This window comes from Kitasatospora sp. NPDC094016, from assembly GCF_040304045.1.
In the GTDB taxonomy this organism is placed as follows: domain Bacteria; phylum Actinomycetota; class Actinomycetes; order Streptomycetales; family Streptomycetaceae; genus Kitasatospora.
In genome coordinates this window covers 57,672-172,573 of record NZ_JBEOUK010000012.1, presented here as the reverse complement: position 1 = coordinate 172,573, position 114,902 = coordinate 57,672, and the positions used below count along the sequence as shown (strand labels likewise).

Genomic DNA, 114,902 nt, shown 5'->3' with positions numbered 1-114,902 from the left:
CCGGGGGCCCGGCACGAGCACCAGATCACCGGCTGCCGCCCGGCTCGTCGACAGCGGTGCCAGCCCCGCCAGCCGCAGGCCTTGCGCGGACCGCAGACCGTCCGCCTCGGAGACGAACTCCAGCCGGTAGCCGCCGCCGAGATGCGCCGCAGCGTCGAACACCTGCACAGGACCACCGAGGTCCAGCAGATTCACCTCGGGCAGCACCAGGACCAGCACCCGCCCGGTACGCCCGTTCGTCTCCTCGCTCACCCCGCCACGGTAGGCCGCCACGAACCGTCCGCACGAGGTCTCCCAGGGACGGGCGGCGGACAGATTCGGCACTGCCGTCCCAGCTGTGGAACGCGATCAGGCGTCGTGAGACGTCGCCTTTCGTGATCGTCAGGCCGCCCACTCCGCAGACAACCACCCACGACCGGCACGAGCACCCCGACACCGGTCACACCAGCCCTACGGCCTGCGGCTTCAAGTCGGCGGAGGCTCACTGCGCCTGCGCCTGCAGCTGCGGTCCGGATACCGCTCGCCGCCCGGGGGACCAGTTCAGCAGCCGGGCCGGGTTCGCGGTGACGGCGGCGTGCAGGACCGACGGGTCGACGTGCGCGGCCGGCCAGGCGAGGCAATCGGCGAACGTCCTGTTGCGTTCGTGGCGGGTCCAGGGCCAGTCGCTGCCCCACAGCAGGCGCTGGTGGCCAGCTTCCTCCAGCACGCGCCGCAGCATGAGGCCCGCCGCGCCGGGGGCGCAGCGGTAGGGCGCGGAGGCCTTGATCCACACGTGGTCGCGCGTAGCCAGGTCCAGTACCGCGCGGTCGGCGCCCTCGGATGCGCCCGGCAGGCCGAGGTGGTCGATCACCACGGGGGACGGCCAGCTACGGAGGGCGGGTGCGATCGCCGTCCACTGTTCGCCCGCCGCGTGCACCTCCAGGTGCTGCCCGCGCTCGGCCAGCAGTACGGCCACCTGCCGCCAGTGCGGACCGGCCAGGTCGGGCACCCGGCGGCCGATCAGGTTGAGGCGGATGCCCGCGACGCCGTCGACGGCGAGCGGGGCGAGCGCGTCCGCTCGGCAGGGCCGGTCGTGGTCCAGCACGATGACGGCGCGGAACCTGGTGGGGTGCCGGGCCAGGCAGCCGAGCAGGAACTCGTTGCGCGACCCCAGGAAGCTCGGCTGGACGAGGATCGCGCCACCGATGCCGTGCCGGTCGAGCAGCGCCAGGTACGTCGCCGGGAGGGCGTCGTAGTCCGGCACGTAGCGGGGGCGGTCGACCCTGGGCAGGCCGCGGTGGAACACGTGGGCGTGGGTGTCCACCGACTCCACCGACTCCACCGACTCCGCCGACTCCGCCGACGCGGCCGATTCGCAGATCACCCGTCGATGGTAGGTCCGGGGTCTCTGGACCGGGGGTCTCTGGACGTTCACCTGACCGACTGTCATATTGGCCTGCGTGTTCGACGACGTACTGACGTGCTCACGTTCAGGGCGGCCGGTGCCGCGGAGGCGCTGCCGCCGCGCCGCGCCGGTCGTCGGCTTCCGCCACCGCACCGACTGCTACCGCATCGACCTCGGGTAAGGAGCGAGCATGCGTCAGTGGTACCGCTCGGCAACGCCCGCGGGCCGACGGGCGTTCTGGGCCACCTTCGGCGGCTGGGCGCTGGAAGGGGCCGACGCGCAGATCTACGGCCTGGTGCTGCCGACCCTCACCGCGCTGTGGCATCTCACCAGCGGCCAGGGCGGGTTGGCCTCCTCGGTCACCCTGGTCTGCACCGCGCTCGGCGGCTGGCTGGCCGGGGCGGCCTCCGACCGGTGGGACCGGGTGGCCGTCCTGCGCTTCACCATCGCCTGGTACGCGGTGGCGACCGCGCTCGTCGGCTTCGCCGACGGCTTCGAATCCCTGCTGGCCTTCCGCTGCCTGCAGGGGATCGGCTTCGGCGGTGAGTGGGCCGCGGGCGCGGTGCTGATCAGCGAGTACGTGACCACGCGGTACCGGGGCAGGGCCCTCGGGGCGGTGCAGAGCGGCTGGGCCGTGGGCTGGGCCCTCACCCTCGCCGCCTACTCGGTGCTGGTCGCCGTCCTGCCGCAGGCCTGGGCGTGGCGGGCGATGTTCTGGCTGGGCGTGCTGCCCGCCCTGCTGGTGCTCGCCCTCCGCCGGGGGATCGCCGACCCCACGGCCGACCAGCGGCGGCGGGAGAAGGCGTCGCCGACGGAGATCTTCCGCCCCGGCCTGCTGAGGGTCACCGTGTTCGGCGCGCTGCTCGGGCTCGGCAGCCACGGCGGCTACTACGCCCTCACCACCTTCCTGCCCACCTACCTCCACACCACCCGGCACCTGTCGGTGATGGGCGGCAGCGGGCACCTCGCGGTCTTCATCGCCGGCTCGTTCCTCGGCTACCTCGCCTCCGGGTGGCTCTCCGACCGGATCGGCCGCCGCCGCAACGTCGTCCTCTTCGCCCTGGGCTGTCTCGTGACCCTCGTTCCCTACCTGCTGCTGCCACTCGGCGATCTCGGCACCCTCGTCGCGGGCGCGCCGCTCGGGTTCTGCTCGGCCGGCATCCCCGGCGGACTGGGCGCACTGTTCGCGGAGCTGTACCCCACCCGCGTCCGGGGTACCGGGCAGGGCTTCTGCTACAACCTGGGCCGCATCGTCAGCGCCGCCTTCCCCGCCCTCGTCGGCTACCTCTCCGGGCGCCTCGGACTCGCGGCGAGCATCGCCCTCTTCGCGGGGCTCGCCTACGTGCTGGCCGCCATCGCCGCCATCTGCCTCCCCGAGACCCGAGACCGCGAACTGCCCCACGACCCGGCCCCCGCCGCCCGTCCGGAGCGCATCGTCGGCTGACTGCCGTGGTGTGCGGCACCGCGAACCGGGGCGATGTCCGTCATGGGTCACGCGGGTGACGCGGTGACCTTGGCGACGAAGGCGGCGACGTTGGCCATGGTGCGCCGGATCTTCTCCTCGACGGTGAGCGACTCGTGCAGCCGGGTGCCGGTCTCCCGCCTGCCGCGCACGTAGAGCGAGCAGGCGAGGTCGCTGCACATGTAGGCGCCGACGGAGTTGCCCTGCTTGCCCGCCTTCCCGGCCAGTGGCGCGACCAGCAGCGAGACGCCTCCGGTGTGGGTGGTCACGCAGAGCGAACAGATACTGCGCCGGGCCTGCCAGGAGGCGGCACCGGAGGAGCGCAGCGCGACCGCCACCACGCGGCCGTCGAACTCGGCCGCGAGATAGGCGCGATCGGGTGCCTGCGGGTCGCGCCACCCGAGGAAGTCCAGGTCGTCCCAGGGCTGTTCGGCCAGGTCGCGGGGGATGTGCAGTCGCTTCGCCTCGCCCTTGCTGCAGTTCAGGAAGGCGGTACGGATCTCTTGCTCGGTCAACGGCTTCATAGAGGCCAACGTAAATTACCTAGGACTATTAGGCAAATGTATAATGGCCTCAGTCGATCGGAGGGAAGGCCATGGCGCGCGTAGGACTGAACGCGGAACGACTCACCCGGGCGGGAGCGGAACTGGCCGACGAGGTCGGCTTCGACAAGGTCACGGTCTCGGCGCTGGCACGACACTTCGGCGTCAAGGACGCGAGCCTGTACTCGCACGTCAAGAACTCCCAGGACCTCAAGACCAGGATCGCCCTGCTCGCACTCGAGGAACTCGCCGACCGGGTCGCCGCCGCCCTGGCCGGCCGCGCCGGCAAGGACGCCCTGGCCGCCTTCGCCAACGCCTACCGCGACTACGCCCGCGAACACCCCGGTCGCTACGCCGCCGCGCAGCTCGAACTCGACCCCGAGACCGCGCGCGCCAGCGCCGGCGTCCGGCACTCGCAGATGACGCGCGCGATCCTGCGCGGCTACGACCTCGCGGAACCCGACGAGACCGACGCCGTACGGCTGCTCGGCAGCACCTTCCACGGCTACGTGGCCCTGGAACGGGCCGGGAGCTTCCAGCACACCCCGCGCGGCACGGAGGACACCTGGGCGCGCATCCTCGACGCCCTCGACGCACTGCTGCGCAACTGGCCGGCGGCCTGACCGCCCGCTCGCCGCGATCGTAAACGAGCGGCCCCCGCGGGCCGACACGCCGACCGGCGCAACCCGACCTCACGGTCCGCAGTTGTCGTCTGATGGAACCGAACAACGAGGGCGGGCGAGTGCTGTGAAGCGGCGGGAGGAAGGTTGTCCGTGAACGTCGTGTTGAGCGAGGTGGCGCCGCTTGCCCTGGCCATCGCGTTGTCGCCGTTGCCGATCGTGCCGGCGCTCCTCCTGCTGTTCACTCCCCGGCCCAGGGCCACGGCCGGGGCCTTCCTGGCCGGGTGGGCGGCCGGAATCCTCGTGGCGGCGTCCGCGTTCACGGCACTCGCGGCCGTCATCGAGACCCGCGAGGAGACCCCCACCTGGGCGTCCTGGACCAAGGTCGTCCTCGGCTCGGTCCTCGTCCTGTTCGCCGGGCGGCAGTGGCACTCCGGCGGCAGGAAGGGGACCCCGGCCTGGATGCGGAGCCTCACGGATGCCACGCCGGCCAAGGCCCTGCGGCTGGGTCTCCTGCTGTCGGGGGCCAACCCGAAGACCATCCTGCTGTCCACGGCGGCAGGGCTGACCATCGGCTCCGCCGAACTGGGCCCGCCCCGCACGGTCGTCGCCGTGGCGGTCTTCACCGCGCTCGCCGTCTCCACCGTCGTGCTCCCGCTGCTGCTCCACCTCGCGCGGGGGGAGCGTGTCCTCACTCCGCTGGGCAGGGCCAGGAGCTGGTTGGAGACCCATAACAGCACCGTCACCGCTCTGGTCCTCGCCGTGATCGGGGTGCTCCTCGTCATCGAGGGTGCCGGCGGGCTGTGACCGGCGTGAGGGCCGCCTCCGCGGCGGAGCCCGCCGCACCGCACCGATCGCCTGCGCGGACATCCCCGGGATGACCGGTTTCAACTGGACGGATGGGGCCGCGGGTGGCGGCCCCCGCGGCCGGTCAGCTGTCCGGGACGACGGCGACCGGGCAGCGGACGTGGTGGATCGCGGCGTGCGCCACCGGGCCGAGGTGGGTGCCGAGAGGCATCCGCCGGACGTGGCGGCCGAGGACGACCAGCCGGGCCGTCTCCGACGCTTCCACCAGGACGATGGCGGCGCTGCCCCGGACGAGCTCGGACGTCACGGTCACCTGGGGGTAGCGGGCCAGCCAGAGGGCCAGGACGTCGGCGAACCGCTTCCGCTCGGAGGCGGACAGCTCCTTCTCCAGCCCTCCGATGGCGTCGAACGCCATGTACTCGCTGCCGGCCGGCGGCGCCCAGACGTGGACGATCCGCAGGGGTGCCGAGCGGTGGGCGGCCGCCTCGAAGGCGAACGCGAGGACGTCGTCCGGCGGATGTGCGAGGTCGACGCCGGCCAGGACGGGGTCGGTGGCGGCGCCCCGCTCGCCCTCGCCGGCCCGGACCAGCACCACCGGGCAGGTGGCCCGGCGCAGCACCTCCTGGCTGACCGAGCCGACCAGGAAGCCGCGCACGGGCCCCAGCCCGCGGGAGCCGAGCACGAGCACGGCGGCGGTCCGGGCGGCGGTCTCCAGCGCCTTGGCCGGGTCGTCGGGGACCTGGCGGGAGGAGACCTGGAGGCCGGCGTGCGTGGCGCGCAGTTCCGCCTCGCGGGCGGCCAGGGCGTCCCGGCTGCGGTTGTACACCTCGTCGGTGCCGACCGAGTCCCGCTTGGGCCAGGGCCAGGCCTGGAGGAGTTCGAGGGCGAGCCCGCGGCGCAGCGCCTCCCGGGCGGCCCACGCGGTGGCGGCGAGGCTCTCCGGCGAACCGTCGAAACCCGCGACGACGGGACCGTTCACGGCGGCGGGACCGTTCACGGCGACCTCCCAGGGGTCGGGCCCGGGCCGGGCAGGCCCGCAGCGAGTCGAGGGCGGCGGCGACCGTTCCGACCGCCCGCCGGAAGGGGCGGTCGAGCCGGACGCCGCGACCGTGGTCCATGCCGCGTCCCGCAGGCCGTACGTGGCCCGGGCACCCCGGCCAGTATCGGCGGGAGCCGCTGCCGGCGCCTCCCGGCGCCTCCCGGCGCGGGCCGCGCCCCGGGCGGTCCGGCCCCGGCTCGGCGGATCGGCCTGGGGAACGTGGCTGGTCGGAGCGCCGGTCAGGCGCGCGGGGCGGGGTGCAGGACGGCGAACAGGCCCCGTGCGCGCGTGCCGTCGGGCAGCTGCCAGACGCCGCCGAGGTGGCCGGCGGTCTCCGGGGCCGGGAGGGCCGCGGCGGCGGTGGGGTGCAGCACCCGGTGCAGGCGCAGGGTCGCGCCCCGGGGTGCCGACAGCGCGGTGCCCTCCTGGTCGTCGGCGGCGGCGGTGGGGCTCAGGGGGGTGTCGCCGCGGTAGGAGCGGGTGACTTCCAGGTCGGGGGTGTCGCTGATGTTCTGGTCCTGGGCTTGGACCCGGCCCTCGACCAGCGCCGACAACTGGGCGACCAGCACCGGGTCGTGGCAGCCGTCGTAGGCCCAGCGCCGCCCCAGCTCGCCGTGCTCCATGGTGCCGACGAGCGCGTGCTCCGCCCCGTCGAGCGGGGCGCCGCGGTAGGTGAGCGGGACGAAGTAGGTGGCGGGGGCGGGGCTTGAGGTGTCGGTGACCACCATGAACTCGATCCCGACCTCGCCCTGCGGGTCGTCCAGCCGGAAGCCGCCGGCCTTGGCCAGGTCCGGGGCGCCCGCGCCGCCGCGGTACCAGGGGCGGGAGGGGAGCCAGGAGGCGAGCAGCTCCAGCTTGCTCGGCTGGAGGGTGGTGTGGTGGATGACGGACATGCCGGGGGTTCTCCTCCGTTGTACGGGTGCGACGGTCATACCCTCCCACCCGTACGGGACTGACGGGCAAGCAGGTTCTGCCTCGACGTTCGTTGCCGTTCCGGCCTGGCCCTGCTCCTGGCCCAACTCGCCTTCCTGTCCTGCGTCGTCCACCGGCGGGCCTGCCGCCCGGCACCCGCGCGGCCGTCGGGCGGTAGGGCGTACCGGCACCAACTCGCCAGTCTGGCTGGAAAGATGGTTCCGGGTCGGCCGAACTTGCGATCTTTCGGACAAGCAGGCGATCAAGGTCTTGATCTGCTGCGGGGTCACCCTTAGATTGCAGTGCAATGTCACACTGAACCGACCGACACGGCGTGCCTGGGGGACCGGTGCCGGACACTGCACAGCAAGTACCGCACCAGACCGTCGACAAGCTGCCCCGGGTGTTCTACCGGCTGGCACTGGGCGACGCCCTGTCCACGTACGGGAGCCAGCTCGACCTGGTGGCGCTCAGCCTGTTCGCCTACGAGGCGGCCGGGAACGCGCTCGGCACGGCCGGGTACCTGATCATCCGACTGGCCGGCGGCCTCGTCGGCGGGCTGGTCTCCGGGCGCCTGGTGGCCCGGACCGACCGGCGGCGGCTGATGACGGGCTGCGCGCTGGCCCAGGCGCTGGCCCTGGTCGTGGTGGCGCTCGCGCCCGTCCCCGCGCGCATCCCGGTGCTCTACTCGCTCGCGCTGGTCTTCGGCGGCGCGGCCGCGGTGTGCGCCGTCGCGCTGCGGACCAGCATCCCGGAGATGGTCGGATCCGAACGCAGGGCCCGTGCCAACAGCCTGATGGCCAGCTGCCGTTCGGCCGCCATGGTGCTCGGCTTCGCCTCCGCCGGCGTGGTGGTGGCCTGGGCCGGGTTCCGCGCGGCGCTGCTCATCGACGCGTCCAGCTTCCTGGTGTTCGCGGCGGTGGTGCTCCGGCTGCCGCTGCGCACCCGGGCCGAGCCCGCCGAGCAGCCCGCCACGGAAGCTGTCGATGCCACCGATGCCACCGATGCCACCGATGCCGCCGGGCCCGCCGGAGGGACGAAACGGCTCGGGAGCCGGTGGCAGGCGCTGATCGTCCTGCGGGCCGCCCCGGTGGTCGGGGCGATGGCGGCGATCCGGCTGCTGGACGCCTTCGGCTCGGCCGCGCACAACATCAGCCTGCCGGTCTTCGCCAACCAGCACTCTCCCGGCAACCCGGCCGCACTGCTGGGCATGTTCTGGGCCACCTGGGCGGTCGGCAACCTCGGCGCCCAGCAACTGGTCTCCCGGCTCCTGCTGCGCCGGGGCATCGAACCGGGCGAGCGCGCCTTCGCCCTGGGCACCTGTCTGATGTCCGGCTGTTTCATCCTGGTCTTCACCGGGCTGCCGACCCCGCTGTTCCTGCTGGCGGCGATCGGCGCCGGGCTCGGCGACGGCTTCACCGAGATCTCGTACACCACCCGGATCCAGGCCCTCGCCGACGAACGGCGCGGCCAGGCCTTCGGGTTGCTGACCTCCGCCGAGAACGTCGGCATGGGCACCGGGATGCTGCTGAGCGGATCGCTGCTGGCGCTGCTCAGCCCGCTGACCGTGGTCGGCGTCTCGCACGCCGTCCCGATCGTGCTGGCACTCGGCTTCCTGGTCGTGGTCGCCCGCTCCCGCAAACGCTGACCCCCACCCCGACGCACCCGCCCCGACACAAGCACCGCGCCACCGGATCCGCCGGCGCCACCGCGCCGCAGGCACCTGCCCGATCCGCTCACCCTCCGTACCCCGGGGCGGTCCGTACCCGCGCGCCCCGGCACCGATCCGAAAGGTGCCGTACCTGATGAGCTCCACCGGTCCCGACCGCGCCCGGCTGCGTGCCCTGGAGGCCCGGCTGCTGCTGCGTCCCGAGGTCGCCGACTGTGCGCTGCTGCCGGTCGAGCGCGCCGACGGCCGCTCCGGACTGCTGGCCTACCTGGTGCCCGCCGCCGACACCGACACCGCCGCGCTGCGCCGCCGGGCCACCGCGGCCCTGCTGGACGCCGACCCGAGCGCCGACGTGCACCTCCTGGACGGCATCGTCCGCACCCCGCAGGGCGAGCCCGACCGCGCCGCACTGGCGGCCGCCGCCGCCCGGCCACCCGCCGAGCCCGGGCCCGCCCTGCGCCACCTGCGCGAACTCACCGCGCACTGGCGGCCGTTCGGCGACACCGGGACGGTGACGGGCCCCGCCCCGGACGGCCCGACGGCCGCCCCCGGGGGCTCCGGGACCGAGGCGGTCGGCGCCCCGCTGCCCGAGCAGGCGCCGGACGCGCCCCGGACGCTGCCCGAGGCGCTGCTGCGCGCAGCCGAGCGGCACCCCGGGCGGGGCCTGCACCTGGTCCGGGCCGACGGCGGGGCGACCCGGCTGACCTACCGCCGACTGCTGGAGCAGGCTCGGGAGACCCTCGCCCTGCTCACCTCCGCCGGGCTGCGGGCAGGCGACCGGGTGATCCTCCAAGTCCCCGACCCGGAGCGCTACTTCCCCACCCTGTGGGCCTGCCTGCTGGGCGGGGTGCAGCCGGTCACGGTGGCCCGCCCGCCGGCCTACGACGAGCGCAACCCCGTCCTGGAGAAGCTCTGGCACGCCTGGCAGACGCTGGAGGAGCCGCCGGTGCTCGCCTGCGGCCCGGCCGTGGCGGGCCTGGCACGGCTCGGGGAGCTCTACCCGGCGCCCGGCCTGCGGGTCATCGCGGTCGACCGGCCCGCCGGCACCGGCGCCGCCACCGGCGCGGCGCCCGGCGCCGAGCACGCCCCGGACCCCGGCGACGTCGCGATCCTCCAGCTGTCCTCCGGCAGCACCGGCCGGTCCAAGGCGGTGCAGATCACCCACCGCGGCATCCTGGAGTACGTGGCCGGCGCCACCTCCCAGGGCAGCTCGCCCGAGGACGTCACCGTCAACTGGCTGCCGCTGGACCACGTCGCCGGGCTGCTGATGTTCCACCTGCGGGACGTGGCGCTGGCCGCCGACCAGGTGCAGGTGCCCACCGAACTGGTGCTCGCCGACCCGCTGGTCTGGCTGGACGCGCTGGAGCGCTACCGGGGCGCGCACTCCTGGTCGCCCAACTTCGGCTTCCGGCTGGTCGCCGAGGCGGTCCGGGCCGCCGGTCCCGGCCGGCACTGGGACCTCTCCGCGCTCAAGTCGCTGATCAACGCCGGGGAGCAGTGCACCGAGGCGGTGCTGGACGAATTCCTCGCCGCCACCGGGCCGTTCGGCGTCCGCGCGGACCACGTCCTGCTCGGCTGGGGCATGGCCGAGACCTGCACCGTGATCACCTACAAGCGCTACCACGAGGACGGCGCCCGCCGCCTGGTGCGCACCGACTCGCTGACCGGCCGCCTGGAGCCCGCCGACCCGGCCTCGAACGAGCGCGGCACCGGCTTCCTCAGCATGGGGCGCCCCGCGCCCGGCACCCGGATGCGGGTGGCCGGCGAGGACGGCCGGGCCCTGCCCGAGCACTGGGTCGGCCGGCTCCAGGTCAACTCCGGCCGGGTGACGCCCGGTTATCTGAACAACCCGGCCGCCGACCGGGAGTCCTTCGTCGGCGACGGCTGGTTCGACACCGGGGACCTGGCCTTCCTGGCCGACGGGGAGGTGGTGCTCACCGGCCGTCGCAAGGAGATCATCATCGTCAACGGGGTGCACTACTTCTGCCACGAGCTGGAGGACGTGGTCGCCTCGGTGGCGGGGGTGCGCTCCGGGCACGTCGCGGCCTTCGGGGTCCCGGACGACCGCACCGGCACCGAGCAACTGGTGGTCGCCTACGTGCCGAACGACCAGGACGCCCCCGCACCGCCCGTGGCCGCCGAGATCCGGCGGCTGCTGGCCGCCCGCCGACAGCCCGCCCCCGCCCTGGTGCTGCCGGTGCCGCCGTCGGAGTTCCCGCGCACCACCAGCGGCAAGATCCAGCGCACCGCGCTGCGCCGGCGGCTGCTCGACGGCGAACTCGACGAGCACATCGTGGCCCTGGACCTGGCGGAGGCGAACTCCCGGACCCTGCCGGACTGCGTGCGCCGACTCGTCTGGGAGCCCCGCCCGGTGCCGCAGGCCCGTATGGCTCCGGTCGACGGGGCTCCGGCGGGGCCGACCCTGCTGCTCGGCCCCGCCGGCCCCGGCACCCTCGCCGAGGCGCTGAGCGCCGCCCTGCCGCAGGCTGTGGTGGTGGACCGGCCGCCGACCGCCGATCCGGGGGAGTGGCTGCGGGCGCTGGGCGAGGAGCGCCCCGCGCGGGTGGTGCACCTGTGGGGCGCGGGGCCCGAGGGCGCGCCGCGGCCCTCGGACGCCGTTGCGCGGGACGAAGCGCTGCTCGCCCTGCTGCGGGCGTTGGCCGGCCGGCCGCCGACCGCCGAGCTGGTCACCGTCAGTGCCGGGCTGCATGCTGTGCTGTCCGGCGAACTCCCGGACCCTGCCGCTGAGTTGACGGCGGCGCTGACCGCCGGAGCGCGGGCCGAGCAACTGGTGCCGGCCGCCCGGCACATCGACCTGCCGGCGGGCGCACCGGCCGCCGAGCAGGCCGCCGCGCTGCTCGCCCTGCTGGCCGAGCCCCGGCCGGAGTCGGAGTGCGCCTGGCGCGAGGGCCGCCCGTGGGTGCCCCGGCTGGGACCGGCCGGGTCCGTGAGCGGGACCGTGAGCGGGTCCGTGAGCGGGACTGACCCCGACCCCGACGCCGGGAGCGCAACCGAGGGCTGCTCACTGCTCACCCCCGGCGCCCGCTACCTGGTCACCGGCGGCCTCGGCGGGATCGCCGCCGAGCTGCTGCCCGGCCTGCTCCGCGACCACGGCTCCCGGCTGCTGGTGATCGGCCGCACCGACCTGGACGCGCCGACCGCCGAGGCGGCCGAGCGCCGCGCCGCGCTGCACCGGCTGTCCTCCTACGGCGGCCGGGTCGACTACCGCCGCGCCGACGTGACGGACCCCGAGCAGCTGGCGGCGGTGGTCGCCGAGGCCGAACGGGACTGGCAGGCACCGCTGGACGGCGTGCTCCACCTGGCCGGCAGCTACCGGCTCGCGCTGCTCTCCGACACCGGCCCCGACGACTGGCGCGAGGCGGTGCGCGCCAAGACGACCGGCACGGACCACCTCGTCGAGCTGGTCCGCAAGCGGCCCGGCGCCCAGTTCGTCGGCTTCTCCTCGATGGTCGGCTTCCAGGAGGCCGTCGGCTCCACGGCGTACGCCGCCGCCAACCGCTACCTGGAGAGCGCCGTCGACCGGCTGCACCGGGAGACCGGGGCCCCGGCCTGGACGATCTCCTGGGGCCTGTGGAGCGGGGTCGGCATGAACCGCGCCACCGACCACGAGCAGGCCGCCGCAGACCGGGGCATCGCCGTGCTGAGCGCCGCGCACGGCCGCCGACTGGCCTCGCTGCTGCTGGCCGCCGCCCCGGGCCGCTGGTACGCCGGGCCTGACCCGAGCGCCCCCGCCGCGCGCCGCCGCCTGCTGGCCACCGCACCGCGACCGGTCCGCGAAGCGCCCGTCGGACGGCCCGTCGGACGGCCGGCCGACGAGCGGGCCCCGCAGCGGGCCGCCGAGCCGGCTGCCGCCGTACCGTCCGCCGCTGTACCGTCCGCCGCCACCGGGCCCGCCGCCGCTGCCACCGCCGAGCTGCGCCGAGCCGTCCTGGACGCCTTCGAGGCCGTCCTCGACACCCCGCTCGACCCCGGCCGACCGCTCGCCGAACTCGGCATTGGATCACTGCAGTTGATGCGGGTGCACGGCGCGCTCGGCGCCGTCCTGCCGACACCCCCGGCGCCCACCGAGCTGTTCCGGCACCCCACCGTGGACGCCCTGATCGCGCACCTGGCCGAAGCGCCCGCCGAGTCCACCGCCGCCACGACCGCCACCACCGCGCCCGGCGGCCGGGACGGCGGCCCGGTCGGCGACGACCGCCGGGTGGCCGTCGTCGGCCTGGCCCTGCGCTTCCCCGGCGCCGACACCCCCGAGCAGTACTGGCGCAACATCGTCGACGGCGTCCGCAGCACCACCCGGTTCACCGAGGACGAGCTGGCGGCGGCCGGCCTGCGCCCGGCGGAGTACCGCCACCCCGACTTCGTCCCGGTGACCGGTGCGCTGCCCGACACCGACCGCTTCGACGCCGAGGCCTTCGGCATCAGCGGCACCGAGGCGGCGCTGATGGACCCCCAGCAGCGCCTGCTGCTGGAGATCTGCCGCCAGGCCCTGGAGGACGGCGGCTACGACGCCCCCGACCCGCGCCGCCGGGTCGGAGTCTTCGCCGGCACCGGGATGACCCTGTACGCGCTGCGCAACTACTACCAGCACACCCTGGCCGCCACCGCCGACCCGGCCGAGCCGGTGGCCGCGCTCCAGACCGCGATCGGCAACCAGGCCGACTTCGCCGCCACCCGGGTCGCCTACCGGCTGGGCCTGACCGGGCCGGCGATCGGCGTGCAGACGGCCTGCTCGACCTCGCTGGTCGCGGTGCACCTGGCGGCGCAGTCGCTGCTGGCGGGCGACTGCGACCTGGCGCTGGCCGGGGCCGCCGCCCTGCACATCCCGCAGGCCGCCGGATACCGCTACGAGGAGGGGTCGATCCTCTCCCCGGACGGCGCCTGCCGGGCCTTCGACGCGGCGGCCGGCGGCACGGTCGGCGGCAACGGCGTCGCCGCCGTCCTGCTCAAGCGCCTGGACCGGGCACTGGCGGACGGCGACACCGTGCACGGCGTGATCCTCGCCTCGGCCGTCAACAACGACGGCGGGCTCAAGGTCGGCTACACCGCGCCCAGCGTGGACGGGCAGGCCGCCGTGGTCGGCCGGGCCCTGGACCTGGCCGGGGTGCCGGCCGAGAGCGTCGGCTACATCGAGGCGCACGGCACCGGCACCCCGCTCGGCGACCCGATCGAGTTCCGGGCGCTGGCCCAGGCGTTCCGCGCCCGGACCGAGGCCGCCGACTTCTGCTCGCTCGGCTCGGTGAAGCCCAACATCGGCCACCTGGACACCTGCGCGGGAATGGCGGGGCTGATCAAGGCCCTGCTGGTGCTGCGGCACGGCACGATCCCGCCGCTGGTCAACTTCAGCCGCCCCAACCCCGCCCTGGAGCTGGACGGAAGCCCGTTCCGGCTCTCCGCCGAGCGCCGGGACTGGCCGGCCGGCCCCGCCCCGCGCCGGGCCGGGGTCAGCGCGCTGGGCGTCGGCGGCACCAACGCCCACCTGGTGCTGGAGGAGGCGCCGACGGCCGCAACCGGCAGCGCCGACCCGCGCCCCGCCCCGACCGTGCTGCCGCTGTCCGCCCGCACCGAGCAGGGCCTGACCGCCCTGGCCGGCCTGCTCCGCGACCGACTGGCCACCGGGCCCGCCCCCGCCCCCGGCGACCTGCCGCTCACCCTCGGCGGCGGCCGTCGCGCGCTGCGCCACCGCCTCGCCGTCACCGGCGCCGACCCCGACGAACTGCGCCGGGGCCTGGAGGCCCACCTCGCGGGCCGCACCTCCGGCGCCGTACCCGCTGCGGGCCGCACCTCCGGCGCCGTCCCCGTCCACCGCGAGGCCCGGCGCGGCGACGTGCAGCCGGTGCTGCTCTTCACCGGCCAGGGCGCCCAGTACCGGGGCATGGCCGCCGAACTCCACCGCGCCTTCCCGGTCTTCCGGGCCGTGCTGGACGAGTGCGACCGGCTGCACCGCGACGCCTGGGGCGAGCCGCTGCTGCCGCTGCTGCTCGACGCCGTGCCCGAGGGCGCCGACGACGCCTGGACCACCGAGGCGGCGCAGCCCGCGCTGTTCGCCCTGCAAGCGGCCTACCTGCGGCTCTGGCAGGAACTCGGGCTCCGTCCGGCCGCGGTCGCCGGGCACAGCGCCGGCGAGTACGCCGCCTTCCACGCGGCGGGCGCGCTCGGCCTCGCCGACGGGATGTTCCTCACCGCGTTGCGCGGGCGGCTGATGCACCGGGCGACCGAGCCCGGCGCCATGACGGCGGTGATGGCCGGCCCGCAGCGGCTCGCCGCGCTCGGCGACTGGCTGCCCGGGGTGGAGCTGGCCGTGGTCAACGGCGCCGGCCAGTGCGTGCTGGCCGGCGCGCCGCGCGAGATCGCGGCAGCCGAGGCCGTGCTGGCCGCCGACGGCGTGACCACCGAACGGCTCGCCACCGACCGGGCCTTCCACTCCCGCCTGCTCGACCCGGTGCTCGACCCGTTCCGCGAGCAGCTCGCCCGGCTGCGCCTGCGGCCGCTGACCGTGCCGCTGGTGAGCAACCTGGGCGGCGAGGTGCTGGCTCCCGGCACCGTGCCCACGCCCGACTACTTCGTCCGGCAGACCCGGGAGACCGCGCGCTTCGACCTGGTCCTGGCCGCCCTGGACGGGCAGGACCACGAGCTCTTCCTGGAGCTCGGCCCGCACCCGACGCTCACCGGCATGGGCCGCCGGGAGCTGCCGCACCGCCACTTCGTGGCCGGCGCCCGGCGCGGCGCACCGCCGGAGCGGCAGTTCGGCGTCGCGGCCGCCGCGTTGTGGTCCCACGGTGTCCCGCTCGACTGGGCGCGCTTCGCCGCCGCCCGCGACTGGCCGGACGGTCCGGCCCGCCGCGTCCCCCTGCCGACCACCGTCTTCCAGCGCCGCCGCCACTGGTTCACCGCCCCCGACCGGCCGACCACCGAGGACTCCGCCATGCACCAGGCACCGCCGCCCCAGCAGCCCGTTCCGCCGTCGGCCGTACCCGAGGCCGTATCGACGCCCGGCCCCGGGCCTGCCGGCCCGGCGCCCGTCGCGGCGACACCCACGGCGAGCCCCGAGCAACTGGCCGAGGAGGCCGTGTTGCGCCAGGTGCTGGAGCAGACGGCCCGCCAGCTCGGCCACGACGAGGGGTCGGTCGGAGCGGACGAGCCCTTCTTCGACCTCGGCGCCGACTCGCTCTCGATGATCAACATGATCCGGGACCTGGAGCGGGCCTTCCGGGTGCGGGTCTCGATGCGCGAACTGTTCGAGGCGGCGGACACCCCGGCCCGGCTGGCCGGGCTGATCGCCGGCCGCCTGGAGCCCGCCGTCCGGGACGCGCTGCTGCCGGCCGCCGCGCCCGAGCCGGCGGCGGCTCCGACACCGGTCCCTGCCGCCGTCCCTGCCGCCGCCCCTGTTTCCGCCCCGGAAGCGGCGCCGATACCGGCTCCGCCAGCCCCGCCCCAGGCGGTCGCGGCGGCCGCCGTCCCCGCGCCGCCCGTCCACCTCGCGCCGCCCGTCCACCCCGCGCCGCAGCCCGCGCTCGCCCCGGTGGCCGACGGCACCGGCCTGATCGAGCGCCAGCTCGCCCTGCTCGGCCAGTTCTCCGACCTGATGCGCGACCAGCTCGGCCTGCTGGCCGGGACGGGCGCGCCGCCGCCCGCGCTCCCCGGGGCCGCCGTCCCCGCCGCCCTGCCGCCGGCCGTCACCCCCGCCGTCACCCCGGCCGCCGCCCCTGCAGTTGCCCCCGCACCCGTGCCGACCCCGCCCGCCCCGCAGGTACACGGCCCCCGGGTGACCGTCCCCCGGGAGTCCGGCATGGCCTCCGGCGGCCTGACCGACCAGCAGCGCGCCCACGTGGACGAGCTGGTCGCCCGCTTCACCGCCCGGACCGCCGCCTCCAAGGCGGTCACCCGCCGCCACCGGCGCACCCTCGCGGACAGCCGCGCCGTGGTCGGCTTCCGCTCCGCGACCAAGGAGATGCTCTACCCGCTCGCCGCCCGCCGGGCCCGGGGCTCCCGTCTGGAGGACCTCGACGGCAACACGTACGTCGACATCACCATGGGCTTCGGCGTCCTGTTGTTCGGCCACGACCCGGAGTTCGTCACCGACGCCGTCCGCGAGCACCTGGCCGGCGGACTGCGGCTGGGCCCGCGTGGCGCGGAGACCGGCGAGGCCGCCGAACTGCTGGCGGAGCTGACCGGCACCGAGCGGGTCGCGTTCGCCAACTCCGGCACCGAGGCGAACGCCGGGGCGATCCGGCTGGCCCGCGCGTACACCGGCCGGGACAAGATCGTCATGTTCGAGGGCTCCTACCACGGCCACTTCGACCACACCCTGGGCCGGACCGTGGGCCGCGGCGCCGACCGGGAGACCGTCCCGGTGTCGACCGGCATCCCCGGCAGCGCGGTCGCCGACCTCGTGGTGCTGCGGTACGGCGATCCGGAGAGCCTCCAGGTGATCGAGGAGCTCGGCGACCGGATCGCCGCCGTGCTGGTCGAGCCGGTGCAGAGCCGCCACCCGGGGCGCCAGCCGGTCGAGTTCGTCCGCTCGCTGCGCGAACTGACCACCCGCCGCGGCATCGTGCTCGTCTTCGACCAGATGCTCACCGGCTTCCGGCCGCACCTGCGCGGCGCCGAGGGCTTCTGGGGCGTGACCCCGGACGTCTCCACCTACGGCAAGGTGCTCGGCGGCGGCTACCCGATCGGCGCGATCGCCGGGCGCGCCGACATCCTGGACGGGATCGACGGCGGCCACTGGGACTACGGGGACGACAGCTACCCGCCCAAGGACACCACCTTCTTCGGCGGCACCTACATCCAGCACCCGCTGGCGATGACCGCCGCGGGCGCCGTGCTGCGCCACCTCAAGGCGTCCGGCCCCGGCTTGCAGGAGCGGCTGAACGCCCGCACCGACGAGCTGGCCGCGGCTCTCAACGGGTTCTTCGAGGAGGAGGAGTTCCCGCTGCGGCTGGCCCACTTCGGCTCGCTGTTCCGGTTCGAGCCGCGGGCCGACATGGAACTGCTCTTCCCGCAGCTGCTGACCCGCGGGGTCTATGTGTGGGAGTGGCGCAACTTCTTCCTCTCCACCGCCCACACCGACGGCGACCTGGAGTTCGTGGTCGACGCGGTCCGCGACTCGCTGCGCGACCTGCGGCGCGGCGGCTTCTTCCCGGCCTCGCCCGGGGTACGGCTCCCGGCCCCGCGCCCGGCGGCCGCACTCCCGGCGCCCGCGGCGGACGACCGTACGAGCACCGGCACCACCGGCACCACGGAGCCCGCCGGGGCACCGTACCTCCCGGTCGGCGACCCGCAGCGCCCGGTCGACTTCAGCCTCTACTTCTTCGGCGACTACCCCCTGGACTCCCCGGAGGACGAGAAGTACCGCATCGTCCTGGAGAGCGCCCGCTTCGCCGACCGGCACGACTTCCACGCCGTCTGGCTGCCGGAGCGCCACTTCCACTCCTTCGGCGGGATCTTCCCCAACCCCTCGGTGCTGGCCGCCGCACTGGCCCGGGAGACCACCCGGATCCGGCTCAACGCGGGCTGCGCGGTCCTGCCGCTGCACCACCCCGTCCGGGTGGCCGAGGAGTGGTCGGTGGTCGACAACCTGTCCGGCGGCCGGGTCGGCCTGGGCTGCGCCAGCGGCTGGCACCCCAACGACTTCCTGTTCTTCCCCGAGAACTACGGCGGCCACAAGGAGCTGATGCACCAGCAGATCGACACCGTCCGGGCACTGTGGCGCGGCGAGCCCTACCGGGGCCGCAACGGCAAGGGGGAGCCGATCGAGGTGACCCTGCACCCGCGCCCGCTGCAGGAGCAGCCGCCCATGTTCACCGCGATCGTCGGCAACCCGGACAGCTTCCGCGAGGCCGCCCGGCACGACCTGGGCATCATCACCAACCTGATGACCCAGGACGTCGCCCAGCTCGCCGAGAACGTCGCGCTCTACCGGCGCACCCGGGCCGAGCACGGCCTCGACCCGGAGGCCGGCCGGGTGGTCGTGCTCGTCCACACCTACCTGGGCACCGACCTCGCCACCGCCCGCGAGCAGGCGTACCGCCCGTTCTGCCACTACCTGCGCTCCTCGCTCTCGCTGTTCGGGCAGATGGCCAACAGCCTCGGCCTGACCCTGGACTTCGAGAACACCCGCGAGGAGGACCTGGAGTTCGTGCTGGAGCGCGCCTACGAGCGGTACTGCGCCTCCCGCGCGCTGATCGGCACCCCGGAGAGCGTGCGGTCGGTGCTGGCCGAGCTGCGGGCGGCCGGCGCGGACGAGATCGCCTGCTTCGTGGACTTCGGGCTCGCCCCCGACCTGGTGGCCTCCGGCCTGCCGCAGATCGACGCCCTGCGCCGCTCCACCCAGCGCGGCGCCCCGCTCTCCTACGCGCAGCAGCGGATGTGGTTCCTGCACCGGATGCTGCCCGACACCGGGCAGTACAACGAGGTCAAGGCCATCGAGCTGGACGGCCCGCTCGACCCGGCCGCCCTCGACACCGCGCTGCGCGCGCTGCTCGAACGGCACGTCGGGCTGCGCACCGCCTTCCGCGAGCAGGACGGCGAACCGTTCCAGCAGGTGCTCCCGGTACCCGAGGGGCCGCTGCTGGAACGGGCCGCGGCCGACGGGCCCGAGCACGAGGCGGTGGCCGCGCTGGTCGCCGCCGAGGGCAGCCGCCGCTTCGACCTGACCGAGGGCCCGCTGTTCCGGGCCCGGCTGCTGGAGACGGGGCCCGACCGGCAGGTCCTGGTGCTGTCGATGCACCACATCGTGATCGACACCCTGTCCACCGTGGTGATCACCCGGGAACTGGGCGAGCTGTACCGGGCCGCCCGGGAGCAGCGCCCCGCCCGGCTGCCGGTGCTCACCACCACCCCGGCCGCCGAAGCCGTCCGGGAACGGGCCGCGGTGGCCGCCGGGGCGTACGACGAGAGCCTCGCGTACTGGCGCAAGGTGCTCGGCGGCGACCTGCCGGTGCTGGCCCTGCCGACCGACCGGCCGCGCCCGGCGGTACCGGACGGCCGGGGCCGCTCCCACGTCCGCCAACTGCCCGCCGAACTCTCCGACGGCCTGCGGGACTTGGCCCGCAGCCGCCGCTCGACCCTGTTCATGGTGCTGCTCACCGCCTTCGCCGGGGTGCTGCAGCGCTACGGCGGCCAGGACGAGGTGGTGCTGGGCACCCCGGTGGCCAACCGGACCGAGGGCACCGAGGACCTGGTCGGCTTCTTCGTCAACACGCTGGCGCTGCGGCTGGACCTGTCCGGGGAACCGGACTTCGCCGAGGCGCTGGACCGGGTCCGCTCCAGCGCGCTGGACGCCTACGAGCACCAGCAGCTGCCCTTCGAGGTCCTGGTCCAGGAGCTCAACCCGCAGCGGGACACCAGCCGCAACCCGCTCTTCCAGGTCCTGGTCGAGTTCGAGAACCACGCCGTCTTCGAACTGGACCTGCCCGGGGTGGCGGCCCGCCCGCTCGACCACGTGGTGGACCGCTCCGCCTTCGACCTGTCGCTCTTCCTCACCAACCTGCCGGACGGCATCCGCTGCCACGTCGAGTACGCCGAGGCCCTGTTCGACCGGGCCACGGTGGACCGGCTGTTCGACGCCTTCGAGCGGCTGCTCACCGCCGCCGTCGCCGACCCGGCCCGCCCGCTCGCCGAACTGACGGCCACCCCGGCCGACCCCGCCCTGGAGTGCGGGCCCGAGGCGCAGCCGGCGCCCGCGCACCCGCTGGCAACGGTGGCCGCCGTCGCGGCCGCCCGTCCGGACGCCCTCGCGGTGGTCGCCGCCGACGGCACCGGGACGGACTACCGGACGCTGCACGCCCGGGCCGGCGAGCTGGCCGGCCGGCTGCTGGCCGCCGGGGTGCGGGAAGGCAGCCGGGTAGGGGTGCTGCTGCCGCGTTCGGTGGACCAGGTGGCCGCGCTGCTGGCCGTGCTGCGCCTCGGCGCCGTCCACGTGCCGATCGACCCGCTGCAGGGCCCGGAGCGCTGCCGGCTGATCGCCGCGGACAGCGCACCGGCCGTGCTGCTCACCGCCTCGGACACGGACCTGATGGGCCTGTCCCTGCCGACGGTCCTGACGGACTCCGAGGCCGACGCTGTCGTCGTCGCCGCCGCCGAACTGCCGCCGCTGCCCGCCCCCTCCGCGCAGGCCCCCGCGTACCTGCTGTACACCTCCGGCTCCACCGGCCGCCCCAAGGGCGTGCTGATGCACACCCTCGGCCTGTCCGCGCTGCTGGCCTGGAACGTCGCCGAGCACCCGGCCGCCCGCACCCTGCAGTACGCCTCCTGCGGCTTCGACGTCAGCGTCCAGGAGGTGCTGACCACGCTGGCCGGCGGCGGCGCCCTGCTGCTGATCGAGGAGGAGACCCGCTACGACGTGACGGCGCTGGCCGCCGTGGTCCGCGCCACCCGCGCCGAGCGGCTGCACCTGCCGTACACCCCGCTGGCCGCGCTGGCCGACGCCCTCGGCGACGAGCCGGTGCCCCACCTGCGCGAATTGATCACGGGCGGCGAGCAGTTGCTGCTCACCACCGGGCTGCGGGCCTTCCTCGCCCGCAACCCCGGCTGCCGGCTGGTCAACCACTACGGCCCCACCGAGACCCACGCCGTCACGGCCGGCGAGGTCGCCCCGGACGGACCGGACCACGCGGCGATCGGCCGCCCGGTGCCGGGCACCCGCATCCTGCTGCTGGACGCCGCCGGGCGCCCCGTCCCGCCCGGGGCGGTCGGCGAGATCCACGCGCTCGGCGTCCAGGTCGGGCTCGGCTACCCCGGCCGGGAGCAGGAGAGCGCCGCCGTCTTCACCGACACCCCGGACGGCCGCCGCTACCGCACCGGCGACCTCGGCCGCTGGCGGCCCGACGGCACCCTGGAGTACCTCGGCCGCGCCGACCGCCAGGTCAAGGTGCGCGGCTACCGGATCGAGCCGGGCGAGGTCGAGGCGGTGCTGCGGTCCGTCCCGGGCGTGCGCGGCGCGGCCGTGACGGCCCGCCGCACCGGGACGGCCACCGCACTGGCCGGGTACGTGCAGTGCGCCGCCGCCGAACTGCCCCGGGTCCGCGACCACCTGGCCGACCTGCTGCCCGAGCACATGGTGCCGGGGCTCTGGGCCGCGGTGGCGGCGCTGCCCTTCACCGCGCACGGCAAGCTGGACGCCGCCGCCCTGCCGGAGCCGCTGCCGCTGGGCGCGGGCCGGGCCGCCGTCGCCCCGGCCACCGAACTGGAACGCACCGTGCAACGGCTCTGGGAGGAGGAACTCGGCCGCCCCGCAGGCGTGGAGACCTCCTTCTTCGACCTCGGCGGGCACTCGCTGGCCGCCACCCGGCTGCTGAACCGGGTCCGCGAGGCCACCGGGATCCGGACCGGCGTCCTGGACTTCTTCCGCCGCCCGACCATCCGCGCCATGGCCGCCCAGCAGCCGCAGGCCGAGGACCGCCAGACCCCGGTCTACGAGGAGGGCACGCTGTGACCCCTGTCGACGATGGCTGGCAGCGGCTCGTCCGGCTGCTCGACGAGCGCGAGATCGTCCTGCGCACCACCGGCGACCGCCTCGGCTACCTGGCCCCGCCCGGCGCGCTCGACGAGGAGGCCACCGGGCTCGTCCGGGCCCACCGGGAACGGCTGCTGGCCACCCTGACCGGCTCCGGCACGGCCCTGGCCGCCGCGCCCGCCGGGGTGGCGCAGCGCCGGATGCACCGGGCGCACGCCCGGGCGGCGGACCCGGCGGTGTGGAACATCACCCAGCGGATCGCCCTGCGCGGGCCGCTGGAGCCCGAGCGGCTGGCCGCCGCGCTGACGGCGCTGACCGGGCGCCACGAGAGCCTGCGCACCAGCTACCGGGACACCGACCTGGGCCTGCTCCAACAGGTGCTGCCGAACGCCCCGGTGCGGCTCCCGGTCGCCGACCTGCGCGCGCTCGCTCCCGGGGCGCGGGACGCGGCGCTCGCCGAGGCCGGCCGGGCGGAGAGTGACCGCCCGTTCGACCTGGCCACGGCCCCGCTGCTGCGCGCCCGGCTGCTGCGGCCCGCCGACGAAGCCTGGATGCTGTTGCTGACACTGCATCACATCGCGGTCGACGGCTGGTCGTTGGCCACACTGCTGGCCGACCTGGGCGCGCTGTACCGCCCGGACGGGCGGCTGCCGCAGGACCCGGGCCGGATGACCGACCACGCCTGCTGGGAGCGGACCGTGGTCACCCGCGCCGCCGTCGCCGCGGCCGCCGACCACTGGGCCAAGACCCTGGACGGCGTGGCGTCGACGGCGGAGCTGCCCACCGCCCGGCCCCGCCCCGCACAGCGCTCCGGGCGGGGCGCCACGGCCGCCTTCCGCCTCCCCGCGGCACTGGCCGAGGCGGTGGGCCGCTACGCCGCCGCCCGCTCCACCACCGCCTCGGCCGTCCTGCTCGCCGCCTTCGCGCGGCTGCTGGGCGAGCTGAGCGGCGCGGCGGAGACCCTGGTGGTGCTCTCCCACGCCAACCGGACCCGGCCGGCCGACGAAGGGGTCGTCGGCCTGCTCACCTTCGGCCTCCCGATCCGGCTGCCCACCCGCCCCCCGGGCGGGTTCGGGGAATCGGTCGACACGGCCGCGACGGCGATCGCCACCGCCCTCGACCACGCCACCGTCCCCTTCGGCCTGCTGGTCGAACCGCTGCGCGAACGCGGCGTCCGGCTGCCGGACGCCTACCCGCAGGTCCTGCTCACCGTGCAGAGCACCCCGCCCGCCGTCCTCGACCTCCCCGGCCTGACCGCCGAGGTCGAGGACGTGCCGGGCCCCTCGGCCCGCTCCGACCTCCTGCTGGTCCTCACCCCGGACGCGGACGGCTACGGGGGCCTGGCCGAGTACGACGCCGACCTGTTCGACCCGGACACCGTGCGCTCCTGGCTGGACACCCTGGTGAACGACCTGGCCCGGCACCTGACGGACCGGCCGGGCTGACCGAGCGGACGGACCGCCCCCGGGCCGTGCGATCGGAGACCAGAATTTTCCGTGGAAAATTCTCCCAGCACGGGAGAACGCCAGGGAGGACCACCGGCGCCCCGCTCACGGCCGGCTGTCCTCCCTGGTCCAGGCGCCGACGCCGAGCCGTCCCGTGGTCCCCAGGTCGAGCTCCGGGACGACCATCACCGGGGCCGCGTCAGGGGTGGCCCGGACCCGCACGTAAGGGGCGTTCACCGGGCTGCCCGCCTCCACGGTGTTGCGCCACACCAGCGTGGAACGGGCGCCCTCTCCCGGGCGCAGCACGATCTCCTGCGGCGGGTCGTCCGCGCCGGTGCCGCCGGCGATCCCGGCGCCGCCGGACAGGAAGCGCACCCCGTCGACCGGCCGGTGCCCCACGTCGAGCAGTTGCAGCTTCGGGTAGCCGTTGACGGACACCGCGGACGTCCCGCAGTTGCGCAGGTGCAGGCCGACCGCGCGCAGGCCCATCGCGGCGTCGCCGTCATCCGCGTACAGCCGCAGGCCCGAGGCCGGGCAGGGGCCGCCCGGCCGCGAGGCCTCGGCGCTGGGCACACTGCGGACCTGGACGATCTTCACCAGCGGTCCGGCGCCCGGCCGCGCCTGCCCGTGCCCGTCCAGCTCGATCCGCCCCTTCGCGGTGGCCCCCGGAGCGAGCGAGGTGACGACCTGCGTCACGTTGTCCAGCGCACCTCCGGCCGCCGAGAGCCGGCTGAACACCGCCGTGACATCGGAGGTCTCGTCCTCCGGATTGGTGACCTCGTACTCGGCGCAGGCCGCACCGGCGGCCGTGATCCGCACCCCGCCCTGTGCGAGGCCGGGCGACGCCTGCCCGTCGCGGGACGGCGACGGCAACGGCGCCCCGCACGGCCCGGCACTGCCGGACGCCGCCGGAATCCCGGTCGCCCCGTCTGCGCAGCCCACGAGCAGGGCCGCGCAGGCCGCGACCACCGCAACTGCGGCAGCAGGCCGGCGGGCCGTCAGGTGATGCCCGTCGTTCTCGAACTGATGCATCAGCCGATGCGATCACGACCCGCCCGCAACGGCAATGACCTGCGCCACTGCCCGCGCGACAGGACCGCAACGATCCGCCCGGCACCCGCCGGACCGAGGCCGGTCGGACCTTTGGGCGCCTCTTCGCGCCAGCCGGCACCGTTGCCATCGGTGACCGGACCCCGCTGCCCGATGGTCCGAACCGGTCGCCTTCCGGTGCGGGGCGTGGTCTGCCGCGCGCGGTGGGGGATGTTCCGCGCCGGAGGCGACCCACAGAAAGGATTCTTCATGGTGGAGCACGTGTTCGCGAGCGTGGTACGGACGGTGACCGTCTCGGCCCTCGCCCTGGCGACGAGCGTCGGTGCGAGTGGTACGGCCGGCGCCGCCTCGCCGGAGGACCACCCCATCGAGGTGAGCATCGGAGCCTCCGGTCTGCAGGCACCGGACACCGCGAAGGGCGGCCTGGTCAGTTTCCGGGTCAAGACGGACGACCCGAACGGCCGGCAGCTGCAGCTGCTGCGTCCGCACGAGGGAGTGACCATCGACCAGGTCATCCGGGACCTCGCCGACGCGGTCAGCCCGTCGCCGGCCACCGCGAGCGCCGGGATCCGGGCGGTGAACGGTGAGGCGGACCTGCTGGGCGGGGCGCTGGTCACCTCGCAGGTGCACGAGCAGTTCACCGAGGAGGTCAGCCCCGGTCCGGTCTACCTGCTGGACCTCACCGCGTTCCGGGCGGACCCGGCCCACCCGGTCTCCAGGAAACTGAACCTGGTCGGTACGAACGGCCAGAACGACAACCAGGTCCGCTTCGACGACGGCATCGTGATCGAGAAGGACACGGCCGAGGGCCCGCGTTTCCAGACCGAGGACGTCGACCACGCGCACCTGGCCTACCTGGTGCACGACGGGTCCGAGCAGATCCACGAGATGCAGCTGCGGCCGATCGGTGCGGACACCACCGACGAGCAGATCGGGGAGTACCTGAGGGACGTCGCGCTGGGCGGCCTGCCGGTCCGGTCCCCGTTCACCGGGCCGGCCACCGGCCTCGGGGCCATGTCCGGCGACCGCACCGCCTCCGTGCAGGCCCACGGTCTGCAGCCCGGGCGGTACGTCCTGCTCTGCATGATTCCCGACGAGTGGACGGGCGTCCCGAACGCCGGCCTGGGCATGCGCGAGATCGTCACCCTGAAGTGACCGGCCGGGCCCTGGCACGCCGGCGGCAGCAGGCTGCCAGGGCCGACCGCCGCTGTCCGCGCACCGTCGCGGTGGCGGGCCGGGTCAGGCGCCGAGTACGTCGTCGGCGCTGCGGGGTTCCGTGCGCGGCTGCTGGTTGAACTCGTGACGCGCGATGGAGGACCGCCGGTAGACCTCCTTGCGGGCCCGCATGATGTTGCCCAGGGGCGCGTGCTCGGCGGTGACCCTCCAGGGCGTGAAGGACAGCGAGTCCATCCTCTCCAGGTTCTCGGGGCCGGAGATGTCCTGCTGCGGCAGCCGCAGCTTGGCCACGGTGAAGGACGGCGAGAGCTGCTCGGACCACTCCACGGTGGTGTCCTCCACCGGCATGCGCTCCAGGTCGGTGCAGAGCTGGACCTGGATGTCGAAGGCGTAGGGCCGCTCCTGGAGCTCGGCTTGCAGGGCCGGTCGGAAGACCTCCGCCCCCGAGGCCGGGTCGATGGTGCGCCGGACCACCGCCGCGGCGAAGGCCGGGTCGGGGGTGATGCGCACCTTGGCGATGTAGTCCCCGTGCCGAACCGCGCCCATCGTCCAGTAGCTGGACAGCAGCAGGTTCGCCGGAGGCGTCTTCGACAGGCGCAGGAAGGCCAGGAACTCGTCCCAGGCCCAGTCGTCCTGGGCCAGCGTTCCCTTCCCGGTCACGAACTCGGTGAAGAACCGATGTGCGCCGGGTCGGCCCTGGGAGAAGTACGCCGGCGCGTTCAGGAACAGTTCCTGGATGAACAGGTAGTGCTCGACCGTGTTGCAGAAGAAGACCGGTCCGTTGATGTTGGCGTAGTCGAACGTGCCCGTGTCCGGTTCGTCCTCCAGCAGGGTCGGGCCGGGGATGCCGAACATCTTGAGCGCCAGTCCGGTGGCGGCGCCCAGACGTGCGTCGGCTCCGGCGTGGGGCGAGCCGTTGGAGAAGCGGATCAGCGCGTCGTGGGTTCCCGCAGTCGCGTAGATTCCCTGGGCGTACTCGGGGGGCAGCCCGGCCAGGATCTCCACTTCCCCTCGGACCAGCCCGTAGCCCTTGGCGTGGGCGTCGCGCAGGGCCCGCCCGGTGCCACCGGCCTCGACCGACTCGGCGATGTAGCTCTCGGTCTTCTCGATCACGGTCTGCACGTCGCGGTCGAAGTGGGGGGCGTCGTCTTCGACGCCGGGCGTGTAGCGGACGAACTGTGCTGTCATGACTCCGACCTCTCCTCGGAGAGCGCGACCGGACCTCAGGGAGTGGGAATCGCCCTCAGCCCTCCAACTCGGCGAGCCAGCGCAAGGCACGCAGACCCGGCAGGAAGCAGTACTCGCCGCCGCGCGTGACCACGAAGCTGGGCAGGTTCCTCAGACGACGCCGGACCGGCTTCTCGGGGATGGTGACGCTGCCGGTCCCGCCGTGATGCCCGGCCACCGGGTCCTTCTCGCCGGGGTAGCCGATGAAGTTGCCGTCGTTGACCCACTCGGCCTTGATGAACTCGAACTGCCGTTCCAGGTGGGCCCCCATGAACACTCCGACCAGGCCGCGGTCGGCGCCGTCGTCCTCCAGCACGCCCTCGGGCAGCGGTGGGCCGTAGGTGGTGCCGCGACGGATGAGCCGGTGCATCCGTGCGTCGCCGATGATGGTGGAATCACGGGGGTTGGTGCGCCGGATGTGCGCACCGGCCGGGCACCGGAAGCCGCGGTCGTCGTTCTCCCGGTACAGGAAGTCGTTGACGCGGCGCGGATCGGCCGCCAGCTCCGGATCGTCGTGCTCCGGCGCCAGCGTCAGCGGCGCCCCGCTCGGCCAGCGCCCGACCATCTTCGCCGCCAGCAGTGCCTCCTCCTCGGCGCCGGAGCTGTTCGCCCGCAGGTACCGGCGCCAGGCCGCCACGTTGGTGTGGATCTTGCGCACGGCCACGTAGGTCCCGTTGCGCCCCAGCACATCGGGGCTCGGCATGGGCGGCAGGCTGCCGGTTTCGTCGGCGTAGCCGAGGATGAACTCGCCGGCTTTGATGGGCACTTCCTGCGGGTTGGAGCCGGGCAGCCCGACGCCCTCGATGTTCGGATGGCTGATGCCGTCACGGAAGCCGAAGGTGGTACGCCCGGTCGGGAGCTGGTGGACCTCCTGCTGCCAGATCACCTGGACACCGGGTGTGTCCTCGTAGGCGACACGGGCCCGCTCCAGCTCCCGCTCCAGCTGGGCCGCGTCGGAGGAGAGGGCGCTCAACGCGATGTGGACCTCGCCGGTTCCGAACGGGGCCTCCCAGTGGGCCGGTGCACTCTCGCCCGCGTCGCCGATCAGCTCCGCCCGGGCGGCCATGCCCTCACGGAACGCCCGCGGAAAGCTGTCCAGCGACTCCTGGGGCACCCCCAGGGCCCTCAGCCCCTGGTAGGTGAACGCCACGGTCACCCAGGCGTCCCGGCTCGGGTCCACGCTGGGCAGACCGCCCGAGGTCAACGGGAGCAGCCGGCGCAGCAGGGCGCGCCCGACGTGGCGGTCGTCCACGCGCAGGAAGACGAACCTTCCCTCGTAGGGCACGGGCCGTGGACGCAGGGCCCCGCTCTGGACGTCGTCGATCTCGACGCGCACGCCCGCCGCGCTGCCGCTGTCCGCTGTGTTCATGGTCGCTTGTGCCTCTCCACATCCGTCTCCGCATCTGTCTCTCTGCATCTGCCGCTGCCCGGACAGCCCGGCAACGGCCGACTCGCACCGGCCGAGTCGGTCCACCGATGGTGGGTGGGCTCCGACGGTCGGCCGTGCCCGGGTGCTATGCCGAGGCTTCCTCCAGCAGCTTCTGGAAGGCCGGCGTGGCCACCAGCTCCGCGTTGGCCGGGTTGTCGAGCGCCGCCCGGAACTGGGTGCTGTCCAGCACCTCCTGGAACGCGTCGTCCACGCGGTGGTCCTTGTAGATCTGCTGGACGGTGAGGTCGGGATAGGCGCTGATGAAGACTCCCGCGGGCTCCTGGTGGGCGATGAACCAGTCCTTCGCCCCCGGATCGGTGACGCCGGGGAACCCTTCGCTGTGCGAGAAGATCTTGTCGAAGCGGGACCCGACCACCGTCTGGGCGAAGTCGTCGATGTAGGTGTCCCAGGAGCCGTCGAAAACGCTGGCGAACATGAACCGGGTGTCGTCGTCGAAGATCACGTGCCGTGCGTCGTGCAGGGTGCCGATCTGGCGCACCGCCGCATGGGCGCTCTCGTCATGCGCCGCGTCGGCGAGCGTCGCGAGGTCCTTGCGCAGCGCATCCGCGTGGCCCGGCTTGATCGTGGTGAAGACGGTGAACTCGCTGCAGACCCCATCCGACCTGCCCGGGCGCTCGGGGTGAGCCGACTGGGTCGCGCCTGTCGTCGCGGTCATCGTGACATCCTCCTGCCATGGTCGGTGCGAGGGCCGCCAACCGCCCGAACACGAGGCGCCATCGCCCTCACCTCTTCATCCTGACCCGAGCGCGATGGGGGCACCACCGGGCAACGAGCAGGCCGAGGCCCGCAGAGCTCCGAGAAGCTCACGAGGACAGCTTCGTCAAGTCGCAGGATCATGGAACACAGGCCTGCCGGGTTCGTCGTCCTCACGCGCTCTGACTCCCCTCTGGAGGCCATCATGGGCAAAGTTCTCGGTGACGTCCTGGGTCTCGCAGCCGGCGTCGCGATCAGCCCACTCCCGATCATCGCCATCATCCTCATCCTCGCCACGCCTCGGGGACGCCTCAACGGAGTCCTCTTCACCGTCGGCTGGATCCTGGGACTCTCGGCGCTGGGCGCGGTGATGCTGGCGATCGCCTCCCCCGCAGGTGCCTCCGCCCACCATCACCCGGCCACCTGGGTGGGAGTCCTCAAGCTCGTCCTGGGCCTGCTCCTCGTCCTCTTCGGCGTCCGGCAGTGGCACCGGCGCCCGAAGGATCCGTCGCAGGCCCAGCTGCCGAAGTGGATGAGCGCGATCGACCGCCTCACGCCGGTCAAGGTCCTCGCACTCGGACTGGCCCTGTCCGCGCTCAACGCCAAGAACGCCCCGCTGACCCTCGCCGCGGGCGCCGCGATCGGCTCGGCCGGACTGCCGGCAGGGCAGCAGATCGCCTCACTGGCGGTCTTCGTCGTGATCGCCACCCTCGGCCTGTTGGCCCCACTGGGAGTCTTCGTGCTGGGGGGAGAGCGAGCCCAGACCACGCTCGGTAACTGGAAGGACTGGGCGGCTCAGCACAACGTCGCCGTGATGGCGGTCCTGTTCTTCGTCCTCGGGTTGAAACTGTTCGGAGACGGGATCTCCGTCCTCACCTGACCCGGCCGTCACCGACCCACCCCACGGGGGATGCGCCTTGCCCGTTGCCCGTTGCCCGTCGCCTGTCAGTGTCAGCTGGCATCCTGCCGGACAGGACGAGGACGGCAACGGGTGGCAAGGGCTGTGTGCGATGGGTTTTGAGGGCGGGGTCTGGCGTCTGGTGCGCCGGGAAGAGCTGGTGGGCGAGATCGTGGTCGAGGAGACGGAGGCGGGCAGCGCCGGACCGCCCACGGGCAGTGACGTCGACGTCGACCTCGACCTGCCGGTGATGACCTGGGAACGGTTCTGGCAGTTGATCGAGGTCCTCGGGGGTGAGGCCGGTACCGAGACGTGTGAGCAGGTCGAAACCGCCTGCGCCCGCCTGACCGAAGTTCTCGCACGCGAACCGTTGGGCCAGATCATCGGCTTCGGTGAGCGTCTCGCCGAGGCGCTCCACCGCCTGGACCAGGAGCAGTTCGGGACCCTGCCGATCACCGGGGCGGTGTTGCCCGACGGCTCGCCGTTCCCTCAGTCGAGCGACCACTTCCTGTACGCGCGAGCTGCGGTCGTGGTCGCGGGCCGCGACGTGTACGAGAGCGTGTTCCACGATCCCGAACGGTTCGCTCCGTTCACCGCGCGGCAGTGCGAACCGCTGCTCTACGTGCACGAGGAGGCGTTCGAGCTCGTGACCGGGACGGAGTGGGACCGCCTCACCCGCTACGACTACGAGTCCTGCTCGAACGCGGACGGCTGGCCCGAGCTCCGCGGCTGAGCACCAACCGTCGCAGAGCACCGTTGACGGCAGAGCCGGCCCCGCTCGGCGGGCGAGCGGGGCCGGGTTCCCTGGCGGCTGCCGGTCCGTCCGGCAGGCAGGCGCAGGCAGCTCAGGCTTCGATGTTCTCCAGGTCCGCGAGCAGGCCCGGGCGCGTCGGCTTCCAGCCGAGGGCGGTGCGGGTGTGAGCGCTGGAGGCGGGCTGGTCGGCCGCGAAGATCGGGCCGAGGGGACCGAAACTCTCTTGCGGCACCGGCTCGACCGGAAGGCCGAGCCGCCGCCCGATGACCGCGGCGATGTCGCGTACCGCGTCGCCTTCGTCGGCGACGGCGTGCCACGCGGATCCGGCCGGGGCCTTCTCCAGGGCGAGCCGGAACAGGACGGCGGCGTCGAGCGCGTGGACGGCGGGCCAGCGCTGCGCGCCGTCTCCGGGGTAGCCGGCGACGCCGGTGCCGCGGGCGATGTTGGTGAGCAGCCCGGCGAACCCGCCCTGGCCCCGGTTGTGGACCGTGCGCGGCAGCCGTACCGCCGAGCTGCGCACGCCGCGTGAGGCGAGTGCGAGGGTGCGGTTCACCGACAGGCTGCGTCCGCTGACGGGGCCGTCCAGCGGCAGCGGGTCCTTCTCGGTCGAGGCGCGTCCCGCCACGAGGGGCGTGCCGGACGCGGTGACGAGCGGCCTGTTCGTGCCGACGAGGGTGTCGCCGAGGGCCGCGAGTGCGGCGCTCTCCTCGGCGATCCCTCGCGCGAGTGCGTCGGGCGAGCTGAAGTCGTTGCTGAAGGCGAGGTGGATGACGCCGTCCGCCTGTTCCGCGCCGGCCCGCAGCACGTCGAGGTCGGCGAGCCCGCCGCGGAGCACGTCGGCGCCGGCGGCTTTCGCGGTGGCCGCGGAGGCGTCGGATCGGGCGAGGGCGGTGACCAGGTGGCCTGCGGTGAGCAGTTCGGCGACGACGGCTGAGCCGATCAGGCCTGTGCCGCCGGTGATGAAGACGCGCATGGTGAGCTCCGAGGAGTGATGCGACTGTTGTCCCATCACTGTACGACGCGATGCGACACTTGTCCCGTCATCTAGACTGGCAACATGCCGCGATGGAAACCCGATGCCCGACAGCGCCTGGTCGTGGCTGCGCTGAGCCTGTTCGCCGAGCAGGGCTACGACGAAACGACCGTCGCTCAGATCACCGAGCGGGCAGAGCTCACGCGGAGCACCTTCTTCCGCCACTTCACCGACAAGCGCGAGATCCTCACCATGGGACAGACGGTGCTCAGCCGCCTGCTGGCCGAGGGCATCGACGGCGCCCCTGCGGACGCGACGCCGATGACGGCCGTCGCGGCCGGACTCGAGCGCGCATCGGGCGAGATGACGTCGTTCAACCGCGAGCTCAGCCCGCTGCTGCACGCGGCGATCGAGGCGAACGCGGAGTTGCAGGCGCGCAACGTGCTGAAGTGCATCGGCATGGCCACGGCGATGGTCGACGCGCTGAAGCGACGGAACGTCGCGGAACCCACGGCGCAGGTGGCCGCCGAACTCGGCGTCCTCGCGTTCAGGCTCGGCTACGCCCGGTGGACCGACCCCAGCCACGACGAGGACCCCGGCGGGCTGGCGCCCCACACGCGAGCCGCGTTCGACCAACTCCGCGCGGCAGCCGCCGATCTCAGCTGAGCTCCGCTGATCTCAGCTGAGCTCCGTATCAGCCGCTACGAGGAGTCCTGCCGCCCGTCGGTGCCGCGTAGAGTGGACACAGAGAGTGCTGGATCACGGCTTCCCTCTTCGGAGGGTTATCGGTGAGACGCACGGATGCCTCCGGTGAGGCGGTGCCGGTCCGGCCGTTCCTGGACTTGGTCGACGGCGGCGCGAGTCGCGCCCGGCCGATCTGATCTGTGCGTCGACGCCTCGTCTCGGGAGAGGCGATCCCGCTCGCGGCGGTGACGGCGCGCGGGAGGAGATTCGCCATGAAACTCACCGCCGAGCGGCTGCGGACCTCTGTCCGAAGTACCGCTCCGACCTCCACGCATCCGCCGCCGGTGTCCGCCGCCGACGTCGGCCTGCTGGTGCTCCGGCTGGCCGGCCTGCTGCTGGCCGGCCACGGTGCCCAGAAGCTCTTCGGCCTGTTCGGTGGTGCCGGTCTGAGTGCCACCGGCAAGGGCTTCGAGGCCCTGGGCTACCGGCCCGGCGTCCTTTTCGCCACGCTGGGAGGAGCCTCAGAGCTGTGCGGCGGCCTGGGCCTCGCCCTCGGTCTGTTCACCCCGCTGGCCGCCGCCGCCGTGATCGGGGTGATGATCAACGCGATGTCCGTCAGCTCGGGCAGCGGCCTGTGGGCCGACAAGGGCGGCATGGAGTACCCGCTCTGCCTGGCGCTGGTCGCGATCGCGGTCTCCGCCATCGGCCCCGGACGCCTGGCGCTGGACCGTTCGTTCCGGTGGGGCCACGGTGGGTGGTGGAGCGCGGCCGTCGCCCTGGGGATGGGCGGCATCGGCGCGGGCATCGTGCTGTCCCTGCAAGGGGTGACCCTCTAGCGCCACCAGCAACCAGGTACGCCCCTCACCCAGGACGTGCTCGGCATCGACCTGGACGGCGACCTGGACGGCACCGTCGAAGCAGGGGGTGGCCGCCGAGCGGCAGAACCGCGTCCAACTCGCTGAGCCCGGCACTCGGGCGCGCTCATCCGGCGTGGTCGTAGTCCGGCAGGATCACGTCGTTGTGGGCGGCGCGTTTCCCCGTTCCCGCCAGGTCGGCGGGGGCGGCGCGCAGGGCCGCGTTGCGGGCGTCGAGCAGGTCCTGGGTGCCGGGGACGAGGTCGGTGCCGCCGGAGGTGGCCAGCGCCTGGTTCCGTTCCACGAAGGGGCGCGCCTTGCGCTCGTAGGCCGCGAAGGCGGCCGTGTGGTCGGCGTGGGAGGCCAGTTCTCCGGCCAGGAGGTAGGCGCCGACGAGCGAGACGCTGGAGCCCTGGCCGGACAGGAACGAGGTCGCGTGGGCCGCGTCGCCGGCGAGGGCGACGCGGCCGCGGGACCAGGTGGGCATGTGGATCTGGCTGACGACGTCGAAGAACAGGTCGTCGGCCTCGCGCATCGCGTGCACCAGGCGCGGGATGTGCCAGCTGTGCTCGGGGAAGGCGGCGGCGACGAGTTCTCGCTGCGCCTGAGGGTCCCGGAAGGCGTCGAAGGGGATGTCCTCCCGCTTGAGGATGAGGAACCCGTGCACGCGGTCGGCGGGTTCGTGGGCGTAGAGGACGGCCGCCCGGCCGGGCGTGTTCCAGGTGATCGCTTCGTGGGTTATGCCCAGGTCGTTCGCGAGGGTGAAACCGGCGAAGACGTGGCCGAGGTAGCGGTGGAACGCGTCCTCGGGGCCGAAGACCAGTCCGCGGGTGTTGGAGTGCAGCCCGTCGGTGCCGATCACCAGGTCGAAGGTGCGGTGGGCGCCGCTGTCGAAGGTGACGTCGACGCGGTCCGCACGGTCGTCCAGGGTGGCGATGGAGTCGCCGAAGAGGAATTCGATCCGGTGGCGGAGCGGGGCGTAGAGGGCGCTCGCCAGGTCGCCGCGCCGTACTTCCAGGTCCAGGCCTGCGGCGCCTCCGGTGACGGTTTCGGGGGCGACGGAGCAGATGGGCGCCCCGTCCGCGGCCACGAACGAGAGCCTGCGCGTGTCCACGTGGGCCTCGCGCAGTCGCGGGAGCAGCCCCATGCGGTCGACGACCTCGCGGGCGGCGCCGCGGATGTCGACGGCGTACCCGCCGCCCCGGAGGGCTGACGACCGTTCGACGACGGTGACGTCGAAGCCGTAGCGGTCGAGCCAGTAGGCGAGGGCGGGGCCGGCGATGCTCGCGCCCGAGATGAGGACCTTGCGGTTCGCGGAGTGGTTGTTCACGGTGTGCTCTCCTCCTGGCGGCGCATCCCGGCGGTCGCCTCCTGGCGGCCACACCGAAGATGCGTACCTTAGGTATCTTTATGGACGGCACGGCGCACCCGCGGAGAGCGGGCACAGCTCAAGGATATAGATACCTAAGTTAGGTATTCAAGTGGAGGTGGTGGACCGATGACCGCGGACTCGCCGGACAACCCCGGCGCGGACGAGCAGGCGGCAGCCGTCTGGGCGGCCCTGCCCCGGCTGGCCCAGCTGAGCAGCGCCATGACCCGCGGCCGCCTGGCCGAACGGGCGGCCGAGGCAGCGGGACTCGCCCTGGACCGCCCCGCACTGAGCGCGCTCATGACCCTGCACGCGGCGGACCGGCCGCTGCGCATCGGGGAGATCGCCGAACGGATGCAGGTGGTCGGCCCGCACGTCACGCGACAGATCCAGGCGTTGGAGCGGCGCGGCCTCGTCCAGCGCGTCGGCGACCCGCACGACCGGCGTGCCAGCCTCATCGAGGCGACCGCCGAAGGGACGAGGGCGGCGAACGCCTACGCGGCGTCCATGATCGGCTGGTTCACCGACGCGATAGCGCACTGGTCCGACCAGGACCGAGGGGACCTGGGCCGCTTGCTCGCGAAGCTGGCCGACGACGTCATCGCCCGCCTGGCCCTCCTCGACGACGGCGGCGGGACGCCACCGCCCGCCATCTGACCGGGCCCGGACCGACGTCAGGAGGCCCGCGCCGGGTGTCCGCGCGAGCTGAACGCGCGGCCGGCGCCCACCCCGCGAGGGCGGCGCCCGAACGGTCAGGGCGGCACCTCGAAAACCCGTCCCGCCTCACCTCGTTCGAGTGAAACCCCCGCGGCCGCCGGCATCGGAGGGCCTGGTCGGCGACATCATGCCTCCATGATCACTTCTCCTCCTCGGCCTCTTCCTCGGCCCGCCCGACGGCTGCGCGCGGGCGCCGCCGCCCTCGCCGCCCTCGGCGCGCTCGCCCTCACCGCCACAACTGCCGCCGCCGCCCCCGCCGCCCCCGCGCCACGCCAGGCCGCCCCGTCCACGCGTACGGTCGCCGAGCCGCACTGCGGCGAATGGGTCGACTACAACGGCAACGAGGACCGCCGGATGAAGAGCTGGCTGTGTCTCTACGACAGCGGGGACGGGGGGATCTACCCGACGCTGTGGACCGAGTGCGGCTGGTGGAAGATCATCGGCTGGGCGGACCCGCCGAACGGCTGCCGCATCTGGGAGCCCAGCTCCTACGAGATCACCTTCCCGGACGGCACCAAGACCAAGGACGCGGTCTTCCCCGGCGCCTCCGGCAAGAACAGCGCCGCGAGCAACGGCAGCGCCTACCCCTGCCAGAACGGCACCTGGAAGCTGTGGTCCTACTACGGCGTCCAGATGAAGGACATCCTCGGCAACTGGGGCAGCAACGTGGCGGCCACCCACGAGGTCACCTTCAACGTCACCTGCTCCTGACCCGAAATCCGCTGAGGGTCCGGCCTGGTCCGGACCCTCACTGACGGGCAGACCACGATCGCGCCCCGCCGCCGCGCCGCCTCCTACCGGGCCGCGGCCCCGTGGTGAATCATGGAGGCGGCCGAACGGAGCGAGGGCCCCGGGGCGGACGACACCAGGTCGGCCGCCGCCGGTCCTCATCGAGTGGGACGGGAACAGCATGCCTCTTAGCGGCGAATACCAACCGAGCCCGGAGAAGTGGGTCAGCGACCAGGTCGCGCTGTACGAGGGCTCCGGGGGCACCGAGGGCACGACGCTCCGGGGCGTGCCGGTGGTCGTCCTCACCAGCCTGGGGGCCAAGAGCGGCAAGATCCGCAAGAACCCGCTGATGCGGGTGGAACACGAGGGAACGTACGCCCTGGTGGCCTCGCAGGGCGGCGCGCCCAAGAACCCCACCTGGTACCACAACCTGGTCGCGCACCCGCAGGTCGAGCTCCAGGACGGCGCCGTGCGCCAGGACATGACGGCCCGCGAGGTCGAGGGCGCGGAGCGGGAGCTGTGGTGGTCCCGCGCGGTCGAGGTCTGGCCGGACTATGCCGAGTACCAGACGAAGACGGACCGGGTGATCCCCGTCTTCGTGCTGGAACCGGAGACCGCCGACCGCTGACCCCGAACATGACCGACGGCGACTTCAACGGTGACGGGAACACCCTCCGGCTGTTCTCGGCCGACCGCCAGTCGCGGCCGCCGCACCGCCGGCGGCCGCGATCCGCGGGCTCGGACCGCCGGCTCCACAGCGACCAGCCCGACGACTGCGACCGGGCCTGCGAGGTCGAGGCGCTGGCTGAGTCGAGGGCCTGACTGAGGTGATCGGCCTGCGCGGCCACGGCAGTGCCTCCGCGCCGGTGCGGGGTGACGAGCCCGCCACCACCTGCTACCTGCCTGAGCAGAGCGCCTTGATACGCCATCGCCCGGTCAGTCGGCGACGGGTCGCCAGGCGGGGCCGTCGCCGTCGAGGTGGACCCGGCCGAACACCACGTCCGCGAAGTGGACGCCGAAGCCGATCGTGCAAGGCCGGGCCAACTCGGCGACCAGGCGCCGGCGTTCTCGCGCGGCCCGGTCGGGGTCGAGGTCGGGGGCGGCCGACCACTCGGGGTGGTCCACCTGGACCGGTGAGTGCATGGCGTCGCCGAAGGCGATCAGCCGCTCGCCGCCCCCGGTGATGACGTAGGACGCGTGTCCGGCGGTGTGGCCGGGGGTGAGCAGCACGTGCACGCCGGGGAAGATCTCGTCGCCGTCGAGGACGGTGCGCACCTGTGGTGCCATGATCCGGAGGATCTCGTCGGTGATGCCGCGCGCCGCCAGGAGGTGGCGGTGTTCCCATTCGGGTGCGGCGACCAGGAGGTCGCGGCCGGCGAACGGGGGTTGGTCGTGGCCCGGGCCGGGGTTCCAGGCCCAGCCGATGTGGTCGAGGTGCAGGTGGGTGATGGCGACGGCCTCGATCGTGGCCGGCGGACGGCCCAGCGCGGCCAGGTTGTCGAGCAGCGCACCGCCGTGGATGGCTCCGCGCGGGTTGCCCGGCTGGGCCGGAATCACCTGCGGGCCGAAGCCCGTGTCGATCAGCAGCGCGCGGTCGCCGTGCTCCACCAGCAGGGCGCCGATGCCCGCCGCCAGGTTGCCGGAGTCGTCGAGGTACTCGGGGTGGGCGGCCCAGTCCTCGTCCGTGCTGTCGGGGAACCAGCCGCGCGCGCCGAGTTCCACGGCACCGTCCGGCACGTAGGTCACCTTCGTGTCGCCGAGTCGGAGTGATCGTGTCATCGCCGGGCGCCGCAGCCGTTCGGCCGACGCCGTCCGGTCCGTGGCCTGTTCCTTCGGGGTGTTCGTCATGGTCGCTCTCCTGGTGCGTGGAGGTGAAGGCGCGTTCGCTCGGTGTCGGTCCGACGTGGCGCCGGCCCGGTGGCGGGTGTGCCGAGCAGGGCACGGCCCGCGGATCGGGTGGGGAACCGTGGTCTGCGGCACCGGCCGCATGGGCGGCGGCGACCGCAGGTGTCCAGTTCACTCCGGTCGGAGCTCGCGATCCAGCAGCACTTCGAGTTCGCGACGATCACGAATCGCGATCGTCGCGCGCCGCCTCCCGACAGGCCTCCAGCAGCAAGCGCACCCGCTCGGGGGCGGCGGCACCGTGCACCGCCAACACGGTGGGCAGGGAGAGCGGTGCCTCGGCGCTCCGCGCCCTGGACGGGGAACGCACCGGCAGGAACGCCACCTGACCGCCGCGCAGCTGGTCGGCGTGCGCCGCGTACACCACCGTCCAACCGGCGACACCCGCGCCCAGCGCCGCAAGGGTGTCCTGGAGCGAGCTGTGCGGCGGTCCGGGCACGGGCTCGAATCCGGCGTCCCGGCAGGCACCCACGACCAGATCGACCAGCGGCGGGTTGCTCCGGCGTTCCGTCAGGTGAAGCGGCAGCTCCGAGAGCCGGGCGAGGTCGACCGCGTCCGCCCCGGCCAGCGGGTGGCGGGCCGGCAGGGCGACCACGAGTTCCTCCCGCCACACCGGGATCAGCCGCACGCCTTGCGGCGCCGCGACCTCTCCGCGCACGAAGGCCGCGTCCCACTCCCGGTCGGCGACCCGCCGCAGGCGCTCCTCCGGCGCCGCCGACGCCAACTCCACCCGGGTGCCGGGCGCGTTTCGCTCCAGCGCCGCCAGCACCCGTTCCAACCGCACGCCCATGCCCCGGCTCGTCCCGACGCGAAGCACGGTCTCCCGCTCGGCGACGAAGCCGCCGACCAGATCCAGGGCCCGTTGTCCGGCCGCCAACACCTCACGGGCGCCGGGCAGGAACGCCGCCCCCGCGGCAGTCAGCCGCACGCGGCGCGCCGAGCGGTCGAACAGCTCGACGCCCAGCTCACGCTCCAGCCGGCCGATCTGCTGGCTGACGGCCGACTGTACGATCATCAACCGCTCGGCTGCGCGACCGAAGTGCAACTCCTCCGCCACCGCCACGAAGTACCGCAACTGACGAAATTCCATGACCTCGACCGGATCGGGAGCAGGGCACCGCCAGGCTACGGCAAGCACCAGCGCCCCGGTCCGACCGCTCGGCTCACCCCGTCTCGGGGGGCCTATCCCTGGGCGGTGGGGCGAACGACGATGTCGCCGACGTCGACACCGTCCGGCTGCTCGATGGCGAAGGCGATGGCGCGGGCCACCGCGGTCGGCGGGAGGGCGATCTCCATCAGCTTGTCGATCCGGGCCTTCGCGGCCGGGTCCATGTGCTCCGCGAAGTCGGTGCGGACGGCGCCGGGGGAGACGACGGTCACGCGCAGGTTGGCGCCGGCCTCCTGGCGCAGGCCCTCGGAGACGGTGCGCACGGCGTTCTTGGTGGCGGCGTACACGGACTGGAGCGGGACGATGCGCAGTCCGGCGGTGGAGACGGTGTTGACGAAGTGTCCGAATCCCTGCTCCCGGAAGAGGGGAAGGGCTGCGGCGATTCCGTACAGGACACCTTTGAGGTTGACGTCGATCATCTGCTCCCAGTCCTCGACGCGCAGGTCGTCGAGGGGGGAGATCAGGCCGATCCCGGCGTTGCTGACGAGGACGTCGAGCTTGCCGTACCGCTCGCGTGCCAGCTTGACGAGGCAGGGGAGGTCCTCGCGCCGCGTCACGTCCGTGCGGATCCAGGCGGCCTCGCCACCGGCCTGTTCGATGCGGGCGGCCAGGGCGGCGAGGCGCTCCGGACGGCGTGCCCCGAGGACGACCTTCGCGCCTCGCTCGGCCAGCAGAAGCGCGGTCGCCTCGCCGATGCCGCTGCTGGCGCCCGTGATCGCCACGACCTTGCCTTCGATTCCCGGCATGCTCGCCTGTCCTTCCAGAGTGCGGATCGTGGAGTGCGGAGTGCGGAGCGGAGGAGGCGTCCGGGCAGGTCGGACCATGCCCTAGAGTGAAAGTGGAGGCTCCGCCACTTCGCCCAGACTAAGCGGCGGAGCCTCCACTTAGCAACGGAGAAGGGAGCGAGCCGCCGATGACCCGAGAGGCAGGACGCCCGCTGAGGGCCGACGCGCAGCGCAACCGGGACAAGATTCTGGCCGCCGCGGTGCGCGTGTTCAGCGAGGAGGGGCTCGACGCCCACTTCGAGCGCATCGCCAGGGAAGCGGGCGTGGGAACGGGCACGCTCTACCGCAACTTCCCGACCCGCGAGGCACTGATCGAGGCGGCGTACCGCAACGAAGTCGCCCGGCTGTGCGAGGCCGCCTCCGGCCTCCTGGCGACGATGCCACCCGCCGACGCCCTGCGGGTGTGGACTCGCCGCTTCATCGACTACGCCACCGCCAAATACGGCATGGCCGACGCCCTGCGAGCCGTCGTCGCCTCGGGCGGCAACCCCTACGCCGACAGCCACGAGATGATTCAGGGCGCCCTCGACTCCCTGATGGAGGCCGGTGTCGCCGCCGGAACGATCCGCTCCGACATCCGTCCGACCGACATGTTCGCCGCCCTCGCCGGAATCGCCCTCACCTCGGCCAAGCCCGAGCAGCGAGAGCAGGCCGAACGCCTCCTCGACCTCACCCTGGACGGGCTGAGGTCCGTGCCGCCCCGGTTGCCCGGGAACTGACGACGGAGCCGGGCACCGCGCGTGTGCCGGTGCCCGGCCAGGCTGTCGGCCGGTGCGGGGGTGTGGTGGCAGAACGGGACCGCCCGGCCGCCGGCTCGGGTGAGGCGGCGACCGGGCGGTCGGGGTGTGTCGGGGTGGGTGTGGGGCCGTGTCCCGGGGTCAGGCAGCGGCCGGTTCGGGCTGCTCCGCCTGACGGTCGGCGGGCTGTCCGGTGGTGGTGGGGGTGTTCTCCCGGGGGGCGGGGAGTGCGGCCATGATCGCGGCGGAGATCACGATGGTCGCGGCCCAGGCGAGCCCGTACCTGCCGACGGGGGTGTCGGAGAGCGGGCCGGCGAACCAGTCGCACTTGGTGAAGGCGAGCCCCAGCAGCAGGGCGAGCACCCAGGACACCATGGCCTGCCAGCAGAAGCCGCCGGTGTACCAGTAGCGGCTGTTCCTGCTGGTGTCCATGAGCCCGGCGGCGTCGTAGCGCACCGCGCGTGAACGGCGCCGGAACATGTCCACCGCGTAGACGCCGATCCAGGCCGAGAAGGAGACGGCGAGCAGGATCAGGAAGGTGATGAAAGAGCCCAGGAAGCTCTTGGCGACCAGCATCAGCAGCAGGCCGCCGACCAGCGAGATCACGGCGTTGATGCTGACGGCCGTGGCGCGCGGCAGCTTGACGCCCATGGTCTGCGCGGTGAAGCCGGCCGAGTACATGGAGAGGCTGTTGATCAGCAGCATGCCCACGATCGCGGTCAGCAGGTAGGGCACGGCCAGCCAGGTCGGCAGCAGGTCGCCGAGGAAGGAGACCGGGTCGGCGGCCTGGGCCAGGCCGGGCGAGGCCACCGCCATCACGGCGCCCATGAGCACCATGGGCACCATCACCAGGCCGGCGCCGGAGACCGTCACGCCGACGATCTTCCTGCCGGAGGCGGCGTGCGGGAGGTACCGGGCGAAGTCCGGGCCGGTGGGGACCCAGCTGATGCCGCCGGCGGCGATCGTCCCGATGCCGGCGATCATCATCGCGGTGGTGCCCGCGGGCTTGGCGAAGACCTCGCTCCAGTGCATGGTGGCGACCAGGTAGCCCAGTACCAGCACGCTGAAGACGCCGAAGAGGTACGTCGACCAGGTGTTGCAGACGTTCAGTGCCTTACGTCCCATGCCGGAGACCAGGAAGGTGCAGGCGACGAAGGCGAAGAGCGTGACGACGATCAGCGCGGTGTTGGTCTTGACGCCGAAGAGCAGGTCGAGGACGGTCAGCACGGCGTAGGCGCCGGTGACGGCGTTGATCGTCTCCCAGCCGAACCGGGCGATCCAGAGCACGGCGCCGGGGAAGAGGTTGCCGCGTACCCCGAAGGTGGCGCGCGAGAGGGTCGCGCCCGGCGCCCCGCCCCACTTGCCGGAGACCGACAGCACGCCGACCAGGCCGAACGAGATGAGCGCGGCGCACGCCGCGACGATCAGGACCTGCCAGAAGTTCAACTGGTTGAACACCACCAGGGCGGCGCCCATGGTGAGCAGCAGGACGCTGATGTTCGCCGCGACCCAGGTCGGGAAGAGCTCGCGGACTCTGCCCCCGCGTTCGTGGTCGGGGACGGGTTCGATGCCGCGGGTTTCTATCGCGCCGCCGGTTTCGGCGTTCGACGGGTTGTCCATGAGGGTGGCTCCGTGCGTGTGAAGCGGAGATAAATCGAACAAATGGGGCATTTATGGAACTCTTCGCGCGTAGCGCGGGAGTTGAGCCATCCTACTTTGTCCGCTTCGGTTCCAGGTCGGCCCGGTATCGGAAGGGAGGGTGCCGACCGTACGTCGCCGGCCCGAGAGCGGAGGCCTGACCGGGTGCGCGCTGAGCCAGGTGCTCAGCGCGCACCCGAGGGGTCTCACCTGGGCGTCACCGGGGTCTCACCCGGGTCTCACCTGGTGAACAGCGAGCTGCCGCCGACGGTGCGGGTGGTGCCGTCGGCGAGGGTGACGGTGACCGTGTCGGGGACGGCGCGGTGCGACATGGTCCCGGGCCACCAGGCGGTCCAGCGGCCGTCCGCCACGGTGACCTGGAAGGTGCGTCCGGCGACCTGCATGGTGATCGTCCTCACGTCGGCCCCCACGGAGCCCTGCGCGTAGTTGAACATGCTGTCCCCATCCCCGTGGGAGCCGCCGGTGTCGTAGGTGACCGCATCGGCCGCCACGTTCTTCACCGGGTCGATCGCCTCCCACAGGCCGCTGGTCTCCGAGGCGACGTAGCAGAGCATGGCGTTGCCGCCGCGGTTGACGATCATGGAGGCGACCTTGCCCCGCAGGTCCGCGTTGGTGATCTTGACGGGTTGCCCGGCGCCCGGGCCGTCGGCCATCCGGTCCAGGCACCACTTCTCGGCGGTGGCGCCCGGGCCGGTCGACGCGGCCAGCGGCGTCGGGACGCCGGTCCAGCTGGCCAGTTCCGCGGAGCTCAGCGGCCCGCGGGCGCCGCCTGGCGAGGACTGCGTCACGGCCACGGCCACGGCCGTACCCACGACGAGCGCACTGGCGAGGGTGACGGTCAGCCGCCGCCGAAAGCGCGGCCTGGCCGGGGCCGGGGCCGGGGCCGGGACCGGAGCGGGGGCCGGGGTCGCGGCCGTGGTGGGGGTGGAGGTGTCGAGGTCGATCTGGCGCATCAGGCGCTCCCGGTGTAGGGCGTGGCGTCCTGCGGGGAGGTCGCGCTCGGCCGGCACGGGCACCAGCCCGAGCAGTTCCGCGCGCTCGACCGGCTCCGGCCGCTGTCCGGCGTTCACTGGTGTACCTCCTTCGGGGACGGGGCCGCGTTCGCGGACCCACCCTGGATCTGGTTCCGGTCACGGCCGGGTTCCACTTTTTTCCGTTGCGCCCGGCGCTGGGCCGTCTCGGCGAGACGGTGCAGCCGGGTCCGGGCCCGGGACAGGCGTGAGCGTACGGTGCCCACCGGTACGCCCAGGGCCTCGGCGGCCTCCTGGTAGTCCAGGCCCGCCCACACGCACAGGGCCAGCACCTCGCGGTCCGGGCGGCGCAACCGCGCCAGCGACTGCCGCAGGACCGCGATCCGCGCCGCGTCGTCGATCCGCCCGGCCACCTCCTGCGCGAAGTCGGGAACGTCCTCGCGGGCCGGCGGGAGCTGCGCCAGTACCTGCCAGTGCCGCCGGGCGGCCCGGCGCTGGTTGCTGACCAGCTTCGTGGCGATGCCCAGCAGCCAGGGCCGCAGCGACCCGCCCTCCGCCTCGACCCGGTCGTGCCGGCGCCAGGCCTCCAGGAACGTCAACGACATCACGTCCTCCGCCGTCGACCAGTCCCCGGTGAGGCGGAACACGTGGTTGTACACCGCGCGCGCATACGTGTCGAAGAGCCGGCCGAACGCGTCCCGGTCACCGGCCCGCACCCTCGCGCGCACATCTCGATCTGAAGAGTCCACGCCCCCTATCTGGTGCCCCGCCCGTCCGGGTTCCTATGACCTGCGTCACCCGCGAAGGCGCCCGGGGCTCTGCCGGCCGGGAGCCGGGCTACACCGGCAGCGCGAACCTCCTGGTCTGCCGCATCACCCAGGGCCGCGCCGGGAGCGACAAACCCGGCACCACCCCGCAACGCTTCGCCCGACTCCTCCTCACCCGCCCGGAGCGCCTGCGCGACAAGGACGCAGCACTGCTGCGGGAACTCACCGGATCCTGTTCCGGGATAACCGAACTCGCCCATTTTGCAAGAGAGTTCGCACAACTGCTGACGCAGGCGGCGGGCGGTGGCGCCAAGCTCGCCGACGACGATCTGGACCACGTGATCACCGCGCCGGAGTGCTCATTGACATCTCGCATGGGCCGTCACCGGCGCTCGTCACGCTTCGATACCACCGATCACGGGACCGGGCCCCATGCATGACGGACCCCCGCTGCGGACGGCCGATCCCGGGCAGGGGGCGTGCTCAGGCGGTCGCGTCGAGGGCCGGGGGCTGCCAGTTGTACGTCCCGGCGGAGCGGTTGAGCAGGGTGCGGGCAGGGAGGAGGCCGGCGAGGGTGAGGGCGGCATCGCGCAGGCGGGTGGCGGCGGGGGTGCGGAGGGCGACGAGGTCGCCGATGCGGCGGGAGCCGGTGACGATGGCGGTGGTGCGCGGGAGGCGTGCGGCGGTGTAGGCGGGGAGGGTGGCGGCCGGGTCCCCGGCGGGGGTCAGGGCGGAGGCGAGGACGACGGCGTCCTCGATGGCCTGGCAGGCGCCCTGGCCCTGGAAGGGGCACATGGCGTGGGCGGCGTCGCCGAGGAGGGCGACCCGGCCGTGGTGGTAGGCGGGCAGGGGGTCGGCGAGGTCCCAGACGTCGTGGCGTAGGACGCGCCCGGGTTCCGCGAGCGTGAGGAGTCGGGGCACGGGCGCGCACCAGGTGCCGAACCGGCGCAGGAGTTCGGCCTTCTCGTCGCCGTCGGCGGCGCGGGCGCCGGCCGGGGCGAGGGCGGCGCCGTACACGTAGACCCGGCCGTCGGCGAGCGGGACGACGCCGGCGAGCTGTCCGCGTCCCCAGACCTCGCCCACGGCATCCGGCCGGCGGGTGGGGGACACGATGGTGCGCCAGGTGGTGAAGCCGCTGTAGCGGGGGCCGGGGTGCTGCGGGAAGAGCTGCGCGCGGGTGGCGGAGCGCAGGCCGTCGGCGGCGACCACCAGGGCGGCGGGCCGGTCCCCGTCGGGGGTCCAGACGACGGCTGGTTCGGTGGTGCCTCCGGGGGTGACGAGGGCGGCGGGCGAGTCGGTGCGGACGGTGCCGTCCGGAAGGGCGTCGACCAGGGCGGCGATGACGTCGGCGCGGGCGACGGCGGTGATCGTCTCGCCGAAGCAGGCCTCGAAGGTGGCGGTGTCGGTGCGGGCGAGCCAGCGTCCCGAGGGGTGGCGCAGGCCGATGGCGGGATGTGGGGAGGCGAGGGCGCGCAGGCGTTCGCCGACGCCGAGCCGGTCGAGGGCGCGCAGGGCGTTGGGGGCGAGGGCGAGTCCGGCGCCGACGGGTTCGAGCGAGGCGGCACGCTCGTGGACGGTCACGGGGATGCCCCGGCGGTGGAGGGCGAGGGCGGCGGAGAGTCCGCCGATGCCGCCGCCGATGACGATCGCCTGATACGCGTCCATGAGTGAACCCCTCTCCCGGCACTACGGCTGTAGTGACCACTTCCCGCACCGTACTACACCTGTAGTTGGAATGGGCTAGTGTTGACGGGAAAGGGGTTCGGGCCCGCCCCTGGGCGAGATCCCCTGAGGAGAGAGGCCATGATCGGACCCATGACACCGCCGCGCCCGACGCTGATCGCCGACGCCGCCATCGCCCTGATCGCCGAGCGCGGCCTGCGCGGGCTGACCCACCGCGCGGTGGACGAGGAGGCCGGACTGCCCGCCGGCTCGACCTCGAACCTCGCCCGGACCAGGGCCGCCCTGCTCGACCTCGCCCTCACCCGCATCGTCGAACGCGAGACCGGAGGCCACCCGCTCATGGCCGGTGGGCCCGCGCCGGACGCCTGCCCGCGCAACCTGCTCGCCCAAGGCGTTGCCGAGCTGCTGCACGAGGCGCTCACCACCGGGCGCAGCCTCACCCTGGCCCGCCTCGAACTCGCCCTGGAAGCCACCCGCCGGCCCGAACTGCGCGCCGGCTACGACCGGCTGGGCGCGCGCTTCACCGACACCGCTGCCGCCCTGCTGGCACAGAGCGGCTCGGCCGACCCGGTGGCCGACGCCCGACGGCTGATCCGCTGGTGCGACGGCCTGCTGTTCAACGGCGCCGCGGGAAGCGGGCACTGGCACGTGCCGACACCGGAGGAACTGCGCGGCGAGGTGGCACGCTACCTCGCCGCCCTGCTCGACCGGCACTGACCGGCCGGGACGGGTCGACCGTCGCGGACGCAAACCCTCGGCCGGACCGGAGCGCACACCCGGCACCGGTACGAGGATGAGACGCCGTTACCGGAACCTGACGGTACCGATGGAGGAGCGATACGAGCTCCAGACCAGGACCTGACGTTCTGTTCCTACAGTGCCGGATATCCGTGACGTGAGGGGGCGGACCGCGGCCGCCCCCTCGCGTACGGACCGCATCCGACATGAACCGCACCCGACATGAACCGCACCCGACCGAGATGGGCAACGATGTCAGCCACACGCCGAGCACACCCCCGCGGCCTCTCCGCCGCGGGCGCCTTCCTGCTGAGCGCGACCACGGCAGCGACGGTGCTGCTGCCCACCGCGGCCCTCGCCGCGGGACCGGACTCCGTCACCTCGCACGCCGGCGCCACGACCGCGCAGGAGCGCGGCCGGATCGACGCCTACTGGACCGCCGACCGGATGAAGCTGGCGGGCGCCTTGGTCCCCGAGATCACCCCCGTGCCCGAGGACGACACCACGCCCGACGATCCGCGTCCGCTCCCGCCGAACACGCCGGACCCCGGCGCCGTCTGGACCCACGGCGGTGCGGTGGACCGGAGCGTCGGCCGGCTCTTCTTCACCTTCTCCGACGGCTACGACGGCAGTTGCACCGCGACCGTCGTCAACAGCGCGAACCGCAGCACCGTCGTCACCGCGGCGCACTGCCTGCGGGGCGTCGGGGCGCCCGCCACCGACGACACCTGGCGGCACAACCTCTACTTCGTGCCCGGCTACCGCAACGGGACGAAGCCGCTCGGCGGATTCAGCATCAAGTCCATGGCCACGTCCTCCCGTTGGGACGCCGATCCGGCCGGCACGACCTCGAACGACGTGGCCCTCGCCGGCTACGACAGCGCGGTCCTCGTGGCGAACCCGTCAGCCGAGGGGCGCCGGCTCGCGGACGTCACCGGAAGCCAGCGGATCGCGTTCACCGGGCCCGCGGCGGGCGAGTTCATCCACACCTTCGGCTACCCGAAGGACCGGCTCAACGACCCCAGCGCCAAGTACGCCGGTTCACGCATGATCCACTGCGCCGGAGCGAACCGGCCCGCCCCCAAGGCGCCCCTGCTGTGGGGCGAGTCCTGCGACATGTCCCACGGGGCGAGCGGCGGCCCGCACTTCGCCCGCTTCGACACCCGGACCGGCGCCGGCACCGTCGTCGGCGTCACCACCACCACGGAGGACCTCGCGGGCGGGCAGCCCGGCACGCTGTACGCCACCCGTTTCGGTGACAGTGCCCACCGCCTCTACAACTGGGCCCAGGCGCGCTCGGCCTGACCGGCACGGAGACCGGCCGGGACCGTCAGGTCCCACCGGGCTCCGACGGGCCCCACCAGGAGACGCCGGTACCGGGGGCGCGAGCCGACCGGCTTCCACACCCCCGGTACCGGCGTCCGAGGCCTCCGCCCGGGGAGGCCGTCCGAAGCCGCTGCGGCGTCCGTCAGGCCGGGACCACCCGGTAACTCCACATCGCCCAGGGCAGGTTGGACTGGGCCAGCGAGCCGGTGGCCCACGGGTACGCACCGGCGCAGTCCGCGCCCGAGTACAGCACCACGGACGCGGAGCCGGAGGCGACCTGGACGGAGCGGGCGGGCGCCGACAGGGTGTGGCAGGTGCCGAAGTCGCCCAGGTCGATCGTGGTCACCGCCCCGCTCCCGCCGGTACCGGTGTACAGGTGGGCGCCCGGCTGCGGCGGCGGCCAGCCGGCGGCGTGCGCCGATCCGGCGCCGAGGCCGATCAGGGCCGTGACCACGGTCGCCGCAGCGGCCGAGCCGCGGAGCATCGCCTTCGAGGTGAACATGCGTGAACCACCTTTCCGTAGGTGTGCTGGTGGTGCCGGCACGGCAGGCGGTGGCGAAGGATCTGTAGGGCTCACCGCCCCTACCGTGCCGGCGGGTTGGGCCACCGGGCCGAACGGCCCGGACCGCAGGGTCCTGCTCAGTAGACGTTGATCTCGTTGGTGCAGTAGGTCCAGTACGGGCGGGGCGGGGCCCAGCCGAGGTACTTGGTGCCGCAGATCTTGATGCTCTTGATCTTCACCCAGTACTTCGTCGCGACGTCCTTGCCCTGGTCCACCGCCAGCTCCGTCTTCTCGCTGTTGAAGTCGTCCGTGGCGCGGACGGAGCCCTTGAAGTAGGTGCCGTCGCCGACCTTGATCCACACCCAGCCGTCCGAGCAGTTGTCCACCTCGACCTGGACGTTGTCGAACTTGAAGTACTTCGTGCAGCCGGCCGTGGCAGCGGTGCCCGCCGCCGCGGGGGAGACCGATACGGTGGTCAGCGCGGCCACGGCGAGGCCCAGGGCGCCGGCCGTCCTGGCCAGCCTGCCGGACGGGTTGTTCACGGTGATGACTCCCATGGTGTGGTGACGAGGTGTCTGCTCGTGGAGCGTCTCCACTGTGCCGCGGCAGTCGCCGGTACGGCATCGGTCATCTGACCGCGATCGCCGGTACCGCGACGGGCGCGGGGATCAGTCAGATGACTGCACCCGTCCCGACCGGGCCGCCGTCCCCGAGCCGCGGACGGGCTCGGCCCAGCAGCGCGGCGATCACCCGCCGGACGACCGCGTGGCCCTCCGCGGCGCCGTCGAGGCCCACCGCACGGACAACGGTGCGGAGTTCCAGTTCGCCTTCCACCGGCACGTGCTCGACAAGGGCATCGCCCACACCTGCATCAAGCCGGCATCCCCCACCTCAACGGCAAGGTCGAACGCTCACACCGGATCGACGCCGAGGAGTTCTACGCACGCTCGCCGGTGTCGTCGACGACGGCACCGGCGTTCTCAACGACAAACCCCGAGAACGGGAGGACCACTACAACTCCCACCGCCCGGACGGCGCTCCGGGCGGCCAGACGCCCTATGAACGCCTCAAACAGAAGACCGGGACCCAGGTGTAACCGGGCTCCGGCAGATGCACAACTAGGGCGCACCGGACAGGACTTCCACCTCGCCCGTGTCGAGCGAGTAGTAGGCGCCGACCACGGCGAGGGCGCCCTTTCCCACGAGTGGGGCCAGGTCCTGGTTGGAGCGCAGGTCGGCTGCGGTCAGCGTGACCTGGGCGCGGGCCATGGTCTCGACCGGGTCGGCGCCGCCCTCCCGGACCGCTTGTTCGTACGCCGGCTGCAGGGCCTTGACGATCGCTTGCAGGTTGCCGGGCAACGGTTTGTCGTCACGAAGGGACTCGTACGCTGCCTTGACAGCGCCGCAGCGCTGATGCCCGAGGACCACGACGAGGGGGGTGCCACTCGTCATGGGCCCGTACTCGACAGAGCCGGTGACCACCGGGCCGACCGCCTCCCCGCCCGTGCGCATCACGTAAAGGTCGCCCAGACCGGTGTCGAAGAGGAGCTCGGGCGGCACTCGCGAGTCGATGCACGAGAGGATCGCCCCGAAAGGCTCCTGTTCCTGGGCCACGAGCTGACGCCGGTTCGGATCCCGGTCGGGGTGTTGAAGGTTCCCGCTCACCCAGCGCTTGTTGCCTTCCATCAGCCTCGTGAATGCCGCGGCGGGCGTGCTGGGCCGTGCTTGCGGCGAAGCGCTGGTCGTCGGCGAGTCCGCCCTCGTCGATGTGCACCCCGCGAGCGCGACCGTGGCGCCCACGAGCCCGCCGGCAAGGAGCGCTCTACGGCTCGGGTATCCGGTTCTGTCCATCGGCTGTTCCCCTCGACGTCGCTCGGACACGTCCCTGTGTCTCGGCCCGGCCAATTGTTCAGCGTGGCGTGGGTGCCCTGGCGGCAGGCGCAAGCGGGCACGGGCCACATTGCTGCGGATGGCCCAGAACTCGTTCGGGCATCGGGGCACTTGGCTTCGTCGGTGTCCGGGATCACGTCGGTGCCCTCCCCGGTGCCGCCCGAGACCGGGTTGATGGAGCGGGCGGTCAGGTGTAGAGCGCGGCGGCGCGGCGGGTCGCCTCGGTCAGGCGGGCGCGGAGTTCGGGCGGGTGGAGGACCTCGGCTTCCGGGCCGAGGCGCAGGAGTTCGAAGTAGCCGATGTCCCAGGTCTCGACCGGCAGGGTCACGGTGACCCAGCCGTCGGCGTCCGGGGGGCCCGCGGTGGCGAGGGCGTCGGAGGCGGCGGTCGGTTCCAGCAGGACGGCGAGGTTCTCGACGGCGAGCGGGCTCAGGCGCACCGTGGCCCGCTCGCGCAGCATGGCGCGGGCGAACTCCCGCGCCGCCGCGCTCCAGTAGCCGGCGAGGTCGAACTCCGGGTCGCGCTCGAACCGTTCGTCGCCGGCCTCGGCGGTCTCGAAGCGGTCGACGCGGTACGAGCCGACCCGGCCGGACGGGCCACGCGCCGCCAGGTACCACTGCCCGGCCTTCAGGACCAGGCCGTACGGTTCCAGCCGCCGCTCCCGGGTGCCGCCGCGTGCCGCGTAGCGGGCGTGGAGCACGCGGTCCTCCCACACGGCGCGCGACACCTCGGTGAGCAGCGGAGGGGGTTCGGCGTCGCGGAACCAGGCCGGTGCGTCCAGATGGAACCGCCGGGTGGCGGCCGCGGGGGCGTCGCCCAGGGCGGCGGCGACCTTCAGCCGCGCGGCGAGGGCGTGCCCGGCCAGGCCCATGTCGCGCAGCGGGCCCGGTAGCCCGGCCAGGTGCAGGACTTCGGCTTCGGCGCGTTCGAGACCGGTGAGACGGGTGCGGTAGCCGTCGACGAGCCGGTAGCCCCCGCCCCGGCCGCGTTCGGCGTACACCGGTACTCCGGCCTCGACCAGCGCGGTGACGTCCCGCTGCACGGTGCGCTCGGAGACCTCCAGCTCGGCCGCGAGTTCCGCGGCGGTCATCGTCCGCCGGGCCTGGAGGAGCAGCAGCAGCGCAATGGCCCGGCTCGCCCGCACGTCACTGCCCTCCGTCGCCTGTCGTCGTCGCGCGCCCGGACCTCCGGCGTACGGGCGCGGCACCATCCTCGCCGGGCGCGGCGGCGCGGGCCCGCCCGGGGCCGGGGGCGAGCCGTGCACGGCCCCGGCCCCGGGCGGGCATCCGCCGCGGACCACGCACGCGGCCCTGGCGTTCGTGCGGGCGCCGCACGCGGGCGCCGTACGTCAGCCCCGTAGGCGGTTGCGCTGGGTGATGTACTGGCGTACGAACGGCGAAAGGCCCTCCAGGTACCGCAGTCGGGCCTCGCTGTGCAGGGTGTCGACGGCGAGTGAGGTCTTGCCGCTGACGCTGCCGCTGACGTCGGTGAAGGCGACGAGCCGGCCTTTGGGGATGCTCGGGGACACCTCGCGCAGGTTGTCGGTGCGGGCGCCCGCGACGTCGATGGTGTCGCGCCTTCGGTCGGCCCCGGCGGCGTGCGGGGCCGGCGTCCGCGGGTCCGGCGTTCGCGGGTCCGGTACGGGCGGGGTCATGCCGGGTCCGCCTTCTCGCCGAGCTTGTCGAGGTCCGGGGCGAACGCGGCGGTCCAGTGCGGGTGCAGCCGGTAGTAGACCACGTCGTTGTCCCAGTCGAAGGCGTCGTCGCCGTAGAAGTCCCGGAAGTACGCGAGCAGGTCCGGCCAGTCCGCGGCCGGCTCGCCGCCGTGGGGGTTGAGGATCTCCACGGTGCCGTGGGTGAACACGCCCAGGTCCTCCCCGCGCAGGTGCGCGGCGCTGACGGCGGGCCGGGCGGCGAGGTGCCGGGCCTTCGCGGAGCCGCGTGCGGTGCCGAAGTGCCACTTCCCGTGAAGGAAGTGCCCGTCCACGCCGCTGATCCGCGGCTCGCCCTTCGCCGTCACGGTGGACAGCGCGAGCGTGCACATGCCGGTGAGCACGCGGGTGAGCTGCTCGGCGGTGAGTGTGCGCTCGTCGCTGATGATCGACCGCAGGTGTGCCGTGGAGCGGGAGAGCGAGGAGTGGAGGAGGGCTTGGAGCCGGTGGAGTTCGTCGGGTGTTTCGCGCATGAGGTTCCTTGTCCGTCCGTCGTTCCGGTCCGCGCCACCACGGCGCCGACCGGTGAACCCACTGTCTGCGCGAAACCCGACATCCTCTGTCGTATTTCCCGCGGTGTCCTCCCTTGTGTGGTGTCCTCCCTTGTGCGGTGTCCTCTGCACCTCGGCGGTGCCTCACGGTGGCGGGGGTCGGTGGCTTCGCGGTCGTTCCGATGGGCCGCTGACCCCGTGAGCGGCAACGGTGGTGACGTGCCGGCTGACGGGGAGGGTCAGCGGTGACTTGCTCGGCGATTCGTCGTCCCAGGTGGGTTCCTGTCCTTCGGCGAGGCGCAGCCGCGGGAAGCGGTCGAGCAGGGCTTCCAGCCCCACGGCCATCTGGGCCCGGGCCAGGTGCGCGCCGATGCAGTTGTGCGCGCCCCGGCCGAAGGCGAGGTGCGGGTTCTCCGCTCGGCACAGGTCGAGCCGGTCGGCGTCGGGGAACACCCGCTCGTCGCGGTTGGCCGAGGCGAGGACGGGCAGAACGGCGTCGCCCGCGCGGATCCTGCGGCCGTGCAACTCGATGTCCTCGACGGCCTGGAGGACCACGACGCCGTTCATGACCGGTATGTACCGCAGGAGCTCCTCCACCGCGCCGGGCAGGAGGCCGCGGTCGTCGCGGAGCCGGGCGTAGTGGTCGGGCGGGGTCAGCAGGGCCACCACGGCGTCGGCCAGGAACATGGTGCTCGTGCGGTAGCCGGCGACCAGCATCGAGAGCCCGAAGTTCACCACGCTCTCCCCGTCCAGGGTGCCGCGCCCGCACGCGTGGACCAGCTCGGTGAGGACGTCGTCGGCGGGCTCGCGCCGCTTGCGGTCGAGCAGGGACGCGATGTACTCGCGCAGTTCGGAGGTGACCTCGCGGCCCTCGTCCAGGGTGACCATCGCCCCGAGGGCGGCGTCCGCCCTGGGCAGGAAGTACTCGCGGTCCTCGTAGGGGATGCCCACCAGCTCGCACATGGCCAGCAGCGGGAAGGGCTCCAGGAAGCCGCCGACCAGGTCGCCGGGCTGCCCGGCGGCCGTGAAGTCGTCCAGCAGCCCGTCGGCCGACCGGCGCAGGCACGGCAGCCGGCGCCGGACGGAACGGACGCTGAACGGTTCGGCCAGAGCACGGCGCAGGGCCGCGTGGCGGGGTCCGTTCAGTTCCATCATCGTGATCAGGCCCGGCTCGTCGGCGGCGGCCCGGTCGGGCCGGGGCGGCCAGTCGTTGATGGTCGGCCGGATCAGCCGGGGGTCCGCGATCAGGTCCCGGACGTCCTCGTAGCGGGTGGCGTACCAGGCGGTGGCGCCGATCGGCAGCCGGACCTTCGCGAGCGGGCACTCCCGGCGCAGCCACCCGTACTGCGCGGGCGGGCCCATGGTGCCCGGGGGCGGGAGTGGCAGGTCGATCACAGGCGGGTCGACGGCGGGTCGCGGCGGTGTGCTGCTCACTGGCGGTGCTCCCTGGTCGCGTACGAGGTGGTCGGGCACGAGGCGGTCGCGTAGGAGGTGGTCGGGTGCGAGGTGGCATGGTGGGTCTCACCAGTCGACCGGGAGGGTCAGCGGTGACTTGGTCACGGATTCGTCGTCCCAGGCGGGTTCCTGTCCTGCGGCGAGGCGCAGCCGCGGGAAGCGGTCGAGCAGTGCCTCGACTCCCGCGGTCAGTTCGGCGCGGGCCAGGTGGGCGCCGAGGCAGTTGTGGGCCCCCCGCCCGAAGGCGAGGTGGCCCCGGCGGCCCGTGATCGCGCCGGCCCGGTCCAGGTCGAGCCGGTCGGCGTCGGCGAAGACCCGCTCGTCGCGGTTGGCGCAGGCCGGTACGGGGATGACGGCGTCGCCCGCGCGGATCGTCCGCCCGTGCAGTTCGATGTCCTCGGTCGCCAGGAGGATCACGGTGCCGTTCATCACCGGCATGTAGCGCAGGAACTCCTCCACCGCGCCGGGCATCAGCTTCCGGTCGTCGCGCAGGCGGGCCCACAGGTGCGGCCGGTCGAGCAGGGTGTGCACGGTGTCGGCCAGGAAGAAGCTGCTGATGCCGAAGCCGACGGTGAGCATGGACAGCCCGAAGGCAAGCACGTCGTCGTGGGTCAGCTCGCCGTCGTCGCACCGGCGGACCAGCCGGGTCAGGACGTCGTCGCCGGGCCGGTCCCGCTTCCGGGCGATCAGTGCGGCGACGTACTCGCGCAGCAGGTCGGTGACCCGGCGCCCCTCCTGCGAGGTCACCATGCCGCCGAGGGCCGCGTCCAGCACCGGGAGGAACCGGTCCCGGTCCTCGTAGGGGATGCCCACCAGGTCGCAGAGCACGAGCAGGGGGAAGGGGTCGGTGAAGCCGGCGACGAGGTCGCCGGGCGGGCCGTTCTCCTCGAACGCCCGCAGCAGGCGCCCGGCGAGCCCGACGATGCGCGGCAGGTGGTCGCGCACGGCCCGGGAGCTGAACGGCTCGGCCAGCGCCCGGCGCAGGGCCGCGTGGCGGGGGCCGTCGAGTTCGGCGATCGTGACCAGGCGCGGCCCGTCGTCCGCGGGTTGCCCGGGACGCGACGGCCAGTCGTTGATGGTCGGCCTGATCAGCCGGGGGTCCGCGAAGAGCATCCGGACGTCCTCGTGCCGGGTGGCGTACCAGGCGGTCGCGTCCATCGGCATCCTGACCCTGGCCAGGGGGCAGTTCTCGCGCAGCCGCGCGGACCCCTCGGGCGGCCCCATGGTGCCCGGCGGCGGGAGCGGGAAGTCCAGGACGTCCGGCTCGGCGCCGCGCCCCCGCGCACCGGGTGGCTGTCCGCTCATGCCGGTTTCCCGTCCGGGTGGCCGCGGCCGGGGCGTTCGATGTAGCCGGTGGTGTAGAAGTACGCCAGGTAGCGGTCCAGCAGCTCCGCGTCGACGGGAGGGCAGTGCAGGCCCGAGGTGGCCAGGTCGTGCTCGACGTTGGCCCGCCCGACGGTGGGGAAGGTGCCCTCGAAGTACATCTCCTTGACGGACATGTCGGCCTGTTTGCAGCGGTCCACGCACAGTGAGACGAACGGGGCCGTGGGGCTGGTGGGGTGCTGCGCGACGTGGCGGACGAGCTCGCCCACCCACTCCTCGTAGGGGAGCCGGGAGATCCGGTGGCCGGCCCTGTCCATCCGGTCGAGCATGTCGCACAGGCTCGCGGCGCGGGGGTTGGTCAGGTGGTAGGTCCGGCGGGTGGCGCGGTGGGTGGTGGCGATGTGCACCAGGGCGTCGGAGAGGAAGTCCACCGGGACGAAGTCCAGCGGCAGCCGGATGTCGGGGGCGAGCCCGGTCTCGCTGATGGTCTTGAACAGCGAGCAGATCGCGGTGTCGGTGTTGCACGCGCCGGTGTGCCGGTCGCCGGTGATCTCGTACGGACGGTAGACCGCCACCGGCAGGCCCTGGTCCTGGTCCGCGGCGTCGCGCAGCACCTCCTCGGCGACCCACTTGCTCTCGGCGTAGCCCATGGTGAGTCCGTCGGCGTGGTCGAGCGGCAGGTCCTCGTCGACGTGCCGTACGCCGGCGGTTCCGAAACCGGCGAGCACCGCGATGGTGGAGAGGAAGTGCACCGGCACCCGGCGCCCGGCCGCCAGTCGTACGAGCTCCCTGGTGCCTTCCACGTTGGTGCGGCGCAGCGCGTCGTACGGATAGATGAAGTTGACCTGCGCGGCCGAGTGGATCACCAGGTCGACGGTGTCGGCGAGTTCGTCGGCGCGGCCCGGCTCCAGCCCGAGGCCGGGCTCGGCGAGGTCGGCGGGCAGGCACACGATGCGGTCGGCGGCTTCGGGGGTGGCGAGGCCGAAGCGGGCGAGGTTGCGCATCACCTTCTGCCGGGCGTGGGCGGGGGCCCGGCTCCGCACCGGGCAGCACACCCGGGCGTCGGTGCGGCGCAGCAGCGCGTCCAGGAGGAAGGCGCCGACGAAGCCGGAGGCGCCGGTGAGCAGCACCTCGGCGGGGTGGTGCCAGTCCGGCTCCGGCCCGCGCGGTTGCGGGAGGGTGAAGCCCAGCCGTGCCTCGGCGCGGAAGTCCACCGGGGCCGCGTCGGCGTTCACCCTGTCGGGAGGGCCCTGGACGGCGGCGACGGCGGCGGTGAAGTCCTCCAGTGCGGGGGCGCGCAGCAGGCTGTGGACGAGGGTGCGGCCGTGCCGGGCGTCGAGGTCGAAGGCGGCCAGCGTACGGGTGACGGCCTCGGCTGCCAGCAGGGAGTCGCCGCCGATGTCGAAGAAGTTGTCGCCTGGCGCCGGGTGCACACCCAGCACCACCTGCCAGACCCGGGCCACCGTGTCCTGCGGGCCGGGCTCGGTGCCGTTCACGGCCGCCGGGACGGCCGCCTGCTCGGTCGCCGCCAGCCCGCGCAGCCGGTGGCGGTCGACCTTGCCCCCGGCCGTCACCGGGAAGCGCGCGAGTTCCACCAGCCGCGCGGGCACCGCGGGTGCGGGCAGCCAGGCGGCGAGACCGCTGCGGATGCGGTCCAGGGTCAGTGCCTGGCCGGGGCGGGCCGGGGTCACGTACCCGATCAGGGCGTCGCCGTCCCGTTCGACGACGGCCTCGCCCACCGCGTCGTCCGCGCGCAGCCGCGCCTCCACCTCGTCCGGCTCGATGCGGTGCCCGCGCAGTTTGATCTGCCGGTCCACCCGGGCCCGGTACTCCAGTACGCCGTCCGGGTACCGGACCACGCGGTCACCGGTGCGGTAGAGGCGCGTACCGGGCTCGACGAGGTCGTCGACGAAGCGTTCGGCGGTCAGCTCGGGGTCGCCGAGGTACCCCAGTGCGAGCCCGTCCCCGCCGACGAGGAGTTCGCCCTCCTCGCCGGTGTCGGCGAGCGTGCCGTCCGGGCGCAGCACGTGACAGGTGGAGTTCTCCAGGGGGAGGCCGATCGGCACGGCCGTCGCCCCGGGAGGCAGGTCGTGCAGCGCGTGTGCGGTGGAGACCACGCTGTTCTCGGTCGGGCCGTAGAGGTTGGCCACGGTGGTGTCCGGGCAGGCCGCCAGGATCGCGCGGGCCAGCTCCGCGTCCATCGCCTCGCCTCCGGCCGAGGCGAACCGCAGGGACCGCAGCGCCGAGGGCCTGGTGCGCGCGATGTGGTGGAACACCCCGGTGGTCAGGTACGCGATGTCGACCCGCTCGGAGAGCAGCAGCGACTCCAGGGCGGTCGGCGACAGCAGTTCCTCCTGGTCGGCGATCACGACGCAGGCGCCGGCGAGCAACGCGGGCCAGATCTCGATCGTGGAGGCGTCCGAGGAGAGGCCGTAGGCGTGCAGCACCCGCTCACCGGGCCGCGGCCGCTGCCGCACCAGGTCGGAGGCGGCCAGCCGGACGACGCCGCGGTGCGGGATCGCCACGGGTTTGGGGCGGCCGGTCGAGCCGGAGGTGAACATCACGTAGGCGCAGTCCGCGGGGAGTGCCCGGGCCCGCGGTACCGGGGCCGGGGCGGTCGGGGCCAGGACGCCCACGTCGATGCGGGAACGCACGCGCCGGATGCGGCGGGAGCTGCCGGGCAGCGCGACGACGGTGTGCACCCCCGCGTCCTCCGCCATCGCCTGCAGACGCGCGGGCGGCGAGGCGTCGTCGAGCGGGACGTAGGCCGCACCGCTCTTGAGGATGCCCAGGAACGCGACCAGCGCCTCCGGAGAACGGGCCCCGCACACCCCGACCGTGTCGCCGTACCGCACGCCGGAATCGTGCAGCCGGGCCGCCAGCGCGTCGGAGCGGAGCTTGAGTTCGCCGTAGCTGATGCTGCGGCCGTGCTGCACGGAGGCGATGGCCTGCGGGCGGTGCGCCGCCCGGGCGTCGAACAGCTCGTGGAGGCAGCGATCGCGTGGATACGGCACCGCCGCGGCGTGGTCGGCCGTGGCCTGATGCGTCCTTGTCCGGGTGTTCATCGGGATGTCACGCTCTCTGCCGCGCGCGGGTCGCGTGCGCGGCACGCTACGGTTCGAACTCCTTGGCGAAGGCGGCGAAGTCGGCGGTGCGCCATCTCTCGGGCCTCATGCGGATGAGGACGTCGTCGGCCAGCTGCCGCCGGTTGGCGTCCAGGTACGCCACCGCCGTGTCCGCGTCCAGATACCGGCGGGCCAGCTCCTCGCGTGCGGCCGGCGGCAGCGGGTCCTCGACGGCCACCACCGGCCCCTCCACACTGACGTAGCGGTAGGGCGCCGACTCGACCTGCGCGCAGAGGCTGAACCGTCCCGCGCTGCGGATGAGCCGGGCCTTCAGCGTCGTCCGCCCGGTCTGGATCGTCACCAGCCCGCCGGGCCGGTAGGAGTACCAGAGCGGGACGAGCAGCGGTCCGCCGCTGCCGTCGCGCGTGTCGTCCACCCCCAGGATTCCCACGTGCGGGCCGGCGAGGAACGCCTCCCGGGCTTCGACCGACATCCTGAGATCCACTGGTACCGCCTCGATTCGGCAGGAGACGCATCCGGTATCGATTCGCGCGAGGGAGCGTGAGCCGGCGGGGGCCTCCGGGCGGCCGGCGTGTGACCGCCGCAGGTCTGTGCGGGTCCTCGGTCCTTCTCGTCCGGTGCGCACGGCCTTCGGGAACCCGGTTGGGCGGCCAGGGCAGGGCCGGGGCCGGGCTCTCTCCTCCACGTTTCCACCACACCCGGGTGGCCCGCATCCCGGCGGCCGCGCCCGCGGTGCCTCCGCGGCCCCGCCGAAGAGCACGACGGGCGCCCCGGAGGGATCCTGCCAGTGTCGGCCGTCAGGTGGTTCCCGGCCGGTTCCAGGAGAAGGAGGGGCGCATGAGGGCGGCCATCCGGGCCGAGGGCCTGGTGAAGGACTTCGGTGACGTACGGGCCCTGGACGGGGTCGACCTGGACGTGCCGGAGGGGACGGTGCTGGGCCTGCTCGGCCCCAACGGCGCCGGCAAGAGCACCACGGTACGGGTGCTCACCACCCTGGTGCGGCCCGACGCGGGCAGCGCCCACGTGGCGGGGGTCGACGTGCTCAAGCACCCCGGCCGGGTTCGCAGCCTGCTGGGCCTCTGCGGCCAGTACGCGGCGGTCGACGAGTACCTCACCGGCCGGGAGAACCTCCAGATGGTCGGCGAGCTCTACCAGATGCGGACCAGGGACGCCAAGGCGCGCGCCCGGGAACTGCTGGAGTGGTTCGACCTCGCCGAGGCGGCCGACCGGCTGACCAGGACCTACTCCGGTGGCATGCGCCGCCGGCTCGACCTGGCGGCCGCGCTGGTGGTGCGACCCCCGGTGATGTTCCTCGATGAGCCCACCACCGGTCTGGACCCGCGCAACCGGCTGGCGCTGTGGGAGGTCGTCGAGATGCTGGCGACGGAGGGCACCACCCTGCTGCTCACCACCCAGTACCTGGAGGAGGCCGACCGGCTGGCGCACGACATCGTCGTGGTCGACCACGGCCGGGTGATCGCACGCGGCTCCGCCGACGACCTCAAGACCAGGACCGGCGGCGAGCGGGTGGAGGTGGTGGTCCACGACCGCGAGCAGATCGGTGCGGCCGTCACGGCGCTCACCCCGTACGGTGGGGGCCCGCTCAGCGTGGAGCAGCACACCCGGCGGATCCTCGTGCCGGTGGGCGGGGGCGCCCGGGTGCTCGCCGACGTCATCCGCGAGCTGGACGGGCTGGGCGTCCTCATCGATGACATCGGCCTGCGCAGGCCCACCCTCGACGACGTCTTCCTCTTCCTCACCGGCCACGCGGCCGAGGAGAACGACGCGGGAAAGCCGCCTCGGACGGCTTCCGGGGCCGGGCGGCGCCGGTGGACACGGAACGCCCAGGGGAATTCCCGGTGGGGGCTTCGGCGCCCCCGCCAGAAGTAGCGACCGGGCGGGCGACCACGTCCGGAAGGTCGCGCGAGTTGTGGCATTGCCGGCCGGCGGTGCTGGCACACCGGCCCGAGCGTTCCCGAGGCCGCTCGGGGTGCGGGCTGAACCTGCCGACCGGCAGGTAGCGATCGATCATCGTCCAATGACCGTCCGTGAGTTGCCGACGCGTCACAGCCCACCGTCAGGATCCGGTGCGCCGTCGGGGCCGGGGTGCCGAGGACCGGGCCGATCCGTGCCGAGCTTGCGGTCCCGCCGCAGTTCTCAGACCCGGGCTTCGACGGCGGCCGCGGTGCGATGAGTTCACCGGCGGCCTTCTCGTAGAACCGCGGTGGCCAGAGCAGTGCCGTCGGCCGTACCGAGCGCAGCACGTCCCGGTAGTCCTCGATGGGGCAGTACGTGACCACCGGCCGGGTGAGCAGCGGCGCCGAGAAGTGCCCTGTTGCCTGTACCTCGTCGGGTGCAGCAGCATGTCTTTCGTGTCCGGACAGTACCGGGGCGCGAAAGAGGAAAGGGCTCTCACTCATGTCCACATTCCTTCTGATACACGGTAGTTGGCACAGCGGGCGCTGCTGGGAGCGGGTGGTGCCGCTGCTGGAGGCGTACGGGCACCGGGTGTTCGCGCCGTCCCTGACCGGCTGCGGGGACAAGGCGCACCTGCTCGGACCGGAGGTGGGACTCGACACGTACGTCGACGACGTGGTCGGGCTGGTCGCCGAGCAGGACCTCGACGACGTCGTCCTCGTCGGCCACAGCTACGCGGGGCTGGTGATCTCCTCCGTGGCCAACCGGATCCCGGAGCGCATCGCACACCTCGTCTACCTCGACGCGCTGGTCCCGCAGGACGGCGAGTCCGCGGTCGACGTCCAACCCGTGGGGCGGCGGATGATCGAGCTCGCCGAGAAGTCCGAGAGCGGCTGGCGCGTCCCCCCGGTGCCCGAGCTGCCCGCGCCCCTCGGCCTGTTCGGCGTCACGGACCCGGCGGACGTGGCCTGGCTGCGCGAGACGCTCACGGACCAGACGGTGCGCTGCCTTCGGCAACCCGTGCGACTGGACAACCCGGCGGCGGACGCGATCCCGCGCACGCACATCCACAACGTCGGCCCCACGCCGCCGGGCATCACCCGCCGCCCCGTCCCCCCGGTCCAGCCCAACGGCTCTGCCGCGCAGGTCTGGGAGCTGCTGACCGGCCACGACTGCATGATCACCATGCCGAGGGAACTGAGTGAACTGCTCCTCAAGCTCGCCTGAGCAGCACATCGTCGACCTGAGGTGATCTCGGTCTGCGTAGCGGGGTACGGGCTCAGGCCTGAGCCTCGTGGTCGCGATCAGTCGTCGTGGTGGTCCGCCTGCTCCTTCCTGTGCCGGGGGAGTCGGTGGGACTCGACCGGTCGTCCGCCGGCGAGGTGCTCGGTGACGATGCGGCCGGCGACAGCCGGGTCGACCTTCCCGTACCAGACGTCGTCCGGCTGCACGCTGGCGACGGGGGCCTGGTTGCAGGGGAACTGGCACCCCGTCTGGGTGACGAGCACGTCGTCGTCGCCGAGGCCGTGCTCGGTCAGTTTCTGCACCAGGGCGCGTAGTCCCTCCTCCGCGCCCTTGGCCGCGCAACGCGGGCCGCGGCACACCAGGACCTGGTGCCGGTGGCCGGGGACGTCCTCCCAGGCCGCGGACGTGAGGCCGGGCTCCTTGCCGGTGATGGCCTTCGTCACCGCGGCCACCGCGGGGACCGCGTCCGGTGCGTCGGCGAGGCGGGTCGCGACGAGGAGTTCGGGGCGGTGGCCCGCGCGCTCGCGCCACCAGTGCGCCGCGATCCGCCGCAGCCAGGACTGGGCCGGGCCGGAGGCCGCGAGGCGGACGCCGATCACGACCACGGTCTCGGCGCCCGCGTTGGCCAGCCTGGTCAGCTCGGCCGATAGGGAGGGGTCTGCCTGCTGCAGGAACGCGATCGAGGCCTGGTGCGACGCCGCTGTCCGGAGGAGTTCGTCACGACGGACGGCTTCCCCGATCGACATGCCGACCAGGAGCGTGGCACTGCGGCGGGCGAGCGCGCCCGGGACGGGGAGGGTCATGGTGTTGTCCCTTCGGGGAGCAGTCCGTTCCACCGGATGTGCGGTCTGTCGTGCCGGGGGTGTCGTTCCACGGTGACGTCGACGCCGTAGACGTGCGCGATCGTCGGCGAGGTGAGCACGTCCGAGCTGGGCCCGTGGGCGACCAGCCGGCCGTCGAGCAGGACGGCGACCTCGTCGCAGTAGGCGGCGGCGAGTTCGAGGTCGTGCAGCGCGGCTACCGTGGTGACGCCCAGCCCGCGTACGGTGTCGAGGAAGCCGAGTTGGTGGCGTAGGTCGAGGTGGTTGGTGGGCTCGTCGAGCAGGAGCACGCCGGGCTCCTGCACCAGTGCCCGCGCGAGCTGGACCCGCTGCCGCTCGCCACCCGACAGCGTCGGCCAGGACCGGTCGAGCAGGTGGCCGACGTCGGCCGCGGCAACGGCATCGGCGAACACGGATCGCTCGTGGGCGTCGGTGGCGGAGTTCGCCGGCACGGGCCAGCGGCTGCGGTGCGGTGTGCGTCCGAGCTCGATGACCTGACGGACCGGCAGCGACAGCCGGGTGTCCGCCTGCTGCTCCATGAAGGCCACCTGCCGTGCTCGTCGGCGGGCCGTGAGTGCGTGGAGATCCTCTCCGTCCAGGAGGACGCGTCCCTCGCTCGGCCGGGTCAGTCCGGCGACCGCGCGCAGCAAGGTGGTCTTCCCGGCGCCGTTGGGCCCGAGCAGGCCGGTGATCCGGCCGGGGGCGAACGCGAGCGAGACCGCGTCCAGCAGGGTGGCTCCGCCGATGCGCACTCGAAGTCCCTGCGCGCGCAGCTCGGCGGGGGGCGTCACCGTCACTGCCCCCTCCCGTCGGCCCGCCCCTGGCGCCACAGCAGCCAGGCGAAGAAGGGCGCTCCGAGTCCGGCCGTGATGACGCCGACGGGGATCTCCCGGTCGGGGAGGACCGAGCGCGCCACGATGTCGCTGCCCACCAGGAGGGACGCGCCCACCAGTGCCGACACGGGCAGCAGGAGGGCGTGGCGCGGGCCGCAGACGAGCCGGACGACATGCGGTACGACCAGGCCGAGGAACCCGATGACGCCGGTGTGGGCGACCAGGCACGCGGTCACCAGGGCGGCGGTGGCGACGAGGACCCAGCGGGTGCGCTCGACGTGGACGCCGAGGGAGCGGGCGGCGGTCTCGCCGAACGCGAAGGCGTCCAGGTCGCGGGCCGAGGAGGCCAGGACCGTGACACCGGCCAGCGCGACCGCGGTCAGGAAGACGGCGGTGGGCCACCGCACGCCGGCGACCGAGCCCAGCGTCCACTCCATGACACCGCGCGCCGCGTTGCGGTCCCCGAGGACCATCACCACGAACGAGGTGTAGGCCCCGCACATCTGTCCCACCGCGATGCCGGCGAGCACGGTCCGGGTGGTCGGTAGCGATCGGGTGCGGGCGCCGGCCAGTGCCAGGACGACGACGGCGGCGAGCAGGGCGCCGGCGAAGGCCGCCGTCGCGACCGCGCCGGTGCCCACGGCGCCGGACACGCCGACGCCGAGGACGATCACGGTGACCGCGCCGGCGGCGGCTCCGTCGGAGATCCCGAGCAGGAAGGGATCGGCCAGGTCGTTGCCGGTCAGCGTCTGCAGCACCGCGCCGCAGACCGCGAGGCCCGCGCCGGTGGCGGCCGCTCCCAGGACCCGGGGCAGCCGCAGCTGCCAGACGATCTGGTCGTCCAGCAGCGTGACGTTCGGGTCGCCCAGCCCGAGACGGCGCAGGACGACGTCGATCACCGTCCGGACCGGTTCGTGTTGCGAGCCCACGGCCAGGCCGAGGAGCACGGTGGCCAGGAGCAGGGCCGCACCGACGGCCAGGGCCGCCGTCGCGCGGCCCTGACCGGAGCGCCGCGCGACGGGGTGGGGCGCGGTGGTCATGAACCCGGGTGCAGTTGGCCCAGTCCCGCGGACACCTTGGCGGCGCCGTCGGCGAGCAGCACACCGGGAGTCGACTCCGAGAACGGCACCACCACGAAGGCCTTGCGCTGCACGGCGGTGAGCTTGCTCAGCACCGGGTCGTTCTCCAAGTAGTCGATCTTGGACTGGGCCGTGTCCCAGCCGGCGTCCGCGAGCACGATGGCGTCCGGGTCCGCCGCGACGACCTTCTCCCAGCTCACGTTCTGCCAGCCACCGGGCAGGTCCGCGAAGACGTTGCGGGCGCCGACGGCGTCGAGCACGAGTTGAGGTCCGCCGTGGCCGGCGCCGACGAACGGCGCCTTGGTGTCCGAGTCGAACCACAGGACCTTCAGGTCCTTGCCCGCGGCCGTCGCCGTCAACTGGGCCAGCTGCTGCTCCTGCTGCTGCCGGATCGCGGTGGCCCGCTCCGTGACACCGAAGACCTTGGCGACGTCGTTCAGTTCGCCCCACACCGCCTGCCAGGTCGTCGGCGCCACCTGGCTCTTGTCCGAGCAGCCGAACGGGGACAGGTACGACGGGATGCCCTGGCCGCGCAGTTCCTCCCGGGTGCCCGCGACCTTGTCGGTGAACGCGCTGGAGTAGGAGGCGTACAGGAAGTCGGGACGGGCCGCGAGGAGCTTCTCCTTCGTCGGGTAGTCCTTGGAGAGCACCGGGACGGAGTCGTAGGCCGCCTTCCACTTCTCCGGGACGGAGTCGTCGAGGTAGGCGGTACCGGCCATGCGGGACTGCAGGCCGAGGGCCAGGGCCACTTCGGTGGCGCCCTGGTTGAGCGTCACCAGCCGGTCGGGCGGCGCGCCGACCGTGACGGTGGTCCCGCAGTTGTCGACGCTGACCGGCGCGGCAGTTCCGGTCGTCCCGCCGGACGTGGCGGGCGCGGGGGCGCCCGTGCAGGCTCCGAGCATGCCGACGAACAGGACGGCCGCGACCGCCCGGCCGACACGTATCGGACCTGTGGGACGTACGGAACATATGGAACGGAACGGATGCGGCAGACCGCTGGGCACGTGTTCTCCAAAACCCTCGTGGAACATGTAGCGCCGTGGCCGGTCTCCTGGCTTCCGCATCGACACGCCGCGGCCGACCTTCCCGGACGGCTCTTCCAGCCCGCCCAGTGGCCCTGACCGCTGGAAAAGCCGGTCAGCGAGGGCCGCGGAACTCCGCGGCAACAGTGGCGAGGGCCGCACCGGACTCAGACCGGTTTCCCGTACACCACGGCGATGGAAAGGTATCAGGCGTGGTCAGGTCGGTGCTGGCCAGCCCGAGGGCTGATCGTCTGGACCGTTCCCGGGGTTGCGGGAGGGATCGGCCACGGGGCCCGGCCGGGGGTCTCAGGTGCGGGCGGAGACGTGGACGGTCGTCGGCGTCGAGCGGATCGAGCACGCCGTCACCGACCCTGCTCGGCGGCGGAGGCACCGTGCCGTCGAAGGGGGGCCCGCGCACGCCCTCCCGCGGACCTGCGACGGGTGGTCAGGGGTGTGTTTCCCCACTTCGGGGGCAAGCGACGAGGCGGAGCGGCTCACCGAAAGGGTGTGTCGTGCCGGACAGCGCGCCACCCCTGGGCATAGTTCGTACATCACCAGCAACCACGCGGGCGACGGCCCGGCGGTCGTGCCCGCCCAGTGCCGCAGGAACGATGGACGACAAGCCGAGACGAAGGAGCAACGGCATGGCGAACGACCAGAACGACGCTACCGCGCGGCGCGACGAATCCCTCGCGGATCCGGTGGCAGGGCGGGCAGGGTGGGACGAGGTCGACGCGCGGGCGGTGGACACCGTGCGGCTGCTGGCCGCCGACGCGGTGCAGAAGGTCGGCAACGGCCATCCGGGCACCGCGATGAGCCTGGCCCCACTGGCGTACCTGCTGTTCCAGAACGTCATGCGCCACGACCCCGGCGACGACCGGTGGCTGGGACGGGACCGCTTCGTGCTCTCCTGCGGCCACTCCAGCCTGACCCTCTACATCCAGCTCTACCTGGCCGGCTACGGCCTGGAACTCTCGGACCTGCAGGCCTACCGGACCTGGGACTCCGCCACCCCCGGGCACCCCGAACACCGGCACACCCCCGGCGTGGAGATGACCACCGGCCCGCTGGGCCAAGGCCTGGCCAGCGCGGTGGGCATGGCGATGGCCGCCCGCCGCGAACGCGGTCTCCTCGACCCGGACGCCGAAGCGGGCACCAGCCCCTTCGACCATCACGTCTACGTGATCGCCTCCGACGGAGACCTGATGGAGGGCGTCACCGGCGAGGCCGCCTCCCTGGCAGGGCACCAGGAACTCGGCGACCTCATCGTCTTCTACGACTCCAACCACATCTCCATCGAGGACGACACCGACATCTCCTTCAGCGAGGACGTCCCGGCCCGCTACGCCGCCTACGGCTGGCACGTGCAGACCGTGGACTGGACGCGCACCGGCCGCTACGTCGAGGACGTCGACGCGCTCCTGGCGGCCACCCGCGCCGCCCGGCAGGAGACCGGCCGCCCTTCGCTGATCATGCTGCGCACCGTGATCGGCTGGCCCGCCCCGACCAAGCAGGACAGCGGCAAGGCCCACGGATCCGCGCTGGGCGAGGACGAGGTCGCCGCCACCAAACGGCTGCTGGGCTTCGACCCCGAAGAGCACTTCGTCGTCGAGGAGGACGTCCTGGGCCGCACACGCGAGGCCGCCGACCGCGGTCGGCAGGTGCACGCCGAGTGGGACGAGAGGTTAGCGGCCTGGCGCACGGCGAACCCCGAGCGCGCCGTCCTGCTGGACCGACTGCGGGAGCAGCGGCTGCCCGACGGCTGGGCGGACGTCCTGCCGACCTTTCCCCCCGACGCCAAGGGCATGGCCACCCGCGCCGCCTCGGGCGAGGTCCTCACCGCGCTGGCCCCGGTCCTGCCCGAGCTGTGGGGCGGCTCCGCCGACCTGGCCGGCAGCAACAACACCACCATGGTCGGCCAGCCGTCCTTCGTCCCGACCGGCCGCCAGACAAAGAACTGGAAGGGCGGCCCCTACGGGCGCACCCTGCACTTCGGCATCCGTGAACACGCCATGGGCGCGATCCTCAACGGCATCGCCCTGCAGGGCCTGACCCGCCCCTACGGCGGCACGTTCCTGACCTTCTCCGACTACATGCGCCCCGCCGTCCGGCTGGCCGCCCTGATGCGACTGCCGGTCACGTACGTCTGGACCCACGACTCCATCGGCCTGGGCGAGGACGGCCCCACCCACCAGCCCGTCGAACACCTGGCCGCACTGCGGGCCATCCCCGGTCTGGACGTCGTGCGCCCAGCCGACGCCAACGAAACCACCGCGTGCTGGCGCACCGTCCTCGAACACGGCGACCGCCCGGCCGGACTGGTCCTCAGTCGCCAGAACCTGCCTGTCCTCGACCGCGACAGCGGCGAGTTCGCCCCCGCACGGGAAGCGGCTCGGGGCGGGTACGTCCTGGCCGAGGCTCCGGGCGGCGCGACGCCGGACGTCATCCTCATCGCGACGGGCTCCGAGGTGCACCTCGCCCTGGAGGCCCGCACCCTGCTGGCGGCCGGGGGACTCGCGGTGCGGGTGGTGTCGATGCCCTGCCGGGAGTGGTTCGCCGCCCAGCCCCAGGACTACCAGGACCAGGTCCTGCCCCCGTACGTACGGGCCCGGGTGAGCGTCGAGGCCGCCATCGGACAGGGCTGGCGGGAGATGGTGGGCGACGCCGGACGGATCGTCAGCCTGGAGCACTACGGCGCGTCCGCCGACTACCAGCGCCTGTACACCGAGTTCGGCATCACCCCCCAGGCGATCGCCGCAGCCGCCCGCGACAGCGTCCTCGACACCCGGCGGGCACCGCGTCCCGGCGGCCACCGGCAGACCTCCACCCCGACCGCAGGTGGCACCGGGGACATCAGTCGCTCCGACACTTGAACGGTGGGCAGGAGGCCGATGTCCGCTTCGCGCGGCCCGGCACCGTCGGCACGCTCCTGGTGATCAGAGTGTCGTGGGGCTGGTGGCGGTGGCCGCCGAGACGTCGCCGAAGCCGGCCGGCAGACCGGTCAGGGCGGCATCCGCAGGTCCTTGCCGCGTCCGCGACCCGCGCCAGGGCTGCCAGGGCTGTGGCGTACCCGGTCGTGGGCGGAATGGGGATCGGCTGCCGTCCCTGGGCCGAGCATCGCCCCAAGGGTGCTAACTTAGGCAAGCCTAACCGAGAAGCGCGACCACACAGCCCAGGGGGGCACCATGGCAGACCAACCGACCCGCCGGACACCGCAGGCCCGCGAAGCACAGGTGCTGCGCACCGAGCGGATCACACCGCACATGGTGCGCCTGGTCCTCGGCGGTGCGGGGTTGGAGGACTTCGACGCCACCGAGTTCACCGACCACTACGTCAAGGTGCTCTTCGCGCCCGAGGGCGTGAGCTACCCGGAGCCCTTCGACATGGCGCGGATCCGCGAGGAGTTCCCGCCCGAGCAGCGGCCGATCACCCGGACGTACACCGTGCGGGCCTGGGACCCGGCCCTGCGCGAGCTGACCATCGACTTCGTGGTGCACGGTGACGAGGGCCTGGCCGGGCCGTGGGCGGCCCGCGCGCAGCCCGGCGAGACGGTGCGCTTCCTGGGCCCCGGCGGCGGCTACGCCCCCGACGCGAGCGCCGACTGGCACCTGCTGGTGGGCGACGAGAGCGCGCTGCCCGCGATCGCCGCTGCGCTGGAACGGATGCCGGCCGATGCCGTCGTGCACGCCTTCATCGAGGTCGCGGACGCCGCGGAGGAGCAGAAGATCGTCTCGCCCGCCGGGGCCGAGATCAGCTGGCTGCACCGCGGCGCCCGCCCGGTGGGCGAGGCGCTGGTCGAGGCGGTGGGCGCGCTGGAATTCCCCGCCGGCACGGCATCCGCGTTCGTGCACGGCGAGGCCGGCTTCGTGAAGGAACTGCGGCGCCTGCTGCGCCTGGAGCGGGGCATCCCGCGCGAGCGGATGTCGGTCTCGGGCTACTGGCGGTCCGGTCAGAGCGACGAGGCCTGGCGGGCGGCCAAGCGCGAGTGGAACGCCCAGGTGGAGGCTGAGCAGGAGTCGGCCGGCTGATCCGCGCCGCCGGGTAGCCGCCCGCCCCACCAGCCTCTGCCCGCCCTCCGTCCCCGCGCCATCCACCTGGTGCGGGGACCGGTCTCGGACCGGGTGGTCCAGGGAGCAGGGTCCGCCGCCTTGTCGGGCGTGGCGGCAGGGTGGCGACGCCGGCCGCATCGAGCACCCGAGCCAACCGGTACTGAGCGCGGAACCGGCCTGCCTATCCCTCATCGACCTCCTGGTCGCCGGCTTCGTTGGCGCGGTCTATCTCGGCCATGTGCTCTTCCGCCCAGGTCCGCAGCCCCGCGAGCGCGGCTTCCAGGGACAGCCCGAGTCCGGTGAGTCGGTAGAAGACCCGTGGCGGCACGGTTGGTTCGACCCGACGCGACACCAGCCCGTCGCGGGTCAGGCTTCGCAGCGTCACGGACAGCATCTTCTGCGAGACGCCGGGCATTCGGCGTCTCAGCTCTGCGAAGCGCACCTCGTCCGGTGCGGCATCGGCGAGCGTCTTGACGGCCATGGACGTCCACTTCGTACCGATGCGGTCCAGCAACTGCCGCGTCGGGCAATGGGGATCGAACAGATCGCCGCGTACCCCACGACCGGCGGCCCGTGCTCCTGGGGTGGTCACCCGTGGCTCACCACCTTCCCTGAAAGTGCCGTCTAGGAAGCGGTCGGACAGTTACCTATCGTTCTGTGGTCACCAATGGTAACCAGTCGGAGGAGCCGTCATGCCCGTCACCACCGCACACCAACTGCGCCGCATCGCGACGAACGGCGTCCAACTCAACGTCGCCATCGCCGGGGACGGACCCGCGGTTCTCCTGCTGCACGGCTTCCCGCACACCTGGCAACTGTGGAGCGGCATCATGGGCCGACTGGCCGGACGGTACCGGGTCATCGCCCCGGACCTGCGAGGCTTCGGTGCCAGTACACGTGCCGTCGAGGGTTACGACGCAGGCACCCTGGCCGCCGACGTCGAAGGACTGCTCGACGCACTCGGCGAGCCCTCGGCAGCGGTGGTCGGCATCGACGCGGGCACCGCCCCCGCCGTCCTGCTCGCGCTGCGCCGGCCCGGCCTTGTCCGGCGCCTGGTCGTCATGGAGGCACTGCTCGGCCGCCTGCCCGGAGTCGAACACGTCGTCGCGGGCGGCGCCCCGTGGTGGTTCGGCTTCCACGCCGTCCCCGGCCTCGCCGAGACCGTCCTGGCCGGCAACGAGACCCCGTACATCGACTGGTTCCTCGACTCGGGGACGCTCGGGCGAGGAGTACCCGACGACATCCGTGCGGCCTTCGTCCACGCGTACACCGGGAGCGAGGCCCTTCGCTGCGCGTTCTCCTACTACCGGGCCCTGCCCACCAGCGCGCAGCAGATCCTGGACGCCGCCGCGACGGCTCGGCTGACCATGCCCACCATGGCCGTCGGCTCTCACCCCGTCGGCACCGGGCTCGAACGCCAACTCCGCCCCATCGCCGACGACCTGGTCGGACACCATCTCCAGGACTGCGGCCACATCATCCCCCTCGACCGCCCCGACGCCTTGTTCGCGCTCCTTGCTCCCTTCCTGTCCGCCGATCTGCCCAAGTGACCGGAGCGGGCGGGAAACGTAGCCGGCGGTGTCCGCGTCGAGCATGACCATGGTGTGGTCCTCAATGCCCAGGCCTCGGGACCTGCCCCGTGTTTCCCGGGCGACTCGGACAGGACGAACCGCAGTCGCCCGACGGCCAGGTTCGTAACAGCCTGTCTTGACGATGAATACTTAGAGTGACTGCTATATGTGAGGGTATGACACATGAACAGCACTCAGCCCCTCCTGGACAGCGCCCGCGGCGCGTCCGGACGGCCCGGCTCGCCGCAGGAGCCCTGGCCCTGATCATGGGCGCCGGAATTCCCCTGGGCCTGGACACCGGCGCCCAGTCACAGCCCCGGGCCGGCGGCTCGCCCCTGGTCAGCGAGACGTTCACCCAGGCCACCGCCCCGGAGTTCACCGGCGTGGGGTCGGCCTGCCTCACCGGCGCGCCGGCTGCCGCCGCGCCCGGCCCCGGGGACCACCCACTCGGCGGCTGCCCAGGCGGCGTGGGTCCGGTGCCGCCCCCCGACGGCGCGCCGCACGGCTACCTGCGGCTGACGGACGCGTCCAACGACCAGGCCGGCGCGGTCCTCTACAACCACGCGCTGCCCGCCAACCAGGGCCTCGATGTCACCTTCGACCAATGGCAGTACGGGAGCACGACCCCGGCCAACCCCGCCGACGGCATCTCGTTCTTCCTGGTGAACGGCGACGGCGCGCTGACCCACCCCGGCGCCTTCGGCGGCAGCCTCGGATACGCGCAGAAGCTTCCCGACGACGACCCCACCGCCACCTTCCTGCCCGGTGTGGACCGCGGCTACCTGGGCGTGGGGCTCGATGTCCTCGGGAACTACTTCGGCGACTGGGAGCACCGCGGCAACGGCTGCCCCACCCGCTCGCCCGCCGGGACGGCGTTCCGCGTCCCCGGCCCCGGGGCCAACATGGTCACGGTGCGCGGCCCGGGCGACGGGATCGAGGGCTACTGCTTCCTGACCGCCACCACCAGCAACTTCAGCACCACCCCACCCTGGCCGTCGACGCTCCCGGGCACCCTGCAAGGACCGCTCACCACGCTGCCCCCGGGGGCCACCCCCGTCCAGGCCGAGACCGCGCTCGAACCCTCGCGCCGCCGGGTCCACGTCGAGCTCACCCCGACGCCCGACCCGGTGCTCACCGTGTCGGTCGACTTCAACGACGGCACCGGCTCCCACCAGGTGCTCAGCACACCCGCCCCGCAACCGGTGCCCGCCACCTACAAGTTCGGGTTCGCGGCCTCCACCGGTCTGTTCACCGACGTGCACCTCATCCGCAACGTGGTGGTGAGCAGCAACCAGCCGCTGCCGCAGCTGAACCTCGTCAAGCAGGTCCGGCAGCCGCTGCCCGGTGACCTGGTGGCCGGGACGCGGGTGCCGTACGACTTCGTGGTCACCAACTCCGGTGCCACGGACATCACCGGCCTCGCCGTCCACGACCCGAAGGTCGGCCCGGTCTCGTGTCCCACGACGACGCTCGCGAGCGGCCATACGGTCACCTGCACCGCCACCTACACCGTCACCGCCGCCGACGTGACCCACGGTTCCATCGACAACACCGCTACTGCGACCGGTACTTCCGATGGCCAGCCGGTCTCCTCGCCGCCGTCCTCGCAGAGCGTGCCGATCGAACGGCCGCCCGGCCTCGCCATCGAGAAGCAGGCGCACACGCCCGGCCCCTACGCGGCCGGGCAGACGGTCACCTTCCGCTACATCGTCCAGAACACCGGGGGCACCGAGCTGACCGGCGTCCACGTGACCGACGACCACGTCACCGACATCACCTGTGCCTCGACCACACTCGCCCCGGCGGGAAGCCCGGGCGACCGCACCACCTGCCACGGCACGTACACGATCACCGAGAACGACGCTGCGGCCGGCTCCGTCACCAACACCGCCACCGCCACCGGTACGGCGAACGGCCACCCGGTCACGTCCCCGCAAACCCAGCTGACGCTGCCGATCGGGGAGCCGCACCTCACCCTGAAGAAGCGGGTCCTCTCGCACGGCCCCTACGCCGTCGGCGACACGGTGGAGTACTCCTACACGGTCACCAACACCGGCAGCACCGACCTGCACGGCGTGCTGGTCGACGACGACCGCATCGCCAGCGTCAGCTGCGAGGCGACCACGCTGACGCCGGGGGCCGGCACCACCTGCCACGGCACCTACACCATCACCCTGGCCGACATCGAAGCCTGCAAGACGGCCCACCACCGCGGCGGCGGCGAGAAGGGCTGCGACATCACCAACGTGGCGTTCGCGGCGGCCACCGACCCGCACGGGAACCCGATCGTCAGCGAACCCGCCAAGGCCACCATCACCGTGGGGGAGAAGAAGGACTCCTACTGCCACAAGCACCCCGGCCACGGCCACTGCCGCAAGGGGCTGACCGAGCCAGCGACCGACCAGGAAGATGACTGACGCTACCTCGCCACCCCCGGCCGGCCACGAGCTGACGTCCGGGCAGTAGCCGGTCGACTGGTTGCCGACCTCGTCGACCGCCCACCGCCCGGACCCCTCGCGGAAACCGATCTCGCCGACGCTCAGGACCACGTCTCCACCGGCGGCGGGTCCGGTGTTGTCCTTCCCCGTGAGGCTCGCCGTCCCCGCTGTTGCCGTTGTTTCCGTCGAGACCGGAAATTCTTCGGCGCGCCCCCGCCCGGGTAACCGCGCTCAGGCCTCCAGGACAGGAGGATTTCCCGTCCCGCTCGGGGAGGGGAAGTCGGCGGGGTTGTCGATGCTGCGGGACTGCTCGGTGAGGTCGCCGGCGGGGAACTCGCCGGCCTGCCGCCGGCCGTCCCGGCGATGTCAGCCGTCCCGGCGGTGCCCGCCGCCCTGGGGCGCTGTGTCCCGGGGTGCCGGGTCGGTTGGGTTGACCACCTGTTAGCGTGCGCGAATGGAAGATCTGGGAGCTGTGGTTTGGCCGCCTGAGCCGGTCAGGACCGGGAGGCTCGTGCTCCGTGAGTCCGAGATCCGGGACCGTGCGGAGTTCATCGAGCTGCTCGCCTCGCCGGAGGTGCACGCCTACCTCGGTGGCCCCCGGCCGCGTGACGAGCTTGAGCGCGAGATGCCCGGGGCGCCGGAGCGGTGGCCCGGGAGTTTCGTCGTCGACCTCGACGGGTCGATGATCGGCCAGATCCTGCTCAGGAGGGCGACGGGGCACCGCCGTCCGGCTGCCGCGGGGAAGATCGATCTCGGCTACCTGTTCCTGCCGCGGGCGTGGGGATTCGGGTACGCCACCGAGGCGTGCGCGGCGGCACTCGGCTGGCTCGCCGACGCGCTTCCCGGCGAGCCGGTGGTGCTCACCACCCAGAGCGCCAACGTCGGCTCGATGCGTCTGGCGGCGAAGCTGGGGTTCACCGAGCTGGAGCGGTTCGAGGCCTGGGGCGCCGAGCAGTGGCTTGGCATGCGCTCCCCGGCCACGTCGTCCGATTGAGTCTGCGACGCAACCGCCGGTGAGCACCCGCCCACCTGCGCGCGGGAGGGACCTGTGGGTTCTCGGCCAGACGCCGTCGGGAGCCGGCGCACCTGTCGTCCTCTCGTGGCGGAGAGGGGCGCTTCTCGCGCGTCCAGGCGGGCGCGGGCCCGGCGCGCGTGTGCCGGTCGTGGCCGTCGCGCCGGATGTGCCGCTCAGGAATTGGCGCGGAGCAGCACCGGCCTCCTGCCCCGGCACTCCAGCGGGCTCGGCAGTGAGCTCCGGCTGGAGTGCTGGGGCAGGAGGCTGGTGCGGCGTGTGCGATCAGGCGTTCTGCGCCCCGTTGAAGACGTTGTAGGCGTCGTCACGGTAGTAGGCGCTCACCGCCCACCACTTGCCCTGCCAGCTGTTGCCCGTGACGAAGTCGCCGGTCTGCACGGCCGAGCCGTCGTTCTGGTCGTAGTTCACGAAGAACGGCCCGCCGCTGGCACCTCCGCCCAGTCCGATGCAGTTGTCGATCCGCGCGGTGGGCGGCTGCTCGGGGCCGGCCACCGGCTGGCCGCCGCACCAGAGCATGTGCTCCTGGCTGGCAGGAACCACTCCGGGGATGCCGATGATGTGCGCGTAGTTGTTGATGTCCCGGTTGAACCCGATGCCGGTGGCCCCGACGACATCCGCGATGTGGCGGCCGTTCAGCGTGTTCAGCACGATGAAGGCGATGTCGCCCTGCGGAGCGGGGGCGTCGACCCAGCCGGCCGCCCGCCAGGTCCACCAGCCGTAGGGGGCGTTCCCCGCGTCGTAGCCGGGAGCGAACGTGAAGTCGTGCCCGCCCTCCACGCAGTGCCGGGCGGTGGCGATGACGTCGCGGTTGGCGCTGGAGACGACGTTGGCGGTGCACACGCCGCCCCCGGTGAGCAGCCGCCCCGTGGTGCCCCAGACGCTGGCCTTGGCGCCGGCCGTCGCGCTGGCGTTGGCCTTGGCGCCTCCCTTCGGGCTGACGGTCGGTTCGGTCGCGTGGATCGTCAGCGGTTGGCCGTCGAGGGAGCTCTCCTTCTCGGGCGTCCAGCTCGTACGGCCGGCATCCGCCGGGTTGATCACGACGTGGCTCTTGCCGCTGACCCTCTCGATCGGTGTGGCGCCCGTGGCCGGTGCGGCGGACGAGGCCGGCACGGCCAGGCCGAGGGCCGCCACCGATACCAGGACTGCTGCGAGGAGACCGCGCATGCGCATGGGTGTCCTTTCCTTCGCTGTGGGGTGTGTTGTCCCGTCAGCTTGGAGGCCGCATGTCAACAACGAGTCAACAACATGTCAATGACCGTCGTAGCGACCGGCGTCGGCGACCTCCGGCAGGAGCTCGAACCCCACCCCGCCCGCCCGATGCCCCTGCGGCTGACGAAAGACGACCCCCGGGTTCGGCGGCCCGCCCGGTGCGGCCGGCTCGGACCGGGCCGCAGGTGCGCGGGCGGTTACGGGGAAGCTTCCGAAACGAGAACCGTTTCCAAAAACCCCGCCATCGATCGGTCAAGGTCTGTCAGAACGCGGCCGTAGCGACCGCCCGCTGCGCCAGGGTGGGCGCCATGAGACTCCTCAAGCCCCGTCCTGCCCCGCGCGCGGGCCGAACGCCGTTCCGCGCGCTGCCGCTGATCGCGCTGGTCGTGGCCGGCGCGGTGATATCCCTCGGTACGGTCGTCCCGGCCGCGGCCGCGACCTCCCGGGTCGACCTGAACGTCCTCGTCGTCACGGACGGCAACCCGTGGGTCGAGGGCATCCGCAAGCAGCTGGTCTCCGAGGGCGTGCCGACCACCGTGGTCGACCTCACCAGCAGCAACCGCGTGACCCTCACGGCGTCCTTCCTCGCCGACGCCCTGGCCGACGGCACACCGCACGGCCACTTCGAGGGCGTCGTCCTGCCCAACGACGCGCCGAGCCAGCTCTCCACCGCCGAACTCTCCGCCCTCACCGGCTACGAGCAGGCCTACCACGTCCGGCAGGTCGACTCCTACGTGTGGCCGGGCACCAACACCGGTCTGAACACGCCCGCGTGGACCGGTTCGCTCGACGCGACCACCGCCACCGCGTCCTCCTCCGCCCGGACCGACGCCTTCCGCTACCTCAACGGCCCGGTGCCGTTCGAGGGCACCGCGGGCGGCACCGGCTCGTACGGCGCGCTGGCCACGCCGCTGCCCGACAACCCGGCCACCGGCTCGCACTTCGAACCGTTCCTCACCGAGACGGTGCCCGGCACCTCGACGCAGGGCGTGCTCGCAGGTGTCTACACCAGCGGCGGCCGCCAGCAGTTGGTCCTCACCTTCGCGTACAACTACGACCAGCAGCAGTTCCGGCTGCTCGCACACGGGATCGTCGACTGGGTGACGCGGGGCGTCCACCTGGGTTACTGGCGCAACTACTTCTCGGCACACATCGACGACCTGTTCAACGCCAACTCCCGGTGGAGCCAGAGCGGCAAGTGCACCCCGGGCGAAGGCGACTGCGCCGCCGGCGTACCGGACACCACGCCCATCCGGATGGCCGCCTCCGACGTCACCGACACGGTGAACTGGCAGCAGCAGAACGGCTACACCCTGGACTTCCTGTTCAACGCCGGCCCGGGTGTCGAGTACCAGGAGGAGCAGGGCGGCGACGACCCGCTGAGCGACGCGCTGCTGGCGAACAAGAGCAGCTTCCGGTGGGTCAACCACACCTACGACCACCCGTTCCTGGGCTGCGTGCAGGACTTCTCGGTGATCCCCTGGCGGTGCCAGACCGACGCCTCGGGCGCCATCGAATACGTCGACCAGCCCACCATCAGCTCCCAGATCACCCAGAACATCCAGTTCGCCCAGGCCAACGGCCTCCCGTTCCGGCCGAACGAGCTGGTCGCGGGCGAGCACTCCGGCACCGTGATGCTGCCGCAGCAGCCCGACGACAACCCGAACTTCCTGGCCGCGCTGAGTGCCAACAACATCCAGTGGCTGGGTGTCGACGCCTCCCGCGAGAGCGGGCAGCGCCAGATCGCCTCCGCGCTCGGCACCCCGCGCCACCCGGTCAACGTGTTCTACAACGTCTCCACCCAGGCCGACGAGGTGAGCGAGTACAACTGGCTCTACACCTCCAAGGCGAACGGCGGCAGCGGCAACTGCGAGGCCAACCCGGCCACCACGACCTGCATCGCGCCGCTGGACCCGAACACCGCCTGGTCGAGCTACGTCCTGCCGCTGCAGGTCAGGATCACCCTCGGGTACGTGCTGTCCAACGACCCGCGGCCCTTCTTCATGCACCAGTCCAACCTGACCGACGACAAGCTGGCCCTGCAGACCCTCACCGGCATCCTGTCCACCTACCGCACCTGGTTCACCGCGGACACCCCGGTGGTCAACCAGACCCTCACCGACTCCGGGACGGTCCTCCAGCAACAGGCCGGCTGGCAGCACGCCCAGAACACGGGCTCGGCCACCGGCTACATCCAGGGCGGCGTGGTCACCCTCCAGGGGGCCTCCGGCACCGCCGTGCCGGTCACCGTGCCCGCCGGCACCACCGTCACCGGCGGCGCCGCCTTCGGCGCCGCGTACGGCGGCGAGCAGTCCGCGAACACCACGCTCGGCGCGACGGCGACCGCACTGACGCTGCCCACGAACGTGTTCGGTACGGTGGCCGACTCGACCCCCACCGGCCCGGGCGCGGAGCTCGCCTCCTACGCCAAGGGCTCCCCGCACGACGTGCGCCGCGACGGCGACGCCATCGTCATCACCGACCCGACCGGCACCCACGTCCTACCCAGGCTCGCCGGCGCGCCGGAGGAGCAGCTGCACATCGGCGACCACCACCACAACCCGTACAACGCCGTCCCGAAGGCACCGGCCAAGAAGTAGCCCGCACCCCGCGCCGCGCACCCCGTACCGCGGCGGCGGGCCGCACGAGCGCTCCCCGGCCCGTGCGGCCCGCCGCCCGCCGTCGGCCCGGCTACGCGGTGCCGACGGTGAGCCGGGTGATGGTCCCGACCACCTCGGTGTCGGTCGCGTCGAGCAGCGAGGCCCGGACGGCCGCCGTGTCACCCGCGGCGTAGCGGCTCTGGTTCAAAGTCGTGACCGGGAAGGTCACTTGGACATTCGCGCCCGTGCAGTTCGGGGTGAAACGGGCGTAGCCAAGGGCGCCGGACGTACGGTCCTCGGCGGTCACGGTCGCGGACGCGACGAAACCGCCGGCGTCGCAGGAGTACGCGACGGTGACGTTCACCGTCGCCGAGGCGCCACCGGAAACGGTCGCGCCGTCGACCCGCACCCCGGTACCGGCGTGCGCCGGGGCCGCTCCGAGCACCGCCCCCGCGAGCAGTACGGGTACGCCGAGCAGAGTCACGATCCTGCCGTTCATGATGTCCCTCCCCATGTCGATCACCGATGTCACGCCGATGACGACGGACCGGCCGGGCGGCGGTCGGTCCCGGAGTCCTTCCCGGGGTGACACGCCGGGGGCGGCACCACCGGCAGCGTCACCGCCGTGACCTGCAAAACAGATCTGACCATACATCATCAATACCAACTGGCAGGGAAGTTGACCCAGGTCGCGGAGTCACTCCGCCTGGACTCTGCGCCGGGGCCTGACCGCCGACGCCCGGCAGCGGGAGGCGACGGAGCAGCTGGCCGCCGTCCGCCCCAGCGAGGTTCTGACTGTGACCGTCGCCGCTGACAGGCGTCCCGAGGGGGCTGCCCGCGTCGCCCGCTACCGCCTCGGCGAGTTCGGCGAGTTCGGGCGTGTTCGAGGTCGCGGCCGCAGACCGGTGGCGGATCACTCCCCGGGTTCGACCCACTGCGACCGCCAGGCCGGCGGGTCGAACGGGTCGGCGAAGTACTGCGTCTCCCTCACCACGCGTCCTGCCGAGAACTCCATGATGCTCACGGTCTGCGTGGGCTTGCCGTCATAGGTGAGCACGAATTCGGTCACCCAGAGGTCGCCGGATCCGAGGATCCTGCGCACGGTGAAGGTCCGGACCGCGGGATGCTGGGTGCGCAGTGCCTGGATGTTGCTCCTGCCGCGGATGACCTCGCCGGACTGCGGGTACTCGACGATGACGTCGTCGGCGTAGATGTCGTGTTCCGCGTCCGCGTCGCCGCTGTTCGATGCGGCCCAGTGCCGGTCCAGCAGGCCCCGGGCAACCGTCGCTTCCACCGTCATGGCCCTTTCGCTCGGAACACCACGTGCCCGATGTCCTGCGACGCGGGCGCGTGCCTGGGCGGGATCGCTCCAGGACTGGTCACTTGAGGATCTCCAGCATCCGGTTCCCGAGGACCGCGGCCGAGGCCGGGTTCTGTCCGGTCACCAGGTTGCGGTCCTCGACCATGTAGGGCTCCCAGACCGGACCGCGGCTGAAGTCGACCCCGACCTTCGCCTTCACGTCGGTCTCCAGCAGCCACGGCGCCCTGGAGGCCAGTCCCACGCCGTCCTCCTCCTCGTCGGTGAAGCAGGTGATGTGGTAGCCCTTGAACGGCGACTCGCCGTGGATCCTGGTGGCCAGCATCGCGGCGGGACCGTGGCAGACGATGAACAGCGGGTTGCCCGAGGCCAGTTGCCGGGTCAGCAGCCGCCCCACGTCGGCGTCCCACGCCAGGTCCGCCATCGGACCGTGACCGCCGGGCAGGTAGACCGCGTCGTAGTCCTCCAGGCGCACGTCCGACAGCTGCAGCGGTCGACGCAGCACCTCCGCGGAACGGATGATGGCCTCCAGCTCCAGGGCGCTGTCGTTTCCGCCGACCATCTCGGGACGCAGGCTCATCATGTCGACGGTCGGCGTCACACCGTTCGGCGTCGCGACGACGACCTCGTGACCGGCGTCCGTGAGGATCTTGTACGGGTTCGCGAACTCCTCGGCCCAGTAGCCGGTCGCGTGCCGCGTGCCGTCCTTCAACACCCAGTAGGTGGCTCCGCTGACGATGAAAAGCACCTTTGCCATGGCAGAAATCCCCTCTCGGACGCATGCCAGGAGTGGGTTCGGCGGGATGCCCCACGCAACCGACCCGCCCCACCGGTTTTTCGCCCCTCGCCCCACGCAACCACGCTAGGCAGCTGCGCCGACCGCGCGCAACCCGGCGCCCCGTCGGCGCTCTGCCACACGTATCGCGCCGTCGGTGGTGGCGCCCGCCGCCCCGGACACACCCGACCCCGGACACACCCGGCCCCGGACACATCCGGTCACATGTCCAGGACCACGTCGGCCGGGGGCGTCGAACAGCAGATGAGCGCGCTTCCCGTGGCGGGGGGCTCCAGGGGCTGCGGGGCGTACTCGACGTGGCCGGAGAGGAGCGCGGTCTCGCAGGTGTGGCAGATTCCGGTGCGGCAGGACCAGCGCACGGGCACGTCGCACGCCTCGGCGAGTCCGAGCAGCGTGCCGTAGTCAGGGTGCCAGGGGACGATCAGCCCGCTGCGCGCGAAGGCTACGGACGGTCCCGGGCGGCCGGCGGGAGGAGCGGCCGGCTGGTGCGGCGCCCGGGCGGGTCCGGTCACCACACCGGGGGTGACGGCGGACGTGGCCCCGAAGACCTCGGTGTGGATCCGGGAGGACGGCAGGCCGCAGGCCTGAAGGGCTCCGGTCATGTCCCGCATGAACGGGCTCGGCCCGCAGATGTAGGCGTCGGCGTCCGGAGGCGGCTCCAGGCCGCGGATCCGCTCGGGACTGAACCGCCCACTGACCGTGTAGTCGACACCTGGGCGGTCGACGTCGGACGGGCGGCTGTAGGAGACGAACGACCGGCCCGCGGGCAGCTGGGCGAGCAGTGCGCGCACTTCGCCGGCGAACGGGTGGTTCTCGCCGTCCCGGGCCGCGTGCAGCCACCACACCGCGCGCTGCGAGTGCTCCGCGGCCAGGGCGTGCAGCATGGCCAGGACCGGGGTGGCGCCGACACCGGCGGACAGCAGCAGGACCGGAGTGTCCGCGTCAGCGAGCAGGAACGTGCCGCGCGGCGCGGCGACATCGAGGACGTCACCCACCTTCACGTGCTGGCGCAGGTAGGTGCTGGCGACACCGTTCGGCTCCTGCTTGACACTGATGCGGTACGTTTCGGCGCCCGGTCGGCCGGAGAGCGAGTAGTTGCGGATGACCGGGGAGGCCTGTGGGTCCGGCCGCAGGCGGACCGTGAGGAACTGCCCCGGCAGAGCGGCGGGGAGGGGCTCGCCGTCGACCGCCGCCAGAGTGAGCGAGAAGATGCCCGCGCTCTCCGGCTCGATGCGGGAGACTTCGAGCCGACGGAACCCGGGCCAGGCAGGCGGCGGGCTGCTGGTGGTCAGCCCGCGGTTTCCACCCGCGGCGCCGGAGCCGCGGTCCGCGTCGTCGAGCAGCGCTCTCAGCGAGGTTTTCCAGCCGGGGCTCAACGCGGTGATGCGCAGGGCCCGTTCGAGCTGCGGCCGGGCGTGGCCGGGCAGGTAGAGCAGCGCGTCGATCTCCGCGACGGTCATCGCCTCGGGGCCCGAGGCGATCTTCACGATCTCGTCGCCGGCCCGCACCCGCCCTTCGGTCAGCACCCGCATGTAGAAGCCCGGGCGGCGATGGGACACCAGCAGGGCGGCCATCTGCGGCTCGCCGAGCCGCAACCCCACGCGGTAGCACGTCACGCGGGGTTGGGTGACCTCGAAGACCGCACCGCCGATCCCGTAGCGGTCACCGATGCACACCTCGTCGTCGGCGAGTCCGTCCACGGTGAGGTTCTCGCCGAACTGGCCGTACGTGAAGTCGTCCCGCTTCAGGTGCTCCTGCCAATGGCGGTAGGAGCTCAACTGGTACACCAGTACGGCACGTTGCTCGCCGCCGTGCCCGGCGAGGTCGCCCTGCCCGTCGCCGTCCAGGTTGAGCCGGCGCGCCATCACGGGCCCGGCGACGGGGTGCTTCCAGATGCCGGTGCGGGTGGTCCTGCCCTGCCAGGGAACGTCCTTGGGCATGCCGACGTTCACGGCGATGAGAACGGCCATGACCTGTGCTCCTCCCGCGCTCGACAGACCGGTTCCTCCAGCGTCGTACGGTCGGCCGCCGACCGCACCCGAAGAGCCCTGCGCGGCGCCGGGGCGCGGCGACGGCGACACCACCACCCACACCGCCACCGACCCCACCACGACCGAGCACGACGAGCACGACGAGCACGACATGCGCTGCGACCACCACGAGCACTGGTGGACCAACCCGCTTGCGGTGCCCGCTCTCGGAGGGCCCTGGGCGGGGCCGCCGGTCCGGTGCGGATGCGCGGTGGGCCATTGGTGTGCAGGGTGGATGGGTACGGTCCGGGCTGCCCGGCGGCGGCAGTCCGTCCAGCCGTGGATGCGCTCGGTGGGCGGGTGATCGCCCGGCCGCCGGTGAACTTCCCGGGAGCGCCGTCGACGACCGAAGGAGACGCCATGCCCACCTGGAAGGTCCTCCGCCGGGCTCTGGCCCCGACCGCCCTCGCCGCCGTGTTGGCCGCGCCGTTCACGATGCCGTCGCCGGCGCTCGCCACGGGGGCCTTCACCCCGCGGGTGGTGGCCGCTGCCGCGCCGGTGTCGTTCGTCGGCCTGCCCGACCGGCCGCTGCCGTCCGACCACGCGGCGCACCCGATCACTGTCACCTACCGCAACGACTCGTCGGCGGACCGGACCGTCGCCCCGCAGATCCTCGTCGAGTCACCGGACAACGGGCCCTTCCTCGCCCCGACGGACATCAAGCTGGAGGTCCTGAGCGGCGGCCACTGGAGGACCGTGCGGCTGGCCAGCCAGACCGGAACGCTGTACACCGACCTCACCCGGGCGAAACTGGTCCTCCACAGCCATCACACCCTCACCCAGCGGTACCGGCTCACCGTCGTCAAGGCCGGCCCGGGCACGGTCCAGCCCAGGATCGCGCTGTACGCCTGAAACCCTCGGGGCTTCGCCGGCCGCAGGGGCCGCATGGGCCGCGCCGAGGTGCCCGGCGACTCGCACACGGCCACGAACGACGCCGGGACGTCTTCGGAGCGGGGTGTGCCGACGGGGCGGGCGTCCCGGTGGCCGGCCGGGATCCCGTGACGGCTTCGCGCCCGGCCCGACTGCCGCCCTGCCGACCACGGGGCCGACAGCTGGGGCGACGTCCTGTGGTGCCGTTCCCGCGTCGCCGGGTGTGGTGCCGTTCCCGCGCCGTCCGGGTGTGGTGCCGTTCCCGCGCCGTCCGGGTGTGGTGGCGGTCTCACTGGCGGCCGATCGGCGGTGACCCGGCGTGGTGGCGGCGGGCCGGTCGGTGATGGCGGCGGGGCTGGGGCCGTGAGTGCGCTCACATGCGAATGCGGTGTACGACGACGGATAGTGGTGTCCGTTTTGCACTATTTTGCAACTATTTGGTGTGTTATTGGGGGGTGTTTGCGCAGGCAGAGCGGGATCGGCGCGCTCCGGGCGGCCCGCCTCTCGAACCAGTGCCGGTCGCTTCGCTACGACGGCGGATCGTAGCGAGGGGGTCTTGGCGAGCGCCGATCCGGTCTGGCAACTTGGCATTCATCGCCAGCCACACCGGCTCCTGTCCCACCGGTGAACGGCTTACCGCCGAGTCACACCCCGCGACCGTTCGGCCCCTGTCCGGCCACGGTCGAGGCGGGGAGTGACACCGGCTCAACTGATTGAGGTCTTTCTTTCTATGCCCGCTTTCAAGCTCCGCATGCGTACCTCTGCCGTGATTCTTGCCGGTGCCGCCGGTGTGACCGCCCTGGGTGCCGCCGTGGTCCCCGCCGTCGCCTCGGCCGCGGATGCCTCCCCGCAGGCCATCGCCGCTCAGATCGTGCCGGCGGACCAGCTGGCCTCGTTCAGCCAGATCATCTCCCACGAGTCGGGCTGGAACGTCACGGCGACCAACCCGAGCTCGGGCTCGTACGGTCTGGGCCAGGCGCTGCCGGCCTCCAAGATGGCCTCGGCCGGCGCGGACTGGAAGACCAACCCGTCCACCCAGATCAAGTGGTCGCTGGACTACATGAACACCCGCTACGGCAGCCCGAACGCCGCCTGGAACTTCTGGCAGGCCAACCACTGGTACTAAGCCGACCACTCGGCTTCCCCTCACCCCGGGGGCCGGACAGGGGCAACCGGAGTGACCCACGAGGGCCTGTTCCCGCGCATCCGCGCGGGAACAGGCCCTCGTGCCGTCTCCAGGCCGTTCGAAACATCCCGATCGGCAGCAGCGCACCCGCCCGGCGCGCGGCAGCGCATCGCCGGGCGTCGCGTCCGTCGGTGGCCTGACGTCCTGGTCGTGCCCGACCTGCGTCGGCGCCCACACACCCGGTGCCGCGAACCACCCGGCACGCTCGACCGACCCGCAGGGCCGTGACGGACCGCCCGAGCCGCGGGCAGGCGGAAGCCGGTTCGGATGTTCGGGTCAGCCGAGCTCGTTCTTGTGGACGACGCCGTCCTTGACGATCAGTCGCAGGTTGCGTTCGGGGTCGGCGAGGACGGACAGGTCGGTGGTCGGGTCGCCGTCGACGACCAGGAGGTCGGCCCATGCTCCCGGCGCGATGACGCCGAGCGGCGCGGCGCGATAGGGGTCTCGGCGGCCGGACAGGCGGAACAGCTCGGCGTTGCCGGAGGTGGCCGTCCGCAGGGCCTCGACCGGGCTGAGGTGGCTGCCGAGCCGGACGAGCATCTCGTTCTGCCGGTGGGCCTTACCGGGGTCGAGCACCAGGTCGGTGCCGAAGGCCAGCCGCACGCCGTGCTTCACCGCCCAGGCGATGGTGCGGGCGACGCCTTCGCAGACCTCGCGATTCCTGCGGTCGCTGTCCGGAGAGGCGTACTGGTGGTCGTCGACCTCGAACGGCTGGGTGCTCAGCCACACGCCCTGCTCCGCGAGGTAGCGGATGGTGCCCTCGTCGGCGAGGTGCCCGTGCTCGATGCAGCGCGCTCCGGCCCGCACCGCCCGGCGGACGCCTTCGGAGGTGTAGACGTGCACGGTCACGTAGGTGCCCCAGTCGGAGGCCGCGGCGACGGCGGCCTCCAGCTCGGCCGTGGTGAACTGCAGGACGTCCAGCGGGTCGAACTCGGAGATGACGCCGCCGCCGGCCATCAGCTTGATCTGGGTGGCTCCCTTCTTCAGCTGCTCGCGCACCGCGGCGAGCACCCGTTCCGGTCCGTCGGCCACCCGGGTGAACCCGATCTGTTCGGTGCGGGCCGGTGGCCCGCCCAGGGCGGTCGGGGCGTCGTGGACCGCCCCGAAGTCGCCGTGGCCCGCGGTCTGGGAGACGGCCGCCTGGCTCGGGTAGATCCGTGGGCCCGGGAACAGCCCGCGGTCCAGTACGCGCCGGAGAGGTTCGGTGTCTCCGGCCATGTCCCGCACGGTGGTGAAGCCGCGCATCAGCATGTCGCGGGCCGCGGCCAGGGCCTGGTAGTGGAGGGTGCCGGTCGGCGCGAGCTGGAGCTCCGCCATGGTGCCGCCGATCGCGAACAGGTGGACGTGCGCGTCGGTGAGGCCGGGGAGGAGGGTGCGGCCTCCGCCGTCCAGCACCGTCGCGCCTGCGGGGAGGCCGGGCGGGAGGGGGCGGCCCAGCACCACCTCCGCGATCCGGTCCCGTTGGACCAGGACGTGCCCCGGCACCGACTCCGCCCCGATCCCGTCGAAGACGCGCACGTTCGTCACCAGCAGCCCGGCACCCGAGTCGTCGACACCCATGCCGCCATCCTCGGCCGGTCACGGGACCGGGACCAGCGGGACAGGCCGATCCGCCGGGGCGACGCTCCCACCAGTTCACCGAACAGCGTCCGTGGGGAACTCGACCCGGACCCGCAGTCCGCCCGCGCCGCCGGGGACGGCGGTGACGACGGCGTGATGGGCACGCGCGATGGAGGCGACGATGGACAGGCCCAGGCCCGCGCCCTCACCCGGGCTGTGCCGACGCTCCCGAAGGCGCCGGAAGGGCTCGAAGAGATAGGGGACGGTCTCCGGCGGCACCTGGGGGCCGGTGTTGGCGATCTCCAGGACACCGTCGCGCACGCCGACCTCGACCCGGCCGCCGTCGTGGTTGTAGCGCAGGGCGTTGCCGACCAGGTTGCGCACCAGGTGTGCCAGCAGCACCGGATCACCCTCGACGGACACGGGGGCGGTGTCGGTCCGGACGGTGACGCGGTTCTCCCGGGCTTCCTGCGAGGCGGCGCACTCGGCGGCCACCGCGCGGGCCAGCTGGTCCAGTGCGACCGGTTCGCGCCGGTCCAGCCTCTGGTCGGAGACGGACAGCAGCAGCAGGCCCTCGATGAGCCGTTCGCTGCTCTCGGAGACCTCGATCAGTTTGCGGCGGACCCGGGCGACGGCCGCCGGGTCCTCGGTGGCCAGCCCGATCTCGGCCGCGGCCCGTTGCACCGCGAGCGGGGTCCGCAGCTCGTGCGCGGCGTTGGCCGCGAACCGCTGCTGCGCACCCACCAGTTGTTCCATGCGGTCGAGCATGGCGTCGAAGGTGTCGGCGAGCTGTTTGAGCTCGCCCGGGGGTGCGTCGAGGGCGATCCGCTCGTGCAGGTTCTCACCCGAGAGCCGCCGCGCCGTGTTGGTGATCACCGCCACCGGGCGCAGCACCCGCCCCGACATCCACCAGGCGAGCGCCACCGAGATGACGGCGAAGGCGGCCAGAGCGATCAGGGAGACGGTCAGCAGCTGGTTCTGGGCTGCCTGCTCGGCGGCCTGGGTGACGACCTTGACGGCCTGGAAGTGGGACTGTCCGCCGTCGGCGGAGGTGGTTCCGGGTAGAGCGTTCGCGGGTGCGGCGGTTCCCACCGTGAGGGTTTTCGCCGCGGCGGGGTCCGGGGTCGCCAGTGTGGCCAGTCGCGGTTCGACGGCGACGGCCGTGCTGATCGAGGTGTACAGGCCCTCCCGGACCAGGAAGTTGACCAGGAACATGAGCATGGCCCCGGCGAGGACGAGCAGCCCGCCGTAGAGCATGGTCAGCCGGCCCCGTTCCCCGCCCGGCAGACGCGGGCGTGGTCGGCCGGGCAGGGGAAGGCGGTTCAGGCCGGCTGCGGCGAAGCGCCTCATGTCGGGACGCCGATGCGGTAGCCGTGGCCGGGCACGGTGTCGATGACCGAGGGCTCGCCGAGCTTGGCGCGGAGCTTGCTGAGGACGACCCGCACCGCGTTGGTGCGGTATCCCATGTTCTGCTCCCACACCTGCTCGATCAGGTCCTCGCCGCAGACGACGGCGCCCTCGGCCTGCATCAGCACCTCCAGTACGCCGAACTCCTTGCGGGACAGGGCGAGGTAGCGGCCCTCCCGGAAGGCCTGGCGGCGGGCGGTGTCGAGGGTGATGCCCGCACGTTCGATGACCGGCGGGAGGGCGGGGTGGGTGCGGCGGCCGAGCGCCAGGACCCGGGCCAGCAGTTCCTCGTAGGCGAACGGCTTGGTGAGGTAGTCGTCCGCGCCCAGGTCCAGGCCGTCGACGCGGTCGCGGACGGTACCGGAGGCGGTGAGCATCAGCACCCGGGTCAGCAGCCGCTGCTCGACGACGCTCTGGCACACCTCGTCGCCGTGCGCCCCGGGCAGATCGCGGTCGAGCACGAGCACGGCGTAGTCGGTGAGCCTCAGCCGCTCCAGCGCGTCGGCGCCGTTGTACACGACGTCGACGGCCAGGGCGTCGCGCCGCAATCCCTCGGCGATCATGTCCGCCAGGAATTCCTCGTCCTCCACGATCAGTACACGCATGACACCAGGTGTACCCGAAACCCACCTTTCGTCGCCGTAAAGGTCTCGGCTGACAGCGGCGAAATGCGGGTGCGTGCCAGCCTCTGCGTGGTCGAAGCGGTCGAAGTGCTCGGCCACTCGTCATCGGACACGGAGGAATTCCATGCGGAACCACATGCGGAACCACAGGTACGGCGCGGCGGCCGCGCTGGTGGCGGGGATCGCGCTGTTCGCCACGGCCTGTGGCGCGGGCGGCACGGGCTCCGGCGGGGGCGGCGGCTCGGACTCGTCGGGCAAGGGCGCGGCGGCGGACCAGGCCTACGAGCACCGTAAGTGCCTGCGCGAACACGGCGCCCAGGTGAAGGAGCCCGAGCCGGGCCAGGACCCGCGGGCCATGGTCCTGGAGGGCGGCCAGGACAAGATGGCGGAAGCCCTCAAGGCCTGCGGGGGAGCCGGTGGCTCGGGCGGCGCGAAGATGTCCCAGGCCGACAAGGACAAGGCCCTCGAATTCGCCCGGTGCATGCGCGGTAACGGTGTGGACATGCCGGATCCGAAGTTCGACGGCGACTCGGCGATGTCGGGATCGGCGATGAAGGTCCCGGAGGGCGCCGAGAAGGACAGGTTCGACCAGGCGAACAAGGCGTGCAGTGGTCAGAATGCGCAGTGAGCGCGGGCGCAGCCGCCGTACGTACCTGATCGCCGTGCTGGCCACCTCGGTCACGCTGGCGGGCGGGGTCACGGCCCTCTCGCAGGCCGGAGGCAGCGGCAACGCCGGCGTGGCACGCACGGACGGGCTGCCGCCGAGCACGGGCTCGGTGGAACGGCAGGACCTGAGCAGCCGGACCCGGGTGGACGGGGTCCTCGGCTACGCGGAGGAGCGCCGGATCAACGCCGGTGTACCGGGCACCCTCACCTGGCTCCCGGAGGCCGGCGCGGTGGTGAAACGCGACGGGGTCCTCTACGAGGTCGACGGCCGGAAGGTCCGGCTCATGTACGGCGAGCGCCCGATGTACCGGACGCTGAAGGCCGGAGACGAGGGTCCGGACGTCAGACAGCTGAAGGAGAACCTCCGCGACCTGGGCTACGGCAAGGGGCTGGCCGCGGACGAGAAGTTCACCGCCGGTACGGCGGACGCGGTCAAGCGCTGGCAGAAGGCCCACGGCCTGGCCCAGAGCGGCGAGATCGGCCCCGAGCAGATCGCCTTCTCGCCCGCTGCGGTGCGGATCAAGAAGAACGACGCGGCCGTCGGCGACCAGGCCGCTCCCGGCAAGCCGGTCCTCACCGCCACCGGCTCCGAACGGCAGGTTCAGATCAAGATCGAGGTCTCCCAGGCCGACCTCGCCAAGCCCGGCACCCGGGTCGAGGTCGACCTGCCCGGCGGCGGCAGGGCCAAGGGCAAGGTCGCCTCCGTCGACCGCACCATCGGTGAGGACGGCAAGGAGCAGGGCTCCCCGGACAAGCCCGCCAAGATCACCGCCCGGGTGGTCTTCGACGACCCGGGGCAGGCGGACGGCTTCGACCAGGCGCCCGTCACCGTCGAGCTCGAAGGAGAGGTCCACAAGGACGTGCTGACCGTACCGGTCAACGCACTGCTCGCGCTGTCCGGCGGCGGCTTCGGCATCCAGATCGTGGAGAACGGGAAGGTGCGCGAAGTCCCGGTCGAGCTCGGCATGTTCGGACAGGGCCGGGTCGAGGTCGGCGGGAGCGGCCTGTCCGAGGGAATGAAGGTCGGGGTGCCCAAGTCATGAGCGCGGTGGTCGAGCTGAACCAGGTCACCAAGGAGTACCCGGGAGGGGTCACGGCGCTGCACGGGGTGGACCTGCGCGTCGAACGCGGCGAACTGCTCGCCATCGTCGGCCCCTCGGGGTCGGGCAAGTCCACCCTGCTGCACATCGTCGGCACCCTGGACCGGCCCAGCGCCGGATCCGTCACCCTGGCGGGCCACGACGTCGCCGCCCTCTCCGACCGTCGGCTCTCCGCCCTGCGCGCCCGGCACATCGGCTTCGTCTTCCAGTCCTTCCACCTGGTGGCCGGGGTCAGCGCCCGGGACAACGTCGCCGAGGGCCTGCTCTACTCGGGCCTGCCGCGCGCCCAGCGCCGCAGGCGCGCGGCCCTGGCCCTGGAGCGGGTCGGGCTCGCGGACCGCATGCACCACCGGCCGCACGAGCTGTCGGGCGGCCAGCGCCAGCGGGTGGCCATCGCCCGGGCGGTGGTCGGCGAGCCGGACCTGCTGCTGGCCGACGAACCGACCGGTGCACTGGACTCCGCGTCGAGCGAAGCGGTGATGGAGCTGCTGTACGACCTCAACGCCGAGGGTGCCACCATCGCGGTGATCACCCACGACGGCGAGATCGCCGACAGCCTGCCACGCCAGGTCCGCATCCGCGACGGCCGCGTCGTGGCGGATCTGCGCACCGGCGCCGGCGCCCCGGCCGATCGGGGTGGGGAGCGATGAGCCGCACACGGCTGGCCCCGGCCCGGCTCGGCCCCCGGGACGTCCTCCACGTCGGCTCGGCCGGCCTGCGCACCCGGCCGCTGCGGGTGGTGCTGTCCGCGCTGGGCATCGCCATCGGCATCGCCACCATGATCGCGGTGGTCGGCATCTCCTCCTCCAGCAAGGCGCAACTCCTGAGGCAGCTCGACCAGCTGGGCACCAACCTGCTGGTGGCATCCCCCGGGCAGGGGCTGTTCGGCGAGAAGGTGAAGCTGCCCGAGGAGTCGACCGGCATGCTGAGCCGCGTCCCCGGGGTCGAGCAGGTCGGCGCGACCGGGGACCTGGCGCAGTCCGTCAGACGCAGTGAGAAGATCCCCAAGGAGGAAACCGGCGGCATCACCGCGAAGGCCGCCACCGAAGGACTGCTGGACGTCGTGCGCGGCGCGGTCGGCTCGGGCACCTGGCTCAACGAGGCCAACGGGCGCTACCCGTCGACGGTGCTCGGACACGTCGCGGCCCAGCGCCTGGGCATCACCGCCCCCGGCCAGCAGGTCTACATCGGCGGCCAGTACTTCACCGTCATCGGCATCCTCGACCCGCTGCCGCTGGCTCCCGAGATCGAACGGGCCGCCCTGGTCGGCTGGGACGGCGCCGGCGCGCTGCTGGGCTTCGACGGCCACCCGACCCAGATCTACGAACGGTCGACGGACCAGACGGTCGGCGCGGTCCGCGCACTGATCCCCCGCACCGTCGACCCGCAGAACCCGCACAACGTGCAGGTCACCGACCCCTCCTCGGCACTCCAGGCCAAGGCCGCCACCGAGGGGGCGTTCACCGACCTCCTGCTCGGACTGGGCGGGGTGGCACTCCTGGTCGGCGGCGTCGGGGTCGCCAACACGATGATCATCTCAGTGCTGGAGAGACGCCACGAGATCGGACTGCGCCGCTCCCTGGGCGCCACCAGGGGCCAGATCCGCCTCCAGTTCGTGACGGAGTCCCTCCTGCTCTCCGGACTGGGCGGGCTGGCCGGCGTGGCCCTGGGCGCGGCCGCCACCTACGCCTTCGCCGCCTCGGGCGGCCTGCCCTGGGTGGTCCCCTTGTGGGCCGTCACCGGAGGCTTCGCCGCCACCCTGCTCATCGGCACGGTCGCAGGCCTCTACCCGGCCGTCCGGGCCTCCCGGCTCTCCCCGACCCTCGCCCTCCACGCGGGCTAGGCGCCGGCACGGCGTGGGGCGCTCTCTGGAGCGCCCCACCCGCCAGGCCGCAGCGGGCGCGAACGGGGTGGAAGACATCTCACGTGGCTGACGAGTCAAGCTGCGGCCACCAGTTCGGAGGAGGCGAAAGCACCGGCATGGCAACAGGACGCCTTCACCCGGCTCGCGGACCAGTTCGGGCTCGCCGACCACGTCCACCTCATCCTGTGGCCATCCTGATCAGCGGAGCCGGTGCGGAAACGGCTTTCGCGCGGGCGCCGTGGCCGGATGTCACGAAGCCCGGAGCCGAAAAGCCCGTACCGTTCGTCCCTTGGATAGAGCAGCATGGCCCCTGTGTCCGATACCTCAGTACTCACTCGCGCCGAGGCCGTCGAGCGCCACCGGCTGCTCGACGTCCACACCGTCCACGTCGACCTCGACCTGACCCACGGACAGGAGCTGTTCGGCTCCACCACGGTGATCCGCTTCGGCTGTGCCGCCCCGGGCGCCGGGACGTTCCTGGACGTCAAGCCGGCCGCCCTGCACTGGGTGGTGCTGAACGGCCGCGAACTGGACGTCGCCGCCCTGCGGGCCGGGCGCTTCCCGCTGACCGGCCTGGCGGCCGACAACGAGCTCACCGTCGAGGCCGACATGGCCTATTCGCACACCGGCGAGGGCATGCACCGCTTCACGGACCCCGCCGACGGCGAGGACTACGTCTACACCCAGTCCTTCCTCGACGACGGCCCGCGGGTGTTCGCGTCCTTCGACCAGCCCGACCTCAAGGCGCGGTACACGGTGTCCGTCACCGCGCCGCAGCAGTGGACCGTGGTCGGCAACAGCCTGGGCCGCCAGGTCTCGCCCGGCCGCTGGGAGTTCGCGCCCACCCCGGCGATCAGCAGCTACCTGGTCTCCGTGGTGGCCGGCCCGCTGCACTCGGTGCATGCCGAGCACGACGGGATCCCGCTCGGCCTGCACTGCCGCCGCTCGCTCGCCGCCCACCTGGACGCCGACGTCGACGAGCTGCTGGAGATCACCCGGCAGGGCTTCGACCACTACCACCGGGTCTTCCGGCACCGGTACCCCTTCGACAGCTACGACCAGTGCTTCGTACCGGAGTTCAACGCCGGCGCGATGGAGAACCCGGGCTGCGTCACCCTGCGTGACGAGTTCGTCTTCCGGTCCGCCGTGCCCGACACCAAGCGCGAGGAACGCGCCATGGTGGTCATCCACGAGATGGCGCACATGTGGTTCGGCGACCTGGTCACCATGAAGTGGTGGGACGACCTGTGGCTGAACGAGTCCTTCGCCGAGTACATGGCCTACAGCGTCACCGCCTCCTCCACCCGCTTCACCAGCGCCTGGACCGGCTTCGCCGCCGACCGCAAGACCTGGGGCTACGACGCCGACCAGCGCCCCTCCACCCACCCGGTGGCGCCCGGCACGGTGGACGACACCGCCCAGGCGCTGCAGAACTTCGACGGCATCTCCTACGCCAAGGGCGCCGCCGCACTGCGCCAGCTGGTCGCCTGGCTCGGCGAGGAGGCCTTCCTGGCCGGCGTCAACGACTACTTCGACGAGCACGCCTTCGGCAACGCCACCCTCGACGACCTGCTCCGGGCCCTGGCGGCGACGAGCGGCCGCGACGTCCACGGCTGGGCCGACCGCTGGCTGCGCACCACCGGCGTGGACACCCTGCGGCTGACCGACGGCCGGATCGAGCAGACCTCGGCCGACGGCACGCTGCGCCCGCACCGACTGACCGTGGCCCACTACCGGCGCACCGCCGAGGGAGCCCTGGAGCAGGCCGGCCGCGTGCCGGTCGACCTGGCGGCCGATGCCACGGTCACGCGGCCGGCCGGTGCCGAGCTGACCCTGCTCAACGACACCGACCTCACCTTCGCCAAGATCCGCCTCGACCCCGGATCCTGGCAGGCCGTGCGCTCCTCGCTCGGTGCCGTACCCGAGGAGTTGGCCCGCGCGGTGCTCTGGAGCGCCGGCCGCGACCAGGTGCGCGACGGGGAGTTGGCGCCCGGCGAGTACCTGCGGCTGGTCGCCGACCACCTGCCCGGCGAGACCTCGGTGCACCTGGTGGACGCGGTGCTCGCCTTCGCCCGCGAGTTCGTGGTGGACTGCGCGGTGCCGCCGTCCGGGCGCCCGGAGGCACTGGCCGGACTGGCGCAGGTCTGCCGCACCCTGCTGCGGCGCACCGAGGGCGAGCCGGGCCGCACCGGTCTGCGCCTGGTGGCCGTGCGCGGCGTGATCGCCACCGCCGACGGCGAGGAGCAGGCCGCCGAGCTGCGCGACTGGCTGGCGGCCGGCACGGTACCCGGCGGTCCGGTGCTCGACCCGGACCTGCGCTGGCAGTTGCTGCTGCGGCTGTGCGTGCTCGGCGCGGCGGGTGAGCCGGAGATCGCCGCCGAACTCGCCGCGGACCCCAGCAGCACCAGCCAGGAGGGCGCCGCCCGCTGCCGCGCCGCGCTGCCCGCCCCCGCGGCCAAGGAGACCGCCTGGCAGGCGCTGTTCCACGGCGAGCTCTCCAACTACCTGGCCATCGCCACCGCCCGGGGCCTGTGGCAGCCCGAGCAGGCCGAGCTGCTGGAGGAGCTGACCGCGCGCTACTTCAAGGAGCTGGGGCCGGCCGCCGGCCGCCGCGGCCCCGCACTGGCCCGGGTGCTCGCCACGGCGGGCTTCCCGGCCTTCGCCGCCACCGAGCAGACGGTGCGGGCGGCCGAGGCCTGCCTGGCCGACCCGGACCTCACCGCGGCGACCCGGCGCGGACTGGTGGACCAGCTGGACACACTGCGCCGCGCCGTCCGGGCGCGGGCGCTGACCGAGCGGTAGCAGCGGGGCGACGGCCGCCGTCGGAGTCGGAGTCGGAGCTGGAGCCGGCGCCGGCGCCGGGTCGGGAACCGAACCCGATCCGGCGCCGGCTCCGGCCCCTCCCGGCCACCGGAGGCCTCAGCAGCTCTCCTCGATGTAGAGGAGGGTCAGGAGGCCGTCCGCGGAGGCGAACTCGTAGGGGTGGTAGCTCGGCGCTTCGTCCCCGTGCAGCCTGTCCTTGATCTCGTGCCAGGCCGCGAGCCGGTCGGCCGGCGGGACGTGGCGGAAGTGTCCGCCGGCGCCCTCTCCCACGATCAGCTCGTCCGCCTGGGTCGCCAGACGCCTGGCCAGGTTGCGGTGGAGCGGACCGCGGACCTTCCGCCACAGCCGGCCGTCGTCGTCGGTGAACTCCGCACGGCCGGCCGGGGACGGGATGCCCTCGCCGTACCAGTACTCGACCGGCGGCAGAGCGGCCGTGATCTCGGCCAGGGGCGCGGCACGGTGGCGTTTCTTGGGCATGGCCCAACTCTCCCAAGTCTTCGAGATCCGGACAACGCGCTGAGTGAGAGGCCCCGGGCAGGCCGGCGGGACCCCAGCAGGAAGCCGTACGCCAGCGCGCCGATCAGTGCCCGTCCCGACAGGTGGATGTCCACCATCGAGCTCGGGTTCCCGGCCCCGACCTCGATGCGCCGGTGGGCGGGGACGAACGCGTCGATGTCGTATCGGTCCGACGATCTTACTGGCGGCGACCTTCATCGGCCGAGGGCGGACGGTCAACGGTCATGGAGACGGCCGGGTCGGCGGTCGCAGACGGTGCCGACCCGGCCGAGGTGCGGGCGGTCGGCCGTCACGCGCTGTCGAAGACCCCGTAGGCGTCCTTCGCGCTCACTTTGCCCTTCTGGACCAGCAACGCGGCCAGTTTGACGGCGAGTTGCTCCACCGCGAACGGGCTCTGCTCCAGGAGCTGCCAGTCTCCCGTCACCGCGTAGCCGTCGTGCGCCTCGGCCCAGCCCAGGTCCAGCTTGACGTCCCCGAAGCGCGTCAGCGGGGGCGGGTCCTGGCTGGCGAAATCGCCGGTGCAGACCGCCATCATGCGGTAGCCGTCCCCGGGGAAGGCGCAGACGACGTCGGCCTTCCGGGCCGCGTCGAGCAGGGACTTCGCCGTCTGGTCGCTCACCGCCGCCCGGGTCAGACCCTCGGCGATGCCGAACAGCGAGGCGGAGGCCGGCGCCTCGCCGATGAACGCCCACCCGGAGGTCTGCGGCCGGCCCGTGCGATAGGCATCGGTGCGCCGCTCCATCGAGATCTGCTCGCGCACCGCCGCGAAGGGCACGCTCGCACCGTCGAGCGTGCAGCTTCCGCCGGGCGGAGCGCCCAGGCACGCGGCGGTGTACGGCCCGGAGCCGGCGCTGTCGGCGGCGGTCTCGTCCTGGCCGATACTGCTGAAGACGGCCTGGAAGTCGGGCGTCAGGGTGGGGTCCTGGACCCGGAGCTGGTTCGCGAGCAGCGTGAACAGTGACAGCGCCCTGGCGAGGTCCGGCGGAACGAGGCCGACTGTCACGGTGTCGGACCACGCACCGGTGTGCGGGGTCCGGACCCGGACCCTGGCCTGGTAGGCGTCGCGGTAGGACTGGGCGAAGAAATCCTTCTGCTCGTACCCGTCGCTGTCGTCACTCTGCTCGGGCTCCCCGTTCTTGAGCAGCTGGACCTCGTACGTCTGGGCGTCCTCCACGCGGTCCCAGGACAGGCGGACCACAGCGGGAATGACGGTGAACCTCACGGTGGGCGGCGGCACGGGCTGGGGCGGCACCGGCACGGCCGCCGTGGGTTCGGCCGCGATGCCGTCGACGAGGACGGCCACGGTCACCGTCCAGGGAGTGTGCGGGGCGAGCCCGTCCGTGCCGGCCACCGTGCTGGTGACCGGCCCCTGGGTGTCGGTGACGGTCAGGTGGCCCGCCTGGTCGGTGACGGTGACGCGGTAGCCGGCGGCGCCGCCGGCGGCCTGCCAGGCGACCTCCAGCCGTCCGTCGGCGTTCCAGGTCGGCGTCACGCCGGTCACCGGGTCGGCGGCGGCGATGCGCAGCGGCGGGCTGGACGGCCCCGAGGACGGGTCGATCACGACCGTGACCAGGAACCGCAGGACGACGCCGGCGGCCGGCGGCTGCACGGCGAAAGTCGTCGTGGTGGCCGCCGGCCGCTGCCCTTGGGGGCGGAGCGTGTCGCTGCTGGTGTTTCCGCTGTGCTCGTCCGTCATGTCGACCTGGTATCCGGCGTCCGCCAGGGGCGACGTGGCCCAGGTGACGCTGGCCCGCCCGTCGGCGTACCGGGCCTCGATGAGCGTCACGGCTCCGGGGTACCTGGTGGTGGCCTCCGCCCACGCGCTGGTGTCGCCGTCCCGCGTGCGCCGTACCCGCAGCGTGCACTCCTGGCCGTCGGGGAGCGGCTGGGCGGGGGTGAAGGTGTACGCCAGGTCGTCGACGGTGAGCGGTCCGACCAGGTGGTCGTCACCGGCGCTGAGGGCCAGCTCGTAGGAGTTCTTGCCGCCCTGCGGGTCTTCGGCGCCCTGCCAGGAGGCGTCGAGCGGCGCCCCGGAGAACTCCAGCTTCGGGGACCCGGGGGCCGGGAGGGCCCGGAAGGTCCGAGTGACGGGCTGGGACCACGGCCCGGTGTCGCGGCCCACCCGGGCGCGCACCCGGATGCCGTACTCGGTGCCGTCCGCCAGGTGGCCGCCGCCGGACGGGACGAGCGTGACGGGCGGCGCCGCGACGGCGTCGGCGGTGGCGACCGGCTGGTCCGGGGTGGCCGTCGCGAGGAGGCGGATGTCGTAGCTGACGGCGCCCGCGGCGGTGTCGGAGGCGAGCGGCTCCCAGCGGACGACGATCCGGTCGGCGTCGACGGTCCAGGGCGGCACGGTCGGCGGCTGGATCGCCGGCACGGTGAAGTCCTGTCCGGCCCAGGCGCTGTCGCCGCCGTCCGTGTGGACGCGGACCTGGACCCGGTAGCGCGTGCCGGGCGCGAAGGTCCCGCGCTGGGGGCTGAGAGCCGCCTCCCGGGCCGATCCGTCGGTGTCGCAGGAGGCGACGACGGTGGAGTCCTTGAGCACCTGGGCCTGGTAGCGGGTGGCTCCCTCGCCGCCGTTCCACCGCACGTGGATGCGGTCGTCCTCGTACCAGACCTCCTGGATGACGGGCGTCGGCTTGTCGATGATGTCGCGGGTACCCGGCTTGCCCGGGTCCGCGGGGATCGTACCGGCCCGTTCGACCCGGACGGTGGCGGCGTACCGGCCCGGGACGGGGGTGGCCACCGGCTGGACGGCGGTGTACGGCGCCGCCTTCACGGTCTGTTCCTGGCCGAGTTGCTTGCCGGCGGGGTCGGTGAAGCGCACGTGGTAGCTGTCCGGTGCCGTGCCGGTCCACTGCGCCCGGAGCTGCGCCTCGGTGTCCTCCCACGTCAGGTCCGGTACGGGGGAGACCGGTTTCTCGATGGTCAGCTGCGCCCAGTCGCTGGTCCTGCCGCCGCGCCGGGAGCGGACCCGGTAGCTGTACGTGCCGGGGGCGAGCGTGGCGGCATCGACGGCCACACTCTTGGTGATGACGTTGTCCACCGTGTCCGAGGCGAGCTTCTGGCCCGAGGGGCGGACGACCTCGAACTCGTAGCCGGTCGCGTAGGGGGCGGTGTCCCAGCAGGCGGTGAGCTGTCCTTTGGCGTAGGTGAGCGAGGTCATCGTGGGCCGTCCGGGGGTGGGGTCCGGACCGCCGTGGCTGCCGTCGTTGCCGTTGCCCTGCTTCTTCTTGTGGTCGTTCGAGTCCTGGCGTGACGTGGTGATCGCCGCCACGGCCGCCGCCACGGCCCCGGCGCCGCCGTAGCCGCCGGGTGCGCTCCCCGCCGCACCGGCCCCGGCCTCGCCCGCGGCGGGTGCGTCACTGTTCGCCAGGCCCCGGCAGACCAGGCCCGCCAGGTAGGCGGCGGCCCGCTTCCCGAAGACGAAGGCCGCGATCAAGGCGATCTTGTCGGTGTCCTGGAGCAGCTTCTTCACGTAGTCCCGGGCGCCGTCGGCCAGGCCCTTGCCCAGCACGGCGGGCAGGTCCGGCCACGTGGTGCCGGCCGGCACGTCGACGGTCAGCGCGGGCAGGTCCTGCGAGAAGAAGGGCTTTTCGGCGTCCTTGAGGGTCAGGGAGAAGGCGGGCGTCAGCGCGAAGCGCAGCGTCCCGGCGTCGGACAGCGACACCTTGGGGTGGAGCGAGAGGTTCTCGGTGTACGCGTTCTGGACGGCGATGTCGGCGAGCGTGCCGCAGCCCGAGCCGCTGCCGGAGGAGTCCGCGATCTGCTGGATCTGCTTGAGCAGGTCGATGACCTTCCCCGGCCAGTCGAACCCCGGCCAGTCGATGGTGAGTTCGGGCTTACGGGGGGAGGGGTGGGTGGTGTAGGTGAAGCCGCAGTCCAGGGTGCCGAAGGGGGGCAGTTCCTTGGCGGCCTTCAGGGTGCCGGTGAAGCACCGCCCGCCGTCCGCTCGCGCAGCGGCCGAGACCTCGACCGTGGTGAAGGCGGCCTGGAGGAAGTTGACGCCGGTGCTGAGGGCGAACTTCTTCGTCCCGCCGTCCCGGGTGAGGCTCAGCTCGGGGCCGCCGGTGTAGCGGCCGTTCTCCGTGGTGGTGCCGGCGAGCTCCACGACGGCGAGGTCGACGGGCTTCTCCAGTGCGAGGGTGCCGGTGATCCCGGTGGTCCGGCCGTTCTCGCGGCGGAAGGAGAGCAGCCCGCGGACGTCGACCTGGACGTCGAGGGTGAGCCGGATCCGGGCGTCGAGGTGGAACTGGTCGAGGTACGGGGTGGTCGCGCCGCCGAACTTCTCCAGGGTCTTGCCCGGGTCCTTCTTCGCGTCGTAGTAGTAGACCGTCGAGTCCTTGCGGACCGTCAGCTCGACGAAGTCCGAGGGCCAGGTGCTCGCGTCGCCGGTGACGCACTGTGCGAGGAAGGACCCGATGGCCACGTCGGCGTCCAGCGTCGCGAGCAGCAGCGCCGGGTGCCCGTCGACCAGGGCCAGCGCGGCGGTGGCCGCCAGCCGCTGGTCCGGTTTCCCGCTCCCCGGCGCCGGTCCGATCTTCGCCGAGCCCTTCACCGTGAACTGCGAGTGTCTCGGCTGCGCCGCCTGCCCGTCCTTGGCCGGGACGGCCCAGGTGCAGTCCACCGACAGCTCCAGCCCGGACACGACGAGGCCGGGCAGGCCGAACGGCTGGTCCAGCTCCTGGGCGGACGGTGTCGCCTTCGAGGTGAGTTTCAGCGTGTCGGCGTACAGCGTCAGGTCGAAGGCGTACTCGGTCTCGAAGAGCTTCAGCCGGGCCGGCCCGGCCAGGGTGAAGGCGCGGTGCTTGTTGGGCTGGAAGGTGAGCCGGACGCCGGAGGCGCCCGTGGCCTTGCCGAGGGTCAGGGTGTCCAGGACGGTGATGCACGGCAGGTCCGCGGTGAACGACGTCTGCGTCGGCGCCTTCCGGTCGACCACGGCGGTGACCGTGACGGCGGGCGCCTTTCCTCCGTCACCGGTGACGTCCACCAGGTGGGTGAGGACGGGGGAGGAGCCGAGGGCGGTCCGGGCGGCCAGGTACACGCCCTTGGCGAGTGGCAGGGCGGTGTCGGGGAGGTCCTTCAGCGGGGGAGCGGCCTCCGAGTCCAGCTTCTGCAGCAGGGAGTTGGTGGTCTCTGCGAGGCCCTTCAGGTCCCCGCTTCCCAGATCGCAGACCACCAGCCGGACGTCGTCGCACCGGAGCACGTCGTCGAGCCCGGACAGGGCCGGGCTCAGCGCGCTGAGGCGGAAGTCCTGACCGAGGCGGGCCGCCGCGGCGTAGACCCAGGCGCTGTCCTGCGCCGACCGCCGGGCGCAGTACAGCAGGGCGTCGGCGGTCAGGGCCGGGCCGAACGACGCCCGTCCGTACAGGAGGAACAGGGGGCGGCTCGGGTCGAGGTACAGCGAGGCTGCCGCGCTGAGCTCCAGCTTGTTCATCCCGCTCGGGACGACCTGTGCCCAGGTGTTGTCCTGGGCGGGCTTCGTCACCGCGTCCGCGGTCGTGTCCAGGGCCAGCGGCTGCTTCGGGCCGTACTGCGCGGTGCCGGTGAACTCCCAGGTGCCGGTGGCCTCCTCCGGCTTGTGCGCCGTCATCAGGACGGTCAGGCCGCCCAGGGTGATACTCCCCCGGACCGTGCCGGTGATCCCGTCGGCCTTCACCGGGTACGGCATGCTCAGCTCGGCCCACACGTCGTTCAGGGACAGCGATCCGGGCACGATCGTCCACGGTTCGGGGGTGCCGACGGTGAGGCCGATCCGGTCGGCGGCGCCGTTTTCGCCGCCGAAGCGGACGGACACGTCCGCCACGTCGATCCCCTTGGACAGCGGCAGCTCGGCGGGCAGCGCGGACTTGGCCGCGTCCGGGGAGAGCCAGGAGTCGAGCTTCTCGAAGCCGGGCACGTGGACGGGCACGGCCTGCGCGGCGTGCAGCACCCACTGGTGTTGCTCGTCCCGCTCCACACGGACGTCGACCGACCGGCCCGCCAGGGTGAGCACGCCGGACAACTCGCCGGTGGCGCTGCTGGTGCCGTCGTCGCGGCGCAGGTCGACCGCCCCGGTGAGGTCCTGGACGGTGACCGCCTTGTCGATGACGGTCCACTCCTTCTGCTGGGCGAACAGCAATCCGAGCCGTCGGACGGCCGGCGGCGACGGTGCGACCGCCACGAGGAGGTCGAGGACCTCCAGACCGCCGACCGAGCCGACACCGGGTGGCAGCGCGGCCTGGGAGCCGGTGAGGAGGCCGAAGACGTCCTGGGCCGACGGGAGCGTGACCTGCGTGCCCGGTTGCAGCCGGAGCGTCCAGAGCGTGTCCTTGCCGACGGGGACCGCCATCGTCACCGCCAGCGTCGGCTGCTGCGTCGCGCCGAGGCCGAGCGCGCCGGACAGCAGGCCCATGGCCCGCCAGGTGCCCGCGGTCTTCTCCAGCCGGACGTCGGCGGTCCAGCCGGACAGGGTCAGCACCTTGTCGATCAGGGGCCACGGCGTGGTCTGGGCGAGGGTGAAGGAGACCGCGCACAGGGTCCGGTCGGCCGGGTCCAGGTCCAGGCCCGCGCGGGACAGGGTGAGCGGCTGCTCGGTGTCGTACAGGGAGCCCGGCAACAGCGCGGTGACCGAGCTCGTGGCCAGGCCGGAAAGCCCGGCCAGCGTGTCCAGCGACGGCAGCTGCTGGGCGGGGTCCGTCGGTTCGACATGCCAGCATCCCCAGGGGCCGGCCGAGGCGCGCATGGCGAGATCGGCCGATCCCAGGCGCACGGTGCCGAGCACCGACACCGTCCAGCTCGTGACGACGGTGGCATCGACGGTCGTGCGGGTGGCGTCGGCTTCCAGGGCCACCCGGGAGAAGGCGATGCCGTCGGCTGCCTGCCAGGCCGCGTCGGACCCGTATCCGATGCGCACGCCGCTCGCCGTGGGGCCCTTGCCGTCCGGGGCGAACGTGAGGGTGCAGGCGTCGATCCGGGACCCGGTCAGGGCGAGGAGTTTCGCGGGGACGCGGGGCTCGATCTGCTTGCCGCAGCCGGTCACCGCGAGCGCCTCCTCGACGGTGGCGGGCCAGCTCGACGCGGTGAGCGTCAGGGTCCGGGTGCTGGGGGTGCCCTGCGGCGGGGCGAGGCTCGCACGGCGTCGGCCGCCCTCGAAGTCCACCGTTCCCACGACCGCAGCGTCCGCTTCGCAGGTGCCCGCCTTTGTCGACGGCTGACACGTCAGGGTGAGGCGGCCGTCCTGCAAGGACAGGTCGCCCTGCCCGGGGCGAGGCACCGTGAAGGCACCGCAGGACTTGTCGGCCGGCCAGGTGAACGACGGGACCTGCTCGGCGACCGACAGCGGGCCGCCGACCCGGACCTCCGTGCTGCCGGCCGGCGGGGACTTCCGTGCCACGGGCACCAGATCGGGGCCGACGGTGACGCCCGCCTGGAAGTGCAGGCCGGCCTTGAGCGCGAAGAACACGCCGTCGGACGCCGGTTGGTCGTGGTCGGTGAGGACGAAGAGCGGATCGTACAGCGGCAGGGTCTCGTACAGGGTGCCGTGCAGGGCGGGATAGGTGTGGCTCAGCGTCCAGCGCTCGCCGGGGACGGTCCGCCAGTCCACCCGCAGCTTGCCGCCGGAGACGGTGAACGTCACCGTGGTGGCGCCGCTCTCACTCTCCAGGACGGCGGAGCGGCCCTTGAGGGTGAGCGTGCCCGCCTTGGTGTCGAGCACCGGGTCGGCGTCCGAGCCGACCACCGGGCTGTCGCCCAGGTGCTGGTCGAGGAACCGCGACACCACGTCCGGGCTGCCCGGCACCCCGGCCGGCAGGGTGGCGCTGTTCAGCGGGTACTGCCGGTCGGTGGTGCCGCCGCCCTCCTGGACCAGGCGGTCCCGCAGGGCCGTCAGGATCTCGGTGTCCGTCGTCCCGGACGGCTGCTGGTCCTGGTCGCTCACGGCGGAAGTCCTCTCGGTTGTGCGCGCTGATCGGTCAGGGGGAGGGACGGGGGAGGGAGAAGGGCCGGGGATGTCGTTTCGGTCCTATGTTCTGGCCTTGTGGAGATCATTGAGGAATCTGCACGCGAGGCGCGTCTTGATGAAATCCCTGCGCTTGTACTTCTGGGTTTTGAGGGTTACCTTCAACGGGCCCCGTGCTACCTGTTGTTCGATTTCGTAGGCATCGTCCGCCACGGCTTTCTCGAACTCTTCCAGCATCTTCCGATCCTGCGTGCCGGTGACGTGCTCCTGGAAAAGTCCCCAGACCGTCTCCAGCTTGGGCGAAGTCTTCACCTTGTAGTACTCGGCGGCACTCGTTGGCAGCGTCCAGTCCGGATCGTCGTAAACGAGGCGCGCTTCTTCCCCGTCCTTGAACCTGACAGGGTTCTCATTCACTGCAATATTGTGATATTCCCACATCGATTGACTGCCGTGCATCGGGTCGAGGAGGTATCCCTGACAGACCTGCCGGATGTGCCCGATCTCATGGACGAGTACCTGCTTCCTGGTGAACCCTCCGGTCGGTTTCTCCGAGATGAGAATCAGGTCGTGTTCGGGAAAGTAGGCCCCGCCTCGACTCTGCTCGAGCTGGGAATCCGCGCGGGTGTCGTTCGAGCAGGGAGGCTGCGGGATCACGGTGCAGACGCTCTTGCCGCCGAAGTCCCCGTCGACCTGGTAGAGGTACTTGCCGCCGTAATCCCTGAAGAGCTTGTCGGCCGGGTAGTCCGCAGGTGCCAGGACCACCCGGATCTCCCGATCGATCTTGAAGAATTCTCTCGTCCCCTCGATCAGGGCGACATCCTCATCCGGAAAGCGGTCGTCACCCTGCTGTCCCGAACCGTTCGTCATGGGCTCTGCCTCATCCCGCAGTCTCGGCGTACACGCACGAAGCGATGTGCGTGCGGCTGCTCCGTACAGACGCCGACACTATGGCCCCCGCGCGGCTGCCCCGTCTCGCGGACGGCCGAGCCGCGCCTGTGAATGCGGCCAGATGGATGCCGGGCTCATCGGCCCCTCGCTCCGGAGCGGCGGGAGCGACGCGGGCGGGCGGCAGGCGACCGTGAGTGCAACAGCTTTCAGCAGTAACGCTTTCGATAAGTCGTCATGGTCGCCGACCGTCTTCAACGGCGGCAGACCCGTCAGGCTTCGCGCTGTTTCCGCCGGAACGCGCGACCGCGACGCCTGCGCCGTACGGGGAGGACCCACCATCGTGCCCACGAGGCAACACGGACGGCTGCTGCTGCCCGCCGTCACCCTGACCGTGCTCGGGCCGACCACCACCCAGGCCCTGTCATGGTGGCCGTTCTCAGTCCGAGGGCGTGACCGCTGGTGAACAGGCCGGACTGCGCGACGTTGAGCGTGTGAAGGTGCGGCGGTAGGCGGTGGGGGTGGTGTCCAGTGCGCGCCGGAAGTGCAGCCGCAGGTTGGCCGCCGTGCCCAGCCCGCAGTCCCGCGCCACCTGCTCCACCGAGCGGTCCGTGGATTCCAGCAGCTCCCGCGCCCTGCCCAGCCGGGCGTTGAGCATCCACTGCAACGGGGTCGTGCCCGTCTCCTCGGTGAACCGGCGCATGAAGGTGCGCTGCGAGAGGCCCGCGTGCCGGGCGAGCACGCGCAGCGAGAGCGGCTCGCCGAGCCGCTGCAGGGCCCAGCCACGGGTACCGGACAGCGACGCCTCGCCGGCCACCGCGACGGGAGCCGGGACGTACTGGGCCTGCCCACCGTCTCGGTGCGGGGCGGCGACCAGACCGCGGGCGATCTGGTTGGCCGTCTCCGCGCCCAGGTCGCGGCGCACGATATGCAGGCACAGGTCGATGCCGCAGCACACCCCGGCCGAGGTGAGCACGTCGCCCTCGTCGACGTAGAGCACGTCGCGGTCGACCGAGACGGCCGGGAAGTTCCGCTCGAACGAGTCGATGTGCTTCCAGTGGGTCGTGGCGTGCAGCCCGTCCAGGACGCCCGCCGCGGCCAGCGCGAAGGCGCCCGTGCAGATCGACACCACGCGCTTGCCTCGGTCGCGGGCTCCGGCCAGTGTCTCGAGCACGGCGTCCGGCAACGGGAGGATCAGGTCGAATCCCGGCACGATCACGGTGTCGGCGGTGCTCACCCGCTCCAGGCCCTCGTCGGCGACCAGGGCGAAACCCGCGCTGGTGGCCACCTTCGGCTGCAGCGCGCACAGGGTCATCTCGTAGGGGGTTTCCGGCCGGGTGGTGAAGATCTGCGTCGGGATCGCCAGGTCGAGGGGGGTGACCCCGTCCAGCGCCAGGACCGCGACTCGATGCACTGCCATGGCAAGATTCTAGCGAAGTGAGGAAATTTTGCCTCTCACCAGGTCAGGGCGGTCCGGGCCAGGCTGAAGACATGACCGGACCTACCCGCGAGGCGACCGCCGACCTGATCACGCTGCCAGGCACACCGCTTGCCGACGCCGTCATGAACCTCGTCCGACCGGTGGAAACGCCGTCCGTCTTCAACCACAGCATCCGCAGCTACCTGTTCGCCCGGCTGGTTGCCGGCCGCCTCGGCCTGGTCGTCGGCCACGACTACCAGGACGACCTGTTGTTCGCCGCGTGCGCGATGCACGACCTCGGCGTGGCGTCGGACGGCCCGCACAACCAACGGTTCGAGGTCGAAGGCGCCGACCGGGCCGCCGCATTCCTCATCGACCGCGGATTACCCGCGATCGATGCCGACCAGGTCTGGCAGGCCATCGCCCTCCACACCTCCCCGGGTATCGCAGAACGCCGTGGCACGCTGTGCGTGCTCGTCCGTGAGGGTGTCGCACTCGACTTCGGTGGCCCGATCGGCGCCGACCACGTCGACGCCGTCACCGACGAGCAGGCCGACGCCGTGCACACCGCCTATCCACGGCTGGACATGATCCGCTCACTCACCGACGCGATCGTCGCGCAGGCCGCGAAAGACCCGAAGAACGCACCCCGGTACACGATCCCCGGCGAATTCCTCCGTGAACGCGAGACCTTCGGCCGGACCCGGCTGGAGCACGCCTGCCGTTCGTCCCGCTGGGGCAACTGACTCCACGGACCCCGCGACCGCGTCACCGAAGAACACGACCGCGTCACCAGAGAAAAGGAAGCACCGCAATGACCGTCCACACCGTCGCGATCCCCGAGGACAACACGGTCTTCGGGCAGACCACCAGCGCCTTCGCAAGCTTCGGCTATTCCGCCGCGGTCCGCGCGCACGGCCTCCTGTTCATCGCCGGAACGATCGGTCGCCGCGCCGACGGAACCATCCCGGACTCCATCGAGGAGCAGACCGAGATCGCCATCCGGAAGATCGAAGAGATCCTTCGACTGGAGAACCTCGACCCGTCCGCCCTCGTCGACGTCACCAGCTACCACGTCGACATCCGCCGGCACTTGCCCGGCTTCATCGAGGCCAAACAGCGCCTCGTCGAGGCGCCCTACCCGACCTGGACGATCATCGGGGTCAGCGGCCTCGCCAGCCCGGGACTCCTCGTCGAAATCCGCGCGACCGCCGCGTATCCCACCGCATCCCGGTAGACCGCCGCTCCTGGGCCGGCGCCCGGCCCAGGAGCCCGTCGCGACGGTTCTCAAGCGATCCCGGCACGGGCGCATCCGGTCGGTGCTGGTCCTGCGGGGAGGGCGCCGGTCTGCGCGCCCGGGTCGCCGCTTCAGGCGCGTCGTCGAACCGGAATCAGGGCCCCCGTCGCCGCCGATTTCCGTTCGATTCCCCCGAGGGCCGGGCCCGCTCCGTCGCCGAACGGGCCGATCTCGCCCAGTGGCTGACTGTGCGTGCCGACGGTGTTACGCTCCCGAGAGAAGAGAGAGCTGGCTCTCACTTGTCGGGCCGGGACGCCGCTCGTCCGCCCTGGCCCGGACGTGCAGGAGAGGGCGGTTCTGCCGAACGTTCGCTGCTCTTGTGGCCTTTGGCCGGTGAGGAGACACCATGACCGCCCCCGCACCGCAGTTACCCTTCGAGCGCCCCGACGCCCTGGACCTGGCGCCGCTGTTCGCGCGTCTGCGCGAGGAAGGTCCGATCACGCGGGTGACGACACCCGCCGGTGACCCGGCCTGGCTGGTGACCCGCTACGAGGAGGCCCGGGAGGTTCTGAGCGACGCCCGGTTCTCCCGGCTGCGCCCCGATTCCGAGGGCGCGCCGAGGATCTCGGAGTCGGCCCTGCACACGCGCCCCGCCCCCTCGCCCGAGGAGGAGGACCGCGAGCACACGCGGATGCGGCGGATGCTGGCGCCCGCGTTCAGCGCGCCGCGGATGCGCCGGCTGGGCGAGCGGATCGGGGAGCTCGCCGCATCCTGCCTGGACGCGATGGAGGAGGAGCGTTCACGGCAGCCGGAACGTGCCGTCAACCTGCACGACCACCTGTCGTTCCCGTTGCCGGTGATGGTGATCTGCGAGCTGCTGGGTGTGCCGGTCGCGGACCGGGGCCTGCTGCGCGGCTGGTCGGAGCGGATCGCCGCGCTGTACGGCGGGGCCGACGGCGCCGTGGCCATGGCCGAGTTCGAGGCGTACGTGGCCGGCATCGCCGAGGAGAAGCGGAAGCAGCCGGGGCAGGACGTGATCAGCGACATCCTGGCCGTGCAGGCGGAGGACCCCTCGTTCACCGAGGGGGAGATGACCCGGCTGGCGGTGGGGCTGCTGTTCGCGGGCCACGAGACGACATCGGCCCGGATCGACCTGGGGGTGCTGTTCCTGCTGAGCGACACCGCCCGGCGGGACCGCTTCGCCGCCGACCCGGACGCGCTGGCCCGCGCCACCGTGGAGGAGGTCCTGCGGATGGCCTCGCCCGGTGGCCTGGGCCTGACCCGCTACGCCCGCGAGGACGTCACCGTCGCGGGGACCGCGATCGCGCGGGGCGAGGCGGTGCTGGTGGCGATCAACGCCGCGAACCGGGACGGGCGGGTCTTCGAGGAGCCGGACACCTTCGACCCGTCGCGTTCCCCCAACGCGCACCTGGCCTTCGGGCACGGCGGCCACTACTGCATCGGCAACGTGCTGGCACGCACCGAGATGCAGGTCGCGCTGACCGCGCTGTTCCGGCGCTTCCCCGACCTGCGGCTGGCGGTGGACGCGCGGAGCCTGCGCGACCACGCCGAGCGGCTGGCGGGCGGCCTCAGCGAGGTCCCGGTCCGGTGGTGAGCGAGGAGCAGCCGCGTGAGCGGCCGGTCGCGTGGGTGGAGGCGGACACCTCGCGGTGCGTGTCGTCGGGGCAGTGCGCGGTGACCGCGCCGCTGGTGTTCGACCAGGACGAGGCCGGGCAGGTCGTCGTGCTCGCCGCCGAGCCCGGCGCACGGGCGGCGGAACTGGCCCGCCAGGCGGCCGCCATGTGCCCGGCCTCGGCGATCCAGGTGCACCCGGCGCGCTGATCCGGTGCGCTGGCGGCAGGTGGTTGATCCGGTGCGCTGGCGGCAGGTGGTGCCGGCCGCCCCCGCGAGGGCGGCCGGCACCCGCCTCGGCGTCAGGGCGTGCGGGTGTGCAGCGCGGGGGCGGGGCAGGGCAGCGGGCGGGCCCCGGCGGGGATGAGACCGTCGAGGACCAGCGCCAGGTACCGGCGCCAGCCGTCCTCGCGGGGTTCCATCGTCCACAGCACCGAGACCAGCATGACGACGACGCGGTGCAGGTCGTCGGGTACGAGGTCGGCGCGGATCACACCTGCGTGCTGGCCCCGCGCCAGGAGGGCGTCGAGGGCGGCGAAGAACTCCTGCCCGGTCGCCGGGGTCAGGACGCCGGCGGAGCGGGCGGCGGCCAGCACGTTGTAGTCGCCGGCCACCGATTCCAGCGCCGCCTCCAGCACGCGGGCCAGACCGGAGGCGGGGTCGGGGTCGTGGGCGGCAGCCCGGATGACGGGGCGGACGTTCTCGCCGAAGCGCTCGTCCAGTACGGCCCGCAGCAGCGCGGCCTTGTCGGGGAAACGGCGGAAGAGCGTGGCGGCCCCGACGCCGGCCCGGCGTGCCACGTCGTCGAGGAGGGCGTCGGGGCCTTGTTCAGTGAAGACCTCCCGGGCAGCCCGGATGATCTTTTCCGCGTTGCGGGCGGCGTCGGCGCGCAGCAGCCGGGGGGAGTCGAGGGCCATTGCGGCAGCCTATCCAAGGGTCGGCGCAACGGCGTCGGACGGTCCGGGTGCGCGGTGGTGCGGGGCAGACGGGGGAGCGCGCCGGGCGGCGGAGACCGCAGGGCGGGGGCCCGGCCGTCGCGCTCCCTCCGTGGTTCAGGCGTCCAGGTGGGTGGGCGCGAACATCCGCAGCAGGGCGGGCAGGACGAGCACGTTGGGGCCCGGGGCGGCGAGTGCGGCGGCCAGGTCCCGTGCGAGGTCGTCGGGTGTGGTGTAGGCGGCCGGGACGCCGAAGGACTCGGCCAGGCGGACGAAGTCCGGGCGGGCCAGTTCGGTGGCGGTGGCCTCGCCGAAGGCGCCCGTCATGTACTCGCGCAGGATGCCGTAACCGCCGTCGTCGATGATCAACCAGGTGACGTCGAGGCCGAGTTGGCGGGCGGTGGCGAGTTCGGCGAGCGAGTACATCGCGCCGCCGTCGCCGGAGACGGCGAGGACCGGGCGGCCGTCCGCGGCCACGGCGGCGCCCAGTGCGGCGGGGTAGCCGTAGCCGAGGCCGCCTGCGCCCTGGGCGGAGTGCATCGCGCCGGGGCGGCGGGCGTCGAAGGCGGACCAGGCCCAGTAGCCGAGGATCGTCATGTCGAAGAAGACCGGCGAGTCGTCCGGCAACGCGTGGCGAACGGATGCCAGCACGTCCTGTTCGAGTTCCAGCCCCTGGCCGTCGATCCGTTCCTGGACGCGCTTGAGCAGTTCGGCGGCCACCGCCTCGGCCCGGCCGTCCGGTACGGCGGCCGGTACCGAGTCGCAGAGGGCGGCCAGGGCGAGGCGGGCGTCGGCGTGGATGCCGAAGGCCGGGTGGTTGGCCTCCAGCTTGCCCGCGTCGGCCTCGATCTGGATGATCCGGCCGCGCGGCGCCATGGTGTGGTAGTTGCTGGAGAGTTCTCCCAGGCCGGAGCCGACGACGAGCAGGACGTCGGCGTCCTCCAGCAGGTCGGTGGTGTGGCGGTCCTCCAGCCAGGACCGCAGCGACAGCGGGTGCTCCCAGGGGAAGGCCCCCTTGGCGCCGAAGGTGCAGGCCACCGGGGCCCGCAACAGCTCGGCCAGCCGCAGCAGTTCGTCACTGGCTCCGGCCCGGACCACGCCGCCCCCGGCCAGGATCACCGGGCGTTCGGCCTCGGCCAGCAGCACCGCGGCCTCGGCGATCAGCTCCGGGCGGGGGAGCGGCGGCCGGGGTTCGGCGCGCAGCCCGGTGACCGGCGGTACGGTCACCGGCGCGAGCAGGACGTCCTGCGGGATCTCCACCCACACCGGCCCGTACGGCGCGCTCAGCGCCGACTCCCAGGCGGCGGCCAGCGCGGAGGGGATCTGTGCGGGGGTCCGGGCGGTGTGCACGGACTTCACCACGTCGCGGAAGCTGGCCTGCTGGTCGACGAGTTCGTGCAGGTAGCCGCGCCGTCGCCCGCCCAGTCCGGCCGAGGGGATCTGGCTGGAGACGGCGAGCACCGGCACCGAGGCGGCGGCGGCCTCCTGGAGCGCGGCCAGCGAGGTGAGCGCGCCGGGCCCGGTGGACAGGAACAGCGGGGCCACCGTCCCGGCGGTGCGGGCGTAGCCGTCGGCGGCGAAGCCGGCGTTGTTCTCCACCCGCAGTCCCACGTACCGCAGGTCGGAGCGGCGCAGCGCGTCGAACAGGCCGAGGGCGTGCTGGCCGGGCAGGCCGAAGACGCACCGGGCGCCGAGCGTGGCGAGCGACTCGACCACCAGGTCGCCGCCGTTGCGGAGGTGCGTCATGCGCGCACCTCGCCGGTGGCGTCGTGGGACTCCGTGCGGGCGTCGGTACGGGCGCCGGCGCGGCCGTCCGGGCGGCCGCCCGCACCGGCTCGCGGACCCTGCTCCGTGCGTTCGCCCGCGATCTGGCGGGCCATCAGCGTCGTCAGCTCGTAGGCGGTGTGCGAGGCGGCCACGGCGGTGATCTCGGCGTGGTCGTACGCGGGTGCGACCTCGACCACGTCGGCGGAGACCAGGTGGCAGCCGCTCAGGCCGCGCAGGATCTCCAGCAGCTCGCGCGAGGTGAGTCCGCCGGCCTCGGGGGTGCCGGTGCCGGGGGCGTGCGCCGGGTCGAGCACGTCGATGTCGATGGAGATGTACAGGGGGCGGTCGCCGACCCGCTCGCGCAGTTGCTGGGCGACCTCGTCCACGCCGCGCCGCAGGACGTCGGCGGAGGTGACGATGCCGAAGCCGAGCTTCTCGTCGTCGGTGAGGTCCTGCTTGCCGTAGAGCGGCCCGCGGGTGCCGACGTGGGAGAGGGCGGAGGTGTCCAGGATTCCCTCCTCGACGGCCCGGCGGAACGGTGTGCCGTGGGTGTACTCGGCGCCGAAGTAGGTGTCCCAGGTGTCCAGGTGGGCGTCGAAGTGCAGCAGCGCGACCGGCCCGTGCCGGCGGGCCACGGCGCGCAGCAGCGGGAGCGCGATGGTGTGGTCGCCGCCGAGGGTCATCAGCCGGGCGCCGGTGTCCAGCAGTTCGCCGGCGGCTGCCTCGACGGTGTCGACCGCCTCGTGGATGTCGAACGGGTTGGCGGCGATGTCCCCGGCGTCGGCGACCTGGGCGAGCGCGAACGGCGAGGCGCCCTGGGCGGGGTTGTAGGGGCGCAGCAGCCGGCTGGCCTCGCGGATCGCGTTGCCGCCGAAGCGGGCGCCGGGCCGGTAGGAGACGCCGGTGTCGAAGGGCACGCCGACGACCGCGACGTCCGCGCGCGGGACCTGGTCGATCCGGGGCAGGCGGGCGAAGGTGGCGGGCCCGGCGTAGCGCGGTACGCGGGAGGAGTCGGTGGGGCCGAGGGGGCTGTGGGGGTCGGGGGCGGTGCTCATGGCTGCTCCTGGAGTCGGGCGGGCGGGGCGTCGTCGGGGCGTTGCCGGGGAGTCGGCGTCGGGGCGTCGGCGGGCAGGCGTTGCGCCGGGTCGACGGGGGTCAGTTCGCGTGGTCGGGGGCGATCCGGTCGGCGAGGCGCAGGAGGGCTGCCCAGGCCAGCTCGGCGGCCCGGTCGTCCTGGAGGTCGGAGCCGTGCTCCTGGCCGGTCAGCTGGCGGGCGGTGAGCTCGGCGGTCTCGCGGGACGGCAGGACGAGCGGGCCGCCGCCGGCCTGGGCGGCGATCTGGATCTCGCAGGCCTTGTCCAGGTAGTACATCCGTAGGAAGGCCTCGCCCGGTGTGCGGCCGACGGTCAGCAGGCCGTGGTTGCGCAGGATCAGCGCCGGGTGCCCGCCGAGGTCGGCGACCAGTCGCTCCTGTTCGGCCAGGTTGAGCGCGACGCCCTCGTAGTCGTGGTAGCCGACCCGGTCGTGGAACTCCATCGAGATCTGGTTGAGGGGCAGCAGCCCGTCCCGCTGGGCGGCGACCGCGCAGCCCGCCCGGGTGTGCGTGTGCAGCACGCAGTGGGCGTCCTGGCGGGCCGCGTGGACGGCGCTGTGGATCACGAAGCCGGCCGGGTTGACCGGATGGGGGGTCGGTTCCACCGGGTTCCCGGCCAGGTCGATCTTGACCAGGTCGGAGGCGGTGATCTCCTCGAACAGCAGGCCGTACGGGTTGATCAGGAAGTGCTGCTCGGGGCCGGGGAGGCGGACCGAGATGTGGGTGAAGATCAGGTCGGTCATCCGGAAGTGGGCGACCAGCCGGTACACGGCGGCGAGTTCGCGGCGCAGCCGGGCCTCGTCCGGTGCGGGCGGGGTGGTCGGTACGGACGCAGTGGTCGGGGCGGTCGGGGCGGCGGGCAGGTCCATGAGGCTTCCTCTCAGAGTGCGGCGGCCGGGGCGGTGGCGGCGGGAGCGGCCGGGGTCTCGGCCTGCCCGGCGAGCCGGCCGCGCCAGTGCTCCAGCACGGTGGCGTCGGTCGGGCGGGTGGCCAGGCTGACGGCCAGGTAGGCGACCAGGCTCACGGCGAGGCCGAAGTAGATCGGCTCGTTGGCGAGGACACCCTTGGCGGCCATCAACGCGATCACGGTGCCGCCGCCCGCGACCATCGCGGCGAGCGCGCCCGGCAGGTTGCCGCGCCGCCAGACCAGCCCGCCCAGGATCGGCACCAGCAGACCGCCGACCAGCAGGTTGTACGCGACGGTGAGCGCCGAGATCACGTCGTCCAGGACGCAGGCGACGCCGATCGACAGCACGCCGAGGGCCACGATCGCCAGCCGGTTGGACCGCACCTCGTCATGGTCCGTGGCCGCGGTGCCCGGCCCTCCCCGGCCGACGAGCGTGCGTACCCGGGCCCAGATGTCGTTGTTGGCCACGGTGGCGGAGGCGATCAGCGCGCCGCTCGCGGTCGACATCATCGCCGACAGCGCCGCCGCCAGGACCAGGCCGCGCACCCCGGCCGGCAGCGTGCTCTTCACGATGGTCGCGAACGCGGCGTCGGGGCTGGCAAGTTGGGGGTAGAGCGCCTTGGTGGCCATCCCGATCACCGCGCCGGCGACGGCGTACGCCAGGCAGTAGGCGCCGGCCACCGTGCCGCCGTACGTGGCCACCCGGTCGGTGCGGGCGGTGAACACCCGCTGCCAGATGTCCTGGCCGATCAGCATGCCGAAGGTGTAGATCAGCACGTAGGTGAAGATGGTGTCGCCGCCGATCGAGCCGAACGAGAAGTAGCCGGACGGCAGTTCGGCCTTCAGCTGGGCGAGGCCGCCGGCCTTGACGACGGCGACCGGCAGCAGCAGGAACAGCACCCCGATGCTCTTCACCACGAACTGCACCATGTCGGTGAGGGTGATCGACCACATGCCCCCGAGCGCCGAGTAGCCGACCACGATGGTGCCGCCGATCACCACGGCCGCCCAGCGGGGCACGTCGAACAGCACGTCGAAGACGCTGGCGTAGGCGATCGTCGAGGTCACCGCCAGCATCAGGGTGTAGACCCACATGACCACGCCGGAGATCACGCTCGCCGCTCCGCCGTAGCGCAGCGACAGCATCTCGGCCACGGTGTACACCCGCAGCCGGGCGATCCGGGCGGAGAAGAGGATGCTCAGCGCCAGCAGGCCGAGCCCGATCGCGAACACCATCCAGGCGCCCGACAGGCCGTAGGAGTAGCCGAGCCGCACGCCGCCGATGGTGGACGCGCCGCCGAGCACGACGGCGGCCATCGTCCCCGTGTACAGCACCGGGCCCAGACGGCGGCCCGCGACGAGGAAGTCCGCCTTGGAGGAGGCGCGCCGCTTGCCCCACCAGCCGACGCCGACGATGCCCAACAGATAGCCGATCATCACGACGTAGTCGAGGGTCATGGGGGGTCCTCCGATCCGGCCGGACGCGCTGGGGGAGCGGGCCGGGCCAGGGCTGTGGGTGGGGGAGCAGGCGGGGCGACGGACGGGGCAACGGACGGGGCGGCGGGCGGGACTGGCAGGGCGCACAGGAAAGGCGGGGAACGGGGGGGCGAACCGGGGGTGCCCGAAGGGAAACGCCGTGCGCTGAACCTAAACCGCCCCGCCTGGCCTGCAGAAGTATCGGTTTCATCCAATATCGTGGGGTCAGATGTGCAAAACCTCCGACGAAAGGCCGCCGGCGTGCCCGACCCAGCCCCCGCTCCCGCCTCCGGCAGCCCAGCCGTCCCGCTGACCGCCCTGCTCGCCGACCCCGTACTCGGACTGCGCCGGATCGCCGGACCGGCCGACGACCGGCTGATCGGCACCGTCGGCACCACCGAGGTCGAGAACCCCGGCCCCTACCTGCTCGGCGGCGAACTGCTGCTCACCGCCGGTGTCCGCCTCCCGCAGGACGCCGACGGCATCGACGCCTACGTACGCTGCGTCGTCGAAGCGGGCGCCGCCGCACTCGGCTTCGGCGTCGCGCCCGTCTACGACGAGGTGCCGGCCGACCTGGTCGCCGCCTGCGACCGGCACGGCCTGCCCCTGCTGCGGGTGCCCGACGGCACCCCGTTCGTCGCCGTCGGCCGGGCCGCCTACTCGGCGATGGCCGAAGCCGCCCACCGCGGCCTGCGGCAGATCTCCGAAGCCCAGTCCGCACTCGCCTCCGCGGCCGCCCGCCCCGACGCGCTGCGCGCGGTCGTCCAACAGCTCGCCGTGCACCTGGGCGGTTGGACGGCACTGCTGGACGGGCGCGGCGTCGAACTGTTCAGCGCCGGAGCGCGTCCGACCGTGCCGGTCCTGGCCGAACTGCGCGCCCTCGCGGAACGGACCACCGCGCGCGCCACGGG

General features: G+C 73.0%; 89 protein-coding genes, 2 pseudogenes and 1 riboswitch (2 of these 92 cut by a window edge). Of the genes and pseudogenes, 40 read left to right on the top strand and 51 right to left on the bottom strand.

Translation table 11 applies throughout. The annotated features are described in order from the left end of the window. Positions 1–252, bottom strand: the 5' end (the start) of a protein-coding gene (locus tag ABT015_RS14670) for a GlxA family transcriptional regulator (RefSeq protein WP_350879336.1). It extends 729 nt beyond the left edge of the window; the window shows 252 of its 981 coding nt (coding positions 1–252); its start codon is at positions 250–252; its stop codon lies off the left edge, out of view. 229 nt (positions 253–481) lie between these two features. Further along, positions 482–1,363, bottom strand: coding sequence for an amidohydrolase family protein (locus ABT015_RS14665; protein ID WP_350879335.1), 882 nt, complete (start codon positions 1,361–1,363; stop codon positions 482–484). A gap of 211 nt (positions 1,364–1,574) precedes the next feature. Between ABT015_RS14665 and ABT015_RS14660 the strand changes: the two genes are divergently transcribed. Then, positions 1,575–2,828, top strand: coding sequence for an MFS transporter (locus ABT015_RS14660; protein ID WP_350879334.1), 1,254 nt, complete (start codon positions 1,575–1,577; stop codon positions 2,826–2,828). Between the two features lie 47 nt (positions 2,829–2,875). Here the strand turns inward: ABT015_RS14660 and ABT015_RS14655 are convergent, their stop codons facing one another. Further along, on the bottom strand, positions 2,876–3,370 hold the full coding sequence (locus ABT015_RS14655; protein WP_350879333.1) for an FBP domain-containing protein: 495 nt from the start codon (positions 3,368–3,370) through the stop codon (positions 2,876–2,878). A 71-nt stretch (positions 3,371–3,441) separates the two neighbouring features. Between ABT015_RS14655 and ABT015_RS14650 the strand changes: the two genes are divergently transcribed. Next, the gene (locus ABT015_RS14650; RefSeq protein ID WP_063351909.1) at positions 3,442–4,011 is read left to right on the top strand and encodes a TetR/AcrR family transcriptional regulator; all 570 of its coding nucleotides are present in this window, start codon (positions 3,442–3,444) and stop codon (positions 4,009–4,011) included. 150 nt (positions 4,012–4,161) lie between these two features. After that, complete coding sequence (locus tag ABT015_RS14645; RefSeq protein WP_350879332.1) at positions 4,162–4,815, top strand: GAP family protein; 654 nt, start codon at positions 4,162–4,164, stop codon at positions 4,813–4,815. 124 nt (positions 4,816–4,939) lie between these two features. Here the strand turns inward: ABT015_RS14645 and ABT015_RS14640 are convergent, their stop codons facing one another. Next, complete coding sequence (locus ABT015_RS14640) at positions 4,940–5,812, bottom strand: universal stress protein (RefSeq protein ID WP_350879330.1); 873 nt, start codon at positions 5,810–5,812, stop codon at positions 4,940–4,942. 281 nt (positions 5,813–6,093) lie between these two features. Then, the gene (locus ABT015_RS14635; protein WP_350879329.1) at positions 6,094–6,747 is read right to left on the bottom strand and encodes a maltokinase N-terminal cap-like domain-containing protein; all 654 of its coding nucleotides are present in this window, start codon (positions 6,745–6,747) and stop codon (positions 6,094–6,096) included. Between the two features lie 368 nt (positions 6,748–7,115). On the opposite strand from ABT015_RS14635, the gene ABT015_RS14630 reads away from it, so the two are divergent. The 3 genes from ABT015_RS14630 to ABT015_RS14620 all read left to right on the top strand — a co-directional run bounded on the left by ABT015_RS14630 (position 7,116) and on the right by ABT015_RS14620 (position 23,357). Continuing rightward, complete coding sequence (locus ABT015_RS14630) at positions 7,116–8,414, top strand: MFS transporter (RefSeq protein ID WP_350879328.1); 1,299 nt, start codon at positions 7,116–7,118, stop codon at positions 8,412–8,414. 157 nt (positions 8,415–8,571) lie between these two features. Further along, complete coding sequence (locus ABT015_RS14625; protein ID WP_350879327.1) at positions 8,572–21,891, top strand: non-ribosomal peptide synthetase/type I polyketide synthase; 13,320 nt, start codon at positions 8,572–8,574, stop codon at positions 21,889–21,891. Then, entirely contained in the window at positions 21,888–23,357 is a 1,470-nt protein-coding gene (locus ABT015_RS14620) for a condensation domain-containing protein (protein WP_350879326.1), read from the top strand. The genes ABT015_RS14625 and ABT015_RS14620 overlap by 4 nt, the downstream gene beginning before the upstream one ends. A gap of 105 nt (positions 23,358–23,462) precedes the next feature. On the opposite strand, the gene ABT015_RS14615 is transcribed toward ABT015_RS14620, so the two are convergent. Then, positions 23,463–24,389, bottom strand: a complete 927-nt coding sequence (locus ABT015_RS14615; RefSeq protein ID WP_350879324.1) for a DUF4232 domain-containing protein — start codon at positions 24,387–24,389, stop codon at positions 23,463–23,465. 267 nt (positions 24,390–24,656) lie between these two features. On the opposite strand from ABT015_RS14615, the gene ABT015_RS14610 reads away from it, so the two are divergent. After that, positions 24,657–25,562 (top strand): hypothetical protein, encoded by a 906-nt coding sequence (locus ABT015_RS14610; protein WP_350879323.1) that lies wholly within the window; start codon positions 24,657–24,659, stop codon positions 25,560–25,562. An 84-nt stretch (positions 25,563–25,646) separates the two neighbouring features. Here ABT015_RS14610 and ABT015_RS14605 read toward each other — a convergent pair whose 3' ends face one another. From ABT015_RS14605 to ABT015_RS14595, 3 genes are all read right to left on the bottom strand, one after another. Beyond that, positions 25,647–26,771, bottom strand: a complete 1,125-nt coding sequence (locus tag ABT015_RS14605; protein ID WP_350879322.1) for a catalase family protein — start codon at positions 26,769–26,771, stop codon at positions 25,647–25,649. A gap of 55 nt (positions 26,772–26,826) precedes the next feature. Further along, positions 26,827–28,179 (bottom strand): Dyp-type peroxidase, encoded by a 1,353-nt coding sequence (locus ABT015_RS14600; protein WP_350879321.1) that lies wholly within the window; start codon positions 28,177–28,179, stop codon positions 26,827–26,829. 145 nt (positions 28,180–28,324) lie between these two features. Next, positions 28,325–28,915 carry a hypothetical protein gene (locus ABT015_RS14595; protein ID WP_350879319.1) on the bottom strand — a complete coding sequence of 197 codons (591 nt, stop codon included), beginning with the start codon at positions 28,913–28,915 and terminating at the stop codon, positions 28,325–28,327. 243 nt (positions 28,916–29,158) lie between these two features. Here ABT015_RS14595 and ABT015_RS14590 point away from each other — a divergent pair, with 243 nt between their 5' ends. Then, complete coding sequence (locus tag ABT015_RS14590; protein ID WP_350879318.1) at positions 29,159–29,833, top strand: GAP family protein; 675 nt, start codon at positions 29,159–29,161, stop codon at positions 29,831–29,833. 37 nt (positions 29,834–29,870) lie between these two features. Beyond that, a complete protein-coding gene (locus tag ABT015_RS14585; RefSeq protein WP_350879317.1) occupies positions 29,871–30,584 on the top strand; it encodes a DUF4240 domain-containing protein in 714 nt (237 codons plus the stop codon). Positions 30,585–30,696: 112 nt separating this feature from the next. On the opposite strand, the gene ABT015_RS14580 is transcribed toward ABT015_RS14585, so the two are convergent. Beyond that, the gene (locus ABT015_RS14580) at positions 30,697–31,578 is read right to left on the bottom strand and encodes an SDR family oxidoreductase (RefSeq protein WP_350879316.1); all 882 of its coding nucleotides are present in this window, start codon (positions 31,576–31,578) and stop codon (positions 30,697–30,699) included. Positions 31,579–31,662: 84 nt separating this feature from the next. Here ABT015_RS14580 and ABT015_RS14575 point away from each other — a divergent pair, with 84 nt between their 5' ends. Further along, positions 31,663–32,244: a TetR/AcrR family transcriptional regulator gene (locus tag ABT015_RS14575; protein WP_350879315.1), complete on the top strand. Its 582-nt coding sequence runs from the start codon at positions 31,663–31,665 to the stop codon at positions 32,242–32,244. 290 nt (positions 32,245–32,534) lie between these two features. Then, the gene (locus tag ABT015_RS14570; protein WP_350879314.1) at positions 32,535–33,098 is read left to right on the top strand and encodes a DoxX family protein; all 564 of its coding nucleotides are present in this window, start codon (positions 32,535–32,537) and stop codon (positions 33,096–33,098) included. A gap of 145 nt (positions 33,099–33,243) precedes the next feature. Here ABT015_RS14570 and ABT015_RS14565 read toward each other — a convergent pair whose 3' ends face one another. After that, positions 33,244–34,446 carry an FAD-dependent monooxygenase gene (locus ABT015_RS14565; RefSeq protein ID WP_350879313.1) on the bottom strand — a complete coding sequence of 401 codons (1,203 nt, stop codon included), beginning with the start codon at positions 34,444–34,446 and terminating at the stop codon, positions 33,244–33,246. A 168-nt stretch (positions 34,447–34,614) separates the two neighbouring features. Here ABT015_RS14565 and ABT015_RS14560 point away from each other — a divergent pair, with 168 nt between their 5' ends. The 4 genes from ABT015_RS14560 (at position 34,615) to ABT015_RS14545 (ending at position 36,753) form a co-directional block, all read left to right on the top strand. Next, the gene (locus ABT015_RS14560; RefSeq protein WP_350879311.1) at positions 34,615–35,142 is read left to right on the top strand and encodes a MarR family winged helix-turn-helix transcriptional regulator; all 528 of its coding nucleotides are present in this window, start codon (positions 34,615–34,617) and stop codon (positions 35,140–35,142) included. A gap of 195 nt (positions 35,143–35,337) precedes the next feature. Next, a complete protein-coding gene (locus ABT015_RS14555) occupies positions 35,338–35,913 on the top strand; it encodes a hypothetical protein (RefSeq protein ID WP_350879309.1) in 576 nt (191 codons plus the stop codon). 199 nt (positions 35,914–36,112) lie between these two features. After that, positions 36,113–36,559 carry a nitroreductase family deazaflavin-dependent oxidoreductase gene (locus ABT015_RS14550; protein WP_350879308.1) on the top strand — a complete coding sequence of 149 codons (447 nt, stop codon included), beginning with the start codon at positions 36,113–36,115 and terminating at the stop codon, positions 36,557–36,559. Between the two features lie 8 nt (positions 36,560–36,567). Continuing rightward, entirely contained in the window at positions 36,568–36,753 is a 186-nt protein-coding gene (locus tag ABT015_RS14545) for a hypothetical protein (protein ID WP_350879306.1), read from the top strand. A 114-nt stretch (positions 36,754–36,867) separates the two neighbouring features. Here ABT015_RS14545 and ABT015_RS14540 read toward each other — a convergent pair whose 3' ends face one another. The 3 genes from ABT015_RS14540 to ABT015_RS14530 form a co-directional block, all read right to left on the bottom strand. Then, entirely contained in the window at positions 36,868–37,779 is a 912-nt protein-coding gene (locus ABT015_RS14540; RefSeq protein ID WP_350879305.1) for an MBL fold metallo-hydrolase, read from the bottom strand. Between the two features lie 217 nt (positions 37,780–37,996). After that, complete coding sequence (locus ABT015_RS14535) at positions 37,997–38,923, bottom strand: LysR family transcriptional regulator (RefSeq protein ID WP_350879304.1); 927 nt, start codon at positions 38,921–38,923, stop codon at positions 37,997–37,999. A gap of 92 nt (positions 38,924–39,015) precedes the next feature. Next, positions 39,016–39,747 (bottom strand): SDR family oxidoreductase, encoded by a 732-nt coding sequence (locus tag ABT015_RS14530; RefSeq protein ID WP_350879303.1) that lies wholly within the window; start codon positions 39,745–39,747, stop codon positions 39,016–39,018. Between the two features lie 167 nt (positions 39,748–39,914). Between ABT015_RS14530 and ABT015_RS14525 the strand changes: the two genes are divergently transcribed. Further along, positions 39,915–40,505, top strand: a complete 591-nt coding sequence (locus ABT015_RS14525) for a TetR/AcrR family transcriptional regulator (protein WP_350879302.1) — start codon at positions 39,915–39,917, stop codon at positions 40,503–40,505. 159 nt (positions 40,506–40,664) lie between these two features. Here the strand turns inward: ABT015_RS14525 and ABT015_RS14520 are convergent, their stop codons facing one another. From ABT015_RS14520 to ABT015_RS14510, 3 genes are all read right to left on the bottom strand, one after another. Continuing rightward, positions 40,665–42,143 carry a purine-cytosine permease family protein gene (locus tag ABT015_RS14520; RefSeq protein ID WP_350879301.1) on the bottom strand — a complete coding sequence of 493 codons (1,479 nt, stop codon included), beginning with the start codon at positions 42,141–42,143 and terminating at the stop codon, positions 40,665–40,667. Positions 42,144–42,400: 257 nt separating this feature from the next. Further along, on the bottom strand, positions 42,401–43,252 hold the full coding sequence (locus ABT015_RS14515) for a hypothetical protein (RefSeq protein WP_350879300.1): 852 nt from the start codon (positions 43,250–43,252) through the stop codon (positions 42,401–42,403). After that, a complete protein-coding gene (locus ABT015_RS14510; RefSeq protein WP_350879299.1) occupies positions 43,249–43,881 on the bottom strand; it encodes an RNA polymerase sigma factor in 633 nt (210 codons plus the stop codon). Before ABT015_RS14510 ends, ABT015_RS14515 begins: the two co-directional genes overlap by 4 nt. A gap of 56 nt (positions 43,882–43,937) precedes the next feature. On the opposite strand from ABT015_RS14510, the gene ABT015_RS14505 reads away from it, so the two are divergent. Next, a complete protein-coding gene (locus ABT015_RS14505; protein ID WP_350879298.1) occupies positions 43,938–44,360 on the top strand; it encodes a hypothetical protein in 423 nt (140 codons plus the stop codon). A 43-nt stretch (positions 44,361–44,403) separates the two neighbouring features. On the opposite strand, the gene ABT015_RS14500 is transcribed toward ABT015_RS14505, so the two are convergent. Continuing rightward, on the bottom strand, positions 44,404–45,585 hold the full coding sequence (locus ABT015_RS14500; RefSeq protein ID WP_350879297.1) for an FAD-dependent monooxygenase: 1,182 nt from the start codon (positions 45,583–45,585) through the stop codon (positions 44,404–44,406). Between the two features lie 138 nt (positions 45,586–45,723). Between ABT015_RS14500 and ABT015_RS14495 the strand changes: the two genes are divergently transcribed. Both ABT015_RS14495 and ABT015_RS14490 read left to right on the top strand, forming a co-directional pair. Continuing rightward, the gene (locus ABT015_RS14495; RefSeq protein WP_350879296.1) at positions 45,724–46,320 is read left to right on the top strand and encodes a TetR/AcrR family transcriptional regulator; all 597 of its coding nucleotides are present in this window, start codon (positions 45,724–45,726) and stop codon (positions 46,318–46,320) included. 273 nt (positions 46,321–46,593) lie between these two features. Beyond that, positions 46,594–47,646, top strand: a complete 1,053-nt coding sequence (locus tag ABT015_RS14490) for a trypsin-like serine peptidase (RefSeq protein ID WP_350879295.1) — start codon at positions 46,594–46,596, stop codon at positions 47,644–47,646. A 163-nt stretch (positions 47,647–47,809) separates the two neighbouring features. Here ABT015_RS14490 and ABT015_RS14485 read toward each other — a convergent pair whose 3' ends face one another. From ABT015_RS14485 to ABT015_RS14475, 3 genes are all read right to left on the bottom strand, one after another. Beyond that, positions 47,810–48,169, bottom strand: a complete 360-nt coding sequence (locus tag ABT015_RS14485; protein ID WP_350879294.1) for a hypothetical protein — start codon at positions 48,167–48,169, stop codon at positions 47,810–47,812. Between the two features lie 137 nt (positions 48,170–48,306). After that, on the bottom strand, positions 48,307–48,711 hold the full coding sequence (locus ABT015_RS14480; RefSeq protein WP_350879293.1) for a hypothetical protein: 405 nt from the start codon (positions 48,709–48,711) through the stop codon (positions 48,307–48,309). 130 nt (positions 48,712–48,841) lie between these two features. Then, a complete protein-coding gene (locus tag ABT015_RS14475) occupies positions 48,842–49,033 on the bottom strand; it encodes a hypothetical protein (protein WP_350879369.1) in 192 nt (63 codons plus the stop codon). On the opposite strand from ABT015_RS14475, the pseudogene ABT015_RS14470 reads away from it, so the two are divergent. Beyond that, positions 48,965–49,265: pseudogene (locus ABT015_RS14470) on the top strand (integrase core domain-containing protein); the annotation flags it as partial. The gene ABT015_RS14475 and the pseudogene ABT015_RS14470 sit on opposite strands and share 69 nt — an antisense overlap. Positions 49,266–49,287: 22 nt before the next feature. On the opposite strand, the gene ABT015_RS14465 reads toward ABT015_RS14470, so the two are convergent. From ABT015_RS14465 to ABT015_RS14430, 8 genes are all read right to left on the bottom strand, one after another. Beyond that, positions 49,288–49,854 carry a carbonic anhydrase gene (locus ABT015_RS14465; RefSeq protein WP_350879292.1) on the bottom strand — a complete coding sequence of 189 codons (567 nt, stop codon included), beginning with the start codon at positions 49,852–49,854 and terminating at the stop codon, positions 49,288–49,290. Positions 49,855–50,245: 391 nt separating this feature from the next. Further along, positions 50,246–51,202: a helix-turn-helix transcriptional regulator gene (locus tag ABT015_RS14460; protein WP_350879291.1), complete on the bottom strand. Its 957-nt coding sequence runs from the start codon at positions 51,200–51,202 to the stop codon at positions 50,246–50,248. A gap of 204 nt (positions 51,203–51,406) precedes the next feature. Continuing rightward, on the bottom strand, positions 51,407–51,712 hold the full coding sequence (locus ABT015_RS14455; protein WP_350879290.1) for a P-loop NTPase family protein: 306 nt from the start codon (positions 51,710–51,712) through the stop codon (positions 51,407–51,409). Beyond that, the gene (locus ABT015_RS14450; protein ID WP_350879288.1) at positions 51,709–52,242 is read right to left on the bottom strand and encodes a pyridoxamine 5'-phosphate oxidase family protein; all 534 of its coding nucleotides are present in this window, start codon (positions 52,240–52,242) and stop codon (positions 51,709–51,711) included. The genes ABT015_RS14455 and ABT015_RS14450 overlap by 4 nt, the downstream gene beginning before the upstream one ends. Before the next feature lie 162 nt (positions 52,243–52,404). Then, positions 52,405–53,694: a cytochrome P450 gene (locus tag ABT015_RS14445; RefSeq protein WP_350879287.1), complete on the bottom strand. Its 1,290-nt coding sequence runs from the start codon at positions 53,692–53,694 to the stop codon at positions 52,405–52,407. Between the two features lie 87 nt (positions 53,695–53,781). Next, on the bottom strand, positions 53,782–55,020 hold the full coding sequence (locus tag ABT015_RS14440) for a cytochrome P450 (protein ID WP_350879286.1): 1,239 nt from the start codon (positions 55,018–55,020) through the stop codon (positions 53,782–53,784). Next, positions 55,017–58,103, bottom strand: coding sequence for an amino acid adenylation domain-containing protein (locus ABT015_RS14435; protein ID WP_350879285.1), 3,087 nt, complete (start codon positions 58,101–58,103; stop codon positions 55,017–55,019). Before ABT015_RS14435 ends, ABT015_RS14440 begins: the two co-directional genes overlap by 4 nt. A gap of 46 nt (positions 58,104–58,149) precedes the next feature. Then, the gene (locus tag ABT015_RS14430; protein ID WP_350879284.1) at positions 58,150–58,596 is read right to left on the bottom strand and encodes a pyridoxamine 5'-phosphate oxidase family protein; all 447 of its coding nucleotides are present in this window, start codon (positions 58,594–58,596) and stop codon (positions 58,150–58,152) included. A gap of 365 nt (positions 58,597–58,961) precedes the next feature. Here ABT015_RS14430 and ABT015_RS14425 point away from each other — a divergent pair, with 365 nt between their 5' ends. Both ABT015_RS14425 and ABT015_RS14420 read left to right on the top strand, forming a co-directional pair. Then, positions 58,962–60,014 (top strand): ATP-binding cassette domain-containing protein, encoded by a 1,053-nt coding sequence (locus ABT015_RS14425; protein ID WP_350879283.1) that lies wholly within the window; start codon positions 58,962–58,964, stop codon positions 60,012–60,014. A gap of 528 nt (positions 60,015–60,542) precedes the next feature. Then, positions 60,543–61,268: an alpha/beta fold hydrolase gene (locus ABT015_RS14420; RefSeq protein WP_350879282.1), complete on the top strand. Its 726-nt coding sequence runs from the start codon at positions 60,543–60,545 to the stop codon at positions 61,266–61,268. A gap of 77 nt (positions 61,269–61,345) precedes the next feature. Here the strand turns inward: ABT015_RS14420 and ABT015_RS14415 are convergent, their stop codons facing one another. Genes ABT015_RS14415 through ABT015_RS14400 form a run of 4 tightly spaced genes read right to left on the bottom strand, consistent with a single transcriptional unit; the run spans position 61,346 to position 64,921 of the window. Further along, complete coding sequence (locus tag ABT015_RS14415) at positions 61,346–62,089, bottom strand: (2Fe-2S) ferredoxin domain-containing protein (RefSeq protein ID WP_350879281.1); 744 nt, start codon at positions 62,087–62,089, stop codon at positions 61,346–61,348. Next, entirely contained in the window at positions 62,086–62,904 is an 819-nt protein-coding gene (locus ABT015_RS14410) for an ABC transporter ATP-binding protein (protein WP_350879280.1), read from the bottom strand. Before ABT015_RS14410 ends, ABT015_RS14415 begins: the two co-directional genes overlap by 4 nt. Next, complete coding sequence (locus tag ABT015_RS14405; RefSeq protein WP_350879279.1) at positions 62,901–63,980, bottom strand: FecCD family ABC transporter permease; 1,080 nt, start codon at positions 63,978–63,980, stop codon at positions 62,901–62,903. The genes ABT015_RS14410 and ABT015_RS14405 overlap by 4 nt, the downstream gene beginning before the upstream one ends. Continuing rightward, on the bottom strand, positions 63,977–64,921 hold the full coding sequence (locus tag ABT015_RS14400; RefSeq protein ID WP_350879278.1) for an ABC transporter substrate-binding protein: 945 nt from the start codon (positions 64,919–64,921) through the stop codon (positions 63,977–63,979). Before ABT015_RS14400 ends, ABT015_RS14405 begins: the two co-directional genes overlap by 4 nt. A gap of 122 nt (positions 64,922–65,043) precedes the next feature. Further along, a riboswitch (cobalamin riboswitch) is annotated at positions 65,044–65,248 on the bottom strand. 437 nt (positions 65,249–65,685) lie between these two features. On the opposite strand from ABT015_RS14400, the gene tkt reads away from it, so the two are divergent. Both tkt and ABT015_RS14390 read left to right on the top strand, forming a co-directional pair. Next, positions 65,686–67,914 (top strand): transketolase, encoded by a 2,229-nt coding sequence (tkt, locus tag ABT015_RS14395; RefSeq protein ID WP_350879277.1) that lies wholly within the window; start codon positions 65,686–65,688, stop codon positions 67,912–67,914. Between the two features lie 312 nt (positions 67,915–68,226). Next, entirely contained in the window at positions 68,227–69,069 is an 843-nt protein-coding gene (locus ABT015_RS14390) for a siderophore-interacting protein (protein WP_350879276.1), read from the top strand. 202 nt (positions 69,070–69,271) lie between these two features. Here ABT015_RS14390 and ABT015_RS14385 read toward each other — a convergent pair whose 3' ends face one another. After that, positions 69,272–69,682 (bottom strand): winged helix-turn-helix transcriptional regulator, encoded by a 411-nt coding sequence (locus tag ABT015_RS14385; protein WP_350879275.1) that lies wholly within the window; start codon positions 69,680–69,682, stop codon positions 69,272–69,274. A gap of 100 nt (positions 69,683–69,782) precedes the next feature. On the opposite strand from ABT015_RS14385, the gene ABT015_RS14380 reads away from it, so the two are divergent. From ABT015_RS14380 to ABT015_RS14370, 3 genes are all read left to right on the top strand, one after another. Continuing rightward, a complete protein-coding gene (locus tag ABT015_RS14380) occupies positions 69,783–70,640 on the top strand; it encodes an alpha/beta fold hydrolase (RefSeq protein ID WP_350879274.1) in 858 nt (285 codons plus the stop codon). Positions 70,641–70,927: 287 nt separating this feature from the next. Next, positions 70,928–73,078: a CLIPPER-2 domain-containing protein gene (locus ABT015_RS14375; protein WP_350879272.1), complete on the top strand. Its 2,151-nt coding sequence runs from the start codon at positions 70,928–70,930 to the stop codon at positions 73,076–73,078. A gap of 475 nt (positions 73,079–73,553) precedes the next feature. Beyond that, positions 73,554–74,093, top strand: a complete 540-nt coding sequence (locus tag ABT015_RS14370) for a GNAT family N-acetyltransferase (protein WP_350879271.1) — start codon at positions 73,554–73,556, stop codon at positions 74,091–74,093. 303 nt (positions 74,094–74,396) lie between these two features. On the opposite strand, the gene ABT015_RS14365 is transcribed toward ABT015_RS14370, so the two are convergent. Further along, entirely contained in the window at positions 74,397–75,302 is a 906-nt protein-coding gene (locus ABT015_RS14365; RefSeq protein ID WP_350879269.1) for a trypsin-like serine peptidase, read from the bottom strand. Between the two features lie 347 nt (positions 75,303–75,649). On the opposite strand from ABT015_RS14365, the gene ABT015_RS14360 reads away from it, so the two are divergent. Then, complete coding sequence (locus ABT015_RS14360; RefSeq protein ID WP_350879268.1) at positions 75,650–77,941, top strand: hypothetical protein; 2,292 nt, start codon at positions 75,650–75,652, stop codon at positions 77,939–77,941. A 91-nt stretch (positions 77,942–78,032) separates the two neighbouring features. On the opposite strand, the gene ABT015_RS14355 is transcribed toward ABT015_RS14360, so the two are convergent. The 4 genes from ABT015_RS14355 to ABT015_RS14340 all read right to left on the bottom strand — a co-directional run bounded on the left by ABT015_RS14355 (position 78,033) and on the right by ABT015_RS14340 (position 82,025). Continuing rightward, a complete protein-coding gene (locus ABT015_RS14355; protein WP_350879266.1) occupies positions 78,033–78,440 on the bottom strand; it encodes a hypothetical protein in 408 nt (135 codons plus the stop codon). A 414-nt stretch (positions 78,441–78,854) separates the two neighbouring features. Then, positions 78,855–79,241: a nuclear transport factor 2 family protein gene (locus ABT015_RS14350; protein ID WP_350879265.1), complete on the bottom strand. Its 387-nt coding sequence runs from the start codon at positions 79,239–79,241 to the stop codon at positions 78,855–78,857. A 79-nt stretch (positions 79,242–79,320) separates the two neighbouring features. Further along, positions 79,321–80,016 (bottom strand): type 1 glutamine amidotransferase domain-containing protein, encoded by a 696-nt coding sequence (locus ABT015_RS14345; protein ID WP_350879264.1) that lies wholly within the window; start codon positions 80,014–80,016, stop codon positions 79,321–79,323. Positions 80,017–80,255: 239 nt separating this feature from the next. After that, the gene (locus tag ABT015_RS14340; RefSeq protein WP_350879263.1) at positions 80,256–82,025 is read right to left on the bottom strand and encodes an MOSC domain-containing protein; all 1,770 of its coding nucleotides are present in this window, start codon (positions 82,023–82,025) and stop codon (positions 80,256–80,258) included. A 420-nt stretch (positions 82,026–82,445) separates the two neighbouring features. On the opposite strand from ABT015_RS14340, the gene ABT015_RS14335 reads away from it, so the two are divergent. Further along, complete coding sequence (locus ABT015_RS14335; protein WP_350879262.1) at positions 82,446–82,937, top strand: signal peptide protein; 492 nt, start codon at positions 82,446–82,448, stop codon at positions 82,935–82,937. 769 nt (positions 82,938–83,706) lie between these two features. Then, on the top strand, positions 83,707–84,081 hold the full coding sequence (locus tag ABT015_RS14330; RefSeq protein ID WP_350879261.1) for an aggregation-promoting factor C-terminal-like domain-containing protein: 375 nt from the start codon (positions 83,707–83,709) through the stop codon (positions 84,079–84,081). 336 nt (positions 84,082–84,417) lie between these two features. Here ABT015_RS14330 and ABT015_RS14325 read toward each other — a convergent pair whose 3' ends face one another. The 3 genes from ABT015_RS14325 to ABT015_RS14315 form a co-directional block, all read right to left on the bottom strand. Next, complete coding sequence (locus ABT015_RS14325) at positions 84,418–85,701, bottom strand: metal-dependent hydrolase family protein (RefSeq protein ID WP_350879260.1); 1,284 nt, start codon at positions 85,699–85,701, stop codon at positions 84,418–84,420. Positions 85,702–85,776: 75 nt separating this feature from the next. Then, positions 85,777–87,051, bottom strand: coding sequence for a sensor histidine kinase (locus ABT015_RS14320; RefSeq protein ID WP_502897312.1), 1,275 nt, complete (start codon positions 87,049–87,051; stop codon positions 85,777–85,779). Continuing rightward, a complete protein-coding gene (locus tag ABT015_RS14315) occupies positions 87,048–87,713 on the bottom strand; it encodes a response regulator transcription factor (RefSeq protein WP_350879259.1) in 666 nt (221 codons plus the stop codon). The genes ABT015_RS14320 and ABT015_RS14315 overlap by 4 nt, the downstream gene beginning before the upstream one ends. A 154-nt stretch (positions 87,714–87,867) precedes the next feature. Between ABT015_RS14315 and ABT015_RS14310 the strand changes: the two genes are divergently transcribed. The 5 genes from ABT015_RS14310 (at position 87,868) to pepN (ending at position 94,163) form a co-directional block, all read left to right on the top strand. Further along, positions 87,868–88,359, top strand: coding sequence for a hypothetical protein (locus ABT015_RS14310; protein ID WP_350879258.1), 492 nt, complete (start codon positions 87,868–87,870; stop codon positions 88,357–88,359). Then, complete coding sequence (locus tag ABT015_RS14305) at positions 88,349–89,440, top strand: efflux RND transporter periplasmic adaptor subunit (RefSeq protein WP_350879256.1); 1,092 nt, start codon at positions 88,349–88,351, stop codon at positions 89,438–89,440. Before ABT015_RS14310 ends, ABT015_RS14305 begins: the two co-directional genes overlap by 11 nt. Beyond that, positions 89,437–90,147 carry an ABC transporter ATP-binding protein gene (locus ABT015_RS14300; RefSeq protein ID WP_350879255.1) on the top strand — a complete coding sequence of 237 codons (711 nt, stop codon included), beginning with the start codon at positions 89,437–89,439 and terminating at the stop codon, positions 90,145–90,147. The genes ABT015_RS14305 and ABT015_RS14300 overlap by 4 nt, the downstream gene beginning before the upstream one ends. Next, complete coding sequence (locus ABT015_RS14295; protein ID WP_350879254.1) at positions 90,144–91,340, top strand: ABC transporter permease; 1,197 nt, start codon at positions 90,144–90,146, stop codon at positions 91,338–91,340. Before ABT015_RS14300 ends, ABT015_RS14295 begins: the two co-directional genes overlap by 4 nt. A gap of 333 nt (positions 91,341–91,673) precedes the next feature. Then, complete coding sequence (gene pepN / locus ABT015_RS14290) at positions 91,674–94,163, top strand: aminopeptidase N (RefSeq protein WP_350879253.1); 2,490 nt, start codon at positions 91,674–91,676, stop codon at positions 94,161–94,163. Between the two features lie 117 nt (positions 94,164–94,280). Here the strand turns inward: pepN and ABT015_RS14285 are convergent, their stop codons facing one another. The 4 genes from ABT015_RS14285 to ABT015_RS14270 form a co-directional block, all read right to left on the bottom strand. After that, positions 94,281–94,661 (bottom strand): hypothetical protein, encoded by a 381-nt coding sequence (locus tag ABT015_RS14285; RefSeq protein ID WP_350879252.1) that lies wholly within the window; start codon positions 94,659–94,661, stop codon positions 94,281–94,283. 328 nt (positions 94,662–94,989) lie between these two features. Further along, a complete protein-coding gene (locus ABT015_RS14280; RefSeq protein WP_350879251.1) occupies positions 94,990–102,618 on the bottom strand; it encodes a fibronectin type III domain-containing protein in 7,629 nt (2,542 codons plus the stop codon). Between the two features lie 84 nt (positions 102,619–102,702). Continuing rightward, positions 102,703–103,506: a hypothetical protein gene (locus ABT015_RS14275; protein ID WP_350879250.1), complete on the bottom strand. Its 804-nt coding sequence runs from the start codon at positions 103,504–103,506 to the stop codon at positions 102,703–102,705. Positions 103,507–103,963: 457 nt separating this feature from the next. Further along, a complete protein-coding gene (locus tag ABT015_RS14270) occupies positions 103,964–104,944 on the bottom strand; it encodes a GlxA family transcriptional regulator (RefSeq protein WP_350879249.1) in 981 nt (326 codons plus the stop codon). Between the two features lie 71 nt (positions 104,945–105,015). Between ABT015_RS14270 and ABT015_RS14265 the strand changes: the two genes are divergently transcribed. The 4 genes from ABT015_RS14265 (at position 105,016) to ABT015_RS14250 (ending at position 108,023) form a co-directional block, all read left to right on the top strand. Beyond that, positions 105,016–105,690 (top strand): HD domain-containing protein, encoded by a 675-nt coding sequence (locus ABT015_RS14265; RefSeq protein ID WP_350879248.1) that lies wholly within the window; start codon positions 105,016–105,018, stop codon positions 105,688–105,690. Positions 105,691–105,758: 68 nt separating this feature from the next. Then, positions 105,759–106,181: a Rid family hydrolase gene (locus ABT015_RS14260; RefSeq protein ID WP_350879247.1), complete on the top strand. Its 423-nt coding sequence runs from the start codon at positions 105,759–105,761 to the stop codon at positions 106,179–106,181. A 406-nt stretch (positions 106,182–106,587) separates the two neighbouring features. After that, on the top strand, positions 106,588–107,796 hold the full coding sequence (locus tag ABT015_RS14255; protein WP_350879246.1) for a cytochrome P450: 1,209 nt from the start codon (positions 106,588–106,590) through the stop codon (positions 107,794–107,796). Continuing rightward, the gene (locus tag ABT015_RS14250; protein WP_350879245.1) at positions 107,793–108,023 is read left to right on the top strand and encodes a ferredoxin; all 231 of its coding nucleotides are present in this window, start codon (positions 107,793–107,795) and stop codon (positions 108,021–108,023) included. The genes ABT015_RS14255 and ABT015_RS14250 overlap by 4 nt, the downstream gene beginning before the upstream one ends. A 92-nt stretch (positions 108,024–108,115) precedes the next feature. On the opposite strand, the gene ABT015_RS14245 is transcribed toward ABT015_RS14250, so the two are convergent. The 5 genes and pseudogenes from ABT015_RS14245 to ABT015_RS14225 form a co-directional block, all read right to left on the bottom strand. Continuing rightward, positions 108,116–108,730: a TetR/AcrR family transcriptional regulator gene (locus ABT015_RS14245; protein ID WP_350879244.1), complete on the bottom strand. Its 615-nt coding sequence runs from the start codon at positions 108,728–108,730 to the stop codon at positions 108,116–108,118. A 135-nt stretch (positions 108,731–108,865) separates the two neighbouring features. Further along, positions 108,866–110,494: a thiamine pyrophosphate-binding protein gene (locus ABT015_RS14240; protein ID WP_350879243.1), complete on the bottom strand. Its 1,629-nt coding sequence runs from the start codon at positions 110,492–110,494 to the stop codon at positions 108,866–108,868. 104 nt (positions 110,495–110,598) lie between these two features. Beyond that, positions 110,599–111,570 (bottom strand): annotated as a pseudogene (speB, locus tag ABT015_RS14235) (agmatinase); the annotation flags it as partial. 100 nt (positions 111,571–111,670) lie between these two features. After that, positions 111,671–112,477, bottom strand: coding sequence for a class II aldolase/adducin family protein (locus tag ABT015_RS14230; protein ID WP_350879241.1), 807 nt, complete (start codon positions 112,475–112,477; stop codon positions 111,671–111,673). Between the two features lie 11 nt (positions 112,478–112,488). Further along, entirely contained in the window at positions 112,489–113,973 is a 1,485-nt protein-coding gene (locus tag ABT015_RS14225; RefSeq protein ID WP_350879240.1) for a sodium:solute symporter family protein, read from the bottom strand. A 279-nt stretch (positions 113,974–114,252) separates the two neighbouring features. On the opposite strand from ABT015_RS14225, the gene ABT015_RS14220 reads away from it, so the two are divergent. Then, positions 114,253–114,902, top strand: the start of a protein-coding gene (locus ABT015_RS14220) for a PucR family transcriptional regulator (RefSeq protein WP_350879239.1). 913 nt of this gene lie beyond the right edge of the window; the window shows 650 of its 1,563 coding nt (coding positions 1–650); it begins with the start codon at positions 114,253–114,255; its stop codon lies beyond the right edge, outside the window.

Bases quoted from the DNA above. Each gene is read 5' to 3' on its own strand.
- ABT015_RS14315 (WP_350879259.1), bottom strand. From the start codon at position 87,713: ATGCGTGTACTGATCGTGGAGGACGAGGAATTCCTGGCGGACATGATC.
- ABT015_RS14370 (WP_350879271.1), top strand. From the start codon at position 73,554: ATGGAAGATCTGGGAGCTGTGGTTTGGCCGCCTGAGCCGGTCAGGACC.
- ABT015_RS14265 (WP_350879248.1), top strand. From the start codon at position 105,016: ATGACCGGACCTACCCGCGAGGCGACCGCCGACCTGATCACGCTGCCA.
- ABT015_RS14400 (WP_350879278.1), bottom strand. From the start codon at position 64,921: ATGCTCGGAGCCTGCACGGGCGCCCCCGCGCCCGCCACGTCCGGCGGG.
- ABT015_RS14260 (WP_350879247.1), top strand. From the start codon at position 105,759: ATGACCGTCCACACCGTCGCGATCCCCGAGGACAACACGGTCTTCGGG.
- ABT015_RS14345 (WP_350879264.1), bottom strand. From the start codon at position 80,016: ATGGCAAAGGTGCTTTTCATCGTCAGCGGAGCCACCTACTGGGTGTTG.
- ABT015_RS14355 (WP_350879266.1), bottom strand. From the start codon at position 78,440: ATGAACGGCAGGATCGTGACTCTGCTCGGCGTACCCGTACTGCTCGCG.
- ABT015_RS14540 (WP_350879305.1), bottom strand. From the start codon at position 37,779: ATGACGAACACCCCGAAGGAACAGGCCACGGACCGGACGGCGTCGGCC.
- ABT015_RS14335 (WP_350879262.1), top strand. From the start codon at position 82,446: ATGCCCACCTGGAAGGTCCTCCGCCGGGCTCTGGCCCCGACCGCCCTC.
- ABT015_RS14560 (WP_350879311.1), top strand. From the start codon at position 34,615: ATGACCGCGGACTCGCCGGACAACCCCGGCGCGGACGAGCAGGCGGCA.
- ABT015_RS14390 (WP_350879276.1), top strand. From the start codon at position 68,227: ATGGCAGACCAACCGACCCGCCGGACACCGCAGGCCCGCGAAGCACAG.
- ABT015_RS14655 (WP_350879333.1), bottom strand. From the start codon at position 3,370: ATGAAGCCGTTGACCGAGCAAGAGATCCGTACCGCCTTCCTGAACTGC.
- ABT015_RS14365 (WP_350879269.1), bottom strand. From the start codon at position 75,302: ATGCGCATGCGCGGTCTCCTCGCAGCAGTCCTGGTATCGGTGGCGGCC.
- ABT015_RS14545 (WP_350879306.1), top strand. From the start codon at position 36,568: ATGACCGACGGCGACTTCAACGGTGACGGGAACACCCTCCGGCTGTTC.
- ABT015_RS14605 (WP_350879322.1), bottom strand. From the start codon at position 26,771: ATGACAGCACAGTTCGTCCGCTACACGCCCGGCGTCGAAGACGACGCC.
- ABT015_RS14575 (WP_350879315.1), top strand. From the start codon at position 31,663: ATGCCGCGATGGAAACCCGATGCCCGACAGCGCCTGGTCGTGGCTGCG.
- ABT015_RS14485 (WP_350879294.1), bottom strand. From the start codon at position 48,169: ATGTTCACCTCGAAGGCGATGCTCCGCGGCTCGGCCGCTGCGGCGACC.
- ABT015_RS14245 (WP_350879244.1), bottom strand. From the start codon at position 108,730: ATGGCCCTCGACTCCCCCCGGCTGCTGCGCGCCGACGCCGCCCGCAAC.
- ABT015_RS14625 (WP_350879327.1), top strand. From the start codon at position 8,572: ATGAGCTCCACCGGTCCCGACCGCGCCCGGCTGCGTGCCCTGGAGGCC.
- ABT015_RS14440 (WP_350879286.1), bottom strand. From the start codon at position 55,020: ATGAGCGGACAGCCACCCGGTGCGCGGGGGCGCGGCGCCGAGCCGGAC.
- ABT015_RS14490 (WP_350879295.1), top strand. From the start codon at position 46,594: ATGTCAGCCACACGCCGAGCACACCCCCGCGGCCTCTCCGCCGCGGGC.
- ABT015_RS14495 (WP_350879296.1), top strand. From the start codon at position 45,724: ATGATCGGACCCATGACACCGCCGCGCCCGACGCTGATCGCCGACGCC.
- ABT015_RS14425 (WP_350879283.1), top strand. From the start codon at position 58,962: ATGAGGGCGGCCATCCGGGCCGAGGGCCTGGTGAAGGACTTCGGTGAC.
- ABT015_RS14435 (WP_350879285.1), bottom strand. From the start codon at position 58,103: ATGAACACCCGGACAAGGACGCATCAGGCCACGGCCGACCACGCCGCG.
- ABT015_RS14285 (WP_350879252.1), bottom strand. From the start codon at position 94,661: ATGCCCAAGAAACGCCACCGTGCCGCGCCCCTGGCCGAGATCACGGCC.
- ABT015_RS14225 (WP_350879240.1), bottom strand. From the start codon at position 113,973: ATGACCCTCGACTACGTCGTGATGATCGGCTATCTGTTGGGCATCGTC.
- ABT015_RS14320 (WP_502897312.1), bottom strand. From the start codon at position 87,051: ATGAGGCGCTTCGCCGCAGCCGGCCTGAACCGCCTTCCCCTGCCCGGC.
- ABT015_RS14230 (WP_350879241.1), bottom strand. From the start codon at position 112,477: ATGGACCTGCCCGCCGCCCCGACCGCCCCGACCACTGCGTCCGTACCG.
- ABT015_RS14615 (WP_350879324.1), bottom strand. From the start codon at position 24,389: ATGCATCAGTTCGAGAACGACGGGCATCACCTGACGGCCCGCCGGCCT.
- ABT015_RS14330 (WP_350879261.1), top strand. From the start codon at position 83,707: ATGCGTACCTCTGCCGTGATTCTTGCCGGTGCCGCCGGTGTGACCGCC.
- ABT015_RS14450 (WP_350879288.1), bottom strand. From the start codon at position 52,242: ATGCGCGAAACACCCGACGAACTCCACCGGCTCCAAGCCCTCCTCCAC.
- ABT015_RS14610 (WP_350879323.1), top strand. From the start codon at position 24,657: ATGGTGGAGCACGTGTTCGCGAGCGTGGTACGGACGGTGACCGTCTCG.
- ABT015_RS14350 (WP_350879265.1), bottom strand. From the start codon at position 79,241: ATGACGGTGGAAGCGACGGTTGCCCGGGGCCTGCTGGACCGGCACTGG.
- ABT015_RS14520 (WP_350879301.1), bottom strand. From the start codon at position 42,143: ATGGACAACCCGTCGAACGCCGAAACCGGCGGCGCGATAGAAACCCGC.
- ABT015_RS14295 (WP_350879254.1), top strand. From the start codon at position 90,144: ATGAGCCGCACACGGCTGGCCCCGGCCCGGCTCGGCCCCCGGGACGTC.
- ABT015_RS14635 (WP_350879329.1), bottom strand. From the start codon at position 6,747: ATGTCCGTCATCCACCACACCACCCTCCAGCCGAGCAAGCTGGAGCTG.
- ABT015_RS14380 (WP_350879274.1), top strand. From the start codon at position 69,783: ATGCCCGTCACCACCGCACACCAACTGCGCCGCATCGCGACGAACGGC.
- ABT015_RS14240 (WP_350879243.1), bottom strand. From the start codon at position 110,494: ATGACGCACCTCCGCAACGGCGGCGACCTGGTGGTCGAGTCGCTCGCC.
- ABT015_RS14455 (WP_350879290.1), bottom strand. From the start codon at position 51,712: ATGACCCCGCCCGTACCGGACCCGCGAACGCCGGACCCGCGGACGCCG.
- ABT015_RS14580 (WP_350879316.1), bottom strand. From the start codon at position 31,578: ATGCGCGTCTTCATCACCGGCGGCACAGGCCTGATCGGCTCAGCCGTC.
- ABT015_RS14415 (WP_350879281.1), bottom strand. From the start codon at position 62,089: ATGACCCTCCCCGTCCCGGGCGCGCTCGCCCGCCGCAGTGCCACGCTC.
- ABT015_RS14300 (WP_350879255.1), top strand. From the start codon at position 89,437: ATGAGCGCGGTGGTCGAGCTGAACCAGGTCACCAAGGAGTACCCGGGA.
- ABT015_RS14525 (WP_350879302.1), top strand. From the start codon at position 39,915: ATGACCCGAGAGGCAGGACGCCCGCTGAGGGCCGACGCGCAGCGCAAC.
- ABT015_RS14650 (WP_063351909.1), top strand. From the start codon at position 3,442: ATGGCGCGCGTAGGACTGAACGCGGAACGACTCACCCGGGCGGGAGCG.
- ABT015_RS14505 (WP_350879298.1), top strand. From the start codon at position 43,938: ATGACCTGCGTCACCCGCGAAGGCGCCCGGGGCTCTGCCGGCCGGGAG.
- ABT015_RS14360 (WP_350879268.1), top strand. From the start codon at position 75,650: ATGAGACTCCTCAAGCCCCGTCCTGCCCCGCGCGCGGGCCGAACGCCG.
- ABT015_RS14465 (WP_350879292.1), bottom strand. From the start codon at position 49,854: ATGGAAGGCAACAAGCGCTGGGTGAGCGGGAACCTTCAACACCCCGAC.
- ABT015_RS14405 (WP_350879279.1), bottom strand. From the start codon at position 63,980: ATGACCACCGCGCCCCACCCCGTCGCGCGGCGCTCCGGTCAGGGCCGC.
- ABT015_RS14535 (WP_350879304.1), bottom strand. From the start codon at position 38,923: ATGGAATTTCGTCAGTTGCGGTACTTCGTGGCGGTGGCGGAGGAGTTG.
- ABT015_RS14595 (WP_350879319.1), bottom strand. From the start codon at position 28,915: ATGACCGCGACGACAGGCGCGACCCAGTCGGCTCACCCCGAGCGCCCG.
- ABT015_RS14570 (WP_350879314.1), top strand. From the start codon at position 32,535: ATGAAACTCACCGCCGAGCGGCTGCGGACCTCTGTCCGAAGTACCGCT.
- ABT015_RS14310 (WP_350879258.1), top strand. From the start codon at position 87,868: ATGCGGAACCACAGGTACGGCGCGGCGGCCGCGCTGGTGGCGGGGATC.
- tkt (WP_350879277.1), top strand. From the start codon at position 65,686: ATGGCGAACGACCAGAACGACGCTACCGCGCGGCGCGACGAATCCCTC.
- ABT015_RS14550 (WP_350879308.1), top strand. From the start codon at position 36,113: ATGCCTCTTAGCGGCGAATACCAACCGAGCCCGGAGAAGTGGGTCAGC.
- ABT015_RS14255 (WP_350879246.1), top strand. From the start codon at position 106,588: ATGACCGCCCCCGCACCGCAGTTACCCTTCGAGCGCCCCGACGCCCTG.
- ABT015_RS14430 (WP_350879284.1), bottom strand. From the start codon at position 58,596: ATGTCGGTCGAAGCCCGGGAGGCGTTCCTCGCCGGCCCGCACGTGGGA.
- ABT015_RS14325 (WP_350879260.1), bottom strand. From the start codon at position 85,701: ATGGGTGTCGACGACTCGGGTGCCGGGCTGCTGGTGACGAACGTGCGC.
- ABT015_RS14660 (WP_350879334.1), top strand. From the start codon at position 1,575: ATGCGTCAGTGGTACCGCTCGGCAACGCCCGCGGGCCGACGGGCGTTC.
- ABT015_RS14590 (WP_350879318.1), top strand. From the start codon at position 29,159: ATGGGCAAAGTTCTCGGTGACGTCCTGGGTCTCGCAGCCGGCGTCGCG.
- ABT015_RS14270 (WP_350879249.1), bottom strand. From the start codon at position 104,944: ATGGCAGTGCATCGAGTCGCGGTCCTGGCGCTGGACGGGGTCACCCCC.
- ABT015_RS14555 (WP_350879309.1), top strand. From the start codon at position 35,338: ATGATCACTTCTCCTCCTCGGCCTCTTCCTCGGCCCGCCCGACGGCTG.
- ABT015_RS14530 (WP_350879303.1), bottom strand. From the start codon at position 39,747: ATGCCGGGAATCGAAGGCAAGGTCGTGGCGATCACGGGCGCCAGCAGC.
- ABT015_RS14600 (WP_350879321.1), bottom strand. From the start codon at position 28,179: ATGAACACAGCGGACAGCGGCAGCGCGGCGGGCGTGCGCGTCGAGATC.
- ABT015_RS14375 (WP_350879272.1), top strand. From the start codon at position 70,928: ATGGGCGCCGGAATTCCCCTGGGCCTGGACACCGGCGCCCAGTCACAG.
- ABT015_RS14420 (WP_350879282.1), top strand. From the start codon at position 60,543: ATGTCCACATTCCTTCTGATACACGGTAGTTGGCACAGCGGGCGCTGC.
- ABT015_RS14275 (WP_350879250.1), bottom strand. From the start codon at position 103,506: ATGACGAACGGTTCGGGACAGCAGGGTGACGACCGCTTTCCGGATGAG.
- ABT015_RS14305 (WP_350879256.1), top strand. From the start codon at position 88,349: ATGCGCAGTGAGCGCGGGCGCAGCCGCCGTACGTACCTGATCGCCGTG.
- ABT015_RS14340 (WP_350879263.1), bottom strand. From the start codon at position 82,025: ATGGCCGTTCTCATCGCCGTGAACGTCGGCATGCCCAAGGACGTTCCC.
- ABT015_RS14500 (WP_350879297.1), bottom strand. From the start codon at position 45,585: ATGGACGCGTATCAGGCGATCGTCATCGGCGGCGGCATCGGCGGACTC.